Source organism: Brenneria sp. L4-2C (genome assembly GCF_040240335.1).
GTDB lineage: Bacteria > Pseudomonadota > Gammaproteobacteria > Enterobacterales > Enterobacteriaceae > Brenneria.
In genome coordinates this window covers 1-115343 of sequence record NZ_JBEIAC010000002.1, presented here as the reverse complement: position 1 = coordinate 115343, position 115343 = coordinate 1, and the positions used below count along the sequence as shown (strand labels likewise).

105 protein-coding genes and 1 tRNA gene (1 of these 106 running past the window's edge) are annotated in these 115343 nt (G+C 59.3%); 67 read left to right on the top strand and 39 right to left on the bottom strand.

Features of this window, described 5'->3' with window-relative positions; translation table 11 throughout:
• The 4 genes from ABRZ26_RS04455 to ABRZ26_RS04440 form a co-directional block, all read left to right on the top strand.
• A protein-coding gene (locus tag ABRZ26_RS04455; RefSeq protein ID WP_319603060.1) for an SDR family NAD(P)-dependent oxidoreductase crosses the window boundary here: on the top strand, window positions 1–293 show its final stretch. 460 nt of this gene lie to the left of the window's left edge; 293 of the gene's 753 nt are visible here — the last part of the coding sequence; its start codon lies beyond the left edge, outside the window; it ends in the stop codon at window positions 291–293.
• Window positions 294–446: 153 nt separating this feature from the next.
• A complete protein-coding gene (locus tag ABRZ26_RS04450; RefSeq protein WP_319603059.1) occupies window positions 447–1574 on the top strand; it encodes an LLM class flavin-dependent oxidoreductase in 1128 nt (375 codons plus the stop codon).
• Entirely contained in the window at window positions 1571–2425 is an 855-nt protein-coding gene (locus tag ABRZ26_RS04445; protein WP_319603058.1) for an ABC transporter substrate-binding protein, read from the top strand. The genes ABRZ26_RS04450 and ABRZ26_RS04445 overlap by 4 nt, the downstream gene beginning before the upstream one ends.
• An 8-nt stretch (window positions 2426–2433) precedes the next feature.
• A complete protein-coding gene (locus tag ABRZ26_RS04440) occupies window positions 2434–3372 on the top strand; it encodes an aliphatic sulfonate ABC transporter substrate-binding protein (protein ID WP_319603057.1) in 939 nt (312 codons plus the stop codon).
• 9 nt (window positions 3373–3381) lie between these two features.
• On the opposite strand, the gene ABRZ26_RS04435 is transcribed toward ABRZ26_RS04440, so the two are convergent.
• The 6 genes from ABRZ26_RS04435 to ABRZ26_RS04410 form a co-directional block, all read right to left on the bottom strand.
• Window positions 3382–4416 (bottom strand): Gfo/Idh/MocA family protein, encoded by a 1035-nt coding sequence (locus tag ABRZ26_RS04435; protein WP_319603056.1) that lies wholly within the window; start codon window positions 4414–4416, stop codon window positions 3382–3384.
• Between the two features lie 68 nt (window positions 4417–4484).
• The gene (locus tag ABRZ26_RS04430; protein ID WP_319603055.1) at window positions 4485–5354 is read right to left on the bottom strand and encodes a sulfurtransferase; all 870 of its coding nucleotides are present in this window, start codon (window positions 5352–5354) and stop codon (window positions 4485–4487) included.
• 19 nt (window positions 5355–5373) lie between these two features.
• Window positions 5374–6123: an amino acid ABC transporter ATP-binding protein gene (locus ABRZ26_RS04425; protein ID WP_319603054.1), complete on the bottom strand. Its 750-nt coding sequence runs from the start codon at window positions 6121–6123 to the stop codon at window positions 5374–5376.
• On the bottom strand, window positions 6123–6836 hold the full coding sequence (locus ABRZ26_RS04420; RefSeq protein ID WP_319603053.1) for an amino acid ABC transporter permease: 714 nt from the start codon (window positions 6834–6836) through the stop codon (window positions 6123–6125). Before ABRZ26_RS04420 ends, ABRZ26_RS04425 begins: the two co-directional genes overlap by 1 nt.
• On the bottom strand, window positions 6833–7579 hold the full coding sequence (locus ABRZ26_RS04415) for an amino acid ABC transporter permease (protein ID WP_319603052.1): 747 nt from the start codon (window positions 7577–7579) through the stop codon (window positions 6833–6835). Before ABRZ26_RS04415 ends, ABRZ26_RS04420 begins: the two co-directional genes overlap by 4 nt.
• Window positions 7579–8424, bottom strand: coding sequence for a transporter substrate-binding domain-containing protein (locus ABRZ26_RS04410; protein WP_319603051.1), 846 nt, complete (start codon window positions 8422–8424; stop codon window positions 7579–7581). The genes ABRZ26_RS04415 and ABRZ26_RS04410 overlap by 1 nt, the downstream gene beginning before the upstream one ends.
• A gap of 188 nt (window positions 8425–8612) precedes the next feature.
• Here ABRZ26_RS04410 and ABRZ26_RS04405 point away from each other — a divergent pair, with 188 nt between their 5' ends.
• From ABRZ26_RS04405 to ABRZ26_RS04395, 3 genes are all read left to right on the top strand, one after another.
• Window positions 8613–9395, top strand: a complete 783-nt coding sequence (locus tag ABRZ26_RS04405; protein ID WP_319603050.1) for an IclR family transcriptional regulator — start codon at window positions 8613–8615, stop codon at window positions 9393–9395.
• A 175-nt stretch (window positions 9396–9570) separates the two neighbouring features.
• On the top strand, window positions 9571–10740 hold the full coding sequence (gene metC / locus ABRZ26_RS04400; RefSeq protein WP_319603049.1) for a cystathionine beta-lyase: 1170 nt from the start codon (window positions 9571–9573) through the stop codon (window positions 10738–10740).
• Window positions 10741–10800: 60 nt separating this feature from the next.
• Window positions 10801–12129: a CapA family protein gene (locus ABRZ26_RS04395; protein ID WP_319603048.1), complete on the top strand. Its 1329-nt coding sequence runs from the start codon at window positions 10801–10803 to the stop codon at window positions 12127–12129.
• A gap of 192 nt (window positions 12130–12321) precedes the next feature.
• Here ABRZ26_RS04395 and ABRZ26_RS04390 read toward each other — a convergent pair.
• Window positions 12322–12398, bottom strand: a tRNA-Val gene (locus ABRZ26_RS04390).
• 243 nt (window positions 12399–12641) lie between these two features.
• Between ABRZ26_RS04390 and ABRZ26_RS04385 the strand changes: the two genes are divergently transcribed.
• Entirely contained in the window at window positions 12642–13820 is a 1179-nt protein-coding gene (locus ABRZ26_RS04385; protein WP_319603047.1) for an alpha/beta hydrolase-fold protein, read from the top strand.
• Between the two features lie 78 nt (window positions 13821–13898).
• Here the strand turns inward: ABRZ26_RS04385 and ABRZ26_RS04380 are convergent, their stop codons facing one another.
• Window positions 13899–15113 carry an FAD-dependent oxidoreductase gene (locus tag ABRZ26_RS04380; RefSeq protein WP_319603046.1) on the bottom strand — a complete coding sequence of 405 codons (1215 nt, stop codon included), beginning with the start codon at window positions 15111–15113 and terminating at the stop codon, window positions 13899–13901.
• Window positions 15114–15370: 257 nt separating this feature from the next.
• Here ABRZ26_RS04380 and ABRZ26_RS04375 point away from each other — a divergent pair, with 257 nt between their 5' ends.
• The 21 genes from ABRZ26_RS04375 to ABRZ26_RS04275 all read left to right on the top strand — a co-directional run bounded on the left by ABRZ26_RS04375 (window position 15371) and on the right by ABRZ26_RS04275 (window position 36965).
• Window positions 15371–16711, top strand: a complete 1341-nt coding sequence (locus ABRZ26_RS04375) for a cation:proton antiporter (protein WP_319603045.1) — start codon at window positions 15371–15373, stop codon at window positions 16709–16711.
• A gap of 571 nt (window positions 16712–17282) precedes the next feature.
• Window positions 17283–18296 (top strand): quinone oxidoreductase family protein, encoded by a 1014-nt coding sequence (locus ABRZ26_RS04370; RefSeq protein ID WP_319603044.1) that lies wholly within the window; start codon window positions 17283–17285, stop codon window positions 18294–18296.
• Window positions 18293–18730, top strand: a complete 438-nt coding sequence (locus ABRZ26_RS04365; protein WP_319603043.1) for a PaaI family thioesterase — start codon at window positions 18293–18295, stop codon at window positions 18728–18730. Before ABRZ26_RS04370 ends, ABRZ26_RS04365 begins: the two co-directional genes overlap by 4 nt.
• Complete coding sequence (locus ABRZ26_RS04360) at window positions 18727–20370, top strand: ABC transporter substrate-binding protein (RefSeq protein WP_319603042.1); 1644 nt, start codon at window positions 18727–18729, stop codon at window positions 20368–20370. The genes ABRZ26_RS04365 and ABRZ26_RS04360 overlap by 4 nt, the downstream gene beginning before the upstream one ends.
• A 4-nt stretch (window positions 20371–20374) precedes the next feature.
• Window positions 20375–21340, top strand: coding sequence for an ABC transporter permease (locus ABRZ26_RS04355; protein ID WP_319603041.1), 966 nt, complete (start codon window positions 20375–20377; stop codon window positions 21338–21340).
• Window positions 21341–21352: 12 nt separating this feature from the next.
• Entirely contained in the window at window positions 21353–22222 is an 870-nt protein-coding gene (locus tag ABRZ26_RS04350; protein ID WP_319603040.1) for an ABC transporter permease, read from the top strand.
• On the top strand, window positions 22219–23235 hold the full coding sequence (locus ABRZ26_RS04345; protein ID WP_319603039.1) for an ABC transporter ATP-binding protein: 1017 nt from the start codon (window positions 22219–22221) through the stop codon (window positions 23233–23235). The genes ABRZ26_RS04350 and ABRZ26_RS04345 overlap by 4 nt, the downstream gene beginning before the upstream one ends.
• Window positions 23232–24188: an ABC transporter ATP-binding protein gene (locus ABRZ26_RS04340; RefSeq protein WP_319603038.1), complete on the top strand. Its 957-nt coding sequence runs from the start codon at window positions 23232–23234 to the stop codon at window positions 24186–24188. The genes ABRZ26_RS04345 and ABRZ26_RS04340 overlap by 4 nt, the downstream gene beginning before the upstream one ends.
• Window positions 24189–24219: 31 nt before the next feature.
• Window positions 24220–25776: a class I adenylate-forming enzyme family protein gene (locus tag ABRZ26_RS04335; RefSeq protein WP_319603037.1), complete on the top strand. Its 1557-nt coding sequence runs from the start codon at window positions 24220–24222 to the stop codon at window positions 25774–25776.
• Between the two features lies 1 nt (window position 25777).
• Window positions 25778–26539, top strand: coding sequence for an SDR family oxidoreductase (locus ABRZ26_RS04330; RefSeq protein ID WP_319603036.1), 762 nt, complete (start codon window positions 25778–25780; stop codon window positions 26537–26539).
• Between the two features lie 367 nt (window positions 26540–26906).
• Window positions 26907–27890 carry a serine O-acetyltransferase EpsC gene (epsC, locus tag ABRZ26_RS04325; protein ID WP_319603035.1) on the top strand — a complete coding sequence of 328 codons (984 nt, stop codon included), beginning with the start codon at window positions 26907–26909 and terminating at the stop codon, window positions 27888–27890.
• Window positions 27891–28004: 114 nt separating this feature from the next.
• Complete coding sequence (locus ABRZ26_RS04320; protein WP_319603034.1) at window positions 28005–28907, top strand: PLP-dependent cysteine synthase family protein; 903 nt, start codon at window positions 28005–28007, stop codon at window positions 28905–28907.
• Window positions 28904–29329: a M67 family metallopeptidase gene (locus tag ABRZ26_RS04315; protein WP_319603033.1), complete on the top strand. Its 426-nt coding sequence runs from the start codon at window positions 28904–28906 to the stop codon at window positions 29327–29329. The genes ABRZ26_RS04320 and ABRZ26_RS04315 overlap by 4 nt, the downstream gene beginning before the upstream one ends.
• 38 nt (window positions 29330–29367) lie before the next feature.
• A complete protein-coding gene (locus ABRZ26_RS04310) occupies window positions 29368–29652 on the top strand; it encodes a ubiquitin-like small modifier protein 1 (protein ID WP_319603032.1) in 285 nt (94 codons plus the stop codon).
• 5 nt (window positions 29653–29657) lie between these two features.
• A complete protein-coding gene (moeB, locus tag ABRZ26_RS04305) occupies window positions 29658–30833 on the top strand; it encodes a molybdopterin-synthase adenylyltransferase MoeB (protein WP_319603031.1) in 1176 nt (391 codons plus the stop codon).
• Window positions 30834–30889: 56 nt separating this feature from the next.
• Window positions 30890–31837: a family 2A encapsulin nanocompartment shell protein gene (locus ABRZ26_RS04300; RefSeq protein WP_319603030.1), complete on the top strand. Its 948-nt coding sequence runs from the start codon at window positions 30890–30892 to the stop codon at window positions 31835–31837.
• Window positions 31824–33335 (top strand): SufS family cysteine desulfurase, encoded by a 1512-nt coding sequence (locus tag ABRZ26_RS04295; protein WP_319603029.1) that lies wholly within the window; start codon window positions 31824–31826, stop codon window positions 33333–33335. The genes ABRZ26_RS04300 and ABRZ26_RS04295 overlap by 14 nt, the downstream gene beginning before the upstream one ends.
• A gap of 441 nt (window positions 33336–33776) precedes the next feature.
• Complete coding sequence (locus tag ABRZ26_RS04290; protein ID WP_319603028.1) at window positions 33777–33959, top strand: hypothetical protein; 183 nt, start codon at window positions 33777–33779, stop codon at window positions 33957–33959.
• A gap of 357 nt (window positions 33960–34316) precedes the next feature.
• The gene (locus ABRZ26_RS04285; RefSeq protein ID WP_319603027.1) at window positions 34317–35153 is read left to right on the top strand and encodes a MetQ/NlpA family ABC transporter substrate-binding protein; all 837 of its coding nucleotides are present in this window, start codon (window positions 34317–34319) and stop codon (window positions 35151–35153) included.
• Window positions 35150–36331 carry a methionine ABC transporter ATP-binding protein gene (locus tag ABRZ26_RS04280; RefSeq protein ID WP_319603026.1) on the top strand — a complete coding sequence of 394 codons (1182 nt, stop codon included), beginning with the start codon at window positions 35150–35152 and terminating at the stop codon, window positions 36329–36331. Before ABRZ26_RS04285 ends, ABRZ26_RS04280 begins: the two co-directional genes overlap by 4 nt.
• The gene (locus ABRZ26_RS04275; RefSeq protein ID WP_319603025.1) at window positions 36303–36965 is read left to right on the top strand and encodes a methionine ABC transporter permease; all 663 of its coding nucleotides are present in this window, start codon (window positions 36303–36305) and stop codon (window positions 36963–36965) included. Before ABRZ26_RS04280 ends, ABRZ26_RS04275 begins: the two co-directional genes overlap by 29 nt.
• 790 nt (window positions 36966–37755) lie before the next feature.
• Here the strand turns inward: ABRZ26_RS04275 and ABRZ26_RS04270 are convergent.
• The 4 genes from ABRZ26_RS04270 to ABRZ26_RS04255 all read right to left on the bottom strand — a co-directional run bounded on the left by ABRZ26_RS04270 (window position 37756) and on the right by ABRZ26_RS04255 (window position 42334).
• Window positions 37756–38622: an ABC transporter permease gene (locus ABRZ26_RS04270; RefSeq protein WP_319603024.1), complete on the bottom strand. Its 867-nt coding sequence runs from the start codon at window positions 38620–38622 to the stop codon at window positions 37756–37758.
• A 35-nt stretch (window positions 38623–38657) separates the two neighbouring features.
• Entirely contained in the window at window positions 38658–39533 is an 876-nt protein-coding gene (locus ABRZ26_RS04265) for an ABC transporter ATP-binding protein (RefSeq protein WP_319603023.1), read from the bottom strand.
• Between the two features lie 71 nt (window positions 39534–39604).
• The gene (locus tag ABRZ26_RS04260; protein ID WP_319603022.1) at window positions 39605–41275 is read right to left on the bottom strand and encodes a thiamine pyrophosphate-binding protein; all 1671 of its coding nucleotides are present in this window, start codon (window positions 41273–41275) and stop codon (window positions 39605–39607) included.
• 3 nt (window positions 41276–41278) lie between these two features.
• Window positions 41279–42334: an ABC transporter substrate-binding protein gene (locus ABRZ26_RS04255; protein ID WP_319603021.1), complete on the bottom strand. Its 1056-nt coding sequence runs from the start codon at window positions 42332–42334 to the stop codon at window positions 41279–41281.
• A 795-nt stretch (window positions 42335–43129) separates the two neighbouring features.
• Between ABRZ26_RS04255 and ABRZ26_RS04250 the strand changes: the two genes are divergently transcribed.
• The 13 genes from ABRZ26_RS04250 (at window position 43130) to ABRZ26_RS04190 (ending at window position 56112) form a co-directional block, all read left to right on the top strand.
• Entirely contained in the window at window positions 43130–43852 is a 723-nt protein-coding gene (locus ABRZ26_RS04250) for a succinate dehydrogenase/fumarate reductase iron-sulfur subunit (RefSeq protein WP_319603020.1), read from the top strand.
• A gap of 3 nt (window positions 43853–43855) precedes the next feature.
• A complete protein-coding gene (locus ABRZ26_RS04245; protein ID WP_319603019.1) occupies window positions 43856–44185 on the top strand; it encodes a succinate dehydrogenase/fumarate reductase transmembrane subunit in 330 nt (109 codons plus the stop codon).
• On the top strand, window positions 44182–44529 hold the full coding sequence (locus tag ABRZ26_RS04240; protein WP_319603018.1) for a succinate dehydrogenase/fumarate reductase transmembrane subunit: 348 nt from the start codon (window positions 44182–44184) through the stop codon (window positions 44527–44529). The genes ABRZ26_RS04245 and ABRZ26_RS04240 overlap by 4 nt, the downstream gene beginning before the upstream one ends.
• A 2-nt stretch (window positions 44530–44531) precedes the next feature.
• Entirely contained in the window at window positions 44532–46277 is a 1746-nt protein-coding gene (locus ABRZ26_RS04235; RefSeq protein WP_319603017.1) for an L-aspartate oxidase, read from the top strand.
• A gap of 25 nt (window positions 46278–46302) precedes the next feature.
• Window positions 46303–47256, top strand: a complete 954-nt coding sequence (locus tag ABRZ26_RS04230; protein ID WP_319603016.1) for a fumarate hydratase — start codon at window positions 46303–46305, stop codon at window positions 47254–47256.
• Window positions 47232–47912: a fumarate hydratase C-terminal domain-containing protein gene (locus tag ABRZ26_RS04225; RefSeq protein WP_319603015.1), complete on the top strand. Its 681-nt coding sequence runs from the start codon at window positions 47232–47234 to the stop codon at window positions 47910–47912. The genes ABRZ26_RS04230 and ABRZ26_RS04225 overlap by 25 nt, the downstream gene beginning before the upstream one ends.
• Window positions 47913–48314: 402 nt before the next feature.
• Window positions 48315–49241: a rhomboid family intramembrane serine protease gene (locus ABRZ26_RS04220; RefSeq protein WP_319603014.1), complete on the top strand. Its 927-nt coding sequence runs from the start codon at window positions 48315–48317 to the stop codon at window positions 49239–49241.
• 247 nt (window positions 49242–49488) lie between these two features.
• The gene (locus ABRZ26_RS04215) at window positions 49489–50706 is read left to right on the top strand and encodes a M20 family metallopeptidase (protein ID WP_319603013.1); all 1218 of its coding nucleotides are present in this window, start codon (window positions 49489–49491) and stop codon (window positions 50704–50706) included.
• Window positions 50707–50796: 90 nt separating this feature from the next.
• Window positions 50797–52362 (top strand): ABC transporter substrate-binding protein, encoded by a 1566-nt coding sequence (locus ABRZ26_RS04210; RefSeq protein ID WP_319603012.1) that lies wholly within the window; start codon window positions 50797–50799, stop codon window positions 52360–52362.
• 12 nt (window positions 52363–52374) lie between these two features.
• The gene (locus ABRZ26_RS04205) at window positions 52375–53331 is read left to right on the top strand and encodes an ABC transporter permease (protein WP_319603011.1); all 957 of its coding nucleotides are present in this window, start codon (window positions 52375–52377) and stop codon (window positions 53329–53331) included.
• On the top strand, window positions 53328–54191 hold the full coding sequence (locus ABRZ26_RS04200) for an ABC transporter permease (protein WP_319603010.1): 864 nt from the start codon (window positions 53328–53330) through the stop codon (window positions 54189–54191). Before ABRZ26_RS04205 ends, ABRZ26_RS04200 begins: the two co-directional genes overlap by 4 nt.
• Window positions 54188–55189 carry an ABC transporter ATP-binding protein gene (locus ABRZ26_RS04195; protein ID WP_319603009.1) on the top strand — a complete coding sequence of 334 codons (1002 nt, stop codon included), beginning with the start codon at window positions 54188–54190 and terminating at the stop codon, window positions 55187–55189. Before ABRZ26_RS04200 ends, ABRZ26_RS04195 begins: the two co-directional genes overlap by 4 nt.
• Window positions 55186–56112 (top strand): oligopeptide/dipeptide ABC transporter ATP-binding protein, encoded by a 927-nt coding sequence (locus ABRZ26_RS04190; protein ID WP_319603008.1) that lies wholly within the window; start codon window positions 55186–55188, stop codon window positions 56110–56112. Before ABRZ26_RS04195 ends, ABRZ26_RS04190 begins: the two co-directional genes overlap by 4 nt.
• A 4-nt stretch (window positions 56113–56116) precedes the next feature.
• On the opposite strand, the gene ABRZ26_RS04185 is transcribed toward ABRZ26_RS04190, so the two are convergent.
• The 5 genes from ABRZ26_RS04185 to ABRZ26_RS04165 form a co-directional block, all read right to left on the bottom strand.
• Window positions 56117–57196 (bottom strand): NAD/NADP octopine/nopaline dehydrogenase family protein, encoded by a 1080-nt coding sequence (locus ABRZ26_RS04185; protein ID WP_319603007.1) that lies wholly within the window; start codon window positions 57194–57196, stop codon window positions 56117–56119.
• A 48-nt stretch (window positions 57197–57244) separates the two neighbouring features.
• A complete protein-coding gene (locus ABRZ26_RS04180; RefSeq protein WP_319603006.1) occupies window positions 57245–58726 on the bottom strand; it encodes a tripartite tricarboxylate transporter permease in 1482 nt (493 codons plus the stop codon).
• Window positions 58723–59202 (bottom strand): tripartite tricarboxylate transporter TctB family protein, encoded by a 480-nt coding sequence (locus ABRZ26_RS04175; RefSeq protein WP_319603005.1) that lies wholly within the window; start codon window positions 59200–59202, stop codon window positions 58723–58725. Before ABRZ26_RS04175 ends, ABRZ26_RS04180 begins: the two co-directional genes overlap by 4 nt.
• Window positions 59193–60170, bottom strand: coding sequence for a tripartite tricarboxylate transporter substrate binding protein (locus ABRZ26_RS04170; RefSeq protein ID WP_319603004.1), 978 nt, complete (start codon window positions 60168–60170; stop codon window positions 59193–59195). Before ABRZ26_RS04170 ends, ABRZ26_RS04175 begins: the two co-directional genes overlap by 10 nt.
• Before the next feature lie 279 nt (window positions 60171–60449).
• Window positions 60450–61415 carry a LysR family transcriptional regulator gene (locus ABRZ26_RS04165; RefSeq protein WP_319603374.1) on the bottom strand — a complete coding sequence of 322 codons (966 nt, stop codon included), beginning with the start codon at window positions 61413–61415 and terminating at the stop codon, window positions 60450–60452.
• 260 nt (window positions 61416–61675) lie between these two features.
• On the opposite strand from ABRZ26_RS04165, the gene ABRZ26_RS04160 reads away from it, so the two are divergent.
• The 12 genes from ABRZ26_RS04160 to ABRZ26_RS04105 all read left to right on the top strand — a co-directional run bounded on the left by ABRZ26_RS04160 (window position 61676) and on the right by ABRZ26_RS04105 (window position 74782).
• The gene (locus tag ABRZ26_RS04160) at window positions 61676–63130 is read left to right on the top strand and encodes an NAD(P)-binding domain-containing protein (RefSeq protein ID WP_319603003.1); all 1455 of its coding nucleotides are present in this window, start codon (window positions 61676–61678) and stop codon (window positions 63128–63130) included.
• Window positions 63123–63980: an alpha/beta fold hydrolase gene (locus ABRZ26_RS04155; protein ID WP_319603002.1), complete on the top strand. Its 858-nt coding sequence runs from the start codon at window positions 63123–63125 to the stop codon at window positions 63978–63980. The genes ABRZ26_RS04160 and ABRZ26_RS04155 overlap by 8 nt, the downstream gene beginning before the upstream one ends.
• Window positions 63980–64900, top strand: coding sequence for an ABC transporter permease (locus ABRZ26_RS04150; protein ID WP_319603001.1), 921 nt, complete (start codon window positions 63980–63982; stop codon window positions 64898–64900). Before ABRZ26_RS04155 ends, ABRZ26_RS04150 begins: the two co-directional genes overlap by 1 nt.
• Before the next feature lie 12 nt (window positions 64901–64912).
• Window positions 64913–65770, top strand: a complete 858-nt coding sequence (locus ABRZ26_RS04145) for an ABC transporter permease (RefSeq protein ID WP_319603373.1) — start codon at window positions 64913–64915, stop codon at window positions 65768–65770.
• Window positions 65767–66972 carry a M24 family metallopeptidase gene (locus ABRZ26_RS04140; RefSeq protein ID WP_319603000.1) on the top strand — a complete coding sequence of 402 codons (1206 nt, stop codon included), beginning with the start codon at window positions 65767–65769 and terminating at the stop codon, window positions 66970–66972. Before ABRZ26_RS04145 ends, ABRZ26_RS04140 begins: the two co-directional genes overlap by 4 nt.
• 3 nt (window positions 66973–66975) lie before the next feature.
• On the top strand, window positions 66976–67986 hold the full coding sequence (locus tag ABRZ26_RS04135; RefSeq protein ID WP_319602999.1) for an ABC transporter ATP-binding protein: 1011 nt from the start codon (window positions 66976–66978) through the stop codon (window positions 67984–67986).
• Window positions 67983–68906, top strand: a complete 924-nt coding sequence (locus ABRZ26_RS04130; RefSeq protein ID WP_319602998.1) for an ABC transporter ATP-binding protein — start codon at window positions 67983–67985, stop codon at window positions 68904–68906. The genes ABRZ26_RS04135 and ABRZ26_RS04130 overlap by 4 nt, the downstream gene beginning before the upstream one ends.
• A 21-nt stretch (window positions 68907–68927) precedes the next feature.
• Entirely contained in the window at window positions 68928–70430 is a 1503-nt protein-coding gene (locus ABRZ26_RS04125) for an ABC transporter substrate-binding protein (RefSeq protein WP_319602997.1), read from the top strand.
• A gap of 9 nt (window positions 70431–70439) precedes the next feature.
• Window positions 70440–72710 carry a molybdopterin-dependent oxidoreductase gene (locus tag ABRZ26_RS04120; protein WP_319602996.1) on the top strand — a complete coding sequence of 757 codons (2271 nt, stop codon included), beginning with the start codon at window positions 70440–70442 and terminating at the stop codon, window positions 72708–72710.
• Window positions 72707–73210 (top strand): CMD domain-containing protein, encoded by a 504-nt coding sequence (locus tag ABRZ26_RS04115; protein ID WP_319602995.1) that lies wholly within the window; start codon window positions 72707–72709, stop codon window positions 73208–73210. Before ABRZ26_RS04120 ends, ABRZ26_RS04115 begins: the two co-directional genes overlap by 4 nt.
• Entirely contained in the window at window positions 73207–73776 is a 570-nt protein-coding gene (locus ABRZ26_RS04110; RefSeq protein ID WP_319602994.1) for a peroxidase-related enzyme, read from the top strand. Before ABRZ26_RS04115 ends, ABRZ26_RS04110 begins: the two co-directional genes overlap by 4 nt.
• 154 nt (window positions 73777–73930) lie before the next feature.
• The gene (locus ABRZ26_RS04105) at window positions 73931–74782 is read left to right on the top strand and encodes a VOC family protein (protein ID WP_413556113.1); all 852 of its coding nucleotides are present in this window, start codon (window positions 73931–73933) and stop codon (window positions 74780–74782) included.
• A gap of 91 nt (window positions 74783–74873) precedes the next feature.
• On the opposite strand, the gene ABRZ26_RS04100 is transcribed toward ABRZ26_RS04105, so the two are convergent.
• The 4 genes from ABRZ26_RS04100 to ABRZ26_RS04085 form a co-directional block, all read right to left on the bottom strand.
• Entirely contained in the window at window positions 74874–76013 is a 1140-nt protein-coding gene (locus ABRZ26_RS04100) for an amidohydrolase (protein ID WP_319602993.1), read from the bottom strand.
• 194 nt (window positions 76014–76207) lie between these two features.
• The gene (cuyB, locus tag ABRZ26_RS04095; RefSeq protein ID WP_319602992.1) at window positions 76208–76921 is read right to left on the bottom strand and encodes a cysteate racemase; all 714 of its coding nucleotides are present in this window, start codon (window positions 76919–76921) and stop codon (window positions 76208–76210) included.
• Entirely contained in the window at window positions 76914–77924 is a 1011-nt protein-coding gene (gene cuyA / locus ABRZ26_RS04090) for a D-cysteate sulfo-lyase (protein WP_319602991.1), read from the bottom strand. Before cuyA ends, cuyB begins: the two co-directional genes overlap by 8 nt.
• A 13-nt stretch (window positions 77925–77937) precedes the next feature.
• Window positions 77938–78978 (bottom strand): malate/lactate/ureidoglycolate dehydrogenase, encoded by a 1041-nt coding sequence (locus tag ABRZ26_RS04085; RefSeq protein ID WP_319602990.1) that lies wholly within the window; start codon window positions 78976–78978, stop codon window positions 77938–77940.
• A gap of 260 nt (window positions 78979–79238) precedes the next feature.
• Between ABRZ26_RS04085 and ABRZ26_RS04080 the strand changes: the two genes are divergently transcribed.
• Window positions 79239–80333 (top strand): iron-containing alcohol dehydrogenase family protein, encoded by a 1095-nt coding sequence (locus ABRZ26_RS04080; RefSeq protein WP_319602989.1) that lies wholly within the window; start codon window positions 79239–79241, stop codon window positions 80331–80333.
• On the opposite strand, the gene ssuE is transcribed toward ABRZ26_RS04080, so the two are convergent.
• Together ssuE and ABRZ26_RS04070 are read right to left on the bottom strand one after the other, a co-directional pair.
• Window positions 80311–80865, bottom strand: a complete 555-nt coding sequence (gene ssuE, locus ABRZ26_RS04075) for an NADPH-dependent FMN reductase (protein ID WP_319602988.1) — start codon at window positions 80863–80865, stop codon at window positions 80311–80313. The two genes, ABRZ26_RS04080 and ssuE, sit on opposite strands and share 23 nt — an antisense overlap.
• Before the next feature lie 224 nt (window positions 80866–81089).
• Window positions 81090–81974, bottom strand: coding sequence for a LysR family transcriptional regulator (locus tag ABRZ26_RS04070; RefSeq protein WP_319602987.1), 885 nt, complete (start codon window positions 81972–81974; stop codon window positions 81090–81092).
• Between the two features lie 189 nt (window positions 81975–82163).
• Here ABRZ26_RS04070 and ABRZ26_RS04065 point away from each other — a divergent pair, with 189 nt between their 5' ends.
• Window positions 82164–83054 carry a PHP domain-containing protein gene (locus tag ABRZ26_RS04065; RefSeq protein ID WP_319602986.1) on the top strand — a complete coding sequence of 297 codons (891 nt, stop codon included), beginning with the start codon at window positions 82164–82166 and terminating at the stop codon, window positions 83052–83054.
• A gap of 87 nt (window positions 83055–83141) precedes the next feature.
• On the opposite strand, the gene ABRZ26_RS04060 is transcribed toward ABRZ26_RS04065, so the two are convergent.
• A complete protein-coding gene (locus ABRZ26_RS04060; RefSeq protein WP_319602985.1) occupies window positions 83142–83732 on the bottom strand; it encodes a carboxymuconolactone decarboxylase family protein in 591 nt (196 codons plus the stop codon).
• Complete coding sequence (locus ABRZ26_RS04055) at window positions 83729–85069, bottom strand: MFS transporter (protein ID WP_319602984.1); 1341 nt, start codon at window positions 85067–85069, stop codon at window positions 83729–83731. Before ABRZ26_RS04055 ends, ABRZ26_RS04060 begins: the two co-directional genes overlap by 4 nt.
• Before the next feature lie 316 nt (window positions 85070–85385).
• Here ABRZ26_RS04055 and ABRZ26_RS04050 point away from each other — a divergent pair, with 316 nt between their 5' ends.
• The 4 genes from ABRZ26_RS04050 to ABRZ26_RS04035 all read left to right on the top strand — a co-directional run bounded on the left by ABRZ26_RS04050 (window position 85386) and on the right by ABRZ26_RS04035 (window position 88902).
• Window positions 85386–86069 carry an amino acid ABC transporter permease gene (locus ABRZ26_RS04050; RefSeq protein WP_319602983.1) on the top strand — a complete coding sequence of 228 codons (684 nt, stop codon included), beginning with the start codon at window positions 85386–85388 and terminating at the stop codon, window positions 86067–86069.
• Entirely contained in the window at window positions 86062–86829 is a 768-nt protein-coding gene (locus tag ABRZ26_RS04045; protein ID WP_319602982.1) for an amino acid ABC transporter ATP-binding protein, read from the top strand. The genes ABRZ26_RS04050 and ABRZ26_RS04045 overlap by 8 nt, the downstream gene beginning before the upstream one ends.
• 45 nt (window positions 86830–86874) lie before the next feature.
• Window positions 86875–87648, top strand: a complete 774-nt coding sequence (locus tag ABRZ26_RS04040) for an amino acid ABC transporter substrate-binding protein (RefSeq protein ID WP_319602981.1) — start codon at window positions 86875–86877, stop codon at window positions 87646–87648.
• Window positions 87649–87711: 63 nt separating this feature from the next.
• Window positions 87712–88902 carry a MalY/PatB family protein gene (locus tag ABRZ26_RS04035; protein ID WP_319602980.1) on the top strand — a complete coding sequence of 397 codons (1191 nt, stop codon included), beginning with the start codon at window positions 87712–87714 and terminating at the stop codon, window positions 88900–88902.
• A 139-nt stretch (window positions 88903–89041) separates the two neighbouring features.
• On the opposite strand, the gene ABRZ26_RS04030 is transcribed toward ABRZ26_RS04035, so the two are convergent.
• From ABRZ26_RS04030 to ABRZ26_RS03985, 10 genes are all read right to left on the bottom strand, one after another.
• Window positions 89042–90160, bottom strand: coding sequence for an alkylhydroperoxidase domain protein (locus ABRZ26_RS04030; RefSeq protein ID WP_319602979.1), 1119 nt, complete (start codon window positions 90158–90160; stop codon window positions 89042–89044).
• Window positions 90157–91818: a dipeptide ABC transporter ATP-binding protein gene (locus ABRZ26_RS04025; RefSeq protein ID WP_319602978.1), complete on the bottom strand. Its 1662-nt coding sequence runs from the start codon at window positions 91816–91818 to the stop codon at window positions 90157–90159. Before ABRZ26_RS04025 ends, ABRZ26_RS04030 begins: the two co-directional genes overlap by 4 nt.
• Window positions 91815–92675 carry an ABC transporter permease gene (locus tag ABRZ26_RS04020; protein WP_319602977.1) on the bottom strand — a complete coding sequence of 287 codons (861 nt, stop codon included), beginning with the start codon at window positions 92673–92675 and terminating at the stop codon, window positions 91815–91817. The genes ABRZ26_RS04025 and ABRZ26_RS04020 overlap by 4 nt, the downstream gene beginning before the upstream one ends.
• Entirely contained in the window at window positions 92672–93616 is a 945-nt protein-coding gene (locus ABRZ26_RS04015; protein ID WP_319602976.1) for an ABC transporter permease, read from the bottom strand. Before ABRZ26_RS04015 ends, ABRZ26_RS04020 begins: the two co-directional genes overlap by 4 nt.
• 53 nt (window positions 93617–93669) lie before the next feature.
• Window positions 93670–95304, bottom strand: coding sequence for a TIGR04028 family ABC transporter substrate-binding protein (locus ABRZ26_RS04010; RefSeq protein WP_319602975.1), 1635 nt, complete (start codon window positions 95302–95304; stop codon window positions 93670–93672).
• A 230-nt stretch (window positions 95305–95534) separates the two neighbouring features.
• Window positions 95535–96578 carry a uroporphyrinogen decarboxylase family protein gene (locus ABRZ26_RS04005; protein WP_319602974.1) on the bottom strand — a complete coding sequence of 348 codons (1044 nt, stop codon included), beginning with the start codon at window positions 96576–96578 and terminating at the stop codon, window positions 95535–95537.
• A 193-nt stretch (window positions 96579–96771) separates the two neighbouring features.
• On the bottom strand, window positions 96772–97467 hold the full coding sequence (locus ABRZ26_RS04000; protein WP_319602973.1) for an SDR family oxidoreductase: 696 nt from the start codon (window positions 97465–97467) through the stop codon (window positions 96772–96774).
• A gap of 11 nt (window positions 97468–97478) precedes the next feature.
• Window positions 97479–98936: an NAD(P)-binding domain-containing protein gene (locus tag ABRZ26_RS03995; RefSeq protein WP_319602972.1), complete on the bottom strand. Its 1458-nt coding sequence runs from the start codon at window positions 98934–98936 to the stop codon at window positions 97479–97481.
• A 212-nt stretch (window positions 98937–99148) separates the two neighbouring features.
• Window positions 99149–101170 (bottom strand): TonB-dependent siderophore receptor, encoded by a 2022-nt coding sequence (locus tag ABRZ26_RS03990; RefSeq protein ID WP_319602971.1) that lies wholly within the window; start codon window positions 101168–101170, stop codon window positions 99149–99151.
• Window positions 101171–101318: 148 nt separating this feature from the next.
• On the bottom strand, window positions 101319–102281 hold the full coding sequence (locus ABRZ26_RS03985; RefSeq protein WP_319602970.1) for a helix-turn-helix domain-containing protein: 963 nt from the start codon (window positions 102279–102281) through the stop codon (window positions 101319–101321).
• Window positions 102282–102472: 191 nt separating this feature from the next.
• Between ABRZ26_RS03985 and ABRZ26_RS03980 the strand changes: the two genes are divergently transcribed.
• The 5 genes from ABRZ26_RS03980 (at window position 102473) to ABRZ26_RS03960 (ending at window position 107163) form a co-directional block, all read left to right on the top strand.
• Complete coding sequence (locus ABRZ26_RS03980; RefSeq protein WP_319602969.1) at window positions 102473–103741, top strand: MFS transporter; 1269 nt, start codon at window positions 102473–102475, stop codon at window positions 103739–103741.
• Window positions 103742–103812: 71 nt separating this feature from the next.
• Entirely contained in the window at window positions 103813–104331 is a 519-nt protein-coding gene (locus tag ABRZ26_RS03975) for a ClbS/DfsB family four-helix bundle protein (protein WP_319602968.1), read from the top strand.
• Between the two features lie 433 nt (window positions 104332–104764).
• A complete protein-coding gene (locus ABRZ26_RS03970; RefSeq protein WP_319602967.1) occupies window positions 104765–105877 on the top strand; it encodes a ceramide glucosyltransferase in 1113 nt (370 codons plus the stop codon).
• 42 nt (window positions 105878–105919) lie between these two features.
• Window positions 105920–106489 carry a DedA family protein gene (locus ABRZ26_RS03965; protein WP_319602966.1) on the top strand — a complete coding sequence of 190 codons (570 nt, stop codon included), beginning with the start codon at window positions 105920–105922 and terminating at the stop codon, window positions 106487–106489.
• Window positions 106468–107163: a glycosyltransferase gene (locus ABRZ26_RS03960; RefSeq protein WP_319602965.1), complete on the top strand. Its 696-nt coding sequence runs from the start codon at window positions 106468–106470 to the stop codon at window positions 107161–107163. The genes ABRZ26_RS03965 and ABRZ26_RS03960 overlap by 22 nt, the downstream gene beginning before the upstream one ends.
• Here ABRZ26_RS03960 and crcB read toward each other — a convergent pair.
• From crcB to otsB, 4 genes are all read right to left on the bottom strand, one after another.
• Window positions 107160–107534: a fluoride efflux transporter CrcB gene (gene crcB / locus ABRZ26_RS03955; protein ID WP_319602964.1), complete on the bottom strand. Its 375-nt coding sequence runs from the start codon at window positions 107532–107534 to the stop codon at window positions 107160–107162. The genes ABRZ26_RS03960 and crcB overlap by 4 nt on opposite strands.
• 209 nt (window positions 107535–107743) lie before the next feature.
• The gene (locus tag ABRZ26_RS03950; RefSeq protein ID WP_319602963.1) at window positions 107744–109399 is read right to left on the bottom strand and encodes an alpha,alpha-trehalase; all 1656 of its coding nucleotides are present in this window, start codon (window positions 109397–109399) and stop codon (window positions 107744–107746) included.
• A gap of 55 nt (window positions 109400–109454) precedes the next feature.
• Window positions 109455–110879: an alpha,alpha-trehalose-phosphate synthase gene (gene otsA, locus ABRZ26_RS03945; protein ID WP_319602962.1), complete on the bottom strand. Its 1425-nt coding sequence runs from the start codon at window positions 110877–110879 to the stop codon at window positions 109455–109457.
• A complete protein-coding gene (gene otsB, locus ABRZ26_RS03940; protein WP_413556116.1) occupies window positions 110879–111679 on the bottom strand; it encodes a trehalose-phosphatase in 801 nt (266 codons plus the stop codon). Before otsB ends, otsA begins: the two co-directional genes overlap by 1 nt.
• Before the next feature lie 527 nt (window positions 111680–112206).
• On the opposite strand from otsB, the gene ABRZ26_RS03935 reads away from it, so the two are divergent.
• Together ABRZ26_RS03935 and ABRZ26_RS03930 are read left to right on the top strand one after the other, a co-directional pair.
• Complete coding sequence (locus ABRZ26_RS03935; protein ID WP_319602961.1) at window positions 112207–112839, top strand: TetR/AcrR family transcriptional regulator; 633 nt, start codon at window positions 112207–112209, stop codon at window positions 112837–112839.
• A 493-nt stretch (window positions 112840–113332) separates the two neighbouring features.
• The coding region (locus ABRZ26_RS03930; RefSeq protein ID WP_319602960.1) for a type VI secretion system Vgr family protein at window positions 113333–115343 on the top strand (2011 nt) is incomplete at its 3' end.

Below are 115343 nucleotides of genomic sequence, written 5' to 3'. Positions count from 1 at the left end.
GCCGCGCCGCCTACGCCACCACCAAATCCGCGCTGGTGGGGATGACCAAGGCGATGGCCCATGATTATGCCGAACAGGGCATCACGGTAAACCTGATCAATCCCGGCCCGACCAAGACCGGCATGATCGGCGCCTATGATTCGCCGCGCGTCCAGCAGATGCTGACCTTCTGCGCAATCAAGAAACTGGCTATGCCGGAAGACATCGCCGGGCTGGTCGAGTTCGTCGCCCGTGAAGAAGCATGGTTCATTACCGGCGCGGTGATGGCGGTCGACGGCGGTTATACGGCCTGAAGCCGGCGAGCGGATAGCCGCACGCCATTTAAAAAAACGGCATCATCAATCCTTGAGGCGGGGTTCTAAGCTTTTCTACTATGCGTATTTCCCTCTTGTCGCTCATTTGTTAATGATGTGTTTCTTTCGGGTTTCATCATATTGGGAGACAGCATGGAGATATACTGGTATCTCACGGCGCCGGACGGCCCGCGACCTTGGACCGCCTCGGGCAGTCGTCAGGTCGACTACGCCTACTTTCAGCAGATCGCCCGCGCCGTCGATCATCTGGGCTTTACCGGCGCGCTGCTCGCCACCGGCGCTCACGACCCCTGGATCCTGGGCGCATCGCTGATCCCCTACACGGAACGGATGAAGTTTCTTATCGCCATTCAGCCAGGCTTAATTTCACCGACGCTACTGGCCAAGATGGCCGTCACGTTCAACCAGTTTTCCAAAGGGCGGGTGCTGCTCAATGTGGTGAGCGGGGATAAAAATACGCTCGGCGCTTATGGACTGCACCTTGACCACGACGAACGCTACGCGCTGAGCGACGAATTTTTGCAGGTGCTGCGTCCGCTGCTGGCCGAGGAAACCGTCACCTTCGAGGGGCGGCATCTGCATATCGATAACGCCCGGCTGGCCTTGAACAACGGCGGCTATACGCCGCCGCAGCTGTGGTTCGGCGGATCGTCGGAAGCGGCGCAGGAAGTCGCGGCGAAGCACATCGATACCTATCTGTCATGGGGCGAAACGCCGCCGCAGGCGGCGGAGAAAATCGCCCAGGTTAAGGCGCGCGCTGAAAAACACGGGCGGCGCTTGCGGTTCGGCATTCGCCTTTACGTCATCGTGCGCGAAACCGATGAACTGGCGTGGCAGGCCGTCGACGCGCTCTACGCCAGCATGGACGACGAGGCTATCGAGGCGCGGCAACAGCTCGCCAGCGGCTCCGACTCTATCGGCCAGTCGCGGATGAGCGCATTGCACAATAACCGAAAACCCGCCGACCCGCGCGAGCTGGAGATTTATAGCGGCCTGTGGGCCGGCATCGGTCTGGTGCGGCCGGGGCCGGGTACCGCCATCGTCGGTAGCCCGGCAACCGTCGAACGTACGCTGCGCGCCTATCAGGAGGCGGGCGTCGAGGTGTTTATTCTTTCGGGGTTTCCCCTGCTGGAAGAAGCCTATCGTTTCAGCGAACTGGTGTTGCCGCGTCTGGCGCTTGCGCCGGCAGCGGATAACGCCGATAACATTTTTACCTGGGGCAACCTGTGGGATCGTCCGGTCGGGGGTAAGGCAGAATGAAAATACGTCTTGGCAGCCATCCTAATAACTTGTCGCTGTTTATCCTGCGTCACCGCGCCGCGATCGAACCGCTGGCGGCGGCGCGCGGCTGGCAGGTGGAGTGGCTGGATTATCAGGAGGGCGCGCGCAGCGGCGAGTGGCTGGCGGCAAACCGCGTCGATGTGGTCGGCACGGGGTCGACTCCGCCCATCACCGCGCAGACGACGGGGCTGGCGGTGGCCTATCTCGCCGGTTCGCCGCCGCGCGACGCCAGTTGCGCGCTACTGGCGCGCGCCGGGCAGGATCTGACCTCGCTGCGCGGCAAGCGGTTGGCGGCGATGGTAGGGTCTTTTACCGATCATTTCCTTGCCCGTCTGCTGCATAAGCAGGGTTTACAGCGCGATGACGTTCAGTTGCTGGATATTCAGGGCCAGCCCGCGCTGGACGCGCTGCTCGGCGGTGAAATCGACGGCTGGCTGGCGATTGATCCCTGGCTTACCCGCGCCCGCGCCGCGCCGGATATCGTGACGCTGGCGTCGGTGGGGGACGAGATCGTCAATCGCTCGCTGTTCTGGACGCGTCAGGCGTGGCTGGAACTTCATCCCGACGTCGCCGCCTGGGTGGTGCAAATACTGGAGGAAAACGATCGCTGGATTGTGCAGAATATTGACCTCGCCGCGGATTTGCTGGCTCGGCGCCTTAATCCCGCCATTCATGCGACGGAGTGGCGACAGAGTCTGGCGGCGCGTCCGTGGGGGATTACGCCTGCCGACGACGCGCTAATCGCCGAACAGCAGCGGCAGGCGGACGACCTTTTTGCGGTGGGTTTCATTCCCGCCGCCTTAACGCTTTCACATCGGAGAACAGCATGATATCCCGGATGACTCGCATCGCGCTTGGCGCGTTGCTGCTTTGCGCCGGCGCGGCCCACGCCGCCGAAACCATCACGTTACGCATCGGTTTTCTGCACGGCCCCACCGATCTGGCGCTGGCGAAGGAAAAAGGCACGTTGGAAAAAGCGCTGGCGGCCCATCAGGTCAAGGTGGTGTGGGCGGGGCCGTTCTCCGCCGCCGCGCCCGCTTATGAAGCGCTGAACGCCGGCTCGATCGACCTTACCACCGGCAGCTCCACGGCGTTCGTCACCGCCATCGCCGCCGGTTCGCCGCTGCGTTTCTTCGCGTATCAGGCGATGCCCGCCGACGGCGAAGGCATCGTGGTGCGCAATGCCAGCGATATCCGTTCGCTTCACGACCTGCGCGGTAAAAAAGTGGCGGTGAACAAAGGCGGCACCGGCGAATATCTGCTATCCCGCGCGTTAAGCAGCGCCGGCATTGCGGAAAACGAGGTGCAAAAATCCTATCTCAGCCCGTCGGACACGGGCAGCGCCTTTGTCGGCGGCCACGTTGACGCCTGGGCGGTCTGGGATCCCTTCCTGTCGCTGGCGCAGCAGAGCTACGACGCGCGGCTGTTGAGCAACGGCAAGGAAGTCGGTTCGGAAAACGCCGCCGGCTATTTCGTCAGCGAGACCTTCTATCGCGCCCATCCGCAGGTGCTGACGTGGATTTATGAGGTGTTGCAGCAGGAGAACGCCTGGGCCAAAGCGCATCCGCTGGAGGCGGGCAAAATCTGGGCGGCGCAAATGGGGCAGTTGGGCGAGGGGCTGGCGGAACAGCTCGGCCGCGTCAACACCGTGCCGGTCACGCCGGTGGATGACGACGCCATCGCCCATATCGAGCACATCGCCGACTGGTATCTGCAACAGGGACTGATCGCCAAACGCCCGGATATTCGTCAACACGTCGTCACCCTCGCGCCCTGAGGAGGAGGGCTACAGAGAGCCGATCTCCGCCTCCACCTCTTCAAGCGCCACAATCCGGCGTTCAGCGGCGGCCCGCGTTGCCGCCTCGGCCATGATCTGGGCGCGCAGACCGTCATACACGCCGGGAACCGCCATGGCTTTCGGCGTGCCGAAATCACGCACAAATTGGGCAAATGTCCGGATGGCGGCGGCATAGCTGGGCGCCATTCGTATCATCGGATCTTTCGGCAATCCTTCCGTCAGCACCTTGTCATCAAAAATGCGCATTACGCTGCCTTCCGTGATACGCGAGGATTCCGCCAGCCCGGCGGTACCGAATACCTCGATTCGGTCATCATAGCCATACACGGCGCGACGTGCGTTATCGATCTGGCAAAGCGCGCCGCTGGCGGTGCGCAGGGTGACCATCGCGGTATCCACGTCGTTGGCTTCCAGAAATACCGGGTCGGCGATGACCGAACCGAATGCGGAAACCTCGGTTATCTCCTCTCCGGTTAGCCAGCGCGCCAGGTCAAAGAAATGGATCATCTTGTCGTAAAACAGGCCGCCGGATACTCGGAGATAGGCCAGGGAAGGAACGGCGTTCGGGCCGCGGGATGTGATTTGCACGGTTTGTAACCGACCAAGCCGCCCCTGCGCGATGTCCGCCTGTATCGCGGCATGGTTACGATCGAAGCGACGGTTAAAACCGACCATCACCTGATGTTGTCCTTCACCCAGTTCACGCAATGTATTACCGGCTTCCGCCAGCGTGGACGCCAGCGGCTTTTCACAATAGACTTTTTTACCCGCCCGCACTGCCGCCAGCATGAGCGGACAATGGGTTTCCGTTGAGGATGCGATGATCACGGCATCAATATCATCGGCCGCAATAATGGCTTCCGCGTTCGGTAGCACGCGCGCGTTATGCTGCGCCGCGATGGCCGCCGCGCGCGTCGACAGCGGATCGGCCACGGCGACGATGCGGGCAAAAGGGTGGTTCTGCAAATGACGGGCATGCACCGAGGCGATGCGTCCGGCGCCGATAAGTCCGATGGAAATCAATGGGTACTCCTGTTGCTAAAATAATGATGGGCAATAGCGGTAAAGCGCGCATGAATGATTGAGCCGGCTTAGCCGACATCCATCGGCAATTCGGGGTTATCAGCCCATTCCGATAGCGAGGCGTCGTACAGCGCGACATCCGGATGGCCCAGTAAGTTCAGCGCAAAGACCACTGCGCTGGCCGCTACGCCATGACCGCAATAGGCAATCACTTTTTTACTGTCCAGACCGAGGGCGGAGACGTTGGCGCGCAGTTGATCGCGCGGAAGAAAAGTGCCGCTATCCGTCGCGAACAGGCTGGCGGCGGGGAGGTTGCGACTGTCGGTAATCCGTCCGGCCCGGCCATAATTGTTGCCTTCCAGACCGGCAAACTGCGCCGGCAGCCGCGCGTTGAGAAGACAAATCCGCTCATCGCCGATAGCGGCCAGCACGTCATCACGCCGAGCCACCAGTTGCGGACGCGCTTTCGCGGTGAACCGGCCCGCGTTCGGCCGTCGGCCAGATCCGCTTTCCAACGGCCGATTTTCGCGTCGCCACTTCCCAAACCCGCCATCCAACACGGCGGCGTTGTCAAAACCAAAAACGCGCAACAACCACCAGACGCGAGTCGCCCACCAGGGGTCGGCGCGAGAGTAAAGCACCACGCGTACGCCGGGACGAACGCCAAAGCGCGTCATCGCGGCGGCAAAGGCTTCCGGCGTGGGTAACATATATTTATAGCGATGCGTGTTATCGGATAAATCATTTTGTACATCAATGAATTGCGATCCGGGGATGTGGCTGGCCGCAAAATCTTTGCGCGCCGGTTCAGCGCGATATACCGACTTGGCATCCGGCAGCAAACGGGTGGTGCAGTCAAAAATCAGCACGTCGGGGTCGGTCAGTCGGGTGGACAACCATGCCGTACTGACCAGAGATTCAGGTTGGGAGAGCGTCATTATTTTATGTCCGATATGATCACAGTACTTTAGCCAGAAACGCCTGGGTGCGGGGATCCTGTGGATTATCAAAGAATTCCCGGGGGGTATTGCTTTCGACGATGCGCCCTTTGTCGGTGAAATAAATGCGATCGGCCACTTCGCGGGCAAAGCGCATTTCATGGGTCACCAGAATGCAGGTCATGCCGTCGCGGGCGACATCCTGAATGGTGGTCAACACCTCCTTGACCATTTCCGGATCAAGCGCCGCGGTGACTTCATCAAACATCATGACTTCAGGGTTCATGCACAGCGCCCGGGCAATCGCCACCCGCTGCTGCTGCCCGCCGGACAGTTCGCCCGGATAGGCGTCCGCCTTGGCTTCCAGATGGACTTTCGCCAGTAACCGGCGGGCTCTGGCTTCAACGTCCCGCGTCGGCTGTTTGAGCACCTGAATCGGCGCCATCATGATGTTTTCCAGTACGGTACGATGGGGAAACAGGTTATAGCTCTGGAAAACCATGCCGACTTTGCGCCGCAGCGTCAGCGCATCCAGTCTGGCATCGTTGACCTCGGTATCGCCGACTTTAATCGAACCGGAATCGATCGGCGCCAGCGCGTTGATACAGCGCAGCAAGGTCGACTTGCCCGATCCTGACGGACCGATAATGCAGACGATTTCCGAACGGGCGACGGACAGTGAAATGCCGCTCAGCACTTCAGTGTCGCCGAAGGATTTGTGGACATCGGTTAGGATCACCTGTGCGGGTGAAGCGTGTGTATCAGTCATTAGCGGGTTCCAAATTGCCATGTCCGCTCCAGGCGGCGTGAAAACAGGGAGATCGGAAAAACAAACGCAAAGAAAAGCACCAACGTAATGCCATAGGCCGGCAGAATCAGACCCGGCCGGGTTTCGGTGGTCAGGATGGTCTGGGTAACCGTCATGATCTCCTGTACCCCGACGACGTTGGCAAGCGATGTCGCCATAATGACCGAACAGTAGAGATTCATGGCCGGCGGCACCATCTGACGCAGCGCCTGAGGCAAGATGATCTTGAGCGTGGTGCGGACGGGGCCGAAGGCGAGCGCCGCGGCCGCCTCCCATTGCGTGGTCGGTATTGATTTCAACCCGCCGCGTACAATCTCCGAAGTGTAACCGCTGACCGGGATCGCCAGCGCCACCACGGCTTTGATCCAGTCAGGGAAACTCAGCCAGGTTCCGGCTATTTTGATTTCGAACGGCAGCAGGAACATTACGTAAAACATGATGACCAACCAGGGGCTGTTGCGGAAAAACAACGTCAGCAAACGCGCCGGCATGCGAATAATGGCCATGCGCGTCATTTGCGCCGCCCCCAGCAAGGTTCCGGCCAGTACGCCGATAATCATGCTGAATACGGAGATCAGCAGGTTCAGACCAAAACCTTTCAGGATCAACGGCAGCCAGGGAAATAAAATGGCGAAAGCGCTCTGCGGCGGAAAAATCGTCTCTATGATATTCATCGTCCAAGCCCCGGAACCTTCAACCACTGCTCAAGCATTTTCACCAGTAAGGTAAAAATGGTCATGAGTCCCAAATAACTCAGCAGCACCACATTCATCATTTCGACCACATTAAAGTGCTCGGTCCAGATTTCATGGGCGACATACAGCGCCTCCGGCACCGCAATGGCGTAGGCGAGCGCGGTGCTTTTGACTATCTGGGCCATGTTGTTGCCCAATGCGGGCAGACTGATGCGCAACGCCAGCGGCAGTATGATATGCAGCATGGCCTTGGCGCGGCCGTAGCCGAGCGACTCGGCGGCCTCGATCGTGGTGCGCGGCACCGCTTCGATACCCGCACGCAGGATTTCCGTGACGAAGGCGCCGTATTGCAGCGATAGCGCAATAACCACGAACTGAAACGGCGATATCAACGGCAGCTCGCCGTTAGGCCCGTAGGTGGAGAGGTGGAAATAAGAGCCTATGCCAAAAAATAAAAAATAGAGCTGGGCCAGTCCCGGCGTATTACGAAAGAATTCGACATAGGCCGTTATCAACCAGCGCAGCGCACGCAGGCGGGCTTGTCTGGCAAACACGCACAGCAGGCCGATCAGCATGGAACCCATCAGCGCCCCGATCGCCAGCTTAACGGCCAGGACAAGCCCGGCCAGATATTTCCTCGCTTCCCAGGCGTTATAAAACAACGAGAAGTTCCATCCCGTCTGTTCATTTAACGCTTTAAACCACTCGGCAATATAAAACATCAATTCGCTTCTTCATGTGCTTTTAACGCAAACGGCGCCGGTTTAAGCCCCCACTTTTTCGCCAGTTCGATGATGGTTCCTTGCTTATTCCAGTCTTTGATTACGTCGGAGCTGAACTGGGTATATTCCGGTTCGTTAAAACGCACGGCCAGACCCCATGGGCCTTCGGTGAAGGGGGCCAGATCCTGAATGACGTAATCTTTCCAGATGCCGTCTTTATCGTTAAGGAAACGCGACTGGAGGTAGCTATCATCGGAAACCAGGGCAGGGCAGCGGCCGTCACGTAAAGACTGGTCTACTTCCTGCTGGGTCTGGAAGGCGATAATGTTGGCGCCGAATTTTTGCTCCAGCGGCAGGTTCCAGCTTGAGCCCTGATTGCTGCAAATGGGTTTGCCCTTCACGTCTTCCCAGCGGGAAAAGGTCACGCCTTTCTTGGTGAGCAGCGCCGGGCCTGCCGCGTAGTAGTACGGCTCGACAAATTGCACCAGCTTTTTGCGTTCTTCCGTCACGGTCAGCGAGGTAAACAGGATGTCGCATTTGCCTTGTTGCAGGAATTGCACTCGGTTGGCAGGCAGCACCGGAACCAACGTGGTTTTAATCTCTTTACCCAGACGACTGGACAAGCGCTGGGTGAAGTCGTTCAGCAGATCGATATGCAGCCCCTTGGCTACGCCAGAGGAGTCAAGGAACGCCAGCGGGGGATTGTTGACATTGGTGCAAACCGAAATAACGCCCCGATCGGCAATTTTTTCCAGAACATTAGCCTGCGCCGGATTGGGAATAAAGGCGGTCGCCAGCAAACCGCCGCCTAGAATCATCAGTGAATTTAGCGTTGTTTTTGACATATAATCAACTTACCCTGGGTTGGCGGAGTTTTACTCTGCGCTATTTGGTGAACGAGGTGGCCTGAGCCTCCCTCTGGTACAGGGAATTTAGAAGTTTTCGCTCTTTTGTGTCAATAAAATCAACATGACATTAAGTTGTATATATATCAACATTTCACATAAGCATCGCGAACGAAGAGGAATGAAACGTGAAAACCCGCAATGTCCAACAGAAGTCAACCGAGGAAGGACTGGCTCATGCAGAGAGCGTGAAGGGGGAACTCAAGACGCTGACCAAGGGGCTGGCGGTGCTGGATCTTCTGATTCACCGTCAGCAGGTGCGAACCGGCGATGTGGCGGAGAGTCTGGCCATCGACAAGAGCAGCGCCTCGCGGTTCCTGCAAACGCTGGCTATGGCGGGATATGCTCAGGCCGGAGAGCGGCGCAGTTTTATTCTTGGCCCCAAACTGGCCGGCAAGCCAACTATTCTCCGTCCGCAAAAAAGCCTGCGGATCTGCGCCCGGCCGGTGTTGGAGCGTTTGTCCGCCCTGACCGGCGAAGCGGTGCATCTATCGATCCTGGCCGATGAGAACGTCCTGTATCTGGATGCCATCGAGTCTCAATATCCGCTGCGGGTTGATAGCCGGCCCGGTACGCTGGCGCCGCTGGCGTATACCGCTATCGGCCGTATTTTTCTGGCGTTGGCGGATGCGCCATTACCTGAGCAATTGCATGCCCAGACTGTCCGCACCATTACCGATCCGCAACGTTTTCAAGCCGAATTGCAGAGTATCGTACAGCGGGGTTATGCGCTGCATGATGAAGAGTACCATCTTGGCATTCGGGGCGCCGCCGCGCCTTTGCGCAACCAGAACGGGCTGGTCGTCGGCGCGGTCGGGGTGTCCGGGCCAAGCGTACGTATTCATAGCGAGGATCTTGACGCGCTGGGTAAACTCGTGGCGGGAGAGGCTGCAAAATTCGTCATGGAATAAGGCGGCGGGTTAGCTGTTTACCGCTTGTATCATGAACCGGGAGTGAGGAATATCGAAAAAGATTATCAAGTTGTTATATATGCAAATGAGAAAAAAGTTGTTGAATTAGGGATGAGTTACGGCAGACTTGAAAGGAACAGGGGCTGACCCACTCTCAACGAAAACGTGACTTACCATGAAACTAGATACTCAGGTTATCCATGCCGGACGCCATCCTGAAGATTTTCTCGGCGCTGTTAATACGCCGGTTTATCGCACCTCTACGGCTGTCTGCAACTCAATGGAGGAATGGGATCGCAAACTGCGGCAACAGGCTTCTGTCGATGAACCCGACCTGTTCTACGGCCGTTACGGCACCCCGACCAGCAAATCGCTACAGGAAGCGATTGCCGAACTGGAAGGCGGTTATAAATCATTGGTTTATCCTTCCGGTTTGTCGGCCTGCGCGACGGCGATCCTCGCGTTTGTCTCAGCCGATGAGCATGTACTGATTCCCGATAACGTATATGGTCCGTTACGGCAGGTTGCGCGCTCGCTAATGCAACGATTTCGGATTCATGTCGATTTTTATGACCCTGCGGCCGGCGCCGATATCGAATCTTTGTTCCGGCCCGAAACGCGGCTGGTCTACACCGAAGCACCTGGCTCGCTGACCTTTGAAATGCAGGATATACCCGCTATTGCCGACGTGGCGCATCGTCATAATGCGCTGGTCGTTATGGATAATACCTGGGCCAGTCCGCTTTATTTCCAGCCCTTCGCTAAAGGGGTGGATATTTCCGTACAGGCCGCGACGAAATATATCGCCGGCCACTCCGATGTCATGATGGGCGTCGTCACCGCAACCGAGACAACCTATCCGCGTCTGAAATCCACCACCCATGAACTGGGGCTGATCGCCAGCCCAGACGATTGCTATCTGGCGCTGCGGGGACTGCGTACCATGCCTCTGCGCCTTGAACGCCATTGGCAGACGGGCATCCGCTTGGCGGAATTCATTGCCGGACAGCCGGAAGTGGCGCGGGTGATCCATCCGGCGTTGCCTGGCGACCCAGGATACGCATTATGGCAACGTGATTTTACCGGCGCTTCCGGGCTGTTCGCTTTCGAGTTACGGCCGGAAATGGCTGAAAAACGCAGCGCGTTGGTGGATGCGTTGCGGCTTTTCGGTATCGGCAGTTCCTGGGGCGGCTATGAAAGCCTGATCCTTCCGGTTAATCCCCTGCGGTCGGTTCATCTCCAGAAGCATTCCGGCACGTTATTGCGAATTCACGCAGGTCTGGAAAATGCCAATGATCTGATTGCCGATCTGGATCAGGCCTTTGCCTTTATTCGCCAGTCTTAGCCGTGTCAACTCCATCAGAATCATTATCAGTCAATAAATTATTTTAAAGAGACGAATACTATGCGGATTATCGCCTGTGGTGATTTACTTTTTTCCAGCCGTAATCTGGCCAAACGGCTGGATAAACGCCTTGTCGAGCGGCTTTCCGCTGCGGATGCGGTCTTTGCCAATGCGGAATTTTGCTGCCCGAAACCAGAGACGCCGCCTGCTGCGGGGAGAGGGTACATCACGTCGGTAAAGCCTGCGACATTGGATGAATTTGTCGATCTCAATATCAAGCTGGTTTCTTTTGCCAATAATCACACCGGCGATTTCGGCCCGCAAGGCGTGGTAGATACCCTGGAGGCCGCTGAACAGCGGGGATTGATCCACTGCGGCGTGGGCCGCAATCTTGCTGATGCCCGGTCGGCGCGCTTCCTTGATACACCCAACGGCAGGGTCGGCGTTGTGGCATTAAGTTCCACTCGCTCAGAGGTTTTTGCCGCCAGCGTCGCCGGGGCCGACGTCGCCGCTCGTCCCGGACTCAACCCGCTGCGTTGGGGACGTGCCTATGTCTTACCGGATACGGAATTCGGGCAGTTGCGGCAAATCACGGAGTTACTGGGTATTGCAGACAGCAACCGTGAAGGTCAACGCATTGAGGTCATGGCCGACCAAGGGCCGGATTATTTAAGATTCGGCTCTATTTTCGAGAGTTCGGTGCAGATAGAGCGCGGCGATGTGGCGCACGTTCGTACTTATATGAACGAAGACGATCATGAGGCGATTTTAAAAAGCGTGCGCGATGCGGTACATCGTTCGGATGTGACTCTGGTCAGTCTTCACACCCATGAAGGTGAAAACGACGGCTGGTATGCACCTTATCCGCCGGCATTTATCGAAGCGTTCGCCCGCAGCGCGATTGACGCGGGCGCGTCTGCGGTTATCGGTCACGGCGCCCATTTCCTGCGCGGAGTGGAAATTTATAAAAATCGGCCGATTTTCTATAATTTGGGCAGTTTACTGATGGAGTTCGAAGCCGGGGAGTCGCTCGTTGCGCCTGAAATGTATGCGGCTTACGGTCATGACCTGGATGCCCGACCTTCCGATTTGCATCGGGCCAGATCAATCAACAGCGCGGGTCAATTCGTTGGTTTTAACGCCGAATCCCGTTTTTCAAAAAACTGCCTGGCGCTGATGGATTACCAGTCGGGCGCGTTACGCTTCGAATTATTACCGATAGATCTTGGCCTGAACCGTGAACGCTCGCTGGACCGTGGTCTGCCGGTGATAGCTTCAGCTGAATTAGGGCATGAAATCGCAGCGGATCTGACTCGCTTAAGTGGAAGATACGGCACTCAATTACATTACAATGAGGCGACCGGTACCATTACTATCGAGGTTGGGTAGGAGGTTGAACGTATCTGTTGTCCTATGGCGAAATAATTCGGGCGGATCGTTCAAGGCGTTCCGCACCATTCCGGTGCTTTTGGCAGAGTCTATTTGGGATTAGATAAGACAGAAACGAACGGTTTTAATGAAAACAGAACTAAGTCAAAAGGGGAGAGATGCGCTATTACAGAACATCTGTAAAACTTGAATTGGTACGACCGAGTGGACTCGAACCACCGACCCCCACCATGTCAAGGTGGTGCTCTAACCAACTGAGCTACGGTCGTACAGGGTAGGTTTCGCTCAACGGAATTATCTTCCGTCAACTAACCTTTTGATTAAAATGCTATTTTTTATCCCAGCGGTTGGGATGGGCGCTATTATGGACTTGTCCGGCATGGATGGCAAGACCTTTATATTTCATACTCTTCCAGATGCTGAATGTTTGGTCAATTGGGCATTCGGCGTTGTAGGTTTTGACCTGACGTTGACCGCGTTACCCTCTCACCGATTAAAGCGGACAGATAAAAATGAAAAAAACCAATCTATCCTTACTCGCCGCAGGGATATTCGCAGCGGTATCCCTGCGCGTATCTGCGTTGCCTGCTGATTTTCCCGCCGTTCCTACAGCCAATGTGCCGGTTAAACAGTACGTGACGGCGGTAAATCCCGATAATAGCATTACGTTTCGTTTGTTCGCGCCGGCGGCAAATAAAGTCAGCGTCTTCACCGGCGCGACGCCGGAGAGCCTGGTATCTCACGCCATGACTAAAGATGAGTCGGGGATCTGGTCTTTCCAGTTGCCGCCGCAACAACCTAATTTGTATGAGTATTTTTTCAGCGTTGATGGTTTTCGCTCGATTGATACCGGCAGTGCGTTCACCAAGCCGCAACGTCAGGTGAATACCAGTCTGATTCTGGTTCCGGGCAGCATTCTCGATGTGCGCGCCGTTCCTCATGGCGATTTGCGCACAGTGACATATCATGCGGCCGCGCTTAAGTCTGAGCGGCAAATGTACGTCTGGACGCCGCCGGGATATAGCGAATCCTCGAAACCATTGCCTGTTCTCTATTTCTATCACGGCTTTGGCGATACCGGCGCATCGGCGGTCGTACAGGGCCGGATCCCGCAGATTATGGATAACCTGCTGGCGGAGAAAAAAATTGCGCCGATGCTGGTCGTGATCCCCGATACTGAAACGGATATCGCGGATGCCGTGCCGGAGGATTTTCCTCCTCAGGAAAGACGTAAAGTCTTCTATCCCCGTAATGCGCTGGCGGCGGACAGGGAGCTTATCCATGACATTATTCCCACGATTAATCAGCATTTTAATGTCCGACAGGATGCGGACGGCAGGGCGCTGGCCGGATTGTCGCAAGGCGGTTATCAGGCGCTGGTGTCGGGTATCACCCATCTGGATCATTTCGGCTGGCTGGCGACGTTCAGCGGCGTGACGACGGAAACGGTGCCGAATGCCGCCGTATCGGCGCAGCTCGATCGCCCGCAACAGATTAATCAGCAGTTGCGCGACTTTACGGTGGTGATTGGCGAAACCGACAACATCACGGGTAAAGACATTGCCGGGCTTAAAACCCTGCTGGAAGAGAAGGGGGTACGCTTCAGCTATACCCAATATCCGAATCTGGGGCATGAAATGGATGTCTGGCGCCCGGCCTATATCGAATTTGTGCAAAAATTATTTAAATAGCAAAGTTTAGGCGGCGCTAAATCTCTTTTAGCGCCGTAGCGTATGAGCGTCAGAATGCGTGAAAAACGGCCGCCTGAATCAACGCGGCTGGCGAGGTAGCTCGCGGCGCACGCCCAGGCCGATGATGCGACCGCTCAGGTGCGGCAGCCAGGGCTGGCGAATCAGCCAGCGCGCGAACGCCGGCGGCCGTCGTGCGGCGCGGGATGAGGTTTTCCCTTTGCCGGTCATCATGATTTGCAGCCGCTGGATAACGCGGGTGGGAAATTCGCGTCGCCGTTGCACACGATTCAATATATGCAGGCCGACCGGCCCGCGCGCCAGCGGTTCGGCCAGAATATTGGCGGCTGCCACCGCATCCTGAATAGCCAGATTTACGCCGACGCCGCCGATGGGGGACATGGCGTGAGCCGCATCGCCGATGCACAAAACGCCCGCCGCCGCCCAGCGATCCAGCCGGTCGATGCGAATATCCAGCAATTTAACTTGCGTCCAGTCGGCAACGGCCCGCGCCAGCCGTTCGACGCCGAATGGGGAGACCGCCGCGACCTGTTGCAACAGCGCAGGCAGACCTTGTCGCCGGATAGCGGGAAAGGCGCCTTTAGCGATACTGTAGCCGCACTGCCAGTAGTCGCCCCGATCCAGCATGATAACGTTGTTCCTGGGGCCGCCGTGTCCGCTGGCCCAGTTTTCGTCGTCGGCCGCTTTCGGCAATTTCATCCATAGCACGTCCCGCGGCATGCCGAAGCTGCGGCCGGTCAGGCCCGCCGTCTGGCGCACCACCGACTGGCGGCCGTCGGCGGCGATAACCAGTCCGGCGCGGATCAGCAGCTTGTCGCCATTGACGTCCAACGCTTCCACGCCCGTTACCGCGCCATTTTCCCGAATCGTGTTCACGACCTGCGTGGCGCGCAACAGCTGGAATCCCGCTAACGATTGGCCCTGTTCCGCCAGAAAATTGAGGAAATCCCACTGCGGCATCAGCGCCATAAATCGACACGGGGAGGGCAGGCGCCGGAAGTCGGCCAGGGTGATCTTCCGGCCGTTAAATTCCCCGACAAGCGTCTCGACCCGTTGATGCGGCAGTCGCAGCAATGCTTCAAGCAGCCCCAGGCGCGCCATAATTTCCAATGTTGACGGATGGATGGTATCGCCGCGGAAATCCCGCAGAAAATCGGCATGCTTTTCCAGCACCAGCACGGGAATGTCGGCGCGCGCCAGCAGATAGCCGAGCATCAGTCCGGCCGGGCCGCCGCCGATAATGCAGCAGGGCGTTTCCAGGATCTTATCGGTCATGGCATTTCGTCAGACAGGGAAAATCTAATGATAGAAGTTTGGGGTTAAGTTGCAAATGATTCTCATTAGTGTGGCTGAGTGCTGGTATTCAGCGCGGCGTCCTGAGCTAACAGTATGCTATCGGTGATGCGAATATGGCGAGTGGGTTACAGGCAATCGATCGCAAACTACCATTATTACTCATCTCGGAAATCCCGCCTTCCTCTGTGTTAGCTATCCTACATACCAGAGTAGATAGATAAAAAAGAGGAGTAAGAATGGATTTTCTTGGCTGGACGGCTGTGACGGGCGGTTTATTACTATTAATCTCGCTGGCGTCGGGTTGGATTAAGCGCGGCCCGATAACGGTGTTCGCCATCTACCTGCTGGTGGGGGTGGCGTGCGGGCCGTGGGTGTTGAATCTGCTTCAGGTGGATATCGCCGCGCATGCGGAGCTGGCAAAAAATATCACTGAAATCGCCATGGCGGCTTCGCTGTTTATTACCGGCCTCAAACTCAGGTTGCCGCTAAAAAGCCAGGGGTGGCGCATCGGTTTGCGGCTGGCGTTTCCCGGCATGCTGCTGACGGTGGCCGGCGTGACGCTGGCGGCGCATTTTTTGGCCGGCTTCGCCTGGCCGCTGTCGCTGGCGTTCGGCGCCATCGTCGCGCCGACCGACCCGGTGCTGGCCAGCTTAATCTCGGTCAACGACGCCAACGATAATGACAACCTGCGCGTTTCGCTGTCCAGCGAGGCGGGCATGAACGACGGCAGCGCGCTGCCGCTGCTGATGCTGGCGGTTATGCTGCTGGCCGGCAATGGCGAGATATCACTGGCGGCGTTCGGCCGCTGGGCGCTGGTGGATGTGCTGTGGGCCGTCGGCGCGGGGCTGGGCATCGGTTTTGCCATGGGGCGCTTTGTCGGCCAGTATGCCATGCATCTGCGGCATACCCATCAGGATGTTACGCCGAACGACTTTCTGGCGCTGGCGCTGATTGCCCTGAGCTATGCCGCGGCGCAGTCGCTGGACGCGTCGGGTTTTCTTGCGGCGTTCGCCGCCGGCGTCGGGCTGCGGCGGGCGGAAGTGCGCGCGGTCAACCGTCAGCCCGCCGATCAATTTGACGACAGCGATAACCGCCCCCCGGCTGAGGTGATGGTCAATTTCCATGTCCGTCACGAGTCGGGCGCCACCAACCCCACCAGCTCGGTGGGACTGGTGGTGGGCGATGCGCTGTCGTTTGGCGATATGGTGGAAAGACTGTTCGCAGCGGCCATCATTATCGTACTGGGCATTACGCTGGCTCAGCACTGGGATCCGGCCGGTTTACTGATCGCGGCGTTGCTGTTTCTGGTGATCCGCCCGCTGTCGGTATGGATCGCCACTCTCGGCGTCAAGGCACCGCGTGAACAGCGCCTGATGCTGGGGTGGCTGGGCATTCGCGGAATCGGCAGCATTAACTACATCGCCTGGGGCTATACGCACGGACTGGCCGGCGCCGAGGTCACAAGAATGGCCGATATGGCCTTTACCTTGATCGTCGCCAGCGTCGTGGTGCATGGCATGTCGGTAACGCCGTTGCTCAACTGGCGTATTGCCGCCAGTGAACAGCATAAGCGCTAGTCCGCGACAGCCTTCATTATCGCTTGCCGGCGCCCGGAAAGCGGAAGAGGGTGTTATCAATTCAATAGCGCCGCGCCGGTTGCCTGGCGGCGCTACGCTGTTACTAACCTTCGAAATTATTTCTATTGTAACGATAACCTCCGTATTTAATTCACTATATACAATTAGCGCACAAACTATTCACTAATTGTCGTTTTGGATCGTCGGTGATATTCGCTAGGTTGATTACCTGTTCACAGGAGACGGACGAGTAAGAGATAAGTCTATGCGTGGTTTAACCCCGGTAGTCGATCATGTTGTTATTCATGCCGCACGACAACCCGATGCAGCTTCTCCCCGGTTTCAAGGTTTGGGTTTTCCGTTAACGTCCGGAGGGCATCGCGCTCTGCGCTCCGGCCGCTTGCTATCCCTGCCGCGCCGACCGCCCGTTCCCGTTGCCTGCAACAACCGGGGGTTTTCCCCGAGGCCCGTTCGAACGATAGCTGTTGGGTCGCAGCGCGGGATGCGTTTAACGGCGCGCCGCGCTTACGGACGGTTTGAATTTATCGCTGCTATTGTCGGATAAAAATCTATGAAAGCCATCGTGTTACGTGAACACGGCGACAACGATAAGTTGCGTGTTGAATACGATTTCCCTGACCCTATTCCCGCTAAGAACGAGGTGTTATTGCGCGTTCGGGCCTCTTCGCTGAATTATCATGATGTTTTTACCCGCCGCGGCATGCCGGGGATTCATTTGCCGTTCCCGATTATTATCGGCCTGGATGTCGCCGGGGAAATTATCGCGCTGGGCGAAGAGGTACAGGACTGGCGGATCGGCGATCGGGTGGTGGTGGATCCGATCAATCGGGTTGACGGCGGGCTGATCGGGGAAACCACGCACGGCGGTCTGGCTGAATTATGCCGGGTGCCGGCCCACCAACTGATCGCCTTGCCCGACGATATCGGCTTTGCCGAAGCGGCCGCGTTGCCGGTGGCCTATGGCACCGCGTTACGTCTGATCGCCACCATCGGCCAGGTCGGGCCGGGAGAAAAGGTCTTGATTCTGGGCGCCAGCGGCGGCGTGGGCGTCTGCTGCGTACAGTTGGCGAAGCTGGCGGGCGCGGAGGTGATAGCTTGCGTCGGCAGTGAGGAAAAGGCCGAACGTCTGCGCCGACTGGGGGCGGATCATACCATTCTCTATACCGAAGAGGATTTTATGAAGCATGTGTTCCAGCACTACGGCAAACCGGCGCGTCAGCGCAATGCGCCGCACCCCGGCGGCGTCGATGTGGTGGTGAATTTCACCGGCGGCGACACCTGGGTGAAATCGTTGCGTTGCCTGCGCGTGGGCGGGCGTTTGCTGACCTGCGGCGCCACCGCCGGTTTCAATCCCGCCGAAGATATTCGCTACATCTGGACCTATGAATTGCAAATTCGCGGCTCCAACGGCTGGGAACGCGAGGATCTGCACCGCCTGCTGACGCTGGTGCGGGAGAAAAAACTCCAGGTGCCGATCGATCGTCAATGGCCGCTGGAGCAGGGGGCGGAGGCGCTGGCCTCACTGGAACAGCGTCGGGTTATCGGCAAGGTGGTGGTGGTATGAGCACAAGACTCAGTCAGGCGCAAATTGAAGAGAAATTTCGCGCCTCGCCTTTCATCGATTGGCTGAATTTACAGATCGAATCGGTGGATTACGACCAGCAAACGCTGACGGTCACGGTGCCGATGCGCGCCGAATTTGAACGCATCGCGGGCAGCGGGCAGTGGCACGGCGGCCCGCTGGCGTCGATTATCGATACCGTCGGCGACTTCGCGCTGGCCATGATCGTCGGTAGCGGGCTGCCCACCATTAATTTTCGCGTGGATTATCTGCGCCCGGCGGTGCATACCTCGCTGCGGGTGGTCGCGCGCGTGCGGCGTCATGGCCGCAGCGTCGGCGTCGCCGATGTGGATGTTTATAACGAACAAAATATCTTGCTGGCCATCGGTCGGGCAAGTTACGCCACCGGAACCGCATCAACAGGAGTGTTATCATGACCGACCGTTTTTCCCGCCGTAATTTCCTGCGTATCCTCGGGGTGGGCGGCTCTTTCGCCGCGCTGTCGTCGCAGGTGACGGGGTTTCGCCTGATCGGCGACGCCTTTGCCGAAGAAAGCGCCGCGCTTGCGCCGCGCCGCGGCGGCACGTTGGTGATCTCCTGGGGCGGACTGGAGCCGCAGGCGCTGTTTGTACCCGGCGGCGGCGGGTCTTCGCCTTTCCAGACCTCCACCAAAATTCTGGAACGTCTGCTCAAACTCGACAACGATCTGAATTTTCAGCCGGAGCTGGCCGAATCGGTGACGCCGTCCGCCGATTTCAAAAGCTATGAGATTAAACTACGACAGGGCGTGAAGTGGCATGACGGCGCCGATTTTACCGCTGACGACGTGGTGTTTAACGTGCTGGAACACTGGAAAGCCATTTCGGCCGGCATCGCGCTGAAATCGTTGAGCGGCGCCACGGCCGTCGATCCGTTCACCGTTACGCTTAACTTTACTACCCCGGTGCCGGCGTTTTTCCTCAAGTCGATTCTGGCGGGACAGTATCAACTGGTGGTGCCTAAACATCTCTATGCCGGCAAGGACATACTGACCAATCCGCTCAATAACCGCCCGGTGGGTACCGGCCCCTGGATATTTGATAAATGGGAGCGCGGCAGCTACGTGGCCTACCGCCGCAACGACAATTACTGGTCGCCCAACCAACCCTATCTGGATAAGCTGCTGGTGCGCTGGTGGGGAGATGCGGCGTCGCGTACCGCGGCGCTGGAAACCGGACAACTGGGGCTGGGCTATTCCAATCCGGTGCCGGCGCGCGAAGTCGATCGTCTGGTCAAGGGCGGACAGGTGGTGCTGGATACCCGCGGTTACGAAAACAGCGCCTGGGCGGCGACGGTTGAATTTAATCAGCGTCGCGAACATGTTAATCGCCGTGAAGTCCGCCAGGCCATTCTGCACGCCATCGATCGCCAGTTTATCGTCAACACCATCTATTTCGGCCGCGGCAAACCGGCGCTGGCGCCGATTTTCAGCAGCAACGCCCTGTTTTACACCGAAGACGTGCCGAAATATGAGTTCGACGTCAAAAAGGCCGCCGCGCTGCTCGACGCCGCCGGACTGCCGGTCAGGAACGGCAGCCGCTTTACCGTCAATTTGCTGGCGGCGGCCTGGTTCGAGGAGAACGCCAAAATCGGCCAGTACCTTAAACAGGCGCTGGAAGACATCAATATCACCGTGCGTCTGGACTCCGTCGACCGCGCGACGGCGTTAAAACGCATTTACAACGATTACGATTACGATATCGCCGTTTCCAACTTTACCGCGCCGATAGAGCCGGTGCCGACGGTAACCCAATTTTTCACCACCGACGGCATCGTCAAGGGCGGGGCGTTCCGCAACGCTACCGGTTATAGCAACCCGGAGATGGACGCGCTGGTCGAGAATATCACCATCGAAACCGATGAAAACCGGCGGCGGACGCTGATCCAGCAGTTTGCCCGTCTGGCCAGTACCGAAGTGCCGATCGTGCCGTTGGTGGAAATGCAGTCCTATACGCTGGCGCGTAAAAACGTGCGTAATTTCACCACCGCGGCCAATGTGCAGGGCCACTCGCTCAATGACGTCTGGCTGGCGGAGTAGCGGTATGGCGCGGATGATTTTTCGTCGTTTGTTACAGGGCATTCCGCTGTTGCTCGGGGTGATTATCATCAATTTCATCCTGATGAAGTCGGTTCCCGGCGATCTGCTGGATGTGATGACCGCCGAGCAGCAGGTCACCGACCCGGCGATGATCGAACGTTTGCGCGCGCTTTACGGCCTCGACCAGCCGGCCTGGCTGCAACTGTTGAAATATATCGGCGCGGTGGCGCGCCTGGATCTGGGCTTTTCCTATCGTCAGAACTTGCCGGTGCTGGAGGTGATCCTCGCGCATTTGCCGGCGACGCTGATCCTGATGCTGGCCAGTATTGCCGTGGCGTTGCTGGTGGGCATCAGCGCCGGCGTGTTGGCGGCGGTGCGGGTGAACAGCCTGTGGGATTCGCTTATTTCCGCGCTGTCGGTCCTGTGCTTCGCCGCGCCGAGTTTCTGGCTCGGCATCATGATGATTATCCTGTTTGCCGTTAAGCTCGGCTGGTTTCCGGTGGGCGGTATGGAGGAGATCGGCGCGGACGAGACGCTCTGGGGGCATTGCCTTGATATTCTCCACCATCTGGTGCTGCCCGCGCTGACGCTCGGCCTGTTTTACGCGGCGACTTACGCGCGCGTCATGCGGGCCTCAATGCTGGAAGTGGCGCAGATGGATTTTGTACGCTCGGCGCGCGGCCGGGGATTGGGCCGCCTGCGGGTCGTGGTCGGGCATATCATGCGCAACGCGCTGCTGCCGGTGGTGACGCTGTTCGGGTTACAGCTTGGCACCGTGCTGGGCGGCAGCATTGTGGTGGAGTCGGTGTTCAGTTGGCCCGGCATCGGTCAGGTGCTGTTCGACAGCGTGATGAGCCGCAACTATCCCGTGGTGCTGGGGGTTCTGGTGCTCAGTTCGCTGGTGGTGATTGTGATTAATATCCTGGTCGACGCGATTTATTTCCGTCTGGATCCGCGGATTCGGAGCTGAATGATAATGTCTATGAGTACGCCATTAGCCGCCGAAGGCGCGCCGCGCCGGCAATTTCTGCGCCATTTTTGCCGCAACCGGGGCGCGGTCTTCGGGGCGTTTATCGTGCTGGCGATTCTGGTTGCCGCCCTGATCGCCGACTGGATCTATCCGGTCGCGCCGTTGCGCATCGTCGCGATGCCGGAAATCTGGCCGTTCACCGATGCCCGCTATCCGCTGGGTACCGATTCCCTCGGCCGCGACATCGCCGCGCTGATTGTCCACGGCAGCCGCGCCACGCTGATGATCGGCCTGACGGCCAGTCTGGTGGCGACCACCCTCGGCGTGGCGGTCGGCGCCAGCGCCGCCTGGTTCGGCGGTTGGGTGGATGAAGTGCTGATGCGTATCGCCGAGTTATTCCAGATCATTCCCAACGTGGTATTCGTGCTGACGGTGGTGGCGATCCTCGGTCCCCATCTCGCCAATATTATCGTCGCGGTCGGTCTGGTTTCCTGGCAACCCATTGCCCGACTGACCCGCGCCGAATTCCTCTCGGTGAAAGAGCGCGAGTTTGTGCAGGCCTGCCGCGCCTGCGGCATGAGCAATAGCCGAATCATTGTGGGCGAAATCCTGCCCAACGTGATGCCGCCGGTGATCGTGCTTTCCTCGCTGGTGGTCGCCGGCGCGATTCTTTATGAGTCGGTCATCTCATTTCTCGGCCTCGGCGACCCTAATCTGGCCAGTTGGGGACGGCTGGTGGGCGAAGGCCGCACGCTTATCCGCTCTTCCTGGTATATCTGCGCGGTACCCGGCGTGGCGATTATGCTGGCGGTGCTGGCGCTGAACCTGTTGGGCGACGGGCTAAACGATGCGCTGAACCCGAAGCTGCGGGACCGCCCATGAATACGGTGCTGGAAGTCAATAATCTGACGGTGGATATCGTCGACAGACGGCAGCGCGTCACGGCGCTGGACGATGTATCGCTCACGCTGCATGCGGGCGAAACGCTGGCGGTGGTCGGCGAGTCCGGCTGCGGCAAATCGCTGACCGCGCTGGCGCTGATGCGCTTGCTGCCCGCGCCGGCGGTCTGCATCGGCGGGGGAGAGATCTGGTTTGAACGGCAGAATCTCGCGACGTTGAGCGAGGGGAAAATGCGGCGGCTGCGCGGCCGTCGGCTGGCGATGATTTTTCAGGATCCGATGAGTTCGCTTAATCCGGTGAAAACCGTCGGCGACCAATTGAGCGAAGTGTTGCGGGTGCATCTGGGGTTGTCGCGGCGCGAGGCGTGGCGGCGCGGCACTGAATTACTGGAACAGGTGCATATCCCGGATGCGTCCCGACGCATGCTCGAATATCCGCACCGTCTTTCCGGCGGGATGTCGCAGCGGGTGATGATTGCCATCGCCATTGCCTGTAAACCGGCCGTCCTGATTGCCGATGAGCCGACCACGGCGCTGGATGTCACCATTCAGGCGCAGATCCTCGCGCTGCTGCGTGAACTTCAGGCCGATACCGGCATGGCGTTAATGTTGATTACTCATGATTTAGGCGTGGTGGCGGCGATGGCCCAGCGCGTGGCGGTGATGTATGCCGGGAAAAAAGTCGAAGAAGCGCCGGTGCTGGAGCTGTTCGACCATCCTCTGCATCCCTATACCCAGGGATTGCTGCGCGCCACGCCCACATCCGGCCAGCCGAACCAGCGGCTGCTGGATATTCCCGGCAGAGTGCCGGCGTTGAGCGAACTGCCGGCGGGATGCGCTTTCGCCGATCGCTGCCTGCACGTTTCGGCCCAGTGTCGGCGGCAACGGCCGGCGCTGGAAACTTTACGCCGCGATCATCAGGCGTCCTGCTGGGCGGCGCAACAGGACGCTTCGACGGCGGTGCTTCGTCTGGCGAATGGAGGACGGCGCGCGTGAATGCGGTGCTTGAGGTACAAAATTTACAGGTGAGTTATCCCACCGGTCAGGGATTGGTTTACGCCCTCGCGGGGGTCGATCTGTCTCTGTGGCCCGGCGAAACCGTCGGGCTGGTGGGGGAGTCCGGTTGCGGCAAATCCACGTTGGGTAAAGCGGTGATGCGGCTTATCGCCAGCAGCGGCGGACAGATCAGGGTCAACGGCGACGATATCACCCATCTGAGCCGCAAGGCGCTGCTGCCGTATCGCGCGGACATTCAGATGATGTTTCAGGATCCGCAAGGATCGTTGAATCCGCGTCAGCGCATCGGTAAAAGCATCGGCCGGCCGCTGGAGGTGGCCGGCTGGGATAAGGCGGCCATTCGCCGGCGGGTCGGCGAGCTATTGGAACTGGTGGGGCTGCCGGCCGCGGCGGCATCGCGTTATCCGCATGAATTTTCCGGCGGGCAGCGCCAGCGTATCGGCATTGCCCGGGCGCTGATTCTGGAACCTAAAGTGATCATCTGCGACGAGCCGGTCTCGGCGCTGGATGTGTCGGTGCGCGCCCAGGTCATCAATCTGATGCGCGACCTGCAACAGCGAACCGGCGTGGCCTACCTGTTTATTTCCCACGACCTGTCGGTGGTGGAGTACATCGCCGATCGTATTCTGGTGATGTATCTGGGTCGGATTGTGGAAAGCGGCCCCACCGGGCAAATTTGGGCCAATCCGGCGCATCCTTACACCTTTGCCTTGCTCTCCGCCGCGCCGGTGGCCGATCCCCGCGCCGCGCGGGCGCAAAATCTGCTGACGGGCGAATTGCCCAGTCCGCTGTCGCCTCCGGGCGGATGCCCGTTTCACACCCGTTGTTCCCATGCCGGCGAGCGTTGCCGCTCGGAGCGGCCGCCACTGCGCGATTGCGGCGATCGGCGTCGGGTCGCCTGTCATTTCCCGCTCATTGACATTCATGCTTAAGCTTCAGGCCACGGCCGTGTAAGGAATTATCATGACTTCCGATATTAAAAATCTTGGCGACCTTATCGATCGTCAAAGCGATTTGCAACGTGACGCCATCATCGATTTACGTGACGAGGCCGCGCCGCGCACCTGGAGCCATCGGCAAATCGATTTGCTGGCGGGCGGCGTGGCGCGTTTTCTCACCGATCTCGGTTTGCCGCGCGGCAGCGCGGTGGGCATCGCCTCGCTGAACCGGGCCGAATATCTGGCGGCGTATTTCGGCATTATGCGCGCCGGTCTGGTGGCGGTGCCGCTGAATATCAAAGTGCCGACGGACACGCTGAGCTATCTGCTGGCGGATGCGCAGGTGCGGCTGGTGTTTGTCGACGATGCCCGTCACGCCATTTTGCGCCATGCCGATTTGCCCGCGCCGCTGGCGCTGGTTAACTTCGACGATCCGTCGGCGCAAGGGTTCGGGCGGCGGATCGTCCCGCAGGCGTTTGACAGCGTGACGCCGGCGCCCGGCGAGCTGGCGATGATGCTGTACACCTCCGGCTCCACCGGCCGTCCGAAAGGCGTGCCGCTGACCCATGAGGGACAGCTTTGGGCGCTGCGCGTCACCCGCAGCGGCGGCGTCGAGCCGGACGGCCCGCAGTCCCGCTACCTGCTGGCGCAGCCTTTGTTTCATATGAACGGCCTGTTCCTGGCCAAGCGGGTCTTCGCGGTGAATGGCCTGCTGGTGGTGTTGCCGTCGTTCGACGTGAAACGCTATGTGGATGCGCTTTCGCGTTACCGGATTAATATCGTCACGGCGGTACCCACCATGTTCGCCCGTCTGGTGGGCGACGGTCGGTTGCTGGCGGGACATGATTTTTCCGCGCTGAGCAAACTGATGCTGGGATCCGCGCCGATGTCGCTTTCGTTGCTGGAGCGCATTCAGGCCGCGTTTCCCAATGCGGCCATCACCCACGGTTACGGCACGACGGAGGCGGGGCCGGCGGTGTTCGGCCCCCATCCGGCAGGCATTCCCACGCCGCCGCTGGCGTTGGGCTATCCGCTGTCCGCCGGCGAGGTGAAGCTGGTGGATGGACCCACGGAAAACGACGGCGTGCTGTGTATGCGCAATCCGGCGGTCACGCCGGGCTATCACCGGCTGCCGGAAAAAAGCGCGCAGGTGTTGCATGACGGCTGGTATTACAGCGGCGATGTGATGCATCGCGATGAACAGGGATTCTATTATTTCACCGGCCGCGCGGACGATATGTTCGTCTGCTCGGGCGAAAATATTTTCCCGGTGGAGGTGGAGAAAACGCTCGAATCGCATCCGCTGGTGCGTCAGGCCGCCGTGGTGCCGCTGCCGGATGATGAGCGCGGCCAGATGCCGGTCGCGTTTGTGGTGCTGCATCCGGAGCATACTCTCTCATCCGAGGCGCTCAGGCAGCATGCGTTGCGTCATGGGCCGGCCTACCAGCATCCGCGGCGCATCGCCTTTGTCGATGAACTTCCCTGGGCGGGAACCAACAAGGTGGATCGCCATGCCTTGCTGCAACTGGCGCGCGAATTGGAAGCGCGCAACGGCTGGGCCGCGACGCGGCAGGCGGTGTGAAATGACGACCCTCAAGCCCAGAATCGCGCTGGTGACCGGTGCCAGCCGCGGAATCGGCCGGGCCATCGCGCTGGCGCTGGCCGCGCAAGGGGTGACGGTGGCGGCGCATTTTCGCCGCGGGCGGCGGGAAGCGGCGCAACTGGTGACGCAAATCGAGCAGGGCGGCGGCCGGGCATTCGCCATTTCCGCCGCGCTGGATGAGGCGGACGGCGCGTTTTCGCTCATCAGACAATTACAGACCGAGCTTATTCAACGCTATGGCGAAGCGCGGTTTGATATTTTAGTCAACAACGCCGGTCAGGGCGGGCGCGCGACGATCGCTGAAATTACCCCGGTGCAGCTCTCCGCCCTGTTGCAGGTTAATTTCATCTCGCCTTTTTTCCTGACCCAGCAGGCGATCCCCCTGCTGCGCGACGGCGGACGAATCATCAACATTTCTTCGATGGGAACCCGCGCCGCATTTGTGGATATGGCGGCCTATGCGCCGGCCAAAGCGGCGCTGGAAACGCTGAGCGTACTGCTGGCCGGCGAGCTGGGGAAACGGGGAATAACGGTGAACGCGGTATTGCCGGGGGCGACGGCCACCGAAATGAACCCCCGCGCCAGCGACCCGCAATCCGCCGCGCAGATCGCGCGCGGCGTGGCGCTGGGACGAGTCGGGCAACCGGAGGATATCGCCGCCGTGGTGGCCTTTCTGGCCAGCGAGGCGGGCGGCTGGGTCACCGGTCAGCGTATCGATGCCAGCGGCGGTCAGCGGTTGTAACCGGAAGATGCCGCGTTTGCCGCTGAGCGCCGGTTGTTAACCATGGCGCGGGTCTGAATTTATCTATTCCGTGGGCTTGAAGGTTTTATGGTCTGAGGCGTCACCGGCGCAACGCTAACAAAAATAGGCTCGCGGCATAGAAAATTTATTGAATATCCATTTTCGTCCGGCGCATATCGGCAATCGCCGGATGACGCCGCATAAAGCGCTTTGGCGGCATTGGCCGCGCCGCGATGCGCTCACGCCTTTCTTTAGTTGTATTTCGGCAATTGAAAGCAAATAAAAACATTTGCTTTCAGGAAGTAATAAGCCTATTTATGTAAATAACTTTTAGATATAAATCTCTGGCTTTAATAGGTAATCGGTTATGAATAATGTAGAAGTCAGTGAATCTATTTTTATTCAGCAAAATAATAGTCGTTGGGGTTTGGATAGCATCGTATCGGAATTAAGTCAGGCCAGAAATGAATGGCGGGATAATCATTCGGTCGGTGAATATCAGAATAAACGCCTGTTGCCTTCCAAAGAAAATCTTTCCGCCGTCGTCAATAATCTTCTGAAAATATTATATCCCATGCGTTTGGGCATCAGCTCGATAAGAAAAGAGAGCGAAGATTATTATGTCGGTTATTTATTGAGTAATACGCTCGACCGCTTAATGGAAGAGGCATATCTCGAATTACGCTACAGCGCCAATCTGGCGCGTCAGTCCGGTTCATCGCCGTCGCACGAGGACAGCGATGAGGCCAAAGCGATTCATCTCGTCAGACAGTTTTCGTCGCAATTGCCGTCCATCCGTCGGCAGTTGGATATCGATATTCTGGCCGCTTATCAGGGCGATCCCTCGGCCAAGAGCGTCGATGAAGTGCTGCTCTGCTATCCGGGCGTTTACGCGGTGATCCATTACCGGATCGCCCATCAGCTCTATCTTCTCGGATTGCCGCTGCTGGCGAGGATCGTCAGTGAAAAAGCCCACAGCGAAACCGGGATTGATATTCACCCCGGCGCGCAGATCGACGTGGGAATTTTTATCGACCACGGCACCGGCGTGGTGATCGGCGAAACCGCGATCATCGGCAAACGCGTGCGTATTTACCAGGCGGTGACGCTGGGGGCGAAGCGCTTTCTGGTGGATGATTCCGGCGTGCTGCAAAAGAGTTATCCCCGCCATCCGATTGTCGAGGATGACGTGGTTATCTACGCCGGCGCCACCTTGCTGGGGCGTATCACCATCGGCGCGAAATCGTCGATAGGCGGCAATGTGTGGGTAACCCGCGACGTGCCGCCCGGCAGTAATATTCGGCAGGCGTCGGTATTGCAAACCAAATATCAGGATGGCGATGGTATTTAATTCTATCTTAACGTTTTTTTTAAAACGTTATTTAAAGCAAGCCAGTAATAAACGAACGATAGCAACGATCGCAGTGGCTGAATAAATAATAATGAAATAACGGAAATAATCGAGATGACTCTTCTTGATCTGGTGGGAAATACCCCGTTGCTGGCGCTCAATCATTTACCCGGAAATACTTCAGGCGTGACTGTCTGGGGCAAGGCGGAGTTTATGAATCCGAGCGGTTCGGTAAAAGATCGGGCGGCGAAAGCCATGGTGCTGGACGGCCTCGCCAGCGGCAAATTGACCAGCGAAACAACGCTGGTCGACGCCACCAGCGGGAATACCGGCATTGCCTACGCCATGCTGGGCGCGGTGCTCGGTTTTAAGGTCAAACTTTTTATGCCGCAGAATACCAGCGCCGAGCGCAAACGAATTATCCGCAGCTTTGGCGCGGAGATTGTGGAGACCGATTCGCTGGAAGGATCCGACGGCGCCTATCTGGCGGTGCAAGCGCTGGTGGAGGCCGATGACGGGACGTATTTCTATCCGGATCAATACAACAACAGTCTTAATCCGTTGATTCATTACACCACCACCGGCCAGGAGATCTGGCGGCAGAGCGAGCAGCGCGTCACCCACTTTGTTGCCAGCGTGGGTACCTCCGGCAGCTTTATCGGCTGTTCCCGCCGCTTAAAGCAGGAAAATTCCGCGATTAAATCATTTATGGTGCAGCCCGCCTCGCCGTTTCACGGCATTGAGGGGACCAAACATATGGCGAGCAGCATCAAGCCGGGCATTTTGGATGAAAGCCTGCCGGATGGCGTAATTACCGTCACCACCGAGGAAGCCTACGCCACCTCCCGGCTGCTGGCCCGGCGTGAAGGACTGTTCGTCGGGATATCGTCCGGAGCGAACGTGGCGGCCGCGTTGAAACTCGCCGCCACGCTGCCGGCGGGTTCCTCGGTGGTGACGCTGCTGTGCGATACCGGTTCGCGTTATCTGTCGGACACTTTTTGGGACGAAGAATCATGATCAAGCTAACGAAAGACATCGAGCAGAAAATCCGACGCGAGGGTGAGAGAACCTATCCCAACGAATGTTGCGGCGTGCTGCTGGGCGCCAGCGATACGCAGGGCGACACCATCGTGGCGCAGATTTTGCCGATAGACAACGCCCGTGAGGAAGATGAGCAGTATCACCGGTTCGTCATCACCTCGGATGATTTCCTGTGGGCGGAGCGTATCGCCAGACGCGAGGCGCTGGATGTGGTCGGTTTTTACCACTCGCACCCGGATCATCCCGCGCTGCCGTCGGAGTATGACCGCGCGCACGCATTGCCGTTTTATTCCTACATCATCGTTGCGGTCGCCGCCCGCGAGGCGGGGGCGTTTACCAGTTGGCGGCTCTCGCCCGCGAGCAAACAATTCGAGCAGGAAAACGTCGACGTCATTTGACCGTAACCCAATCAACGCAAGATTTAAGGAGTATACCTATGTCCGTCACCTTACTGATTCCGACAGCGCTGCGCGCTTTTACCGATGGTCAGTCAAAAATTCAGCTGGAGGGCGATACCGTCGGCCAGTTAATCGAAGCGCTGGCGGATCGCTACCCCGATATCCGTCAGCATTTATACGAAGCGGATGGCGCATTGCGTTCGTTTATCAATCTGTACGTGAATGACAGCAATATCAAAAACACCGGCGGGTTGGCTACGCCGGTGAGCGCAGGCAATGAGGTTATTTTAGTGCCGGCCATCGCCGGTGGAACAAAGGACTAAACGGCATGCAACTCGCAAGTATTATTCCTGATGAGCGGCTGGTGGAATTATCCAATGCGGAAATAGCCCGTTACAGTCGCCATCTGTTATTGCCCGAAATCGGCCTTGAAGGACAACAGCGCATCAAAAGCGCCCGCGTGCTGCTGGTGGGAACGGGCGGCCTGGGCGCGCCGCTGGGGTTATATCTGGCCGCCGCCGGGGTCGGCACCATCGGTCTGGTGGACTTCGATTTTGTCGAAGTGTCGAATTTACAGCGCCAGATTATTCACGGCACCAAAGACATTAATCGTCCTAAAGTGGCATCGGCCAAAGATCGGATCAAATCCATCAACCCGGATTGCCATGTCGTGACCTACAACACACAACTCAACAGCAAGAATGCGCAGGATATCATTCGGGAATATGATGTGGTCGCTGACGGCACCGACAATTATCCCACGCGTTATTTGATTAACGATGCTTGTGTATTGCTGGGCAAACCCAGCGTATACGGCTCGATATTTCAGTTCGAAGGTCAGGCGAGCGTCTTTTACGCTAAAGAAGGCCCGTGCTACCGCTGCCTGTATCCGGCGCCGCCGCCGCCCGGACTGGTGCCATCCTGCGCGGAAGGCGGCGTGGTCGGCGTGCTGCCGGGCATTATCGGCACCATTCAGGCGGCGGAGGTCATCAAACTGATCGTCGGCGGCGCGGATAGCCTGGTCGGGCGGTTGTTGCTGTTCGATGCGTGGCAGATGTCCCAGCGCGAATTAAAGCTGGAAAAAGATCCCGGCTGCCCGATCTGCGGTCAGCATCCGCACATTACAGAGTTAATTGATTACGAAGAGTTCTGCGGCCTTAAACCCGCAGAGGACGAGATTCCGGTGGAAAGCATCAGCGCCGCGGAGTTGAAGGCGCGGCTGGACGCCGGTGAGCCGCTGCAACTCATTGATATTCGCGAGCCCCATGAGCGGGCAATCGTCAAATTCCCCGGCGCGAAGGTGGTGCCGTTAGGTCAGATCGCCCGCCGCATCGATGAGTTCGATCCGGCCGTCGATGCGGTATTTCTCTGCAAGATAGGTCAGCGCAGTATTTTCGCCATTCGGGCGCTCCAGCAGGCGGGCTACCAGGGCAAGCTGCTGAACCTGAAAGATGGCGTCAATGCCTGGGCCAGAGAAGTGGATACCAGCTTGCCGCAATATTGAAAGCGCTTTATTCGTGTACCAATCAAAATGTGTTCTGGATAATTTAAGGAATAATCATGGCAGATAAAAAACCAGTAATTAATGCGCTTGGGCGTGATGCGGCTTATCAGTTGGCCAACGTAACCAAAACGGCGCCGCAGTTCGGCGCGATTACGCCGCGTTGGGTTACCCGCTTTCTGGAGTCTAAAGGGCTGGAGGCCGGGATATACCGGGTGAATAAAGTGGTGGAGGGCGACACGCCGCTGGATGTGCTGTGCAGTCAGGATCCTTCGCAGGTCGAGATTCCTCAGGGTTATATCGAGTATGAAACCCGTCCGCGCGAGTATCAGCTCGACTCCATCGCCACCATCGTTAACATCGATACCAAAATCGCCGACGTTTACAGTTCGCCTTTCGATCAGGCCAGCGAGCAGATCGCGCTGGCGATTGAGAGTCTGCGGGAGCGTCAGGAAAGCCAGCTAATCAACAACGACGATTACGGTTTATTGAAGAACATCGCGGATTCTCAACGCATTCAGACGCGCAACGGACGGCCGACGCCGGACGATCTCGATGAGTTGCTGAGCAAAGTGTGGAAAGAACCGTCGTTTTTCCTGGCGCATCCGCGCGCCATCGCCGCCTTCCAGCGCGAGGCGACGCGCCGCGGCGTGCCGCCGGTAACGGCGACGATTAACGGCGGCGTATTTATTTTGTGGCGCGGCATTCCGCTGATCCCGAGCGATAAGCTGTTCGTCGACGGGTTGAAAAATCCGAAAGGACAGGGCGGGAAAACCAATATTTTGCTGATTCGCTCCGGCGAAGCGAAGCGCGGGGTGCTGAGCCTGTACCAGTCCGGTCTGCCCAATGAGCAATCTCGGGGATTATCCGTCCGCTTCCGCGGCATCGACGACAACGGCGTCGCTTCTTATCTGCTTTCACTCTATTGCTCGGCCGCCATTCTGGCCGATGATGCCATCGCGGTATTAGAAGATGTTGAAGTGGGTGAGTACTATGACTACGAATAAATCGCGGCTTCCTTTTGAGCCGGGGGCGTCGTTTTCGGGCTATCAGTCCGACGGCCTGTCGGCGCATGATTACGGCTTGCCGGACGAAAGCGATCTGCATGCGCTGCTATCCGGCCATTTTCCTGACGCGACGGGAGGACAGGCGGCGCCCTACGCGCCACGGGTCGTGCCGTTGGGACACCATGACCAGGCCGCGCCGTCGCCGGTTAATGGCTACCCGTCGCTGCATGCCCGGACGCCGGATCCGGCGCCGTTATCGCGGGTCGGATCGGTGCCTGTGGATCAGATTCGCGCCGATTTCCCGATTCTGTCCGAACGGGTGGAGGGACACCCGCTGGTCTGGCTGGACAACGCCGCCACCACCCATCGGCCAAAGCAGGTTATCGAGCGTATCAGCTACTACTATGAGCATGAAAACTCGAATATCCACCGTGCGGCGCACACGCTGGCCGCCCGTTCGACCGATGCCTATGAAGCCGCGCGCGATAAGGTCGCGCGTTTTATCGGCGCGCCCAGTCAGGACAATATCGTTTTCGTCCGCGGCACCACCGAGGGACTGAACCTCATTGCGCACAGTTACGTAAAACCGCTGCTGCAACCCGGCGATGAAATTATCCTTACCCTGCTGGAGCATCATGCGAATATCGTACCGTGGCAGTTGATTGCCCAGGAGACCGGCGCGGTTATCCGCGTGGCGCCGGTGGATGAGCACGGGCAGTTGATCCTGTCCGAATACATCAAGCTGTTTAACCGGAAAACCCGTTTCGTTTCGGCGACGCATGTTTCCAACGCGCTGGGAACCATCACGCCGGTGCAGGAACTGGTGAGTATCGCGCACAGTTTTGGCGTACGGATCGCCATTGACGGCGCGCAGTCCATTTCGCATATTCCGGTCAATGTCAGTGCGCTGGATGCGGATTTCTTCGTCTTTTCCGGCCATAAGGTGTTCGCGCCGACCGGCATCGGCGTGGTGTACGGCAAGTCGGAGGCGCTGGAGCAGGCGCGGCCCTATCAGGGCGGCGGCAATATGATTGCGGACGTGACGTTTGAACTGACGCAATACCAGAAGGCGCCGCACAAGTTTGAAGCGGGTACCGGCAATATCGCCGACGCGGTCGGTCTGGGGGCGGCGATTGATTATGTCACGGCGTTGGGTATTGAGAATATCGCCGCCTACGAGCATGCGCTGCTGGAATACGGCATTCAAAAGCTGTCGCAGATCCCCGGTCTACGTCTGATCGGCACCGCGCCGCAGAAGACCAGCGTGCTGTCGTTCGTGCTCGACCATCATGCCAATGAGGACGTCGGTCGTTATCTCAGCCAGTCAGGGATTGCGGTGCGCGCCGGACACCACTGCGCGCAGCCCATTTTGCGTCATTACGGCTATGAAGGCACGGTACGGCCTTCCATCGCGTTTTATAACACGCCGCAGGAGATCGATTTGCTGGCGGAAAAAATAGCGCGGTTGGCCGACGGGGCGGCATCCGCTTTTCGTTGATCGCCGGGTTTTGTTTTGCCGACGCCGATCAAGCGGGCTGGACGGAGCAAGCGCGGAGGGCGTTCTTCCGCGTTTCCCCGCCGGGGGCGGCCGGGCCGTCATTATAGGTTTTGTCGGCGCGCCATGTTAATTCGCGTTATCCGTCTCACGCATAATCAAAGCATAAATAATTACTTTGTTTTTTTTGGCTATGCGCTTATACCCTAAATAGTTCGAGTTGCAGGAAGGCGGCAAGGAAAGGACGAATTCGTCGGGAACGAATTTGATCAGCCAACGGCTGGCCTTCGGTGAGAGACAGGAAGTCTCTCATTTAATCCCGATGAGTTTACACAGGTAAGTGATTCAGGTGACTGAACGCAGCCAACGCACATGCAGCTTGAAGTATGACGGATATCACTGAGAGGGAATAAACCGAACGATAGCGAGGCAAGGAGAAAAAATATGACGAACTGGTTGGCAAATATATCGGATGCGCTGCGTTGCCGGATTGACCAATTAATAACGCCGCCGCTTATCGTATCGGCGGCGGACGAATCGGGAATATCGGAAGTCATTCTCTCTATGGGATATATCTATGGCATCGAAACAGGTAACGTCTATCTGGTATCAAATCGAACGGAATAGCCATTACCGTCGATTGATTCGCCAGAGCTACTGGAATGAGCTGTGCCCGGCTAATGCAGCGACCGGGCAATAACACGCCGGCTGACAAAAGGATGCATACGGCAATTTAAAAACAGCAGGGATAGCGGGCGCGATCCTCACGCGTACGGAAATATTCAGGTCAGGATAATTTATCTCATCCGCCTCTGGAAATAATCAAACGGTCACTTCATGAATCGCTGTCGAAATTAATCAACAACATCATCATTTTTCACTGCTGAAAATAATTAAATATTCGATCGTAACCATTGCGTTCGAATGCTAACCCTATTCATTAAAAGGTTATTAGCAATACGTATTGCGCTAATGAGGAAATATATGAAAAGCATCAACATGAAAATACTGGCTAAAGGATATGCGGCTGCATTGCTGGCGTTGGCGCTGACGGCTCAGGCGGCCGATGTGGTGAAAATAGGCTCGACGGCCGGGGCGACCTCCGATGCCGTCCTGGCCGTCGTCGATGAGGCGAAAGCGCAGGGCATCGACGTGCAACTGGTGGAATTTACCGACTGGACGCTGCCGAATGAAGCGCTGAATAACGGCGACATCGATCTGAACTTTTTCCAGCATGAGCCGTTCCTGCAAAACGCCATCAAAGAACGGGGTTACAAGTTACAGAATATCGGTTTCGGGCTGCTTCAGAATATCGGTATCTACTCGAACAAGATAACCGACCTGAAAGCGGTGCCGGAACGCGCCAAAGTCGGCGTACCCAACGACCCGGTGAATCAGGGGCGGGGTCTGCTGCTGTTGCAGAAGGCCGGACTTATCAAGCTGCGCAACGGCGACGCCACCGACGCCACGCTGAACGATATCAGCGAGAACCCGAAAAACCTGCAATTTTTCGAGATTGAAGGGCCGCAGTTGATTCGTTCATTGCAGGATCTGGATCTGTCCGTGGTTTGGCCCTCTTACTTCTTTAACGCCGGTACGCCAAAGAAAGCGAGCGAGGCGTTACTCTATTCCGGCGTAAGCGATAGCTACTACGCGATGAGCTTCACCGCGCGCAGCGATCGCGCCAACGATCCGGTATTGAAAAAGTTTGTCGCCATCTATCAAAACTCGCCGGCGGTACGCGAAACCATCGCCAAACGCTTCAATAATGATCCTAATCTGTACGCGTTGCCGTGGCTGAAGGACGGAAAAGCGCAATGAGGCAGGCGACATCGGTATTGAAAGTGGCGTCGGCCTTTTTGCAAACGCAGGCGGGCGAACGGCCCGCCGATGCGCCGTTCTCCGCGGCGCAGACCGGCAATCGCGGCGCGGGTTCGGTGACGTTTGAGCATATCTCCAGAATTTACCCCTCGGCGCATGCGCCGGTTCATGCGTTGCAGGACATCAGCCTGACGATCCCGGCGGGCTGTATTTTCGGCATTATCGGCCGCAGCGGGGCGGGGAAATCCACCCTGCTGCGCACCATCAACCGTCTGGATAAGCCGACGAGCGGCAGAGTGCTGGTCGATGGCGTGGATATCGGCGAACTGAGCGAGTCCGAGCTGGTCGGTTTGCGCCGTCGGGTCGGCATGATTTTTCAGCACTTCAATCTGCTGTCGGCCAAGACGGTATGGCAGAATATCGCGCTGCCGTTGAAGGTGTCGGGCGTGGCGAAGGATGAAATCGCGCGGCGCGTCGGCGAACTTTTGGCGCTGGTGGGGCTACAGGATAAGCAGGATAGCTATCCGGGCCGACTCTCCGGCGGGCAGAAACAGCGTGTCGGCATCGCCAGAGCGTTGGCTACCTCGCCGGAGATTCTGCTGTGCGACGAAGCCACCTCGGCGCTGGATCCGGAAACGACGCAATCCATCCTGCAATTGCTGCGTGATATCAACCGGCGGCTGGGCATCACCATTATTCTGATCACCCATGAAATGAGCGTTATCCGCGCCATCGCCGATCGGGTGCTGGTGCTGGAGCAGGGACGCATCGCGGAAGCGGGCGACGTGTGGCAGGTTTTCGGCTCGCCGCGGCACGAAGCGACGCGGGCGCTGCTGGCGCCGTTGCAGCAGGGTTTGCCGGATGATTTGCAATATCGCCTGCAATCCCTTCCGCCGGCGGACGGCGTGGCCTGCGAGCGCATCCTGCTGCTGTCCTATACCGGCGAAGGCGGGCTGGAGCCGGATTGTTCCCGTATCGCTCAGGCGTTGCAGACGTCGGTTCGTCTGATACACGGCGGCATGGACCGCATACAGGGACACGCGCACGGCCGACTGCTGTTGGCGATGCCCGCCGATGCGGCGCTGCCTGATTTAACCATGCTTACGCAAGGCCCGCAGGCCGTTGCGCATCAGATCGAGGTGATTGGCTATGTCCCTGTCGCTCACTATTCCGTTTGACCGGTATACGCAGGCGTTTTTCGATACCTTGACCATGGTCGGCGTTTCCGGATTTATCGCCTTTCTGGCCGGCATCCCGCTGGCGGTGCTGCTGATCGTCACCGTTCCCGGCGGTTTTCTTGAGTCTCCCCGTTTCAACCGCATCGTCGGCGGCATTATCAACGGGTTTCGCGCCACCCCGTTTATCGTGCTGCTGGTGGCGCTGATTCCGTTTACCCGCTGGGTGGCCGGCACCACCATCGGCGTTTGGGCGGCTATCGTGCCGATGGCGATCAGCGCGACGCCGTTTTTCGCGCGCATTGTCGAGGTCAATCTGCGTGAGGTCGATCCCGGTTTGGTGGAGGCCGCGCAGGCGATGGGCTGCAAGAAGTGGGACATCGTGTGGCATGTTTATCTGTCCGAGGCGCTGCCGGGGATTGTCGGCGGTTTAACCATCACGCTGGTGGCGTTGATCAGTTCATCGGCGATGGCGGGCGCCGTCGGCGCGGGCGGGCTGGGCGATCTGGCGATCCGCTACGGTTACCAGCGTTTTGATACGCAGGTGATGGTTATCGTCATCGCCATGCTGATCGCCATGGTTACCGTGGTGCAACTTACCGGCGACCGCTACGCGCGGCGGCTCAGAAATCGCTGAACCCTCTATTCCCGCGGCCCACAACCCTGTCATCCCCGCGGTAGTAGGCGGGGATCGGTTGCTGAAACCGCAAACTGCCATTGACTGATTCCCGCCTGCGCGGGAATGACGGAGGGGGGGCGTAAGTGGTGGTCTGCACTCTTGCCATTCACATCTACGCTTTCGTCATCCCCGCGGCCCACAACCCTGTCATCCCCACGGCTCACAATCCTGCCATCCCGCGGCTAACAACCCTGTCATCCCCGCGGCCCACAACCCTGTCATCCCCGCGGTAGTAGGCGGGGATCGGTTCCTGAAACCGTATGCAGCCATTGACTGATTCCCGCCTGCGCGGGAATGACGGAGGGGCGTAAGTGGTGGTCTGCACTCTTGCCATCCACATCTACGCTTTCGTCATCCCCGCGGCTCACAACCCCGACATCCCGCTGCTCACAATCCTGCCATCCCGCGGCTCACAACCTCGTCATCCCCGCGGCCCACAACCCCGTCATCCCCGCGGTAGTAGGCGGGGATCGGTTGCTGAAACCGCAAACTGCCATTGACTGATTCCCGCCTGCGCGGGAATGACGGAGGAGGACGTAAGTGGTGGTCTGCACTCTTGCCATTCACATCTACGCTTTCGTCATCCCCGCAGCTCACAACCCTGCCATCCCGCGGCTCACAACCCTGTCACCCCCGCGGCTCACAGCCTCGTCATCCCCGCGGTAGTAGGCGGGGATCGGTTGCTGAAACCGTAGCAGCCATTGACTGATTCCCGCCTGCGCGGGAATGACGGAGGGGGGCGCGCCTATCAGCGCTGCATACCCCAGCGCTTAATGGTGATGCGCTCAATCGTGGCGAAAATCAGCGTCTCAACCAGCAAACCGATAATGATCACCGATGCCAGACCGGCGAAAACCCGATCGGTATACAGCTCGTTACGGTTCTGGAAAATATACCAGCCCAGCCCTCCCTGACCGCTCGACGCGCCGAATACCAGTTCGGCGGCGATCAGGGTGCGCCAGGCAAAGGCCCAGCCGATCTTCAACCCGGACAGAATCGACGGCAGCGCCGCCGGTATCAGGATATGCCACACGTAACGCAGTCCGCTCAGGCCATAGTTGCGGCCGGTCATGCGCAGCGTATCGGACACGCCGAGGAAACCGGAATAAGTATTGAGCGCCATCGGCCACAGCACGGAATGAATCAGCACGAAGATCAGGCTATTGGTGCCAAGGCCGAACCAGAGCAGCGCCAGCGGCAGCAGCGCGATGGCCGGCAGCGGATTCAGCATGGAGGTCAGGGTGGAAAGCAGATCGCGTCCCAGCCGGGTGGAGACGGCCAGCGCGCTAAGCGCCAGCGCCAGCGCGGTGCCGATGACATAGCCTTTAATCAGCGTGCCGAGGGAAATGGCGATTTTCGCCGGCAGTTCGCCGCTGCGCATATCGTCGATAAACGCCGCCGCCGCCTGGGTGAAAGAGGGCAGCAGCAAATCATTGTCTTGCCAGCGCGCCGCCAGCTCCCATAACAGCGCCAGCAGGATCAGCAGCACGGTTTTGCGTATCGCGCTGATATTCCACAGGCGGTTGATCAGCGGCAGCGGCTGGACGACTTTAGCATCGGACAGCGGAGCCAGATCTCTCAGATACTCCGGTCGAACAGGTGGAAGTTGACTCATGGTAAAACCTTTTTCAGTATGACAAAGCGAAAGGATCAACCGGTATGTTGACCCGCCAGCGAGCGATGCGGCTCAGCGTCCGGAACCGCGGCGACCGGCTCCGCCGGCTGGCCGGTTGGAAACAGCAAATCGTGGATCCGCCGCGCCGCGGCCTGAAACTCGCTGCCGCCCTCATCGTTATGGGCGAATTGATGACTGTTGAGTTCGGCGCGCACCCGTCCCGGATGCGGCGAAAGCAGCAGGATCCGGTTGCCGACCACCAGCGCCTCTTCGATGGAGTGGGTGACGAACAGCAGGGTAAAGCGTACTTCCTCCCACAATTCCAGCAACTCTTGCTGCATTTTGCGACGGGTCAACGCATCCAGCGCGGCGAAGGGTTCATCCATCAGCAGCACTTTGGGCTTCATCGCCAGCGCGCGAGCGATCGCCACGCGCTGCTTCATCCCGCCGGACAGCGTATGCGGCCAGGCATGGGCGAAATCCGCCAGACCGACCTTTTCCAGATAATACATCGCCTGATCCCGCGCTTCGGCGGCGGACAGCTTGCCGGTGACCCGCAGCGGGAACTGGGTGTTTTCCAGTACGGTTTTCCACGGCGGAAGCTGGTCGAACTCCTGAAAAACCATCATCCGCTCCGGGCCGGGTTTGGTGATTTCTTTCCCTTCCAACAGGATACGGCCGCTGACCGGCGGCAGAAATCCGCCCGCGGCTTTCAGCAGGCTGGATTTGCCGCAGCCCGAAGGGCCGAGCAGGATAAAGCGCTCGGCGGGAAAAATATCGAAACTCACCTCGTCGGTGGCGCGTACCCGGCGTTCGCGCGTGGCGTATTCCAGGCTGACCGCTTCCACCTGTAGTAAAGGCGTGGCCGGCTGTGGCGACGCGCCGGCGGTTTGCAATGACTGAAAAGGCATGATTCTCCCCTCTCGTTGTGTGCTAAAAGCCAGCGTGGCTGACGGACAACCCCGATAGGGGCCGTTCGCCGTCACATCTGGCAGGTGTATTCCGTCGGATCGATGGCGGCATCGATCACCGTGAACTGCCGGCCGGCGACGGCTTCACGCAGGGCCTGACGGAACTCGTCGATGTTATGCGCCCGAATGCCGCGCGCGCCCATCCCTTGCGCGACCAGGGCGAAATCCGTCTCGCGGAAACGCACGCCGCGCTCGTCCAGCCCGCTCTTCGACTGCTTGAGGCGAATCAGCGATAGCGCCGCGTCGTTAAGCACTATCACCACCAGCGGCAGCGCCAGGTCGCGCGCGACCGTCAGTTCACCCAGCGTCATCAGCAGACCGCCGTCGCCGGTCACGGCGATGACCGGCCGCCGCGGATAGAGCAATTGCGCGGCGATGGCGGCCGGCAGGCTGTAACCCATGCAGCCAAATCCGTTTGATTGCAGCAACTGTCGGGGGCGGCGACAGCGAATGACGTGATTGGCTAGAATCCGATGCGCGCCGACGTCCAGCGTGACCAGCCATTCCGCCGTCATTTGGCGATCAAGCTCGGCGAACAGCGCCGCCGGGCTGATATCCCGATGCGCCGGGGGCGGGGATACCAGCGGCGCGAGACGGGCGCGGTGGCGCTGGCAGTCGGCCCGTCGCGCCGGCGGCTCGCTGTTCCAGCGCTGCTGCAAACGTTGCAGGTTGCCGTGCAGATTGCCGTAGTACGCGCGGCCCGCCGGAAATATCCGCTGATTCAGCGCCGCCCAGTCCAGCGTGATCGCCGTTTTCCCGGCCGGCCAGGCATCCAGCCAGGCGCTGCGCAGTTCAATCGGATCGAAGCCTATCAGCACCAGCAGGTCGGCCGCGTCGACGGCCTCGCGCTGGATGGCGTCTATCACCGGACTAAGCCCCAGCGCGCCGAGGCTGTTGGGGTGATATTCGCTGACGATGCCCTTGGCCTTATAGGTGGTGAGAAACGGCAGTCCGCTGGCCTGAATAAAGTCGCTGACCGTTTGCGGCTGCGGCCCGAACAAGGCTCCCTGTCCAATCAACGCCAGCGGGCGTTCGGCCCCGCGCAGCATGCTGACGATCTGCGTTTGCTCATCCTGCGACAGATAGCCGCCGGCGTGACGGCTTTGCGGGCTAAACGCCGGTTCCGCGCTGGGGGCGCGGCTTACGTCCGCCGCGACATCAAGGAAAACCGGACCCGGCGGATAGCCGGTGGCGATATCCAGCGCTCTGGCGGTCTGCTGCGCCGAACGCGCCGGATTGAGCGTGTCCGCATACAGGGTAACGGGCCGCATCAAGGCGGTCTGATCGATGATCTGGTGGCTGTAAATACCGGCCAGATCCCGTTCGACGCTGCCGGCGAGCACCAACAGCGCGCTGCGATCTTGCAAGGCGCCGGCAATGCCCGAAACCATATTCGCCAGACCCGGCCCCAGCGCCGGCAGCACGACGCCGGGCGCGCCGGTAAGCTGATAGACCGCGTCGGCCATAAATGCGCAGGAGGGCTCCGAGCGGGCCAGAACATAACGGATGTCCTGTTCCTCGCAGGCGCGCATCAGTTCCAGCACGTCATTACCCGGAATACCGAAGACGAAGCGCGCCCCGAAGTTGACCAGCGTCTCGGCGACGGCGTCCGCCACCTTGCGGGCGGCGGCGTCTGCCGGCCTGGCGGACGTCACGACATCGGCGCCGGAAGCCAGCGTCATGATTTAGCTCCCTGACGCAACGTGCGGATCGTCAAAGAAGTAGTCCTTCACCGACTCGGGTTTGTTTTTGATGGCCCCTACGCGGTGCAGGAACTGCCCCAACTGCAAGGTATTCTGCGGGGTGATGCTGAATTTCGACTCGGGACTCTTGAGAATATCCAATAACAGTTTGCGGTCGATTCTGGACTTGGTGATGCGAATAAAGGCATCGGCCGCTTCTTCCGGGTTCTGCGCGGTGAAGTCCGCCGCTTCAGCCAGGGCGTTGACGAACACGCGGTAAGTGCGCGGATTCTCCTTGCGGAATTTTTCCGTGGTGTAAAGCACGACCGGCGAGGTCGGGCCGCCCTGTACGTCATAAGAGTTCAGGACGATATGGGCGTTGGGGTTGCCCGCCAGCTCTTGCTCCTGGAAGGGGGCATTGCCGAAGTGGGCGGTGATTTCGGTGCCGGCGCTGATAATGGCCGCCGTGGCGTCGGGATGCGGCACAGCCACCTGGAGCTTATCAAGGCGGTTGTACTCTTTGTCGCCCCACAGTTTCGCCGAAGCCTGTTGCAGATAGCGGGACTGGACGGAAACGCCGACCGCCGGCACCGCGATGCGATCCTTATCGGTGAAGTCGGCGATGGTTTTCACATTCGGATTGTTGCTGACCAGGTAGTAAGGGAAGCTGCCGGTCGCGAGCACGGCCCGCACGTTTTGCCGGTTTTTGGTGCGATCCCAGAGGGTGAACAACGGACCAATGCCCGCGCCGGCGATGTCCACCGAGCCGGACAGCAGCGCATCGTTGACCGCCGCGCCGCCGGAGAGCTGGAGATAGTCTACCTTGACATCCAGTCCTTCGGCCTTGGCGTGTTTTTCAATCAGTTGTTTATCCTGCGCCACATTAAGCAGCAGGTAGACGATGCCGAACTGCTGCGCGATGCGCAACTGGCCTTCCGCGTAGGCTTGCATCGGCAGCGCCAGCGACGAGACCAGCAGGCTGGCCGCCGAGGTTATGCCGATCAGCTTGCGGGACAAAAAACGGGTCGGCTTAACCGCGTTGTTGCTTATTTTTTTCATACATAGAGTCCATTGAAATGTGTGAAATTCACAATGGTCAATCATGCACAACTAAAATATCGAACGTGGCATTGATCTGATTCAACCGCGATATTGCTGATGAAAATGTCCGTGTCCGATATTTTATTAATAATGTGATGTTGACCCGCTAATAATTAATTAACTATTATTGATTACATTAATTTAATATATTCCGTGCTAGCGAAATATGGGGTGCAGCATAAGCTCAGCGTCTTTTTTTGCTAAAGCGCATTTTGTAATAAGCTATGTGTAATTGTTATTTCATTTCATGAAACAGTTTCCTCATGGCATAGAAGATAAACAATCGATCAAAAACTGAATAACACGTTTTTCCGCTGAAAACGAGCGCTTTATCGCGCCCTGGCGGCCGCGCGCGCCGCCAGGGAAAAGAGGAACGGGCGCTTGTGCGGGGCGCGTTTGTTTATTTTCTTGTCGTTATAAGTAATTATCCGCGGCGACGGGAAGCGGCCATTACACATTTTTTCTTTTTGCGAATTTTGGTTTTACTTATCCACAATTGATTGTTTGGAGGGGTAACCCTGGGAATTATAGTGGTATACCGCAATATCTTCTATCTATCATGCCGGCGACAGTATGGTCGGTGTATTTCATTTATTATTGTCGAATGATTATTAATGTTATTAGCGCCCGTGGACTGGGCGAGGGTGATTGCTGCCGGTAATGTCCGTTGTGGATATATATCTAACAGACTTATTCCTTTCTTCATTTGAAGTTGCGGCAATGTCGAATTAAAAATAAATGGTTAATGAAAAAATGGCTAAGGAAGCAAAAATATTACGGGTGAAAATCGCGCGCGGCGAACCGGGTAATAAACACGCTGTTTATTCGGTACCCCGTCGGGATAATCAAACGGTGCTGGACGTGGTCACGGAAATACAGCAGCAGCAGGATCCCAGCTTGTCTTACCGCTTTTCATGCCGGGTCGGCGTGTGCGGCTCGTGCGCGATGATGGTCAACGGCACCCCGCGCTGGGCCTGTCGGACGCACGTCAGCCGGGTGGCCGACAACGGCGAACTGGTGCTGGAACCGTTGCGTAATCTGCCGCCGATCAAGGATCTGGTGGTGGACATGCGCGAATTTTTCACCAAGTGGCGACAGGCGGGCGGCGAGTTCAGCGCCAGCCGCAGCCGTCGGGAGGATCCGGCGCGTATCGACCCGCAAGGCGCTCGCCGCCGCCTCGCCGGCGAGGCGATTGAGTGCATCAACTGCGGCATTTGCTATGCCGCCTGCGACGTGGTGGCCTGGGACAAACGCTACCTCGGCCCGGCCGCGCTAAACCGCGCCTGGACGCTCGTCAACGATGAGCGCCATGAGGCGGCCGCCGATGTGCAGGCGCGCGTCACGGCGGCCGGCGGCGTCGGCGCCTGCCATATGCAGGGCAATTGCATGGCCTGCTGTCCGATCGGGCTGAGTCCTACCCGCAGTATCGCCGGTCTGAAGCGGGTTTCGCTCTGGCAATGGTTCAGGAAGGCGTAAGCGATGGAAAGAAAACTGTTCATTATTCAGCGGCTCAGCACCTTGTTCCTGATCCCCTTTGTGCTGATCCATCTGGGCGTCATCCTCTATGCGACGCACAGCGGTCTTAGCGCCGGGGCCATCCTGGGGCGTACTCAGGGAAGCGTCGGCTGGCTGCTGTTTTACTCCGCCTTCGTGATCTGCGTCGCCCTGCATGCGCCGTTGGGCGTTCGCGCCATTCTGATCGAATGGGCGGGCGTCGGTTACCGCGCCGCGGGCGGGATTTGCCTGGGGCTGGCCGTGTTATTACTGATCCTCGGCATGCGCGCCGTGATCGCCGTGGGGGGACTATGAAGGTTTTACGCCGTCAAAAAGGCTATCTGGCTTTTATCGGCCATCGTCTGTCCGGGCTGGCGCTGGCGCTGTTTCTGCCGGCGCATTTTCTGGTGCTCGGTCTGGCGCTGGAGGGAGAAGCCCAACTGGAGCGCGTGATCCGCTTCAGCGATCTGCCGCTGGTGAAAGCGGCGGAGTGGGGACTGGTGGTGCTGCTCTGCCTGCATGTGAGCTTTGGGTTGCGTCTGCTGGCGCTGGAAACATTGAACTGGTGTCATCCGCAACAGGCGCGCTTCGGCTGGATTGGCTGGGGAACGGGATTCTCCCTGGCCGTCGGCGCCGTCTTTATTATGGGAGTGCTCTAGCGATGCCGTTCGAGAGCATAAAAACCGACATTTTGATCCTGGGTTCCGGCGGCGCCGGGCTGTTCGCCGCTCTGCACGCGCGCCGGGCCAATCCCGCGCTGGACGTGACCGTCGCCACCAAGGGGCTGCTCGGCAAAAGCGGCTGTACCCGGATGGTACAGGGCGGCTACAACGTGGCGCTGGCGGCCGGCGACTCGATAGAGCGGCACGTAATGGACACCCTGAACGGCGGCAAATGGCTGCCGCGGCAGGATCTGGTGTGGCGACTGGTGGCCGGCGCAATAGAACGGGTGCGCGAACTGGAGAACGAAGTCGGCTGTTTTTTTGACCGCAATCCCGACGGCACCCTGCATCAAAAAGCCTTTGCCGGTCAGACCTTCGACCGCACGGTACACAAGTCCGATCTGACGGGCATCGAGATCATCAATCGGCTGATGGAGAAGGTGCGCGGCGCGGGCGTGCGCGAGCTGGAAGAGCACCGGGCCATCGAACTGATCCCGGCGGCGGACGGTTCGGGCATCGCCGCCGTGCTGTTTATCGATCTGCGCCGCGGCGTCTATCGTCTGATTCAGGCGAAAGCCGTGCTGCTGGCCACCGGCGCCGGCCCCACCATGTATCGTTACCATACGCCCTCCGGCGAGAAATCCTGCGACGGGCTGGCGATGGCGCTGCGCTATGGCCTGCGCCTGCGCGACATGGAGATGGTGCAGTTCCATCCCACCGGGCTGCTGGGCGGGCCGGACACGCGCATGACCGGTACGGTGCTGGAAGAAGGGCTGCGCGGCGCGGGCGGCTATCTGCTCAACGGGCAGGGCGAGCGCTTTATGCAGCGCTATGATCCGCGCGGCGAACGCGCCACGCGCGACGTGGTCAGCCGGGGCATTTACGCCGAGATGCGGGCGGGCCGCACCGGGCCGATGGGCGGCGTGTTTATCCAGATGAAGCACCTGGGGGAAGAGAAGGTGCGCCGGCTGTTTCCCGGTATGGTGTCCCGCTGCGCCGACTGCGGTTTTGATCTGGCGGGCGGCTTGGTCGAGGTGGTGCCTACCGCGCACTATCTGATGGGCGGCGTGGAGTTCGAGGTCGACTGTTCCACCGCCTCGCCCGGTTTGTATGTGGCCGGCGAGGACAGCGGCGGCGTACACGGCGCGAACCGGCTGGGCGGCAACGGCGTGGCCTGCTCCACGGTATTCGGCGGTATCGCCGGCGACGCGATGGCGGCTTATCTTCAGCGGGGCGACGGCTGGCGCGATCCGGATCGTACGCGCATCGAGGCGGGCGTCGCCCGCGCCGAACGCGCCTTTGCCGCCCGGCCCGGCTCGCTGGCGCCGTTGCGCGAGGCACTGGCGCAGACCATGTGGGATCACGTCGGCGTGATGCGTACCCGCGAGGGCATCGTCAGCGGAGCCGACCGGCTGGATCAGTACCTCGGCGAACTGGCGACCTTTGGCGTGCGCGACGGCGAGCGGCGCTACAACTTGAGCTGGCACGACTGGCTGAATGTGGACAGCCAACTGCTGATCGCGCGCACTATCGCCACGGCGGCGCTGGCGCGCAACGACAGCCGCGGCGCGCATTTCCGGGAAGATTTTCCCGCCACCGGCGATCTGGCGACCAGCCGCTATACGCGCATCAGCAGCGATGACGCTGGCGCGACGCTGCATCTGGAGCAGGTGCCGGTGGCGTTTGACCTCGTCAGGCCGGGGGAAACGCTGTTGACGGAACCCGCCGAAAAGGAAGCAATATGACATTATTCAATCAGGAGTTCGCATCATGAGCGTCGCCATCCAACGGGTGGAACAGGCTGCCTACGAAATCATGCAACGCGCCGCCATCGATATCCCAGCGGATTATCGCGACAAAATCAAATCCATGCAGCGGGAGGAAAGCGGCGTGCTGTCGCGTTTCGTGCTGGATACGATGATCGCAAACTGGCAGGCCGCCGGCGACGATCGCCGGCCGATGTGCGCCGATACCGGGCTGCCGCGTTATTACATCAAGTGGGGCAACAATGCCGCGGTCGATAACGGCTTTGTCGGCGTCGAGCGCGCGCTGCGCCGCGCCACCGCGCGGGCGACGCAGGATATTCCTTTGCGCCCCAATCGCGTTCATCCTTTATGGCGCACGGAGTTCAACAACAATGTCGGCATCAATGCGCCGGAAATCGAATGGTCGTTCGAACCGGACGCCGACTGGGTGGATATCACGACCGTACACAAAGGCGGGCTGTTCGGCACCGACTACCGCATGCTGTTTCCCGGCGACGGCATCGACGGCATCAAACGTTTCGCGCTGGATACGCTGATTGCGTTCGGCAAGCGCGGGTTGGCCTGCCAGCCGGCGATCGTCGGCATCGGCATCGGCGGCTCGAAGGACACCTGCATGCAACTCGGCAAACAGGCCGCCTGCCTGCGGGTGGTGGGCGATCGTAACCCTGACCCGCGCATCGCCCAACTGGAACTGGACATTCTGGCGCTGGGCAATTCGCTCGGCATCGGCGCGATGGGGCTGGAAGGGCGTTCGATGGTGGCGGACTGTCATATCGAAGTGGGCTACACCCATACCGGCGGCATGCCGGTCAGCCTGCATACCTTTTGTCTTGCTTCACGCCGCGCCACGGCGCGGATCCATGCCGACGGCTCGGTCAGCTATCGTACCGACCCCGTCTGGTTCACGCCTTATTTGCGACGCGAGAGTGTGGAATGGCCGGAAAATCTGACGAACTGAAAGTGGTTGAACTAACGTTGCCGGTATCCGCCGAGGATCTGGCGCAGTTGGAAATCGGCACGGTGGTGTATCTCAGCGGCAATATTTACACCGCCCGCGAAGGCGTCTATCGCCTGATCCTGGATGAGGGACGCCCGTTGCCGCTGGATTTGCGCGCGATCAGCCAGGTGAATTTCCACTGCTCGCCGGCCGCGGCGCCGGACGGCGTCGGCGGCTATCAGGTGGGCGCCGTCACCGCCACCGCCAGCTTTCGCTTTGCCAACTGGATGGCGCGCTGGTTGTCGCTCTCCGGCAGCAATATCGTGCTCGGCAAGGGCGGCATGCCGGCGGAGCAATACCGGCAGGTGCTGGTGCCGGCCGGGGCGATCTACCTGACCACGGTCGGTTACGGCACCGGCGCGCTGCTGGGGCGGAGCATCAGGCGCGTTATCGACGTTCACTGGCTGGCGGAACTGGGCATCGCCCAGGCGATGTGGCTGTTTGAGGTGGAGCGGTTCGGCCCGTTTATCGTCGAAAGCGATCTGCGCGGCAACTCGCTGTTTGAACAGCATAATCAGCTCATCAATGCCGGCATCGACGCGCTTTATCAGGGGCTTAAGCCGCCGACGCTGCACCGCTACGGCGAAACCGACGATCGCCGACAGGAACTGATGTAGCCGGACGGCCGCGCATCTCACGCCGTTTCCCCGCGCGGCGCTGGAAAAGCGGTCGTTCAAATCGCTGCGCCGGGTATACATCCGCAAAATAAGCCATCAGCAATGGCCGCGCTGTTTCATCAACCACACCGCGCTTCCTAAAGCCGCATAGCTGCGTTATGGCGAAATCCCCCGTTTTTGCCGACGCGTATCACAGTGGTTATTCATCACCATTGACTTTAAAATGCATGCCTTTCCGGCCTCGGCGGTCGCCGTTGCCGGATGTGCGAGGAAAGGTTTACTTTCCGCTATTGTTAAATTTATTTGCCATACCCGTCATACTTCAAGTTGCTGGTGCATTGGCCTTCCTGCAACTCGAATTATTTAGGGTATATAAAAAATTGAAAAAGGGAGTTTCATATCATGAAAGGATGGCGAGCGCCCATCGTCACGCTGCTTATTATTGCGGTCAATGTGGCGGTGTTTATCTGGCAATGTCGTGTGGGCGACGGGGATCTTTCGTTTTCCTTGGGCGATCTTTACAAGATGGGCGCGAATGTTGCGCAGCTTTCTGTGACTGGCGACGGTTGGCGTTTGCTCAGCGCTCTTTTCCTGCATCAGGATCTCGAACATCTGGCGATGAATATGGCGGTTTTGCTGGCTGTCGGGACACTGGCCGAACAACAGATTGGACGGGTTTTCTATCTGTTTATCTATCTTAGCTGCGGCGTTCTGTCCAATTTCGTTAGCGCCGCATGGCATTTTAACGACCATCCCAGCCAACTTTATCAGGCGATGTTCCACGCTTCTCCCATCATGATCTTCCTGACGGTTGGCGCATCGGGCGCCATTTACGCGATTGCCGGGGTAGCGGTCAGGCGGTTTCTTACTTTCAATACTTATAATGAACTGACCTTCGATGTTAAAAACGGCGCTTTGGCGCTCTTCATGCTGTTTGGTTATAGCCTGTTTGAAAAGAACATCGATCATATCGCGCACATCAGCGGCTTTATTTTCGGCGTGCTGATTAGCCTGCCGGCGGCGATTTATGCCTTGCATCGGTGTAGCCGGCGCGCACTGATCCTGAGTTATGTGGCGCTGGCGCTGATGATCACGGGCGCCGTCGGCTACAACCTGAGCGCGCGGCATAATGATAAACGCAGCGACAGCGTGCGCAGTGCGGTACTGGAGGCAATGGCGAAAGAAGTCCAGAAAAGCGCGGATGAATTACGGGCGCGGCAGGCGAAAGCGCAGGCTGAAATTGATCGTCTGGCGCAGATCGAGATAGCCCGTCAGGAGTGGCCGGACTATGCCGCCGATCCGGCGCACTCAATTTATCGATATGAATAAAAGTCTGCCGGTTTCTCAGACAATGCGCGATGAACAGTCGCTGCCGCGCTATCGCTGTCTGACTGAACAGACCCAATAAATCATCGCGAACCGGGGGCTTTTGCTCCCGGTTCGTTATCCGCAATGCATTATCGGTCTGTCGTTTTAATCAAAAAATGTATATAGAAAGCAAAAATCGATGCTTTTAATTATTAAACGCGCCGCGTTAACTGTAGCTCTCGTTTTATAACAATCTGGTGACATAAACATGAGCGTCGCGGCGTTATTTTCGCAACTGGAAGAGAGCATCGAAAAACACAGTGAGGAATATATTACGGTTTCCAGGGATATTCATGCCCACCCGGAAACCGGCAATAACGAATATTACGCCAATCAGCTGCTTACCAGGCTGCTGGCGAAGCATCAGTTTCAGGTCACCTCCGGCGTGGCGGGGCATGAAACGGCCTTCTATGCGCTGAAAGACAGCGGTAAACCCGGCCCGACCATCGCTTTTCTGGCGGAATACGACGCACTGATTGATATCGGCCATGCCTGCGGCCACAACATTATCGGGGTCACCAGCGTGGCGGCGGCGATCGCGCTGGCGTCGGTCATCAACGTCACCGGCGGACGCGTGGCGGTATTGGGTACGCCGGCCGAAGAGGGCGGACTGCGCGGCAAAGGCGGCCCGAACGGCAATGTGAAGGCGCGTTTCGTCGAGCACGGGTTGCTGGAGGATGTGGATGTCGCGCTGATGGTGCATCCGTCCGGCAAAACCCGCCTCACCGGCCCGTCGCTGGCCAACAATCATCTCTATTTTCATTTTTACGGCAAACCTTCCCATGCCGGCAGCTCGCCCGATAAAGGCGTCAACGCGCTGGATGCGCTGGTGCTGCTGTACAACGGCATCAGCGTATTGCGCCAGCAGTTGCCCGATGGCGTCAGGGTACACGGCATCATCACCAACGGCGGTCAGGCGCCGAACGTGATCCCCGAATACGCCTCGGCGCATTACTACATTCGCGCCAAAACCCGCGAGGAAGTGATCGCGCTGGAGCCGCGCATTCGCGCCATCGCCGAGGGCGTGGCGCTGGCGACCGGCGCGACGGTCAAGATTGAGCATCAGGTCGGCCCGCGCGATTTTAATATCAACCATCGGCTGAATACCCTGCTGCTGGAGGAGTTTACCGCGGTGGGGGAAAGCGTCGATCTGACGGACAAACAGGGCATCGGTTCCACCGACGCCGGCGATATCAGCCACGCGGTGCCCACCGCGCATCCCACCATCAAGATTGGCCCGGACGACCTGGTCGGCCACACGGTGCCGTTTCGGGAAGCGGCCAACTCGCCGCTGGGCTACACGGCGCTGCTCGCCGGGGCGAAAGTACTGGCGCGCAGCGGGCTGCGCCTGTTGACGGATGCCCGGTTGTTGCAGGAGATCAAAGACGAATTCGCCAATCGTGACGCTGTCACGCGCGCGGCCTGAATGCGTTAGCCGTAACGACGCCGTTCTCATCACCACGATTTCGCCATGACAACAATTTCGCCATGACAACAATAAGGGAGTTTCCCATCAATGAAGTGGTTCACTTTTCCGCTCGCCGCACTGCTGCTGGCGACCAGCTTACCCTGGGGAATCGCGCAGGCCGATGCCGTCGATCGCAACGCGACGTTGAATATCGCCTACGGCAAGCGGCCGGGTACGCTCGATCCTTACCTGACCACCAACAGCGCCACCACCGATGTGGTGCGCCATATTTTTGAACAACTGTTCACCATCAACGACAAGTTCGAACCGGTGCCGGAGCTGGTGGAAAGCTATACGCTCAGCGATGACCGCAAAACCTACACGTTTGTGCTGCGCAAGGGCATCCGTTTTCACGACGGTCAACCGTTGACGGCGGATGATGTGGTGGCGTCGATGAACCGCTGGCTGGCGGTGTCGACGCAGGGCAAAGCCAACCTGCCGGGCGCGCAGTTCAGCAAAGTCGATGATGACAGCGTGCGGTTGACGGTGCAGACGCCGTCGCTGATCACGCTCAACGTGCTGGCCGATTTGAAAAATCTGGCCTCGATCATGCCCAAACGGCTGATAGAGGAAGCCAATGCCGGCAAAAAACCGGTCAGCCAACTGATTGGCACCGGCCCGTATAAGCTGGCGGAGTTTAAACCGGGCGAGTACCTGCATCTCACCCGCTACGACGACTATGTTTCCCGCAGCGAGCCGGCAAACGGCCTGTCGGGGCAGAAAAAAGCCGACGTCAGGGATATCTGGTTCCGCTATATCACCGATGAGTCCACGCGGCTGGCCGGGGCGCTGACCGGCGAATATGACGTGGTTTTCGACCTGCCGAAAGATAATATCGATGCACTTAACAACGCGCGCGATGTCGAACTGTACCGGCCGGAGGCGGGCGGATCGCTGATCACCTATCTGTTCAATAAGCATCGCGGGCCGTTCGCCGACGTCAAGCTGCGTCAGGCGTTCAATCTGGCGCTGGATGTGCATCAGTCGCTGTTGGCCGGCTACAGCGATGAGCGCTTTTTCAAGGCGGGTTCCTCCCTCGGTTTTCCCGAGCAGGTGGACTGGTATAGCGAAGCCGGCAAACCTTACTGGAATCAGCATCAACTGGATGAGGCGCGCCGACGGGTGAAGGAATCCGGCTACAACGGCGAAGAGGTGGTGATCATCGCCACCAAGGAGTACGCCGAGCTGTATAACCTGGCGATTGTGGCGCAGCAGGTGCTCAAACAGATTGGGGTGAAATCCCGACTGGATGTCTACGACTGGGCCACGGTGCTGCAACGGCGTCAGGATCCGAGCACGTTCGATCTGTGCGCGCTGGAGTTCTCCATGCGTCAGGTGCTGCACCAGTATCCTTTCCTCGACTCGCGCGCCAAATTTCCCGGCCTGAGCAACAGCCCGGAGATCGACGCCACGCTGGACGACATCAAGCAGGCGCCGTCGTTGCAGGCGGCCAGACCGTTGGTGGATAAACTGCACCTGCAAATCTGGACATACCTGCCGGTGATCGTACTGGGGCGCACCACGCCGGACGCGGTGGCGATCAAACATCATGTTCACGGCTATTACGACCTGATCGGGCCGGTATTGTGGAATGTCGGCATCACGGCGCAGTAAGCGGAGCAACGCATGGGTTGGTATATTCTCCATCGCTTGCTGGCGTTGCTGCCGGTGCTGTTTGTGGTGTCGGTGGTGGTGTTCTGCCTGGTGCATCTGGCGCCGGGCGATCCGGCGCTGGTGATCCTGGGTAATGACGCCAATCCGCAGGACATCGCCGCGCTGCGTCGGCAAATGGGGTTGGATAGACCCCTGCCGGCGCAGTTCGCGCACTGGTTCGGCGCGGTGCTGAGCGGCGATCTCGGCCACTCGTTGTTGATGGACGCCAGCGTGCTGTCGCTGTTTCTCCAGCACCTGCAACCGACGCTGGCGCTGGCGATTTATGCGCAGGGCATCGCGCTGCTGCTCGGCGTCGGCGGCGGCATTCTCAGCGCCTGGCGGCACGGCAGGCTTCTGGATCGCATTATCATGTGGCTGGCGACGCTGGGGATGTCGATCCCCGGATTTTTGCTCGGCCTGTTCCTGATTTTCTTTTTCGCCGTGCGGCTACGCTGGTTTCCGGTGGTGGGGTATAGCTCCACCCGCGGCGATATGTGGCTGAACCTGTGGTATTTAACCCTGCCGGCGCTGGCGCTGGGCTTTCGCATCGCGGCATTGATTGCGCGGATGACGCGCGCGGTGATGCTGGATGTGCTCCAGGAAGGCTTTATTAAAACCGCCCGCGCCAAAGGGGTGCCGGAACGCACGGTCTTGCTGCGCCACACCTTGAGAAACGGGCTGCTGCCGGTGTTGACCGTCTGCGGCGAATCCTTTGGCTCGCTGGTCACCGGCGCCATTGTGATTGAAAGCGTGTTCGGCATTCCGGGCGTCGGTTCGCTGGTGGTCGATGCCATCGAACGACGCGATTTCACCGTGATTCAGGGCGCGGTGCTGCTGATTACCGTCAGCTATGTGCTGATTAATCTGGCGGTCGATATCCTCAGCTATCTGCTCGATCCCCGTCTTTCCGTCAGCGGTAAAGCCTCATGAAAAAGTTTTTTATCCAGCCGCAGCTTGTCGCAGGCGGCGCGCTATTGTTGATTATCCTGGTGTTTTCGCTGTGCGGCAGCGGCATCAGCCCGTTCGACCCTTATGCCATCAGTCCGTTAACCCGCCTGCAACCGCCCGGCGCGACCCACTGGTTCGGCACCGATAATTTCGGCCGCGATCTGTTTGTCCGCGTGGCGCTGGCGGTGCGGATTTCGCTTTCTGTCGGCGCGGCCGTCGCGCTGGCGGCGGGTGTTATCGGGATGACGATCGGTCTGCTGTGCGCCTGGTATCGCTGGCTGGATCTGCTGCTGATGCGTATCTGCGACGGGCTGTTCGCCTTTCCCTCGCTGCTGCTGGCGATCGCCATCGTCGGTATTTTGGGGCCGAATACCGCCAATGTGGTGCTGGCGCTGTCGCTGGTGTACGTCCCCTCGGTGGCGCGCGTGATCCGCGCCGCCGCGCTGGCGATCAAAGAGAAGAATTATATTGAAGCCCTGCGCGCTCAGGGAGCGAGCGGCGCGCGCATTATCTGGCTGCACCTGCTGCCGAACGTCGTCTCCCCGTTGATCGTGCAGGTCAGCTGGATTTTCTCGGTGGCCATTCTGACCGAAGCGGCGCTGAGCTTTCTCGGCTCCGGCATTCCGGCGCCGATGCCCAGTCTGGGCAACCTGCTGCTGGAAGGGAAAAAGGTGATTTTCACCGCCTGGTGGATGACCTTTTTCCCCGGTATCGCCATCGTGCTGTTGATTCTGGCGCTGAATATCGTCGGCGACGCGCTGCGCGACGGCGCCGATCGCGGGCTGCAACCCTTGACGCGCCGTCTGTTGCGTCAGCTTAAAAATGAGACCCCAGGCCGATGAACAACAGCCAGTCGCAAACTTTACTCTCGGTGAACGGATTACAGGTCAGGTTCGCCACCCGCGAGGGCGTGGTGGCGCCGGTGCGCGATCTGTCGTTAGCCGTCGACCGTCATGAAACGCTGGGCATCATCGGCGAGTCCGGTTGCGGCAAAAGCGTGACGGCGCAGGCGCTGATGGGGCTGCTGCCGGCGCGTTCCAGCCGCGTCGCCGGCGAAATGATCTTTGACGGCGAACGGTTGGACGATCTGTCGCCCGCCGCATTGCAGCGCTGGCGCGGCAGCCGGATGGCGATGATTTTCCAGGATCCGCTATCCAGCCTGAATCCGGTTTTTACCGTGGGATGCCAAATTGAGGAGAGCCTGATCCTGCACCGCGCGCTGACGCGCCGGCAGCGTCGGGCGGAGGTGATTTCGTTGCTGCATCAGGTCGGTATTGACGATGCGCCCCGCTGCGCGGCGGCGTACCCGCATGAAATTTCCGGCGGCATGCGCCAGCGCGTGATGATTGCGATGGCGATCGCCAGTCGTCCCGCGCTGCTGATCGCCGATGAGCCGACCACCGCGCTGGACGTCACCATTCAGGCGCAGATTCTGGCCCTGCTGGAAAAGGTCAAAGCCGATAGCGGCATGGGCATCATCCTGATTACCCACGATCTGTCGGTGGTGGCGCAATTGTGTCAGCGCGTGCTGGTGATGTATCTCGGCGAAGTGGTGGAAGAGGCGGACGTCGTCAGCCTGTTCGATAATCCGCTGCATCCCTATACCCGCGCGCTGTTGCAGGCTGTACCCAGACTGGACGGCGAGCGCAAAGTCGATCTGCCGGAGATCCTCGGCACGGTGCCGGCGCTGTCCGTCGCCATCCCCGGCTGCGGCTTTGCCGAACGCTGTCCTTATGCGCAGGCGCGTTGCCGCGAGCAGCATCCCGCGTTGCGCGCCTTATCGGATAAAACCCATCGCGTGCGCTGCTGGCGGGTGGAAGAGATAGGCGGGCCGGTATGAGCGAACCGTTATTGACCGTGCGTCATTTAAGTAAAACCTTTGCCGGCAAGGGATGGCGCGCTAAGCCATTCACCGCGCTGGAGGATGTCAGCTTTCATATTTCGCTCGGCGAAACCTATGCGCTGGTGGGGGAATCAGGCAGCGGCAAAAGCACCACCGGACGCAGCCTGCTCGGCCTGACCGCGGCTTCCGGCGGCGAGGTTATCTTCGACGGCCGGCAACTGTTGAGCTTGAACAGCCGTCAGTGGCGTGAGGTGCGCAAAGATATGCAGATGATTTTTCAGGATCCGCTATCGTCGCTCGACCCGAAACGCGCCATCGGCTACAGCATTGAAGAGCCGCTGATTATTCACGGCGAGCGCGATGCCGGCAAGCGCCGGCAACAGGTGGAGCAGATATTGACTCGCGTCGGTTTCAGTCCGGCGGATGGCCGGCGCTATCCCCATGAGTTTTCCGGCGGGCAGCGCCAGCGTATCGGTATCGCCCGCGCGCTGATACTGGCGCCGAAACTGATCGTTTGCGATGAACCGGTATCGGCGCTGGATGTCTCCATCCAGTCGCAGATCCTGAATTTGCTGATGCGCTTGCAGCGCGAGCAGGGGCTGGCTTATCTGTTTATCGCCCACGATCTCAGCGTGGTGCATCATATCGCCGACCGCGTGGGCGTGATGTCGCGCGGCCTGATCGTGGAGGAGGGCGCCGTCGCGGAACTGTTCGCCGCGCCGCAGCATCCCTATACCCGCTATCTGCTACAGGCGATCCCGCCGGCGCACCCGCGGCTGAAAAACCAGACGCGGGCATTACCGCACGCCGCGCAGCCCTCGGGATGCGAGTTCCGCGACGGTAAAACCTGCAACCGCCATCCGGATCAGTATTACTGGTTAACGCCTACCCACCGGGTACGGTGCTGTCCGGATAGCTGATTTTTCACCGATAGCCGGAACAAATAACCTGATCAAACTCGTTCAGCGACATCGCCTCCAATCCCAGCTCCGGCAGGATATTGTTCTCATGACGTAAATCTCTTTTCCATATCGCCGCCGCCACGTTAATCACCGAGGAGTGCAGGGTCAGATTGATTCCCGCTTTCTGCGCGATCGCTTCGGCAAACGCCAGTCCATAGGGCGTATCTTCCAGAATGAAACGCGTATCCATGCTGACCGGCCCGGCCGGGCCGCCGCGTCGGCGGTGCAGTTCGGCCGCAATATCCGCCAGCTCGTTTTGCGGAACGTTGAACGACTGCTGAAAATGTTCTTCGATACTGTGCAACTGTAGGCCGAACCGGCGCGCCAGCGTCTGACGTTCCTGCTCCAGCGAGGAAATCAAATTGGCGACTCCCGGCGTCAGATAATGATATTGCGGCCAGCTTTCCTGTCTTTCAATGCGCGTGATGTTGCACAGCGCCAGCCCCAGATGGGCGATGGGATTGATATTGATCAGCGACGTCGCCAACGTATTGCGCTGAGCCAGAAAGCGGCGGCCGAACAGCGCCGTACACAGGGCGATGGCGCGCGCATTATCCTGCATCGGCAGCGTGGCGACATGGACGAATTTTCTTGCCGCCATGATGGCGACTTCACAGCCGTTCGCCTGACGGCGGGCGGTGAGCGCGGTGGTGCCCCAGGTGATGATCGGCGCAGCAATATGGCGTGCGGTCAGCCGTTTTGACAGGTACAGCGCGCTCAGCGAGCAGGCGCTGTTGATGATAATCGGCAGTTCGTCGCGCATATGGGGCGTCAGGGCGTCAATCACCGTTTTGTGCGCGTATCCCGGCACGCAGATGAAAATGACGTCCGCGTGGTTCACCGCATAGGCGATATCCGTCGTGACGTCCGGCCGACACTCGCCGCTGATGACGCCGGTAAAAGAGAGCCGGTTATCGTTGGCCTGCAATGGAGCAAGATCTTGCGCGACGGGCGACCAGAGAATCGGCCGATGCCCGGCGTCGGATATCCAGGCGGTGGTGGCAAAGCCGATATTGCCGCCACCCAGAATGGCTACATTCATGATGATTCCTTTGTTTTTTCTGCCGGCGGCGTTAACCGGCCGGCAGCGTTATTTTTTTCGACGGTAGCGCCAGAAGGGCGTGAACAGGATGAAAGCCGTTAACAGGATCAACAGCAGGGACAAGGGGGAGTCGGCCAGCGTCGCCGGATTGCCGTTGCCCAGCGTTAACGCCAGATTGAGCTGGGTTTCCGCTATCGGCCCCAGCATCACGCCGAGAATGATCGGCGCGCTCGGGTAGTCGAGCTTTTCCATGAAGTAAGCGACGATGCCGATGCCGAAAAACAGGTAAAGATCGAATTGGGCGTTGTTGACCGCATAAATGCCGACGGTAATAAACAGCATAACGATCGGCGCCAGCAGAACCGCCGGCAGCCGCAGCGCCTGACCGAAAATCCGCGTGGCGGTCAACCCGCCGACCACGGCCAGCAACAGGGCGGACAGCAGCATTTGCAGCATAAAGCCGTAAACCACGTCCGGGTGTTCCTGAAATAGCTGCGGGCCGGGGCGTAATCCCTGCACCAGCAAGCCGCCCAGAATGACCGCCGCGACGCCGGAACCGGGAATGCCCAGCGTTAAGGCGGGAATCAGCGAGGACGCGTTATCGGCGCCGTTTCCCGCTTCCGATGCCGCCACCCCTTTCGGATTCCCTTTCCCGAAGCTGTCGGGATCGTCGTCGCGCCGTTTGGCGTCGTTATAGGCGAGGTAGCAGGACATGCTGCCGCCCGCGCCGGGCAGGATGCCGATCACAATGCCGATAAACGAACTGCGCAGCCAGACCGGCATAAACTGTCGCCATTGCGCCAGCACGGAGCCCTGACGCTTCAGCTTTAACAGATGGCCGGAGAGACCGGCGGCGGAGGCGTGTTCAAACATATGGATGACCGGCGGGAAGGCGAACAGCGCGGTCAGCAACACCACCAGATCCAGCCCTTCGGCCAACTCCAGCAGGCCGAAGGTAAAGCGCTCGTCGCCGGTGGAGATATCCTGCCCGATGGTGCCGATCGCCAGTCCCAGCAGGGCGGCGATCGCGCCCTTGAGAAAGTCGTCGCCCAGCAGCGAGGTGACGGTGGCCAGACCGAGCAGAGAGACCCAGAAGTAGTCCGCCGGCGAGAAAAACAGACCGATCTTCGCCAGTCCCGGCGCAAACAGGATCAGGGCGATGGCGGACAGCACGCTGCCGATCACGCCGGAAATAACCGCCACCTGTAATGCATAGGCGGCCTTGCCCTGACGCGTCATGGCATAGCCGTCCAGTACGGTGGCGACCGACGCGGGCGTTCCCGGAATACGCAGCAGAATCGCCGGAATGGCGCCGCCGTAGCTGCCGCCGTTATACATACCGGCCATCATGCCCAGCGCGAAGAGGGGATCGACGCCGAACGTCAGGGGAATGAGAACGGCGATACCGGTGGTGACGGTCAGTCCCGGCAGCGCGCCGACCACCAGTCCCGAGACGGTTCCCAGCAGAACCGCCAGCAGATTGGACGGCGCCAGCACATGCGGCAGGGCGCTGAGCAGGGCCTCGATCATAACGCGCGCTCCAGCAGGGATTCGACAATACCCGGCGGCAGCGGCCGATCCAGCAGGATGCGAAACACCGTCACAATCAACAGCAGCGAGCCCGTTACGCTGGCGAAAATCGGCCACAGACGCCGATACCCCGCCAGCAGCGGCAGCATGACGCCAAACAGCAGGCTGGCGGCGATATAACCGATCGCATTCATCAGCAGAATATAGGCGGCGACCATCAGGAAGCCGATCGCCACCCTGAGCGGCGCGTCCAGCAGTCGCCGCGGCGCGCCGTTTTCATGCGTCCGTCGCCGATAGAGCCGGATCGCCTGAGCCAGACCGCCGAGCGCCAGCAGCATCGCCAGCGCGCGCGGGAAGATCGCGCTGCTCGGGCTGTATGCCGCCGCGCCGACGTAGATGCCCGCGGCGATCGCTATCCACAGCAGGGCGAAAAAAAACTCGGTATGCCAGCGGGATGGGTTCAATTTCAGCGCCATGGCGTGATTTTCCAGGTTTCGGCCAAATCGCCGTTAACACGCTGAATCAGTTTGCCGTAGCCCTGAGCGTCCAGATAATTCAACGGGATTTCGGCTTTCTGCGCGGCGGCCAGATACTCAGGATCGTTGATGACGTCGTGCAGGGCTTTTTCCAGCCGGGCGACGATTTCCGGCGGCGTGCCTTTGGGTGCGGCGATGCCGCGCGACGCCCCGGCCACCAGATCGATATGTTGTTCGCGGAAGGTCGGCGCGTCTTTTAACCACGGCGAGCGCTGCTCGGCCATAACGCCCAAAATGCGTATTTGGCCTTCCCTGACCAGCGGCAGAGCTTCGCTGAGATTCATGGTCGCCGCCGGAACGTGGTTGCCCAGCACCGCCTGTCGCACGGGCGCGGTGCTGCCGAAGAACGCGGTCTTAAACCGTATGCCGGCCTGCCGGTTGAGATTGAGAATGGCGACATGTTCCGACGAGCCCGCCGCGCCGGAGGTGCCGATAACCAGCTTATCCGGCGTCTGTCGGGCCGCATCAATCAATTGCGCCAGGGTTTGATAGGGGCTTTGCTGGTTGACGACCAGAATGCCGGGGTCATAAACCAGATTGGCGATAGGCTGAAAATCATCCATGGTGTATTTCGCCTTGCCTTCCACGACCAGCGCATTGGTCGCCGGGGGATTGATCATGCCGATGGTGTAGCCGTCCGGTTTGGCGCGCGCCAGCGCCGTCCAGCCGATTTCCCCGCCGGCGCCGGGTTTATTAATGACCGCGACGCTGGCGTTTTTCGCCAGATGCTTTTCGAGATAGTGGGCGACCGAGCGGGCGGCGATATCCGTACCGCCGCCGGGCGCAAAGGCCACCAGCATTTGTATCGGTTTCTCCGGATATTCGGCCAGCGCGCCGCCGGAAAATAATGCGCCGGATACAACCAGTCCAATTACGGCTTTATTAAGGTATTGATGTTTTATTTTCATTATTACCCTCGCAATAAATATCTTTATTTTAATGGTGCTGCGGTTATTTAATGAAAGTCCTCCGCCCGCCACGGCGTTATTACGACGTGCGGATGCCTTCCGGTTGGAATAAAAATAAAATTTATTTTTGTCGTTTATTTTAAAATCGCAGAAACGGAGATTGAATATAATCCGTTACGGCGACCGTTCGCGTCTGATCATGGGGACAGCGAACCGATGAGCGGGCGGGGTTTCCGCCGGCGAATGTATCGCTGTCCTACACCGGGCTTTTCCTTCATTTTAGTGACTTAACGAAAGCATGATTTTATGGTGATCGTCGGAATGAAATAACGCGAAATTCGGCAATAATTCTCTGGCCGTATTCTCCAGCGCGTCGACAATCTGCAATACCACGGTTCGCGGCGTTTTCGCCTGCGGGGTAATCACGCCGAAATGGTACGGAATTTCGATATCCAGCTCGCGGATCGTCATGCCTTGCAGCGGCAGGCCGTAGGCGGTCACCGGCTCGGTGATGGCCACGCCCAACCCGGCCCGCACGCAGGCCAGTACATTGGCCGACGAGTTGGTCTCTATCACGTAGCGCGGCTGGATGCGGGCTTTTTTCATCGCGTCTTCAAAACGGTGGCGCAGGCGATAGGGGTTGTAGAGGGTAATCATTTTGCGGGACGCCAGATCCTGCAAACGAATTTCACTCTGCCGCGCCAGCTCATCGTCTTCACTGAGCACCACCACGCACCTTGATTGTCCAATCCAGTGCCGATGAACGTTTTTATGATCCAGCGGCAGGCTGCTGATGGCGAGATCGGCGCGTCCGTCGATCACCGCGTGCAGCGTTTGCTCCGCCGAATAACTCAGAATTTGCAACGGCGTGCTAAGTTCCACTTTGGCCAGGGCCGTCGGCAATAAGCCCGCCGCCATCGCGGGCGTGGCGGCGATGATCAGCGGTTTTTCTTCTTCTCCGGCGATTTCCTTCGCCCGTAGTTGAACCTGCCGCAGCGAAATCAAGGCGTGCTCGACGGACTCGTGCAACTGGTAAGCCTGCTCGGTGGCGGTGATGCGCGGGCCGTTGCGCAAAAACAGCGGGTAGCCGATTTTATTTTCGAACTCCTGAATCAGCCGGCTGACCGCGGGCTGCGAGCGGCGGAGGTTTTTCGCCGCGGCGGTGATGCTGCCGGAAGAAATCACCGCTGAGAACGCCTCAAGCTGACGTAAATCCAAATCTTCTAAAATCGCCGTTTTCGACATGCCGTCCATTCCTTTTCTCTTGTCCATCGCGTCGACGTTGCCGCGACTGACGCCGCGTTCACCCGTCGACCATTTTTTTAAAGCATGCGGAAACTTTTTTGACTTGTACACGCAATTTTACGCATAAGCACAGACAAATTTATTATTAAGAATTGACATACAGAGCGGTTAATAATGCGTTTTAAGCATCATTGGTTTGTCTTATCGCTACCCCCGTAGAGGGACATGGCGGGGATAATGGTTAGGGGAGAGCTGTACACATGACCACGTTGGATGGGAAAGGATTAGCGTATCTGGAAGCGCGTCTGCGGGAAGACTTGCAACTGCTGGAACTGCCGGCCAAGCCCTGGGTTCATGCGCGCAATACGGCAGGACGGTATGTCGTTGACGTCGCTATTTTAGGCGCCGGCATGTGCGGACTGGTGGCGGCGGCCTCGCTCAAGCTGCTCGGTATCGATAATGTGCTGTGTTTCGACAAGGCGCCCGCCGGACGCGAAGGGCCGTGGAAAACCTTCGCCCGCATGGAAACCCTGCGTTCCCCCAAGCAATTGGCGGGGCCGGCGCTGGGGTTGCCGGCGCTGACCTTCCAGGCCTGGTATCAGGCGCAGTTCGGCGCAGAGGCGTGGGCGGCGCTGGATAAGATCCCGCGTACCCAGTGGATGGATTATCTGATCTGGTATCGCCAGGCGCTGAATATTCCGGTGTTAAACGAGACGGAAGTAACGCTGTTGCAACCGGCGGAAGACGATCTGATCGAGGTGGAAACCTATAATCGGGTTACGCAGGAAACGCGGCGTTATCTGGCTCGCCGCGTGGTGCTGGCCAGCGGCCGCGACGGTCTGGGCGGCCCCTACGTGCCGGATTTCGCGCAGGCGCTGGCGAGAAAATATTGGGCGCACTCGGCCGACGATATCGACTTCGCCGCGCTGGCGGGCAAGCGAGTGGGCGTGATCGGCGCGGGCGCCTCGGCGATGGATAACGCCGCCACCGCGCTCGAACACGGAGCGGGTCAGGTCGACTTGTTCATTCGCCGTCAGGATCTGCCGCGCATCAACAAGTTCACCGGCATCGCCAGTCAGGGCGTGGTGCAGGGATTTCTTGGCCTGAGCGATGCGTGGAAATGGAAGTTTCTCTCCACCACGCTGGCGGCGCAGACCCCGCCGCCGCGCGACTCCACGCTGCGCGTGTCGCGCCATGCCAATGCCTTCTTTCATCTCAACAGCCCGGTCACGGCGCTACGGGAAACGGCGCTGGGCGTAGAGCTGACCACGCCGGCAGGCAGTTTCCCGCTGGATTTCATTATTTTCGCCACCGGATTTCGCGTCGATTTATCCCATCGGCCCGAGCTGCGTCTTTTCGCCGACCAGATCGCCTTCTGGCAGGACCGTTTTACGCCTGAATCCGGCGAGGAGAATGGCGAACTGGCGACGTCGCCCTATCTGGGGCCGGCGTTCGAATTCCAGCCGAAAATCCCCGGCCGATGTCGGTGGCTGACGCGCATCCACAGTTTTAACTATCCCTCGACCCTGACGCACGGCAAGTTGTCCGGCGATATCCCGGCGGTCAGCGAGGGCGGACGGCGGCTGGCGCAGGGCATCGCCCGCAGCCTGTTTGTCGAAGATCGGCAGAAACATTACGACGACCTGCTGGCGTTCGATACGCCGGAGTTGCAGGGCGATGAATGGCGCAACGCGGAAGAACGGGATCATGGCTAACCACGCGACACAACGTATTACGCTCAACGGCGCCGCCTTCACTTACGCGCTGGCGGGCGATGAGCATTCGGAAACGGTGGTGGTGCTGCACGGCGGCCGCGGCATCGGCGATCATCGCGGCGATTTTAATGCTTTCCTGCCGCTGGCGGACCGTTATCGCCTGTTGGCTTACGATCAGCGCGGCTGCGGGCAATCCAGCCTGACGCCGCCGTTTACCTTCGATCAGTTGGTCGACGATCTTGAAGCCTTCCGGCAGCGTCTGGCCGGCGGCGGCAAAATCACGCTGATCGGCGGCTCTTTTGGCGGCATGATCGCCCTGAGCTATGCGGTGAAATACCCGCACGGCCTGAATCATCTGATTCTGCGCGGCACCGCGCCCAGCCATCATCACGAGGCGGAAGCCATCGCCAATTTCAAGGCGCGCCTGCATAAAGCGCCTTGCGCATCGCTGGGGATGATCGACAAGCTGTTTTCCGATCGGGTGGTGGACGACACGGAACTGCGGCTGATATGGCTGGCGTTGCAACCGCTCTATTACGAACGGTTCGACGCCGACGCGGCGCTGGAGCGCACGCGCACCCTGGCGTTGCATGCGCAGACCCACAATGCGCTGTTTGCCGACAAGGCTTACGACCTGCGCGCGCGGCTGGCGGATATCAAGACGCCGACGCTGGTTATCGTCGGCGGCAATGACTGGATTTGCCCGCCGTCGCAGTCGCGCCTGATTGCCGACGCCATTCCGGCGGCGCGCTACCTGGAGATCGCCGGCGCCAATCATCCGGTACACATTGAAGCCAATCAGCGGGTGCTGGCGGAAATCAGGGCGTTCCTCGCGGGAGGCGCTGATTGATGTCGCGCTATATTCTGGCCCGGCTGACGGAGGCACTGGTGGCGATTTGGGGCGTGGTCACCCTGGTTTTCTTTGTCACGCGCGTACTGGGCGATCCTACCGTGCTATTGCTGCCGGTGGGCGCCGGTCAGGCTGAACTGGACGCCATGCGCCACAGTCTGGGACTGGACCGTCCGTTGCTGGAACAGTACTTCCATACGCTCTGGGCGATGCTGCACGGCGATTTCGGCACCTCTTTTCAATATATGCAGCCCGCGCTGTCGGTGGTGTGGCGGCATATGCCCGCCACCATGACATTGGCGGGAACGGCGCTGTTTTTCGGCGTGGCGTTCGGCGCCGTCGCCGGCGCGATCGCCGCGCTGATGCGCGGCACGCTGGCGGAATTCATCGTGATGGTCGCCGCGCTGCTGGGGCAGGCGACGCCGGTATTCTGGCTCGGCATCATGCTTATCCTGTTTTTCGCCGTCAATCTCGGCTGGTTTCCCACCGGCGGGTCCGGCGGACTGGCGCATCTGGTGCTGCCGGGCGCGACGCTGGCGGTGTTCGTCACCGCGTCGATTGCGCGTCTGCTGCGCTCTTCCTTACTGGACATCCTGCGCGAAGACTATGTGCGCACGGCGCGCGCCAAAGGGCTGTTGCCCCATACGGTGTTCATCTGGCATGTCGCGCGCAATGCGTTGATCCCGGTGGTGACGATGATCGGCATTATCGCCGGCGAACTGCTGGGCGGCTCGGTGGTGACGGAGACGGTCTTTGCCTGGCCGGGCGTGGGGCGGCTGATTGTGCAGGCCATACAGGTACACGATTTTCCGGTGATTCAGGCCGGCGTGGTGCTGGTGGCGGTCATTTTTGTGGCGATCAATTTCATCGTGGATTTGCTCTACGGCGTGCTCGATCCCCGTATTTCCCGGCGACGCTAAGGAAACCTTGTGATGCGATCTTTTTTCTGCGCGCTGAGCCGAAACCGTAGCGGGATGGCGGGTTTTATTCTGCTGGTTGTCCTGCTGCTGCTGGCGCTGTTCGGCCCCTGGCTCGGCCTGATGCCGCCGACCAAATCCAATTTGCTGATGCGGATGCAGCCGCCGACCTGGAGCGGGCTGTTTTCTCCCGGCCCTCATCCGTTCGGCACCGACGAACTGGGGCGCGACGTGCTGTCGCGCATTATCTATGGCAGCCGCATCACCCTGACGATCGCTTTTATCGCCGTGGTGCTGGGGGGCATGGTGGGCGTGCTGTTCGGCATTGTGGCGGGCTATCGCGGCGGCATGGTGGACCGGCTGTTGATGCGGGTGGTCGATATCCAACTGGCGCTGCCGCTGATGCTGCTGGCGTTACTGATCGTCGCCGCGTTCGGCCCCTCGATCCAGAACCTGATTCTGGTGCTGGCGCTGACCAGTTGGATCCGCTATGCGCGCATTATTCGCGGTCAGGTGCTATCGCTGCGCGAGCAGGAATTTATTCTGTCCGCCCACGCCATCGGCGCCAGCGGCTGGCGCATCATGTGGCGGCATATTTTACCCAACGTGCTGACGCCGGCGCTGGTGGTGGCGACGCTGGAACTGGCGCGCCTGATTATCATGGACGCGGCGCTGTCGTTTCTGGGGCTGGGCGTTCAACCCCCCAATCCGAGCTGGGGACGCATGCTGGCCGACGGGCGGGTGTATATCTCTTCCGCCTGGTGGATCGTCACCTTTCCCGGTCTGGCCATTCTGTTTACCGTCTTGAGCGTCAATCTCCTGGGAGACTGGCTGCGTGACTACTTTGACCCGAAATTGAGGACGCAACGATGAGTTCAGCGCTTAACCCTTCAGGAACATCTTCCGCGCCGCCCGCCCGGCTGAGCCGCGTCAAACGCATGCTGGCGGAGCGGCAGATTGACGTAGCGGTATGTTTTAAACCGGAAAACAGTTTTTATCTCAGCGGATTCAATCCGATTATCTATTCGCATCCGGTTATCAGCATTGTGGCCGCCGGACGGGATCCCATCATGCTGGTGCATGCGCTGCGCGACGATCACGGCCGGGCCAGCGCCTGGGTGACGGATATCCGCCTGTACGGCGCCTGGTCGACCAAAGTCACCATGGGGCCGGACTGGCTGGCGGCGCTGGCGTCGATATTGCAGGAACTGGGCGTGGCGGCGGGCCGCGTCGGCATCGAAGAGGATTTCCTGCCGTTGCGGCGTTTCGCCCAGTTGCAAAAGGCGTTGCCGCAGGCCGCGTTTACCGATGTTTCGGCGCTGCTTGAGCGGGCGCGGCTGATTAAAGACGCCGATGAAATCGCGCACGCGCGCATCGCCGCGCGTATCGCCGATCGGGGAATGGAGGCCGCGATTGATGCGATTGCCGGCGGCGGCAGCGAACGCGAGATCAGCATCGCCTCGATGGCGGCGATGAACCAGTTCTGGGCGCAGCGCTATCCGCAGGTGGAAGTGTGCGATTTCGGTTCGCTGGAAGGGGGCGTGCAGAACGGCCTCTGGACCTGGGCGCTGGCGGGCGAACGCCTGTTTTATAACTGCGATAACCCGACGGCGCGCAAGCCGCTGCGCGGGGAAACGGTGGCGGTATTTATCTGGAGCATCGCCAACGGCATTCATGCGGAGAATGAGCGCACCATCGCCTACGGGCCGCTGTCCGCCGAGCGCCGGCGCGCCCTCGACGCCATTCTGGCTATCCGCGAGGAAGTGGACGCGCTGATCCGCCCCGGCACGCCTTACGCCGAGTTGTTCAATCAGGTGAAGGCCAAGCTTGAAGCGCGCGGTTATGGGAAATACATTCCCGGCCGCATCGGTCACGGCATCGGTCTGGGGGCGCATGAACATTCTTCGCTGGATGCCCGTTCGCCGCTGACGCTGGAGCCGGGGATGATCTTTACGTTTGAACCCAATCTGCGTATCCCCGGCGTGGGCGGCACCCAGATCTCCGACACCATTCTGATCACCGACACCGGGCGCGAGTACCTGACGCAATCCACCGGCGGCTATATCGAGGTGTAAACCGTGGCGACGCTACTGGAAGTGAAAAACCTGACCGTGGTATTCGATACCCCCGCCGGGCCGGTACACGCGGTGAATGAGGTGTCCTACGCGCTGCAAGCCGGCGAAACGCTGGGCATCGTCGGCGAGTCCGGTTCAGGCAAAAGCGTGCATGCGCTGGCGATGACCGGCCTTATCGCCTCGCCGCCCGGACGGGTGGTGAGCGGCGAGGTGTGGTTTGACGGCCGCAACCTGCTGACGCTGTCGAAGCGGCAAATGCTGGATTTGCGCGGCAAGGAAATCGGCTTTGTGTTTCAGGATCCGATGACTTCGCTGAATCCGGTACTGACCGTTGAACGGCAGATCGCCGAGCCGTTACGGCGTCACTTAGGCTTGTCGGCAAGGCAGGCGCGCAACCGGGTGGTCGAACTGCTGGATTTGGTCGGCATCGTCGAGCCGCACAAGCGCCTTGACCATTATCCGCACGAATTCTCCGGCGGTATGCGCCAGCGCGTGATGATCGCCATCGGCGTCGCCTGTAATCCCAAACTGTTGATCGCCGATGAGGCGACCACCGCGCTGGATGTGACCATTCAGGCGCAAATCCTGGATATGGTGCGCAACCTGAAAAAACAGATCGGCACCACCGTTATCTGGATCACCCATGACATGGGCGTGGTCGCCGGGCTGGCGGATAGCGTGCAGGTGATGTACGGCGGCCGCATTATGGAGCGCGGCCCGGTGGAGGCGATTTTCAGCTCGCCGCGCAGCGCCTACACCTGGGGACTGCTTAAATCGCTGCCGACCCATGCGCGGCAAGGCGCCGGACGCCTGTATCAAATTCCCGGCAACCCGCCCGATCCCACCGAGCCGCCGGTCGGCGACCCTTTTGCGCCGCGTAATCCCTTCGCCACGCCGCGCTGTTTCGAGCAGGCGCCGCCGCTGCGCGCGGTGGCGGATAGCGCGCCCGGCCATCAGGTAGCCGCCTGGTATGATTTGCCCGCGCTGTTGGCGCGGCGGGAGGATAGGGTATGAGCGCCGTCGTGGACAAAACCCCGCTGATTCAGGTCGACAACTTATGCAAAACCTACGGCGACGAGCGCCGGCTGCTGGGGCGCGGCGGCGTACCGCTGAAGGCGGTCAATAACGTCAGTTTCGCCATTGATGAGGGCGAGACGCTGGGGCTGGTGGGCGAATCGGGGTCGGGGAAAAGCACCACCGGGCGCACGCTGCTGCAACTGGAGTCGCCGACGCGCGGCGATATCTTTTTTCAGGGCGTCAACCTTGCCGGTCTGTCGCCGCGTCAGCTCAAACCCTACCGGCGCGAGATGCAGATTATTTTTCAGGATCCCTATTCCTCGCTTAACCCGCGCATGACGGTCGGCGATTTTGTCGCGGAGCCGTTGATTGTGCATCGGTTGCTGCCGTCGAAACGACAGCGCGAAGAGCGGGTGGCGCAACTGTTCCGGCAGGTCGGTCTTGAGCCGGCCATGATGCGGCGTTTCCCGCACCAGTTTTCCGGCGGACAGCGGCAGCGGGTGAGTATTGCCCGCGCGCTGGCGCTCAACCCGCGCTTTATCGTGGCGGATGAACCCATTACCGCGCTGGATGTGTCTATTCAGGCGCAAATCGTCAACCTGTTTCAGGATTTGCAGCAACAACTGGGGCTGACTTATCTGTTCATCGCCCACGATCTGTCGATGGTGCGCTATCTGTGTCATCGGGTCGCGGTGATGCTGCGCGGCCGTATTGTGGAGATAGGCCCGACGGAAGCGATTTTCAATCATCCCCGCCACCCTTATACCCAGGCGCTGCTGTCGGCGATCCCGGTGCCGGATCCGCGGATTGAACGTCACCGTCGTCCGCTGACATTTGATGTAAATAGCCATTTACCGTCGGAGCAGGCGGTATTACAGGCCGTCGGCCCGCAACATTTCGTTCTGGGCCAATCATGAAAACCACGTTGTGGAGTAATTATGACTAAAAAATTGACTCGCTTACTGCTGGCCTCCGTGGTCAGCGCCGCGTTGGCCGCGCCGGGATTGAGCTATGCGGCGACCGCCAATATTGTTTTAAACACCACGGTAAACACTTTCGATCCGCATATGACCGCTTCCGTCGGCAGCGATCTGAGCGTACTCAGCCATATCTATCCTGCGCTGGTGCTGCGCGGCCCCGACCTGAAACTGCATCCCGAACTGGCGACCTCCTGGCAGGCGGTCGACGAAAACACCTGGCGCTTCAAACTGGTGTCGGGCGCCGCCTTTAGCAACGGCGAGCCGCTGGACGCCGAAGCGGTGAAGTGGAATCTGGATCGGGTGCGGGATCCTAAAGTGAACGCGCGCATCAAAGCCTGGTTTGCCCAGATTGCCGACGTGAAGGTGATTTCGCCCACCGAGCTGGAGATAATCACCTCGTCGCCTTACCCCAGCCTGGTCGATCAGATATCGATGTTTCTGCTGTTGCCGCCCAAGTGGGCCGGCAGTCACAATCCCGCCACGGAAACCCTGTCCGGCGGCCGCTATATCCTGAAGGAAAATGTGCCGGGCGATCATATCACGCTACAGGAAAACCCCGCTTATTTCGGCCGCAAACCGGCCTTTGACACCGTGGTGTTCCGCATTATTCCGGAGTCCGCCAGCCGGATCGCCGCGCTGTTGGCCGGCGAGGCCTCGCTGATCACCTCGATACCGCCGTCCGAACTGGCGCGGGTGAACAAGAGCGGTAAAGCCGAAGCCGGTTCGGTACCCTCGATGCGCAGCGTGATGATTAAATTCAATACCGAAAAAGCGCCGCTGGATAATAAAGCCGTGCGACAGGCGCTCAATTACGCCATTGATAAAGAAGGCATTTCGCAGGCGCTGTTCAACGGTCAGGCGGCGGTCTCGCAGTGCCAGGTGCTGACGCCGTCCTATTTTGGCTATAACCCTGAGCTGAAAGGGTATGCCTATGATGCTGAAAAAGCGCGGCAACTGTTGAAAAGCTCCGGCGCCGATCTGAGCAAATCGATCGCGCTGGATGTGCCGACCGGCACCTATCTGCAAGGCAACGAGGTGGCGCAGGTGGTGGCGGCCCAACTGTCCGAGGTGGGGTTGAAGGTGTCGATTAATGAGATGGAGTTCAGCAACTATATGAACAAGTATCTCAAAACCCACGACCTGGCGCAGACGTCGCTGTTGGCGCAGGCCTGGCCGACGCTGGATGCGGACGGACTGTTGACCCTGTTCGCTCCCGGCAACAATTACGCTTACTGGAATAACCCGGCGTTCGGACAGGCGCTGACGGAAGGGCGCGCCAGCGTCGACCCGGCGGTTCGGCTGGCGGCATACCGTAAGGCGACGCAGATTATGTGCGACGAGGCGCCGGCTATTTTCCTGTATACCCAGCCGGCCACCTACGGCGTCGCCAAGTCGGTACACTGGCAGCCGCGCGGCGATGACTGGGTACGCGCTTTTGACATGACGCCGACGGCGGAATAAGGGCGCGCGATGCATCTTTTCGCCAGCCATTTCGGCACCTATGAGGTTGAACGGGACGCGCAGGGCCAGCCGGTTTTACGGCCGTTTCGTCACGATCCGCGGCCATCGCCCGTGGGGTTGCATTATCTGGCGCTGGCGCGCAGCAAGGCGCGCATCACGGCGCCGATGGCGCGGCGCAGTTGGCTGGAGCAGGGCGCGCTGGCGTCCGACCGGTCGCAGCGCGGCAAGGAGGCGTTCGTCGCGGTCGACTGGCAAACGATCAGCCGGCGTATCGCCGATGAGATCATCCGCGTCAGGGAGCGCTACGGCAATGAAGCCATTTTCGGCGGATCTTACGGCTGGGCCAGCGCCGGCCGTTTCCACCATGCGCAAAGCCAGCTTAAGCGCTTGCTGAATCTGGCCGGCGGCTTTACCTCATCGGTCAATACCTATTCCTACGGCGCCGCCGCGGTGCTGCTGCCTCACGTTCTGGGCAAGGAATATCAGGACGCCTGCGACACCGCGCCCTCATGGAACGACATCGCCGGCCATTGCCGTCTGCTGGTGAGTTTCGGCGGACTGCGCCTGAGCAATGCGCAGGTTGAGGCGGGCGGCACCGGCGCGCATCGGGTTGAGCAATGGCTTGAGCGCGCGCAGGCGAACGGCATGCGGCTGGCGATCCTGAGTCCATCCGGGCGCGACGCGCCCGCGGGCCGCAACGTGGAACACATTGCCGTGCGGCCGAATACCGATACCGCCGTTATGCTGGCGCTGGCGCATACGCTGTTGGCGGAAGAACGGGTCGATCGCGCATTCGTCGCCCGCTGCTGCGAAGGATTCGCCGAGTTCGAAGCCTATCTTGACGGGCGGCGCGACGGCATCGTGAAAGATCTCGCCTGGGGCGAAGCCATTTCCGGCATCCCGCGCGCCAGATTGCATCGTCTGGCCCATGAGCTGACCGAACAACCCAGTTTGATTAACGTGGCCTGGTCGCTGCAACGGGCGCGTTTCGGCGAGCAGCCCTACTGGGCCGCGATCGCGCTGGCCTGTATGACCGGCGGCGTCGGACGTCCCGGCTGCGGTTTCGCCTTTGGCCTTGGCGCGGTGAATTCCGTCGGCCAGCCGGTACGCCGCTTGCGCGCGCCGGCGCTGGCGCAGGGCGAAAATCCGGTGAAACGCTTTATCCCCGTCGCGCGCATTACCGAACTGCTGGAAAACCCCGGCGGCACGCTGCGTTATAACGGCACGACGCTGCCGTTGCCCGATATCCGCCTGATTTGGTGGGCGGGGGGCAACCCTTTCCATCACCATCAGGATTTGCACCGGCTGGCTCAGGCGTTCCGACGACCGGAAACCATCATCGTCTCGGAACAGACGTGGACGGCAACCGCCCGCATGGCCGATATTGTGTTGCCCGCCGCCTTGCCGTTCGAGCGCGACGACGTGGCGGCGTCGTCACGGGATAACTGGCTGATCTACAGCCGTAAAGTGTGCGCGCCGCCGCCGCAGGTGTTGACCGACCATCAGGCGTTAACCCGCATCGCGCGGCACCTGGGCGTGGCGGAGGCATTCACCGAGGGATTAAGCGAAGCGCAGTGGCTGGAACGGCTGTATCAGGGCTATCGTCAGCATTTCCCCGAATTGCCCGACTGGCGAACCTTCCGCCGGCGCGGTTTCGCGGCGCTGGACGAGGGGGACGAGGCGCCGCATCCGGCCAACCATTTTATGCGTTTCGCCGCCGATCCGCAGGCGCATCCGTTAAGTACGCCGTCCGGGAAAATCGAGATTAGTTCCCGGCGGTTACAGGCGTTCGGCCATGACGATCTGGGATCCTTCCCGCACTGGCGCGAGCCGGAAGAGTGGCTGCTGGCGCCGTTGGCGGCGCGCTATCCGCTGCATTTGCTTTCGCCCCAGCCGGCGACCCGTCTGCACGGCCAACTGGACGCGGTGGGAGAAAGCGCGCAGGGCAAGCGCCGCGGCTATGAGGTGGTCAGCCTCTCCCCGGCGGACGCCGCGCGGGAGGGCGTAGCCGATGGGGATATCGTCGAACTGTATAACGCCCGCGGGCGCGTGCGGGTCTGCGCGCGGATCGATCGCCGACTGCTGGCCGGCGTGGCGGTATTGCCGACGGGATCCGGTTTTCGGCTTGATAGTCAGGGATGCGACGTCGGCGGCAATCCGAATACGCTGACCGCCATCCTGCCGACCTCTTCATTTTCCCAGGCGGCGGCGCCGAACTCCTGCCTGGTGGCGTTACGCCGTTGTCAGCAACAGTCAGATATTGAAGGAAACTTGTTATGAACGCGAGTGCGATGGATACGTTGGACCGGGTGGCCGGGCTGGATGAGCGGGGCGAACTCTTCGCCATACGCCGCGAGCGGCCTGAGTATGTCGCCGGCATTGAACAGTGTCGCGACAGCGTGTTGACGCCGCATGATGAGCGGCGGCTTCCCGCCGCGCTCAGAACGGCGCTGGCGGTCAGAATGGCGCGCGCGTCGGGCGCGCTGTCCCTGCAAACGCATTATCAGCAGCGGCTGGCGAGCTATGACCCCGGATCCTGGCTGCGGGATATCGCGGCGGGGAGCGCGCCGGTCGGCGCGTCGGGCTGGATTCAGGCCGTGGTCGAACATTGTGACAGGGTCACCTTTTCACCGGCGCAAAGCCGACGCCAGGACATTGAACGCCTGCTGGCCGCCGGATTGACCACGCCGCAGATTGTGGCGCTCTCGGAGCTGATCGCCTTTGTCAATTTTGAAGCGCGGGTGGCGGCCGGGTTGACGTTGCTGGAAGCCTTGCCATGATCCGCGCTCCGGTGAAAGTTAAAGTCCGGGCGTTGACCTGGTCGCCGTATCTGGCGCCGGTCGAGCTCCATGAGGCCACGCCGGCGCAACTGACGGCCATGCAGGTGACGCCTTCCAGCGGCAAAATCTCCCCCTATGTGAGGACGCTGGCGCACGACCCCGACTCTTACGTCGCCCGCACCACGCTGTTTAACGCCATTATGTACAGCCGCGGCGGGCTGGGTCGCGCGGAGCGGGAACTGGGCGCGCTGGTGGCGTCGGCGGTCAACGGCTGCGCCTACTGCGGTTCGGTGCATGCCCGGCGCTATGAGGCGCTTTCCGAGCGCAATGATGTGGTCAGCACGATCTACACGCAGGGCGTGAACGTTAAGTTTGACGAGCGCACGCAGGCGATCGTCGATTTTTGCCGGGCGCTGTCGCAAACGCCGATCGCCGTGGCGGCGCACCACGTTCAGGCGTTGCTGGCGCAGGGGTTCAGCAAGGCGGAGATCGTCGATCTGCTGCATTCGGCGGCGATTTTCGGCTGGGCCAATCGCCTGATGCATACGCTCGGCCATGCGCAATAACGGGACGGGCGGCCCGCCGTCCTCCGCTTTCTCTTTGATCTCTCACACAGAGATATGCGATTGACGCACAAACTATTTACTAATTATCGTTTGGGATTATGCGGGATGTTCGTTAGGTTAGTCGTCTGTCTAAGGGCGATGAATAAGAGATAATATGATGAGTAGTTTAAGTCCGGTAGTCGATCATGTAGTGATCAACGTCGCGCAACATCTTGATGAGGCGCGCACCCAGTTTCAACGTCTGGGGTTTCAGTTAACGCCGCGGGGGCATCATTCCCTGGGTTCCAGCAATCATTTGGCGATTTTTAAACAAAACTATCTCGAACTTTTGGGCTATGAGCCGCATAAAGAGAATAATCGCATGGATTTGAAGGATACGCCGTTAGGTCTTGCCGGTCTGGTGTGGAAAACCCAGGATAGCGATGCGGTTTTCCAACATCTGGTGGCGACCGGACTGGCCGGCGATCCGCCCGCCTCGTTTTATCGTCCGGTCGAGTTGCCCGACGGCAGCCGTCCCGAGGCCCGTTTTCGTACCGTTCGTCTGGCGGCGGAGCGGGTACGCAATGGACGCAGTTTCTTTTGCCAGCATGAAACCCCGGAGCTGGTCTGGCGGCCGGAATGGCAATCTCATCCCAACGGCGTGACCGATATTATCGGCTTTGTGATCGCGGCCGACGATCCGCGCGCCGTCGCCGATCTGTACGGCAGATTATTTGATCCCGCGCTTATCGAGTCGGACGGCGAGGGCGGCTACCGGCTGCCGGCGGGGCAAACCACGGTATCGTTTATCACGCCGCAACGCGCCCGCGCTTTGTACGGCGAGGTCGCAGTGGGTGAAAACGGCACCGAGCGCATGGTGGCGCTGGAGTTCGCCGTCGCGTCGCCGGCTAATAGCGCCCGCTATTTGCAACAGCAGGGGATTGCGCCTCAGGCGCGTTCGCCCGACAGCTTTTTGGTCACGGCGCAGGAAGGCTTTGACGTCGCGCTGCTTTTCCGCGCGGCCTGATCGGCGGGTAATGCCCCCCGGCACAACGGCCGGGGGAGATTAACGGCGACAGGATAGTGTGGGTCGGTGGGGGACGGATCCCCCGCAGCGGCTACTGTTCAGTCAGCTTTTGCAATGTTTTGCCGGCCAGCAGGTCGAAATAACGCGCCGCCGGCAGGATGGCCTCTTCGTCGGGATTAAAGCGCGGATGGTGCAAGCCGAATTCGCTGGCGGAGCCGATATTGACAAAAGCGCCGGGGACATGGTGCAGATAAAAAGCAAAATCCTCGCCGCCCATTTGCTGCGGTTGATCCTGTACCCGATAGCCCGCTTCGCGCGCCACCGCCTGAGTGAAATCCGCCCATTCCGCGCTATTGATAAGCGTGGGCGGGCCGGCATACCAGCGCAGCTCCGCCCGCGCGCCAAATCCGGCGGCGACGTTTTCGATCAACGCGCGCAGCTTTTGCGGGACGGCCTCCCTGATTTCCGCGCTGTGGGTACGCACGGTGCCTTCCAGCTCCACCCGTTCCGGCAGTACGTTCCAGGTGTTGCCGCCGCCGATGCGCGTCACGCTGATCAACACCGAGTCCAGCGCCCTGAAGCTGCGGCTTGGCAGCGTTTGCAGCGCGGTGATGATATGCGCGGCCACCACGATGCTATCCACGCCCTGTTCGGGATAAGCGGCGTGCGCCCCCTTGCCATTCACCAGAATTTCGAAACGATCGACATTGGCATGCATCGGCCCGCTGCGGGTGGAAAAGGTACCCACCGGCAGCGCGGGGGCGTTATGCGCGCCGAATATCACGCTGACGTCTTGCAGCGCGCCGGCGGCAATCAGCTGGCTTGCGCCATTGAAGGTCTCTTCCGCCGGCTGGAACAGAATGCGGACGTTGCCCGCCAACTGCGCTTCGCGCGCTTTCAGCAGCAGGGCGGCCCCCAGCATAATCGACGTATGGGTATCGTGTCCGCAGGCATGCATCACGCCTTTATGGCGCGAAATAAACGGCTGCGTGGTCTGTTCATCTATCGGCAGGGCATCAATATCCGCCCGTAGCGCGATGGTGGGGCCGTCATGACGGCCGATTTGCGCCACGACGCCGGTTTTCAGCGGCAGCGGCAGGATATCGATGCCGGCGGCGCGTAACCAGGCGGTAATTTTTTCGGTAGTGCGGAATTCATGATTGGAAAGCTCCGGATATTGGTGCAATTCCCGGCGCCATGCGATGAGTTTTTCAGCCAGAATATCGGTCATATAGCGATTTTTTATTAATAAAACAAGAAAGTTAAATTAACAATCGCCCTATTACCGGTCAAAGGCTTATTTTGGATAAGTTAATATAGGAAACAGGTTTAAATCAGCGGGGCCGTTTTTTTATTCACACATAATAGCGGCCGCAAAGCGCGGGTTGTCTTGCGGCCGGGGAGAAATAACGATTTGAACGCGCGTCAGGCGCGAGCGCGCCGCCATAGCCTGACGCAGGCCTGGGCCAGCGCGTCGGTAGGATCGACGGCGAGGGATAAATGCGCCGACGCCGCCGCGGCCAGCGCCGGCGGCACCTCGGTGCAGGCCAGTACCAGCCGGTCGGCGCCGCGCGCCGTCAGCCGATCGGCCAACTGGTGCAACAGCGCGCCGCCGCCTTGTAATTCGCCGCGTTTGACCGCATAGCAACCCGGTACGAACCACTTTTGCAGTTCGTCCTCGGTCGGCGTCACGGTTTCAATGCCGAGCGCGGCGAAGCGGGCCTGAAACCAGCCCGCGTCCAGCGTGCCGCGCGTGGCGATAAGTCCTACTGTCGCCGGGCGTGACGGCAGTTCGGCCACCGCCTGCGCGGTGATATCGGCGATATGCAGCAGCGGCGCCTGGCTGGCGGCCGCCAATTCATCATACCAATGGTGGGCGGTATTGCAGGGGATGACGATATGATCCACGCCGGCCCGGTTCAGTCCCGCCACCGCGCTTAATAGCTGCGGCAGGGGCGACGGGCCGTCGCCCGCCAGCGCCCGCTGACGATCGGCGATTTGCGGCACATTCCATACCACCGTAGGCACATGATCCTGATCGCGCTGAGCCGGGGTGGCGGACAGGATTTTCTGCTGTAGATCCAGCGTCGCCAGCGGCCCCATGCCGCCCAGAATGCCTAAACGCCACGACTCACTCAACGCTCTGCTCCAGCAACTGGCGGTAGCCGAACAGCCCGGCCGCGCCGCCGGTATGGATAAACACGATATTCTGATCGGGGGCGTACTGACCCTGGCGAATCAGATCGATCAGTCCGGCCATGCCTTTGCCGGAATAAACCGGATCCAGCAGGATGCCCTCCAGACGCGCCAGCAGGCGCAGCGCCTCCAGCGTGCCGGCGGTGGGGAGGCCGTAGCCGTCGCCGACATAGTCGCTATTGACCTGCACTTTGTCGCGCGGCAGCTCGCCGTTTGCCTCAAGCAGTCGCCAGGTACGATTCGCCAACTGATAAACGTTCTCTATCTGGCGTTCCCGCGGCGCCCGGACGCTGATGCCGAGCACCGGAATGCCGCTGTTGGTGGCATTCAGTCCCGCCAGCAAACCGGCCTGCGTGCCGGTGCTGCCGGTGGCGTGTACCACCAGATCGATGCGTAGCCGCTGCTGGCTGGATTGCCATAACAACTCTTCGGCGCAGGCCACATAGCCGAGCGCGCCTATCTCATTTGAACCGCCGCCCGGGATCACATAGGGCGTGCGGCCCTCGGCGCGCAGCTGTTCGGCCAGTTGTTCCATCGCCGCCTGCATATCGGCCCCGGCCGGCAGATGGGCTTCAATCTCGCCCCCCAGTAGTTCATCGAGCAATATGTTGCCGGAACGCTGATAGTCTTCGCCGAAATCCGTTACGCGTCGTTCGAGAAACGCCCGCGTAGGCAGGCCGATTTTGGCCGCCGCGGCAATGGTCTGACGCACATGATTCGACTGGGTCGCGCCCTGTGTAATGATGACGTCCGCGTTTTGGCGCTGGGCGTCGGCCAGCAGGAATTCCAGCTTACGGGTCTTGTTGCCGCCGGTCGCCAATCCCGTGCAGTCGTCGCGCTTGATCCACAACCGCGGGCCGCCCAGATAACGGCTCAGGTTATCCAACGGTTCCAGCGGCGTAGGAAAATGGCCGAAGTGTAATCGGGGAAAACGGGATAAATGCATAACAAATGCCTCTTTAGGTCAATAGGGGGGCGGACAGGGGGGCTTTCTCCAGGGCCTGGAACTGACGCCAGCTAACGTCGTCAATCGCGATGCCCTCTCGCAGTCGTGTCTGATAGTGGCGCAGCTCGGCGTCGCCGGGCAGCAGAAGTTCGTGATCGTCGCGGGAGGCGCGGGTCCAGTCCAGCATCTCCGTCACCGCCTGCGCGTAATCGTCGCCCGCTCCCAAACGGGCGGGGTCGAACACCACCGATAACATATTGTTGATGATGCCGGGGCCGGTCGGCGGCGGCGCGCTTTCGGTATCGCCGCCGGTCAACGCCGCGCCCAGCAGGCTGCATACCAGCGCCAGCCCGGAGCCTTTATGTCCGCCGAACGCCAGCAGCGCGCCGAACGGCGCTTCCATCAGCCAGCGCGGATCGATGGTGGGCTGCCCCTGGTTATCCACGGCGCAGCCCGGCGGCAGATCGCGTCCCTCGTTCCAGGCGATACGCGCCTTATTGCCGGCGATCATGCTGGTGGCGAAATCCAGCACCAGCGGCGGATTGTCGGCGACCGGAATGCCGACGCAAAACGGATTGGTGCCGAAACGGGGACGTTGTCCCTGAAACGGCATAACGTTGGAACGCGAGCCCACATTGGCGAAACTCAGCGATACCAGACCGGCGGCCGCGGCCTGTTCAGCCCAGGCGCCGATGCGGCCTAAATGATGAGTGTGAGCCAGCCCGATGACCGCGACGCCGAATTGTTGCGCCCGTTCGATGGCCTGTTCCATCGCCAGCCGGCCCATGACCTGACCAAAACCGTTGCCGCCATGAAACGACAGCATCGCGCCCGCATCGCGTACCTGCCGCAATTCGGCGCGCGGATTGAGATCGCCGGCGGCGATAGCCTGCACGTAGCGCGGCAGTAACGTCACGCCGTGCGAATCGTGACCCTTTAACGACGACTCCACCAGATTATCGGCTACCTCGCCCGCCACCGGCTCGTCCACGCCCACGGCGGTCAGGTGTTGGCGCAGATAACTGCGCAGATAGATGTGGCTGAATACCGGCATTCCCTTATTCTCCAGACCAGAAATAGCAAATTTAAGCCCGAAAACTATACCGCCGGCGTTTTTTTAATATAACGACATAAATTAACTTTCTATAGCCAATAAATTGCTATGCCCGATCTTAATAACCTTAGTGGCTAAGCAAAGATAAAAATGCCTTTTGACAGGTTATCGGGGCTGTTTACACTCGAAAAATGCTTTTTCATAGCGGCTGAACATCATTTCCCCCCTGAATGACATGCTATTTATGGAGTGCCAGATTGGTGATAGCGATTAAAACCCCGGAAAATTATTTACAGCAGGTCGGCGTGGCGCGCCGGGTGGGCGAGTATGTCGCGCCGTTGGCGAGCCGCATCCTGATTATTACCGGTCACACCGCCTGGCGTGAGACGGGAGAGGCGATAGCGCAAAGTTTGCAGCGCCATGACGTGCGCTTCGACGTGGCGTACCAGCAGGACAAGTGTACGCTGGCGTCTATCCGGCAGTTGGCGCGGCAAGCCGGGGAGGGCCGCGCGGAGGGGATTATCGGCATTGGCGGCGGGGTGGTGATGGATACGGCTAAAGGCGTTGGTGAACTGGCGGGACGTCTGCCGCTGATTCAGGTGCCGACCGTGGCCGCCACCTGCGCCGCCTGGTCGCCATTTAGCGTGCTATATGATTCACAGGGGGCGCATAGCGGCAGCCTGCCGCTGCATCGCTATCCGGTCTGGATTCTGGTCGATACCGAGGTGATCGCTGCAACGCCCGTGCGTTTTCTTAAGGCAGGGATTGTCGACGCGCTGGCCAAGTGGTTTGAATTTACTCCTTATCTCAGTCAGGGAGAACCGGATCTGGGGTTATCCCTGCAAATTCAGGCGGCGAAAATGGCGCTGGACACCTTCGAGCGCGATGCCGGACAAGCGTTGTCGGATAACCGGCGCAACGTCGCCAGCCCCGCGCTGGCCCGAACCATTGACGGCGTGATCGCCCTGGCCGGGTTGGCGAATAGCGTACGCGACGATAGCCAGCGCATTGGCGTGGCCCATGCCATTCATAACAGTATGACCCATCATCCGGCGCTGCATGGCTGGCTGCACGGCGAAAAAGTCGGCTATGCGCTTGGCGTACAGGCGATATTGCAACACGATGCCGCCGCTGAAAGTTTACCGCTGTTGGGCTGGCTGGAACGGCTGGATATGCCGCTTTCACCGCAGGATTTGGGCATCGGCGACGATGCGGCGCTGCTGCAACAGATTGCCGCCGGCGTTAACATCAAGCCGGAGGTGAAGGCGCGTTTGCCCTTCGCCGTGGACGAGGAACATCTGGCCGCCGCGCTGCTGGCGACGCGTCGGCCAGCTAGGCAAAAGGCAGTGCGCTAACGTTGCTTTGTCGTTCCAGCGCGCGGGTAAAGTCCTTGAGCGAAGCGATCAGGCGCGCTTCCAGCGCAGCGCTGAATACCGGCGTGTGATCGTAGTGGGTAATCTGACTGTCTTCGGCGAAAACGCCGTGTAAAATCTCCTGCGCTTTCAATGCATTCAGCACTGGTTTAAGCGCATAATCCAGCGCCAGCATATGACAGGAAGAACCGCCGCTGGCCACCGGCAAAATAACCTTATTGGCGAACGCGCGCTCCGGCAGCAGATCGAGCAGGGTTTTCAATGCGCCGGTAAAGGAGGCCTTATAGATCGGCGTACCGACCACCAGTCCGTCTGCATCGGCCAACTGATCGATGAAAACTCGCAGGCCGGGGCTGTCGAATTTGGCATAAAACAAATCCTCCGGATTAAAATTAAATAAGTTCCAGGGAAGAACATTAATCCCTTTTTGTTCAAGCCAGCGTTGGGCAAAGATGAGGATCGCGGTGGAGCGGGATGGAAAACGCGGACTACCGGCCAGGGTAATAACGTTCATGTTGTCTCCTGAAATAATATCCTGCTTAATGCGGTTCACAGATGGATAATTACTCTATTACCTGACGAATAACAGAAGAAATATGATTTATAACTGTTGATATTTGAAATTTGCAAATAACCGTCGGCAGGCCCGTCCGTTAGCGAAAGCGGGTTTATTACCGGTAAGCAGGAATATTGACCGACGAAAAGGGAGGACTGCGCGGTGCGTTTGCCGCGGATTCGTTAGCGCTGATTGCTTAAACTGAATTCCTCAATAGTCTTGTGAATGAAGCTGTCCCGCACCGGGTCATTGATGTCAGGGTTCCAGACCAGACCGATATCCCAGTTAGCGTAATCGCCGGTCAGTCTTTCGCAGACAAGGTCGGGGTTTTCTGGCGGTATGCTGCTTTGGGGCAAGATGCCTAAACCTATTTTCGCTTCCGCCATAGCCAGCAGGCTACTGGCGTTGTTGACGATGTAAGTGGGTATCTTATTGAGTTGATTATGTAATATGAAGTTGTGTATTTGATGGGCGGAGCCGGGGCATGTTTTTGTGTCCACCAGTAACAACGGATATTTTTTAACAAGGCTTTTCATATCCTGATAAGCCGAATCTAGTTGTTTACTGTAGATGAGGGCCAGACCATCTTCGCTTATTTTTTTGTATTCCAGCGGCGGTTCAACGGGCAAGCGCATAAAGCCGGCGTGCATTTTCCCTGCGATGATTAATTCCTTTTGCAGGGGAGAGGAGTTGTCGGTGAGTTGAATGTTAACGCTGGGGTGGCTTTCGAGGAAAGAGGAAATAATGCCCGGCATCAGTTTTGATACGGCATTAATAAATCCAATCGACAGGTTGCCTTCCTGGCCGAGTTTTATGTTTTTACAGTGCGCTTTAAATTTATCGATTTCCATCAGTAAATTTTTGGCGCGGTCATACAACGCCTGTCCTTGTGGGCTAAGCTGCGTCCCATGGTTATCCCGAATAAAGAGCGTTAGCGCTAATTCTTGTTCAAACAGCTTGATCTGTTTCGTGAGCGTTGGTTGAGTCAGCCACAGCTTGTCGGCGGCTTCCCGGTAGCTGAGACATTCGGCCAGCGTCACAAAAGCGCGTAGTTGCCTGAACTCCATTCCAATCTCCTATCACCAAAAAACTTTTTTTCATTATACAGGCAGTATGGCATAGGGTTAAATCAGCATAAATCAATCTTCTCTTTATGATTCTATCTCATTAAAAACAAACGATTTATGGGTGATGGCAGGCCATGCCGAGGCGGCTTGACGTTATGCGGGCAGATTAAACGATAACCGGATGTGACCATGGAAAAAGTAGATTTGCATATGCATTCACATTACAGCGATGACGCGGATTTTTCTGTTAAGGATTTAATCGAACGCTGCGTCGCGAAAAATATCGATATTATCTCCATTACCGATCACAACTCGATCCACTCGGTTAATGATGTGAATAAACTCGCCGACAAACGAATCACGGCGATACCGGGAATTGAAGTCGACTGCGCTTTTCAGGATAAAAACTTCCATTTGCTCGGCTATGGGTTTGATGATGACTTTTCTGATTTTGAACTGATTGAAAAAAACTTTATTAAGCTACAGCTTGATTTAGTGCCGGTAAAACTTGAAAAGTTGAAAACGCTTGGATTTTTCCTCGACCAGGACGCGCTTTATCGGTTGGCCGACGGGAGAATTCCTCAGGAAGAACAGATGGCCGAACTGATTCTTCAGGATGAAAGAAATAAAAATAATGCCCTGCTTACGCCCTACCGGGACGGCGGCGAGCGGGCCAATATGCCCTTGATAAATTTTTATTGGGATTTTTTCGGTCACGGCAGGCCTTGTTACGTCAACGCGAATTACCCGCCGCTGCCACGGATTGTGGAAATCATCAGGTCAAATAACGGCATACCGATCATTGCCCATCTCGGCGCCAATATTAACAACGGCTATGAGCAGGCGCTCGATCAGATGTTATCCGTGGGCGTGCTGGGGGTAGAGGCATTTTCCAGCTATCACGCGCCGGCATTATCCGGCCTGTTATATGACTACGCCTGTGCTAAGGATGTCTTCGTCACCTGCGGCAGCGATTTTCATGGTAAAAATAAACCGGAAATCGAACCCGGCGACTGCGGCTATAGCGCTGAGCAGTATCAAAAAATCCGCGCCTTTACCGCCTCAATTCTGGCTGATTGATAACCGCGGGATAGCGCTAGTCGCCGCAATAACGCCGCGCCGCAGGGGCGTCGAGCAGGGCGGTTCAGTGGCATCGCACAGGAGAGATTATGCAAACGCCCTGGCGATGCCAAGCGTATGCGCGTATACCGCGCCCGCCCGGATAATCAGCGCCACCGCATACCCTTCCTCCAGCGCCTGCGGCGACGTCCCGGCCCGCAGCGCCGCCTGATGAAACGCCAGCCGCAATCCTTCCCGCTCTTTCGCCAGCCCGACCGCCGCCGCTATCACGTAACGCAGAGGCAAGGGCAGGGTCGGCTCGCCGAGGAGGGTATTGACGAAGCGGTCGCGGTCATTCTCCACCGGCAATCCCTCCAGCGCCGACGCGCGTACGGCAATCGCGCCGTCCGCGCCGATATCGATAGCGTCGTTCAGCAGGGTTTCCAGCGCCGCGGTGATATAGGCGGCGGCCAGCACCTCATTACGCGTCGCGCCCAACTGGCGAGCTATCTGCGCGTGGTGTTCGATACAGTACGTGCAGCGCGTCACCTGCGCGGCCGCCACCGCCAGCAGATGTTTGTCGCGGCTGCTTAGCGCCCCGTTGTTCCAATGGCGGCGGGACAGGTTCCTGAAGGCGGCGGCATGGGGACTGCCGGCCTCCAGCGCGGTTAAAATATCGACATCGTGCTGATGGCTCATGCGGGATCCCTGGCATTTAACGGGGCGAAAGCGGCGGCGCGGCTTTCCCGCACCGGGTCTTTCGCGGCATAAGCGGCGATCAGACTCAATACGGCATAGAAAGAGATATAGGCGCAGATCAGCCACGGCGATCCGTCGCCCACCGAAAACAGCCAGGTGGCGATAAACGGCGTCAGGCCGCCGGATATCAACGTGCCGACCTGGTAGCCGATGGAGACCCCGCTGTAGCGCACCTCAATGGGAAATTGCTCGGAGAACCAGGCCGCGCCCGGTCCATACACCGAGGCGTCGAACACGCCCAGCGCCACGGCCACCACCAGCGGCAGGTACGCCAGATCGCCATAGTCCAGAAACAGGAAGAACGGCCACACCAGGATACCAATGCCCAGAATGCCGAACACCGCCGGCGCGCGGCGGCCGATTTTATCCGAAAGCAGCGCCCACAAAGGGGTGGCGGCGATCGCCACCGCGGAGCCTACCAGCACGGCGGTGAGCGCCATGGTGGCGTCGCCGCGCTTTAATACCAGGTAACTCAGCGCGTAGGTGGTCAGGATGGCGTACATCGCCGGCTGCACCAGCCTCAGTCCGATAGTGACCAGCAATCCGCGCCGATGGTGGCGGATAACCTGCGCCACCGGAAAACGCTGGATCTTGCCTTCGGCTTTGGCCCGTAAAAAAGCCTCCGGCTCATCAATGCGCAATCGGACAAAAATACCGATGCCAATCAGTACGATGCTGAATAAAAACGGCAGCCGCCAGCCCCAGTCGTCGAAAGCCTCGGCGCTCATCGACGCTCTGACAATCAGGAACGTCGCCGACGCCAGCAGCATGCCGGCGGCAGAGCCGATTTGGGTAAAAGAGCCGAGAAAGCCCCGGTTTTTGGGCGTGGCGTGCTCAACGGAGAGCAGGGAGGCGCCGCCCCATTCCGCGCCCGTCGCGATGCCTTGCAACAGACGCAGGAATACCAGCAGCACGGTCGCCCACAGACCCGCGACGGCATAGGTCGGCAGCAGACCGGTCAGCAGGGTCGCGACGCCCATCAATATCAGCGAGGAGACCAGCACCCGCTTGCGGCCGATGCGATCGCCGAAATGTCCGGCAATAATGCCGCCCAGCGGACGGGCGAAAAATCCCACCCCATAGGCGGCGAAGGCGCCCAACAGGCCGGCCAGCGGATTGGTTGACGGCGGGAAAAAGGTATGGCTGAAAATCAGCGCCGCGGCGGTGCTATAAATGTAAAAATCGTACCATTCCACGGTGGTGCCGATAAAAGCGGCAAAAGCCACTTTATTGCGTTTGGCTTTAGCGCCGTCAGGTTCATGCACAATCTGCGTCATCTTTCTTACCGTCATTTAGTTTGCGTGCTAATACTAAATCGACTAACGACTATGACAGTCAAATAACAATCCTCGCTGAGGATAACCGTTATTTATCTTAAGCCGCATACCTATGGCTATTTAGCAGAAAGGGATAAGGTTTTTATTATTCGTCGTTATTTATGCGGATAAGTGCTTTTGATAGTCAATATGCGCAATGAGTTAAAAGACATATTATGTGAGATTAAGATATATATCGGCGGCATCAAGGCTATGTTAGGCTGATAATGGCTTGATTAGAAAACATTAATTATTCAATTTAACAGGAAGGTGCTGGATGCCGGCATGGTTTGATTTGGCGGTGGATTCTTTTTGGCCGATGTTGCATGCAGGATTAATATTTACTATTCCGTTAACATTAATTTCTTTTGCGCTGGGTTTAACCTTAGGTTTTGTCATTGCATTGGTTCGTTTATATGGCCCGGGGTATTTACGCAACCTGGTAAGATTTTATGTGTGGTTTATTCGCGGCACGCCGCTTCTGGTGCAACTGTTTATTATCTTCTACGCCTTACCGAATGCCGGCGTGACGATTGACGCATTCCCGGCGGCGGTTATCGGCTTTACGCTCAATGTCGGCGCTTATACCTCAGAAACGATCCGCGCCGCGCTGCTGGCGGTGCCTAAAGGGCAGTGGGAGGCGGCGCACTCCATCAGCATGAGTTGGGCGCAGTCGTTACGTAAGATTATATTGCCGCAGGCCGCGCGTATCGCCATCCCGCCGTTGTCGAACACCTTTATCTCGCTGGTGAAAGATACCTCGCTGGCGTCCGTGATTACCGTACCTGAATTATTTCTGGCCGCTCAACGTATTGCCGCGGTGACTTATCAGCCATTGATTCTTTATACCGAAGCCGCCGTGGTTTATTTGATATTCAGTTCTTTTTTATCTTCGCTACAGGCGCGCCTGGAAAAGAAACTGGCCGGAAACACCGTTGTGAAGGAAGGCGCCAATGATTGAGCTATCCAGGATATATAAGCGTTTTGACGGTCATGAGGTATTAAAGAACATCGATCTTAAAATAAACGAAAATAGCGTCACCGCGTTAATCGGGCCTTCCGGCAGCGGCAAGAGCACGCTGCTGCGCTGCATTAACCTGCTGGAAATCCCGCAGTCGGGACAATTGCGCATCGGTAACGAGCGCGTTTCATTTACGGAGAAATCGCGTCCCGGCAGAAACGATATTCGGCGTATTTGCCAGCAAACCGGCATGGTCTTCCAGAATTTTCAGTTATTTCCCCACCTCACGGCGATCGAAAATATCATGGAAAGTTTAATCACGGTTCATCGCTGGCCGCGCGACCGGGCCAGGGCGCGCGCCAACGAATTGCTGAAGAAAGTAGGGATGCTGCATAAAAGCGACGCCTGGCCGGCGACCCTGTCGGGCGGACAGCAGCAGCGGGTCGCGATTGCGCGCGCCCTGGCGCCGTCGCCCAAGGTGTTATTGTGCGATGAACCCACTTCGGCGCTGGATCCCGAATTATCCCTTGAAGTGGTCGCGGTATTGAAACAACTGGCGAAAGAAGGGATGACGATGCTGATGGCGACGCACGATCTGCGGCTGGCTTCCAATATCGCCAACAACGTGGCGTTCCTGGAATCAGGAAAAATCATCGAGACGGATACCTCGCAAAATATTTTCACCCGACCCAAAAAGACCAGGACAGCCGAGTATGTCTCGACGCTGACCGAACTGTTTCCCGACTCATGGGAAATTTGACGACAATTCCTTTAACGTTAGCCACCGCTATGCAGGAGAACAGGTATGAAACTTATCGCCACGGTATTATTGGCCGGTATCGTTCAGTTCGGCGCGACGCACGCCGCTTTCGCCGAGTCCGATCTGGCGCAAATCCAGTCGGCGGGCGTTTTTAAAATCGGCACGGAAGGAACCTTTCCTCCCTTCACCTACCACGACGCCTCCGGGGCGTTAGTCGGTTTTGACGTCGATATCGGGCGTGAAATCGCCAAACGCCTCAATGTAAAAGCCGAATTCATCGAAGGTAAATGGGACGGACTGATTGCCGGGCTGGATGTCAGGCGCTATGACGCGGTGATCAATCAGGTCTCCATCACCCCGGAACGGAAAGCGAAATATGATTTTTCCGATCCCTATATCGTCTCCAAGGCCGTGCTGATCGTGAACGACAGCAACAACACCATCAAGACGTTCGATGATTTGCAGGGGAAAAAATCGGCGCATACGCTGACCAGCAGCTATGCGCAACTGGCCCGCAAGCACGGCGCGGAAATCGTCGGCACGGACGGCTTTAATCAGTCCGTCGATCTGGTGGCGACCGGGCGCGCCGACGCCACGATTAACGACAATCTGTCGTTTCTGGACTTTAAAAAACACCGACCGACCGCGCCGGTAAAAATCGTCTATACCCTTTCTGATGCGGAGCAGTTGGGCGTCCTGATTAGAAAAAACAATCCGGCGTTGCAGGCGGCGATCAACCAGGCGTTAACGGATATCAAGGCCGATGGCACCTATCTGAAAATTTCTCAGCAATATTTTGGCGAGGATGTGTCCCGCTAGCCTGCCGCGGCGGGATTGATAAGGCCAGCGCAGGGCCGGCGCTTATTCCCGCCGTGAAACGCGATGATTGAGGAGGGCGAAACCGTGCATTATGACTTCGATCGCATCATTGACCGGCGTAACAGAAATTCCACCAAATGGCGCGCGGCGGCAAACCGGGTCAATGCGGCCGGGGAGCCGGCGATCCCGTTATGGATCGCCGATATGGATTTCGCCGCGCCGCCGGCGGTCTTGCAAGCGCTGCATGATGTGCTCGAGCACGGCGTTTTCGGCTATACCGACTACGACGGTCTGCTTATCGAACCGCTGCGAAACTGGCTGGCGTCGAGACACGGCTGGCGCATTCAACCGGAGTGGGTGGTGCCGGTTAATTCGGTGGAAACCGCGATGGATGTGGCGGTGCGCGCCTTGACCGAACCGCAGGACGATATCGTGATCCTCTCGCCGGGGTTCGGCGCCTTTGCCCGCGTCATCGACCAGACCGGGCGGCATACCCGCGAAGTGATTCTGGAGACGGGCGATAGCGGTTACTGGCTGGATATTTCCCGGCTTGAGCGCCAGCTCACCGATAAAACCCGCCTCCTGATTTTGTGTAACCCGCATAATCCCATCGGCAAGGTCTGGCGGGCGGATGAACTGCGGGAAATCGCTCGGTTCTGCCGGCGGCATCATTTGCTGCTGCTGTCGGACGATGTGCATCATGATCTGATCATCGGCGATGTTCCCTACACGCCGGTGGCCGCTCTCGACGATCAAGTCGCCGATTTCACCGTGACCTTCACCTCGCCGGGAAAAACCTTCAATATCGAAGGCATACAAATCGGCAACCTGGTTATCCGCAATGCGGCGATCAGGGAAAAAATCAGCGCGGCTTTTCGTCAACTCAGCATACATAAACCCAACCTGTTCGCGCTTTACGCGGCGGATGCGGCTTATCGCCATGCGGCGGAGTGGCTGGATGCCCTGATCGACTATTTAAAGCATAACCATGCGCTGTTGCGCGCAGGGGTAGACCGGATTGCCCATATCGATATGTTCGACACGCAGGGCAGCCATCTCGCCTGGCTGGATTTCAGAAAAACCGGACTCTCTCAACCGGCGCTGGAGCAGCGATTGCGGCATGACGCGGGATTATTGCTGGAGAGCGGCCTGCACTTCGGCGCGGCGGGGGCCGGTTTTATGCGCTTGAATTTTGCCTTGCCGCGCCGGCAACTGGCCGAGGCGATCGGTCGGTTGCAGCGCAGCTTTGGTTGATAGAATTACTACGCTTCTGTTTTTATGCGGGCTCTGCGGCGGTTTCGGTCGCCGCTGGGCCGTCCCTGTCATCCGGCTGCACGACGTCGGATGACGATTAAAACCGGGAAGCGGGCAATAGAACGGCAAACGTTCCCCCTTACGCTTCAGGCCAGAAGGGTTCTCCCAGCGTCAGCATCAGTCGGTTGGCCCAGGCAAAGAACGCCGCCGACTGCGCCAAATCCAGAATTTCCAGCGTATTCAGCCCATGTTCGCGCAGGCGTTTCAGATCTTGCGCGTCGAGCTGCGCCGGCGTGGCGGAAAGTCTGGCGGCGAAAGTGATGATCGCCTGCCAGCGCGCGGGCTGATCCTGCGCCAGATCGCCGCCCGGCGGCACATCCAGCAGATGTTGCAGCGCATCGGGCTGTTTGGATAGCTGACCGGCCTTGCGCGCATGAACCGACGCGCAGTAAATGCAACCGTTGACCTTGCTGGCGACCGCCGCCGCCAGTTCGCGTTCCGCGCGCGGCAGGCCGCCGGAAGTATAAAAAATCCCTTTATCCGTCAGCGTGCGCTGTTCCAGCACCGGCAGATTGCGGCCCAGCAGACGGAAATAGTCGGAGTCGGTGTGGCCGAAACGCTTAAGGATCGCCTGTTCATCAGCGTTAAATTCATTGAGCGCTTTGGCCGCTATCCAGGGCTCCCAGTCGAGCTCTTCCTGCGTGAACGCCTGCGGCGCGCGTCGGCCGCTGCGCGTGTGCGACTGCGTATGCCAGCGTCCGGCCGTGGCGTCCCGCGGCGGCGGCGTATCGACATCGTGTCCCGCCAGCAGCCGATAGCTGCGGAGCAATCGGCTTTGAAAACTGACGAAGGCGGCTATTTGTGACAAGGTAACAATGTCGTCGGGCGTCCATCCGACCGAGAGCAGCGCCTGTAAATCATCGGGGCCGCTGGCGATCGGTTCGCGCGTCAGGCGCTCGGCGTGCCGCAACGCCGCCGTGATTGCCGGCGTTTGCGGCGGCTCGGGCCGGCCTTTTCTCTGTTGGGCGTAGAACTGTTGCAGCAGGCTGTCCTGATGCCAGGCGCTGATGTTCTCCGCCAACCATAAACGCAGCGACGGCGACAGCGTCGCGTTCTCGTCGACATCGGCGAACAGCGCCCGATAGCTGCCTTCCGTGTATTGGGTGGCGGCATCGCGAGTGAGGCGCGCCTGCGCCAGCTCGCTGTCCGGGGAAATTTCCGCCAGCGTGTTCAGAATGTCATGGTCATAACGGGTCATACAGTCTCCTGTAACGTAAATGATGGCGGTGGCAACCGGCCGGGAATGGCCTCAATCAGTTCGCGCGTATAGCTGTGGGCCGCATGCGTGAAGATGTGCTCAACCGGCCCGGACTCCACCTGTTTGCCGTGATGCAATACGGTCACGGTATCGGCGATTTGGCGTACGACGGCCAGATCGTGGGAAATAAATACGTAGGTCAAGCCGAGCGAGCGCTGAAGTTCCTCCAGCAGGCGCAGAATTTGCGCCTGAACGGTGACATCCAGCGCCGATACGGCTTCATCCAGCACCAGCACCTGCGGCTCCAGCACCAACGCGCGCGCAATGGCGACCCGCTGACGCTGTCCGCCGGAGAGTTCGTGCGGTTTTCTGCCCAGCAGCGTATTCGGCAGCGCGACCCGTTCGAATATCTCGTGGACTTTGCCGCTGCGCTGCGCCCGGCTATAGCGATTAAAATTGCGTAACGGCTCTTCGACGATATCGAACAGGCTCTGCGAAGGGTCGAGCGAGCTGTACGGGTTCTGGTAAACCAACTGAATTTTTTGCCGGAACTGGCGCAGCGCTTCGCCTTTCAGGCGGGTGATGTCCGTATCGCCGATCAGAATGCGGCCGGCGGTCGGGCGATGAAAACCAAGCAGGCTGCGCGCCGTGGTGGTTTTCCCCGAACCGGATTCGCCGACGATGGCGTGCGTGGTGCCGCGTTCCACGGTGAACGACAGGTCGTCGACGGCGCGGAAAGGCGCGGCATGCCGTCCCGCCAGCCGGTACTCCTGCACCAGATTCTCGACGCGGATCGCCGCCTCGCCGGTTCCCGCGCGGGAAGGGCGCGGCGACCGATTGAGCGACGGCACATCGGCCAGCAGCGCCCGCGCATATTGGCTGCGCGGCGCATTGAGAACCTCATGCGTCGGGCCTTGCTCCTGAATGTAGCCCTTCTGGAAAACCAGCAGACGATCGGCGCGTTCCGCCGCTACGCCCAAATCATGGGTCACGAACAGCACCGCCGTGCCGTTTTCCCGCCGCAGCTCATCCAGCAGATCGAGGACGCGTTTTTGTACCGTGACGTCCAGCGCGCTGGTCGGCTCGTCGGCGATAATCAGCGCCGGTTTCAGCGCGATGGCGATGGCGATCAGCACCCGCTGCTTCATGCCGCCGGACAGTTCGTGCGGATACTGTTTTACCCGCAGTTCCGGCCGCGTTAACCCGACGCGCGCCAGCAGGGACAGCGTCTTTTCCCGTATGACGCGTTTTGAGGCGCGCTGATGTAAACGCAGAATTTCATCCACCTGTTCGCCGATGGTTTTGACCGGATTGAGCGAACTGGTCGGATCCTGCGGGATCAAACTGATGCGGGCGCCGCGAATGCCGTCCAACTGCTTTTGCGACCAGCGGCTGATGTCGGTGCCGTTAAGGCGGATTGCGCCGCGTATCAGGCGGCCGTTCTCGGCCAGAAGCCCGATCACCGCCTGCGCGGTGGTGGTTTTTCCCGAGCCGGATTCGCCGACCAGCGCCACCACCTCGCCGGGATTGATGTGAAAAGAAACGCCTTCCACCACCGTGCGCTCCGCGCCGCGCGCGCGGTAGCCGATGGTCACGTCGGCTAATTCCAGCACCGGCGGCGCGATGCCGGCTTGTTGCAGACTTATCGATAGACTCATGACGGTTCCTTGCGCAGTGATTGGCTGATGCGGTTGGCGGACAGCACCACCAGAACGACGACCAGGCCGGGGAAGGTGGTCAGCCACCAGGCGGTCGAGAGATAGTTGCGCCCTTCGGCGATCAGCAAGCCCCATTCAGGGGTAGGCGGCGGCGCGCCGTAACCCAGAAAACTTAAGGTGGAAATCGCCAGAATAGCGCTGCCGAACTGCAAGGCGGCGAAGGCGAACACGGTATGCAAGGTGTTCGGCAAAATATGCCGCCGCAGCACGCTGAAGAACGAACCGCCGCTGCCGTAAGCCGCTTCGACGTAGTCGCTGCGCCGCACGCGCAGGGTCTCGGCCCTGACCAGTCGGGTGAAGCTGGCGATGGAGGTGATGCCGACGGCAATGGCGGCATTGATCGTCCCGAATCCCAGCAGAATGATGATGCTCAGCGCCAGCAGCAGGCTGGGGATCGCGAGCAGGATATCGATGAAGCGCATGATCACGCTATCCGCCCAGCCGCCGACCGCGCCGGCCAGCAGACCGAGCAGGGTACCCAGCACCAATCCCAGCCCGACGGCGATCGCCGCGCCGGACAGCGAGTGTACGGAACCATAGACAATACGGGTATAGAGGTCGCGCCCCAGTTGATCGGTCCCCAGACTGTATTCTCCGCCCGGCGGCAGGCGCTGCGCGCCCGCGACGCCGTCTATCGGGCTATACGCGGTAAACCAGCCCGGAAAGAGCGCCCACAGGACGACGGTGAGCAGCACCAGCCAGGCGGCGATCAGCCCCGGTTGCAGGCGATAGCGGAAAAGGCCGGGATATTTTTGTCGTAGCGGGAAAGCGATTTTTCCCTGATGAACCATCGTCATGATACGGCTCCTGTGGTGTTTTTCAGCCGCGGGTCAAGCAGGGGATACAACAGATCAATCAGCAGATTGATGATGACGAACGCGGCGGCGGAAATCACCACGATCGCCTGCAAGACGCTGCTGTCCTGGGTATTGACCGCTTCCTGGGTGAGTTGCCCCAGGCCGCTGCGACCGAAGACGGTTTCCGTGACGAGCGCGCCGGCGAGCAGTTCTCCCAGCAGCAGACCGGCGACGGTAATGGTCGGCAGCAGCGCGTTGCCGATCACATGTCGCCATAGCACGCCGAGGCGGCTGGCGCCTTTGGCGCGCGCCACGGCGACGAACGGCTGCGTTTGCACGTGCTCGATGCTGCGCATCAGGATCTGCGCCAGCGGCGCGGAAATCGGCAAGGCCAGCGTCAGCGTCGGCAGAATCAAGCCTTCCCATTCGCCGGGATTGATGACCGGAATCAGTCCCAGCTTGAAGGAAAAGACCTGAATCAGCACGATACCGAGCCAGAATGTCGGAACGGAAATAAACAGCGACGGCAGCGATTGCAGCGTCGCGCGCAGGCGTTGAAACGGACTGAGAAAACTGAGTCCGGCAATCAGGAAGGCCAATAGGATGGCCGCGAGCAGCCCCAGGGACGCCAGCAGCAGCGTGGACGGCACATTTTCCGCCAATAATTCCCCTACCGGCACGCCGGACTGGAGAGAAATGCCGAAATCGCCGTGCAGCAGGCTGTTGATGGCGTGAAAGTACTGCGTCAGCACCGGAACATCGCTGCCGTAGGCCAGACGCAACTGCGCGATCTGGTCCGCGCTGAGACCCAATTCCGGGTTCTGGAATTTGATCAGCACCGAGTCGCCGGGCAATGCCTGCAACAGAATGAAGGAGAGCGTAAAGGCGGCCCACAGTACAATCAGCGCCTGACCCAAACGCACCGTCAGATATCTGTTCATGATCGTTCCTCTTTTATCTCGCCCCCTTGCCGCCGCGAGACAAGGGGATTCGATTATTTGTCCAACCAGGTGTTATAGAAGCTGGGGCGGCCGACGGCCTCGAAACCGATGCCTTTTGTCGTGGGCGCGCCGGCATAGACCTGAGGCTCTTCAAAGATAGGGATCACATAGGCCTGATCGATCAGATAACGCTGTACGTCGCCGACCAGCGCCAGGCGTTTTTCCCGATCGGTTTCGGAAGCGATATTGTCCAGCAGGGCGTTTAGCCGGGTATCTTCAAAGTTTTTCACCTTGTCGCTGGCGCCGCCTTTTTGCAGCAGAACGTTGCGCAGCGTCGGGTAATACTGACTTTTCAGCACGTCCGGATCGGCGCGCCCCACCATCGTGGGATAGACGCCGGTTTTGGCCGGATCGAGGTTGTCCACGGTCTTGCTGCCCGCGTCGCCGGCCTGAATATTCAGCTTGACGCCGAGTTTCGCCCACTGCTGCGCCACCAGTTGCAGGGTTTCCTTGTTTTGCGGCTGCGGCGGGGATTCATAGGCGGTCAGCGTTAATGTTTGTCCGTCCTTTTGCCGTACGCCCTGCGCGCCGGTTTTCCAGCCGGCTTCATCCAGCAGACGCGCGGATTTTTCCGGATCGAAAGCCAGTTTGTCGGATAAATCCACATAGCCCGCCGCCGTTTTCGCCAGCACGGAGGTGGCCTGCGGATAGTTGTCCGAGAACAGGGTTTGCACAATCTCTTTGGCGTTGGTGGCGTGCAGCAACGCCTGACGAACCTTCAGGTCGGCGACCAGCGGGTTATCCGGGCGGAAGTTGATGCTGTTGTTGACGCCGCGCGTGGCGGACGCGTAAACCGGGAATCCCTGATCCTGCACGCGTTTCTCATCATAAGCCTGGATTTGGCGAATGGCGTCGGCCTGACCGGAAAGCAACGCGCCGATGCGCACGCTGTCTTCCGGCGTCACCAGGATATTGATGCCGTCCAGATAGGGACGTCCCTGATGGGCGAAACTCGGCGGCGCCCAGTTGTAATCTTTGCGCGCCGTCAGTTTGACTTCGCGGCCCGGGCGGTCGCTGGCCACCACGAACGGGCCGGAGCCGATAATGTTGCGCCCGTTGCCAAGCTGATTGAAGTTGTGTTCCAGCGTACTGAGCGAGACCAGTCCGGAGCCGATGGCGGACGTGCCTTGCAGGAAGCCGGGCGACGGTTTTTTAAAGTAAAACTTGACCGTCAGCGGATCGATAACCTCGCTTTTCAGGTAGTTATTGATGACTTCCGAAATCGGATGGTTAAGCGTTTTATTGCCGAGTCCGTAGGTATCGAAGTTTTTCGCCACCGCATTGGCGTCCAGCGGCGTACCGTCGGAGAAGGTGACGCCGGGACGAATTTTGAAGGTGTATTCGGTGTTATCGTCGTTGACGGTCCAGGATTGCGCAATCCAGGGCTCTATCTGTAGCGTCTCGGGATTCTGCCATGTCAGCTTGTCGGTGATTTGGTTCAGGATCCCCCCGTTGGGATAGAATCCCCCGGCGGGCGGATAAAGATTGGTGTGAGCCTGTTGTTCAAGATAAATCAATGTACCGCCGGTTTTCGGCGTACCGTCGGCGGCAAGCGCGGCGCCGCTGAGTCCCAGTAATGCCAGTGAGACCAGGGTGCGTATCGTCTGCCTGGGATAAGAAATCAGCATCGGTATTTTTTCCTGTCGTTATTGTTGGCGAATCATGCGGTCAGCATATGAAAGGCGTAATCAGGCGGACGGCTAGCCGTCCAAAACCTATCGGTGATATTTTCACAGGAGAACGTAAACAGCAAAGAACAATAGTGATATTGATTATGCGAAATTTTTGTTAGAAAACAGGGCGCCCGCGCCGGCGCTGGCAATACGATGCCTGCCGGCGGAAGCGCGGGCGCGATATTTCAGCGCGCCTCCTGCTCCCGGCCGATTTCGGCGAGCAGAGTGAACAGACTGTCGTCTACGTCAAGCGGCAGTGCGCAACCGGGCGCGAAAATGAAACCGCGATCGCCGCTCTCTGCGCGGATCTGGCGCAGGCGCTGCTGCAAACGCGCTTTGACGGCCGGCCGCGCGCCGTTGCCGTAATGAAAATCCCGATGTTGATCGATGCCGGCGATCAGGATTTTATCGGTCAAGGCGCGTATCTGCGCCACGCCGACGCGCCCGGCAGGCTCCACGGATTCCGGCACATTCTCCCAGTTGAACGCCTGAAGGTCGTAGTCGAGGCACGGCTCGAACAACAGCTGGCTTTCGCCGTGGATATGCAGGATGTTGAACCAGGTTTTGCCCTTGATATGCTTAAGGATGGCTTCGTCGTAGGGGCGGCAGAACGTCTGGTATTCCGCCTCGGACAGCAGATCGGCGCGGGCGTACTGGGTGGCGAGAAAAACACCGTCGATGCCGACTTGCAACAGCGCGTCAAGAAAGTTCAGGTTGGTTTGCAGCAAGGCGTCCAGCGCCCGGCGCAAGGCTGCCGGGTGGCGGCGGATAAACGCCAGGGTGGGGCCAGGTTGCGTGGATTGCGTCATTTCCTGTATCCAGGTCAGCGGCGTGAACAGGGTGGGCAGCAGCGGAACGCTGCCCTGATAGTGTCGGGCCAGACCACGGACGATCTCGACTTCCCGCGCCAATACCGGGTTATGCCGATCCAGCACCGGCAGCGTCGCCAGGTCGTCGGCGTGCGCTATCGGATAGCGGCGAAATACGCCGGACCACTGGGTGGGGTCGTCGGGGAAAAGGATATCGGCGCCGTAAGCCTCGGCCAGATAGTGGCCGTTCGACATCACCTTGATGAAATCCCAGCGGTTTTCGTCGGTAAGGGAAATTGTTTTGCGGATAAACGCGGCGGGGTCGCGATCGACCAGCGGCAGATGCCGCCAGCCGGATATGGCGGGGCGCGCCAATCGTTCTCCCGCCAGCAGGGCTTTGATGCGTGATGCTGCGGTCATCTGTGGGCTCCTTTCTGTTAAGCGCCTGTTGGGATGACCATAATTGTCGGCGTACCGTTTGCGAGGCGGAAATAATAAAAACAGGTTAGGTTATGCGATTTCAATCAACGAGATAACCAAATGTTGACGAACGGATCGAACCGCAACACATCGGTGTGATCAGGGGCAACGGCCGGGCGTCGCCCCTTTTGATTTAACGACCAGCCGGATCGCGGCGCGGGCGCACCACGATTTCGGTGATTTGCGAATCTTCATCGGTATCGATAACCAGACGCACCGCTCTGGCGACGGAATGCGGCGAACTTCGCGCCAGCGGATCGTCGCCGTCTTCGGGGCGGTTCATCGGCGTGTCCGTCGGCCCCGGATACAGGGTCGCGACCCTGACCCCATGGGCGCGCTCCTCGTTGCGCAGCGCTTCCGCCAGCGCATGCAGCGCGAATTTGCTGGCGGAATAGACGCTGTTTCCGGCCTGCGGGCGCGTGCCGGAACCGGAGTTGATAAAGATGATGCGCCCCTGACTGGCGCGCAGCGCGGGCAGGGTCAGGCGCGTCAGCTCGGCCGGGCCGAACAGATTGATATCGAAATGCTGGCGCCAGATCTCCGGCGTGGCCGTCGCGACGGAAAATGGTCGTGCAACGGCGGCGGAATGCACCAGCGTATCCAGCCGGGGCAGGGTGGCGACCCAGGCGGCGACCGCCGCGCCGTCGCGTAAATCCAGACTGACCGAAATTACGTTCGGGTGGCCGGCCAGCGGCGCCGTTTCCGCCCGGCGGCGGCCTATTGCGTAAACCTGATGATCGCGCGCCAGATCGCCGACGATCGCCAGCCCGATGCCGCTGGTGCCGCCGGTGACCAGGGCGATCGGCCGCCGGCCTTGCTCTTTCGCCATCCTACCCTCCGTCAGCGTTGGCGCCAGGCATAGGGAATGGCGGGCTGCCATTCATCGCCAAGCAGTTCGGGATCGTTGTAGTCGAGGATGGCCTGATAATGGTATTCGCTATCTTCAGCGTACAGTTGTCCGGCAATCTCCCGCGCCAGTATCTGAGCGCCGCGGCTGATGCCGGGGATCAGCCCGACCACATGCCCGTGGCTCAAGTGGGCCGGATAACTGAAGCAGTGCAGGCGCGTCAGCGCCGGCGGCGCATCGGCATGCTTCGGCTGAAAGGCGAGGTCGGCGCTTAAATAGGGATAGCCGGCCAATTGCTCGTTTTGCTGATCGGCCGGCGGCTGCCAGACATCCCGCCAGGTTTTTATCTGACCGACTAATGAGTGGAATTCGGGACGCGCGCCCCAGTCCAGCCGGTAGCCCGTCGCCAGGATGAGAAAATCCGCCGGCACTTCGCCTTGCGGCGTGTGAACCACGATCCCGTCGCCTTGCGGCTCGACGCGTTGTACCGGCGAGTTGAAATTGAACCAGGCGTTGGGATGGCGCGACACGCGCAGCGTGCTGCCGTGCGGCGGCGCGATCTGCTCACTGGCGATAGCGTGCGCTACCCGCCACTTCCAGGCATCCGGCAGGTTGAAGTAGCCGTTTTCCAGGCCGGGATTGCCCAACGCTTTTGAACGGTTGTAGCGCGGAAAGTCGGGACGGCGAATCAATATCTCCACGCCGGCGGCGCCCGCTTCCAACGCGGTGGCGGAGACGTCCATGGCTGTCGCGCTGCCGCCGACCACCGCAACCCGGCGTCCGGCCAGCGCGGCGAAATCGATGGGTTCCTCCGAATGCGCCCAATAACGTTTGGGCAACTCAGCGACAAAATCAGGGATCGACGGGCCGCCGAACGCATCCATGCCGGTGGCCAGAATGACTTTGCGCGCGGCGACCGTATCCTGCTGTCCCTGATGTTGCAAGGTGAGTTCAACCAGGCGGCCGTTTTGCAGGTTCAGGTCCGTCAGCGTATGCTCATTGCGCACGTCCAACGCCAGCACGCGGCGATACCAGCGCAGGTAGTCCGCCCATTGCAGACGCGGAATTTTGTCCAGTTCATTCCAGGCGCGCAGGCCGAATTGCGCTTCATACCAGGCGCGGAACGTCAGCGCCGGCAGATCCAGCGCCGGCCCGGTCAAATGTTTGGGTGAACGCAGCGTTTCCATGCGGGCGGTGGTCGCCCACGGCCCTTCGTAATCTTCCGGCGCTTTGTCGTACAGCACCGCATCAATGCCTTGCAGCCGCAATGCGAATGCCGCGGCCAGCCCCGACATCCCGGCGCCGATAATCACCACATCCTTTACCGGCTTTCCGGCGTGTTCCTTCGCCGGCAGCCAGCGTTTCCCCGGTTGCTCCAGCCATTCAAGATCTTGTTTTAGTCGGGCTTCGAGCACGGGTAATCCGATGGCGCCGTCTTCTGCGTGTGACATGGTATTTCTCCTGTATCAATGAGTTCGTACTCCTATTTCTGAGTAATAACATCGTGATGACAGGCAGGCTAATAACATTTTTCGCTACTATATTGTGTTCTCAACATAAACGGCCGGACGTCAGGTCGGCGACATCGGCGCGCGTTTGCACGGCCGTTTATAAACCGACCAACCCATTGAGCGAAGATTTAATCACTCCCTGTTTTCGCCTGTCAGAATAGATCGACGCGTACGTCCACGCCGACGGTGCGGCCTTCATTCACCTGCGCAAAGCCCGTGCCGCCGCTGGCGTAGGCGTAGGTGCGATAACGGCGATCGAAGAGGTTATCGACATACATGGCGATGTTCAGCCGATCGGTGGCCTGCCAACCCAGCCGCAAATCCGTGGTGGCGTAGGCGCCTTGACGCAGAAGATTATCGCCGTCGAAGTAATGCGGCCCGGTCAGCTTGACGGCGAGGCGTGGCATCAGCGCGCCGTATTGGGTATCGATAATGCCGTTGATGCTGGTTCCCGCGCCGTAACGCGGTACGAACGGCACTTTCTTATCCTGATAGAGTTCGCTATCGCCGGTGAATTCGGAGCGAATCAAGTTGCCGTCGATATCCCATGACCATCCCGGAATAAACCGCCATTTGGCGCTCAGTTCGATGCCGCCGGCATCGGCGCTGCCGGCGTTGTCGATCGTCTGCATACCTATAGCGCCGGAATAGAGTTGCATATTCCGGGTACGCGTATAAAACACCGCGCCTTGTAGCTGAAGGTCGCCCGTTTCATAGCGGGATCCGAGCTCATAGTTGATGGATTTTTCCGCCGCATAGGGCTGCGCCGCCAGCTTGGCCGTTGGAATGATATTGAAGCCTGTCGGCTTATAGCCCTGCGCGATGCGGGTATAGACGCGCCAGCTGTCGGCCAGCAGATAACCGGCGGAGATCTGCCCCAGTACCCGGTCGTCATCTGCGTCATTGCCGTCGCCGAAGGCGGAACCCATCACCACGCCGTGGTATCGGGTGCTGGATTTGTCGTGGGAAACGCGCAGTCCGCCGCCCAGATCGACGCGCTCGGTCATATGCCAGGTCAAATCGCCGTACGCCGCCAGCGTTTCGGATGCCGTGTAGGAATGGGTCCGCATATAGTTCGTGGTCGGCATGTCGTATGCCAGGTCGATTTTCTGCCGGGTATTCTGGCGGTAGAGACCGAACACCATGTCTACGGCGCGTTCGTCGCCTTGCGTAGCGGCCCTGAGTTCCTGCACATCTTGATTCCAGCGCTCCGGCATATTGGCGATGAGCGTGCCGTTGGGAAACGTCCGGTCATAGTTTTGCTGTTGCCAGGCGCCAACCAGGCTGAATAGCCAGTTATCGGCGGCGTATTTGCCGCTCAGCGCCTGACTGTGGGTACAGCGGCGCAAATAAGGGTCGGGCATGCCGTCGGCGATATTCAACGTACGTCCTTTCACGTCGTTGAACGACAGGTAGCTATCCTGCGTGGCGCGCGTACAGTCTTCCGTCACTGAGACGCCCGCTTCCCACGGCTGGCCGTCCGGGGCGAGCCGCAGACGAACGTTGCCTGCGCGGGTGCGCGCGCCGCCTAAATCGTCGCTGCCGGTTGACGGATTAATGAGCGCGCCGTTGTCCGCCTGCCGCAGCAGCGTAACGCCGCCGTACAACAAGCCGTCCTGAATCGGGCCGCTGAGATTGATCTTGCCGCGGTAGCTATCCCGGCTGCCGATGCCGCCTTCGATATAGCCGCGAGGCGTACTATCGGGTTGCTGGGTGACGATATTGACGATCCCGCCTTGCGCGCTTTTGCCGTACAACGTACCCTGCGGGCCGCGCAGCATTTCGACATTCTGCACATCGGTCAACGCCTGTATGGTATTGGTGGCGAGTTGCGGAATGCCGTCCACGTACAGCGTTACCGCCGGGTTATAAAAGTCCTGCGCCGAGGATACGCCGCGCAAGGTAATAATAGGAAACAACAGCGTGCCGCTGTTTTCCACGTTCAGGCCGGGCAGCACTCGACCGAGTTTCCTGGTGCCGGTGACGTTGGCGTCTTTTAATTCCGCGGCCGTCGCCGCCGTGGAAGAGACATTCCGCGCCGAGGCGGAATAGGGCGACTGCTTGCTGGCGGCGACGACCAGAATATCGTCGCCATCGGACGCCGTTTGCGCCAGCGCCCAGGGGGCGATCAATAATCCGCCGAGAGCAAGTGGATAGAGTCGTTTGATTTGCATGGTATATCCCTGAAAGCGCGAGAAATAAGAAAAGCCCGCGGAAAACGGGGCTTAAGCCGGGCTTTAAATGATAATTATTTGCAAGTGAGCCGCTACCCGAAACGGGTTTATTTCAACCCGCTTCGGTTTCCATCAGGGGATGACGCGCTTAAAAACGGCGTTTAAAGGCGGAAGGGTTGACGCCGAATTGTTTTTGAAAGGCGGCGGTGAAATGGCTGGCGTTGGTGTAGCCCAGATCGGCCGCCACGATCATTACCGGTATATCGCCGGCAGACAGGCGACGTTTGGCCTCCTGCATGCGTTCGGCCTGGAAGAGGCCGTAAACGCTGTTGTTGAACAGTAATCGAAAACCCCGCTTGATTTTTAAGAGGCTAAGTCCGGTTTCGCGCGCCAATTCGGCGATGGTCGGCGCCTGGGCTAAGTCGGCGAGCAACAGATCTTTCGCCCGCATCAGTTTCTGGCGGTCGCAATGGCTCAATCGGCAGTCATTTCGCTCTTTTTCGCGATGTGCATCCAGGATCAAACTGAGCAACACCATGCTTTGCCCCAGCAGCCAGAGCGGGGCGCGCGCGTTGTCGCCGGCGGGCGAGGATCGCATTCGGTTCAGCGCTTCCGCCAACATGTGCGCTGTGGCCTGCATTTCCGCATTGCAAGCACGCCGCTGGCAACAACGCTGAGTATCGATTTGCCGCCGCAAAGCGCGATCCATCTCCGGCACCCAATTCGCCAGTACATCGGGTTGAAAGGAAATACTGACGCTTTCGAATTTATCCATGTACGAAGATATTCCATGGCAATCAGGAAGATGACTGATGCAATTACTGCCCTGTCGCAGCAGATATTCGCTTTCCGCGCGAGCGTCGCTCAGTAAATAGCGTGATGTTCCCTTAAGTACGCAGGAGAAGTCGATTCTGCCCAAATCGTCGTGCAGCCTCATGGAGAGCGGACGTGAAAAATTCACCCGCCAGAGCAAGATGTCGATGCCTTCATGGAGCGGGTAGCGCAATAGATCGTATTCCGCTGCCGTGGTGATCTGCGGCTCTGGCGGCCCGGCCAATAGGTTGCGTACCGATATTTCCGGCGCGACAGGGAGGTTTATCGAATTGTGCATGACGTTATTTCCTTTAGCGCGCACCAATGCGGGCAGAAAGCAAACCAAATTGGGTAGAGATGATGTTGAGAATAATTATTATTAACACCCATCCATGTCAGCGTCGAGTTTATTTCCGGCATGCCGCCGCGTCGCAAACCGGCGTGCGCCAGGAATGGCTCAGCGTGAAGAAGAAATAAGGAGCCGGTAATATGCGTGTCGGACAACGTCACGATCTCAAAGAAAATAGGTTAACGACTGGCGGCGTCGTGTTTGCCATCGTCGGCATTTACGTCGCGCAAACGCTGGTTTCGACGCTGGCGATGCAATCCATTCCCGCATTGGTGCGTTCAACTGGCGGTTCCCTCACGTTAATCGGCGCCACTACGCTGTTTATGTTGCCGTGGGCGCTAAAGTTTATCTGGGCGCCGTTAATCGAGCGCCGGCGTTTGCCGATCGGGCTTGCGCGACGCCGTTCCCGTTCGCTTATTCTCGGCGGACAAACCGCGCTGGTATTACTGTTGCTGCTTGCCGCGTTGTCTGGTTATTTGAATCGTTCGCATCCTTTTCAGACGACGGAGATTATCTGGCTCTTTGCGCTGTTTATGATGGCCGGGCTGGTGGCGGCGACCATTGATATCGCCTGTGACGGTTTCTGCGTGGATCAACTGGCCGGCAGCGGATATGGTTGGGGAAATGTGGCGCAGGTCGGCGGCAGTTACGTGGGAATGATGCTGGGCGGCGGCGTGTTCTTGCTGCTGACCGGGCGTTACGGCTGGCCGGCGGCCGCGATGCTGCTGGCGCTGATGATCCTGGCGTTGACCGCGCCGCTTTGGCGTGTGCGCGAACCGGATCGTCCCGATAACGCTTGCCATCGTCCCAGCTTGCGTTATGCCCTGACGCGCGACGCCACCCGCTTCGGCCTGCTGCTGATCGTATGCCTCAATGCCGGATTGCGCGTGGTGATGCCGCTGTCCGCGCCGTTGCTGCTCGATCACGGCCTGAGTATGACTTCTCTGGGCTGGCTGCTGGGAGGCGGCAGTATCGCCGCTGGGGCGGCGGGAACGCTGGGCGGCGGCCTCTTGATTCACTACTGGGGGCTGTGGCGGGCGCTGTGGATCGCTTATACGTTGCAAGGCGTGATGCTGTCGCTTGTCGCGCTTAACTTATGGCTCGCGCCGTCTGATATAACGCTGGGTCTGTTAATGGGGTTGACGGTGGCGCAGTTTATGGTCACCGCGTGCGCGCTGGTTTGCGTTTATTCCGTGTTGATGCGTTTATCTTCCTCTTTGCAGGCCGGCGTGGATTTCACGTTGTTTCAGTGTGCGGATGCCGGTATCGCCATCCTGACGGGGAGCGTCGGCGGCATGATAGCTCAGCAGTTTGGCTATGCCGCCTGTTTTCTCGCTGCGGCCTGTCTGACCGTTTTAATGACGCTTGCCGTCGCGATGCGACGCCGAGACTTTCCGGCGGGTATATAATGGTTTCTCATTATAATAACCTTGGGGGTGCCGGTCAGGCGCCTCTTTTCATCAACTGAGAGGGAGTTCTTGTGGCCGTACCGCAAACCAAAACTGAATTGCTTTCTGAAATTGATAAAACTTTCAATAAATTAATCGGCTATCTCGATATTATTCCGCCGGCGCTCGCGGAGGGTAAGTCAATGCCGGGACATGCTAAAGACACCATAATGAGCGTCGGCGATCTCGTTTCCTATTTACTGGGCTGGAATAAACTGGTTGTAAAGTGGATTACGCGAGACGAAAGCGGCCAACCGGTAGACTTCCCCGAAACAGGCTACAAGTGGAATCAGCTCGGTCTGCTGGCGCAAAAGTTTTATGCGGACTTCGAAAAATCAGATTACGCGCAGCGCATCGAAGCCCTGAAAGCGGAAAAAAACCGCATCGTCGAACTTATCGCGGCGCGTAGCGATGAAGAGCTGTATGGAAAATCATGGTACGGCAAGTGGACCATGGGCCGAATGATTTCATTTAATACCTCGTCGCCTTACGCCAATGCCTGCGGCAGATTAAGGAAGTGGGCGAAAGAGCGTCAGTTCAAATTAAAGTGATGCTTCCCTGAACATCCGCTTGCGCCTTGATTGCGGACGTCGACCTCCGCACTACGAGGAACCTCGGCCCGCTCAGCGTCTTAAGATTCTGTTAAGAAAAATTCTCCAGAATAAATCGCCGACGGATGGCGGCGATCGGCGGCCAATTAAGTCAAAAAATTGAAAGATGTCGGGTATATAACGTGTAAAGGCTGTAGAGCGGCTAAGCTTAAAGACAGACCTGAATCGACAATTATGCCCGGCAAGCCACACGGTTGTTATCGGCACAAAGGTTACTGCCTGTAAATTGGCGCTATTTTCCGGAGGACGCTATGTCACCCTGTGTTTGTCTAGAAATTGATCGGCGATACCGAGGTTTTGTGCTCTCATACCTTTTCCCGCGGCTGCGATACCGTCGGCCGTTCGGCGCCAAACTGAGTGGGAATAGCCTTGCATGACAGTGATAAACGTTACGCTTGTCGCAATTTGCTCCATTCTGACGGCCATTCAGTTTATCTCCCTCTGTCTGGCGCTGTGGCGATTGCGGCGTCCGGTGAAAACATCCGTCCGCGCCTATCCGTTTATTACGCTGGCCCGTCCGCTGTGCGGACAGGATCGGTTTGAAGAAGAGACGCTGCGCTCTTGTTTTCTGCAAGATTACCCCGATTACGAAATCCTCTTTTGCGTGGCTTCCCGGCAAGACCCGGTGATCCCGCTGGTGGAAAAACTGATCGGCGAATACCCCGAACGGTCGGTGCGATTGCTCATCGGCGATGACAAAGTGAGCGGCAATCCGAAGATTAACAATCTGTACAAGGCCTGGCAGGCCAGCAGCGCCAGTTGGCTGGCGATGTCGGACAGCAATCTGTTGCTGCCCGCCGATTATCTGCGTTCGCTGATTTCCTCCGCCGACGACCGAACCGGGCTCGTCAGCTCGCCCGCGGTCGGGATCCGGCCGGAAAACCTGTGGGGGGCGGTCGAGGCGGCCATGCTGAATACGCATCAGGCGCGCTGGCAGTTCCTGGCCGACATCGCCGGACAGGGCTTCGCTCAGGGCAAGACGTTATTCTGGCGGCGCGATGTGCTGGAAAAAGGCGGCGGTTTGATCGCGCTGGGGAACGAACTGGCCGAGGATGTGGCATCAACCAAACTGGTGCGCGGCGCGGGGCTGAAGGTTCGCCTGCCGCCCCGGCCTTATCCTCAACCGATTGGCCGGCGCAGCTTCGCCGCGGTTTGGGACCGGCAGTTGCGCTGGGCGCGTATCCGGCGTTTCGGCTTTTTGGCGTTATTTATTCCGGAGATAGTGCTGGGCTCGCTGCCGGCGTTAGGCTGCGCCCTCTGGCTGGCCGCCGCGGGGATAATATCCTGGATTTGGCCGCCTGTTCTGCTAGTGTTGTGGTACGGCGCGGAGTGGGGCATGGCGCGTTTGCTGGGCTGGCCGCATCGGCCGCGCGATGTGCTGGCGATGTTGATTCGCGATATCCTGTTGCCCGCGCTGTGGTTAGGGTGCTGGTTCGGGCGCAGTATCGTCTGGCGAGGCAACGTGGTAAGCAGCGGGCAATCGTGAGTGGAGCAGCCGCCGCGTGATAAGTAAAGAGACGGTAATCTGATGTTTGAGTTGCAAACTATCGAAGGGTTGATAGCCCAACACGGCCTGCTGTTGCTGACGCCGCTGGCCGTGCTGGAGGGGCCGATCGTCACGGTGATCGCCGCTTATCTGGCGCGTCTTGACTATTTTAATCTGACGGCGGTCTGCATCGTCGTCATCCTGGCCGATCTGGTGGGCGATCTCGGGTTTTATGCGCTGGGACGCTGGGCCATCAAGGCGGATGGCGTCCCGCCGCGCTGGTTAAGCCGCTTCGGACTTAGTCAGGCCAGATTGCAGAAAATGGGCAGCAATTTTGAAACCCGGGGCGGGAAAATACTGGCGTTCGGCAAGCTCACCCATTCCGCCGGCGCCGCCGTCCTGCTGGCGGCCGGGATGGCCCGCATGCGCCTGCGCCCGTTCCTGTTTTACAACACGCTGGCCACCATTCCGAAAAGCCTTTTCTTTGTCGCCATCGGCTACGCTTTCGGCCATTTCGCCGCGCAGGTGGACGACTGGATCGCCGTGACCTCGTTAGTCTTGCTGGTGTTGCTGCTTGCCGGAGGGATGGTGTGGCTGAAGCGGAGCAAATAGCGGCGACGTTCAGTTGCATCATCCCCGCCTATAACGAGGCCCGGCGTATCGGCGCCGTGCTTGATGCGGTCGCCGGGCATCCGTTGCTGGCCGAAATTATCGTCGTCGACGATCACTCCGGCGACGATACCGCCGGCGTGGCGCAGCGTGACGGCGTGCAAGTCATCCGGCTGCCGCATAATCAGGGCAAAAGCCGCGCCGTCGCCGAAGGCGTGGCCGCCGCCGCCGGCAGCCATTTGCTGTTGCTCGACGCCGATCTTGTCGGGCTGACGGCTTACGATATCACCGCGCTGATACAACCGGTTAAATTGGGTCAGGCCGACGCCACCCTCAGCTTACGCGGCAACAGTCCGCTGGTCTGGCGGGCGATCGGCCTGGATTACATTTCCGGCGAGCGCGTTTTCGCCCGTGCGCTGGTCGAGACCCGTTTACAGGCATTACGGGATTTGCCGCATTTCGGGCTTGAGGTCTGGCTCAATACTCTTTGGATCGACGAGGATATCCGGCTGAAGGTGGTGAGGTGGCCCCGCGTCAGCAGTCCCTATAAAGCGACGAAAATGGGATGGCTGCGCGGCCTGCGCGCCGATGTGTCAATGATGCGCGATATTTTTCGCACCATCAGCCTATGTCAGGCGCTGCGCCAAATTTATTCGCTTTGGCGTCGGCGCCGCTAAAGCAGCGTGACGAGAAAGAAACCGACGGCGGTCATCAGCAGCGAGCCCAGAACATGCACTAAAACCGAGGTCACGGCCCACGCATAGTTGCCGGATTGCAGCAGGGAAAATAGCTCGGCGGAGAAGGTGGAAAAGGTGGTCATTCCGCCGCACAGTCCCGTGGTGATCAGCAGTTTCCAGGCGGGATCGAGTTGCGGTTGCCGCAGGAAATAGGCCAGCGCGGCGCCGATGATCAAACCGCCCAGCAGATTGACGATCAGCGTCCCGGGCGGCAGGTTCGGAAACAGGCTGTTTAAGCGAACGGACAGTAGCCAGCGGATAACGCACCCTGCGGAGCCGCCGATAATCACGGCGAAAAGCGATTTTACCATGTTCCCCTCATACCATTTTCACCTTAACGCTTTTGCGCTTCTTGCCGGTTTCTCCATTAGCGAAACATCCATCCGGCCGGAAAAGCGGTTTTCAGGGGTGTACGATATGGGCGTGGAACCAGCGACGAAGGGGTATTTTATGTCACCCATGCCGCGCAGGGAAGCCCGGCGCGAAAGCCGCGCCAGGCGTGCTCGGCTTTCGCGCTACGTTATTCGAACGTCTCGCCGTACAGGCCGATCAGCCGACGCACCACGCCGTTGGTCCAGCCGAAGCCATCCTGAAGCGGGTATTCGCCCCCGCGGCCTTCGAGCGGCGTGCCGTCGGCGATATGATATTTTTCAATCAGCTTGTGGTGCTGCCGGTAAAAGATATTCACCGTTTTTAGCCAGTTACGGGCGATTTCATCGCCCAGCGCGTCATGGCCGTACATTTTAAAACCTTGAATGGCCATCCATTGCAGCGGCGCCCAGCCGTTGGGTTTATCCCACTGTTCATTGGTTTCGTACTCGGTGGTCATCAGCCCGCCCGGCGTGAGCAGCCGCGCGCGCACCGTCTCCGCCAGCCTGGCGGCCTGTTCATGGGTGGCGAGCCCCACATAAAGCGGCACGATGCTGGCGGCGGAAAAGAGCGCCATCTGCTGGCGATGCCAGTCGTAATCGCGAAAACCGCCGGCTTCTTCATCCCACAGGTAGCGGGTCACGGCCGCGCGCCGCGCTTCCGCTTTCCGGCGAAATAGCGCCTCCGTCTCTTTGTCTCCTTGCAGAACGGAGATATTGGCGATGACGCTCTCCAGCTTGTAAAGAAACGCGTTGAGATCCACCGGGATAAACTGGGTGGTGCGAATACTGGCGAGACGATGCGCATCACGCAGCCAGCGCGAGGAGTAGTCCCACCCGGAGGCGGCGCCTGCCCGCAGATCCCGGTAAACCTCATTCGCCGGACGGCCGGAATGTCGCGCGGTTTCCACATCCTCCAGCCAGGATTCGTCGCGCGGGGTGTCTCTGTCGTCCCAATAGCGGTTCAGCAGCGTGCCGTCCGGCATCCGCACTACGTGGCGATAGGCCTGATTCAGCGCCAGCGATTCGGCGCCGTCCATCCAGAAAGCATACTCCTGCAACAGGTGCGTCAGATAACGGCGAGCGCCGCGCACGCCGTCTTCTTCGAACAGTTCCACCATCAGCGCGAATACCGGCGGTTGCGAGCGGCTGAGATAATAGGTGCGGTTGCCGTTGGGGATGTGTCCGTAGGTTTCAATCATCCAGGCGAAATTATCCGCCATACAACGCAGCAGATCGTTGCGTCCGCTCTCCGCCAACCCCAGCATGGTGAAATAGGAGTCCCAGTAGTAGGTCTCGCCGAAGCGTCCGCCCGGCACGATATAGGCCTGCGGCAGCGGCAACAACGACGACCAGGGAATGTGGTCCTGCGGTTCGCGCGTCAACACGCTCCACAGATTATCGATATGCTCTTTGAGAGAGTGCCGCGGATCGGAGATGTAGTCGTTGCCCTGGCTTTCCGGCAGCCAGAAGTGCGCCTTGATGAACTGCTTCAGGTCGAAGGCGGGGTGCTTTCTCACCCGGCGGTAGCGGATGAGAATATCCAGCGGATCGATTTTGGGCGCGCAGTCGGGAAAAGTTTTGCTGTCGGCGAAAATACGCGAAGACTGAACGTGTGCGAACAACTCCAGATAACGATCGGCGGGCGTTAACGCATCGGAAGGCGGCAAGCCTTCGATCATTTCCGGTTCCGGCTCCGCCTCGAGCATTTTATCCAATATTAATTCAAAAGGTTCGATTTCTGAGATGCGATTTTCGTCGCTGCCGGATTCCACGGGTTCGGCAGCCTGTGATTTCGAGTTGAACATGTGCGACAAACCTCAGCATAGATTATCTATGACGCCGGCTGACACCAGGTCGTCGTTATAACGTCGTCTCATTGGCGATAGCGTCGGACCCGGCGCTATGCGGCGCGATGGCGCGCAGATCTTTCAGATAACTTTCGCACCAATTCGCGATATCGTTTTTGCGCAGCAGCGCCATCAGGTCGTTGTAACGGGAGACCCGCTCGGCGCGCGGCATGGTCAGCGCCTTATTCAGCGCCGCCGCGACGTCGTCGCGATCGTACGGGTTGACGATGAACGCGGCGGTCATCTCATTGGCCGCGCCGGCAAAGCGCGACAGCACCAGCACGCCGGGATCGTCCGGGTCCTGCGCTGCCACATACTCTTTCGCCACCAGGTTCATGCCGTCGCGCAGCGGCGTGACCAGCCCGACATCCGCCAGACGAAATATTTTCATCAGCAGCCGGCGATCGAAATGCTGGTTGAGGTAATAGAGCGGCGTGCTGTTCAGCGAGCCGTATTTGCCGTTGATTCTGCCGACCTCCATCTCCAACTGATGGCGGAGATCCTGATAGGCCGGCACATCCCCGCGCGAGGTCGGGGCGATTTGCGAATAGCGAACCTTGCCGCGATGCTGCGGGTAGTGCTCCAGCAAGGCTTCATACGCCAGGAAACGTTCCGGCAGGCCTTTGGTGTAATCCAGCCGTTCGCAGGAAATGATGTTTTGCGCATCGCCCAGCTCGTTTTTCATCACGGCGATTTTGGGCGGCAGCGGGCCGGCCGCCATTTCCTGAATGCTGTCCGGCGCGATGCCTATCGGATAGACTTCCGTCATAAACGTATGGTCGAAAGCGCGATGGGTCTTTGCCCCGATCGGCTGCAACGCCGTCAACTGGCCGAGGTTGTCGAGGAACGCCATCCGGTCGTTTTCCGTTTGGAATCCGAGCAGATCGTATGCGCACAACATTTTCAGCAGATCCTGATGGGTGGGCAGCGCATTGAAAATTTCCGGGGTAGGAAAAGGGATATGCAGGAAGAAGCCGATGCGGTTATTCACGCCGAGTTTGCGCAGCGCGGCGGCGAACGGCAGTAAATGATAGTCATGGATCCACAGAGTATCGTCTGGCTTAATCAACGGCTGTAGCCGCTTCGCCAGCAGCGCATTGACCCGACAGTAACCCTCCCAGGCTTCACGCTGAAATTGCACCAGATCGATACGATAATGGAATGCCGGCCAGATGACGGCGTTGGAAAACTGACAGTAATAAAGATCGTAATCGTTTTGATTAAGCGGAACCGAGGCATAAGTGATGCCGTCCATTTCCTGCAAATTCAGATCATCCTCATCTTCGCCGGATATTTCACTTATTTCTCCATTCCAGCCAAACCACAATCCCCCGGTGGTTTTCAGCGCATCCAGAATGCCTACGGCCAACCCGCCGGCGCTGGACTTCGATTTATCGGGATTAGCGATACGGTTAGATACGACAATCAGACGACTCATCACCTTAACTCCTTACCGACGTTATCTTGCTGTCGTTGTAATAGGATCTGTTCAAGCCAGCGGTGAACGTCCGCTACCTGTGCGAGACGGTAGCGGGCATGGCCTGAACCGTCTCCGACCTTGACGGAAATGCCCTGCATGGCGTTTACCGCCTGAAATCCTTGCTCATCCGTCAGGTCGTCGCCGACAAAAACCGGCATGCGGCCGCTGAAGGGCGCTTCCCGCATAAAAGCGTGAATCGCCGCGCCTTTATCCGCGCCGCGCGGTTTTATCTCCACCACGCATTTGCCGGGTTGCAGCGTAAGTAGAGGAAAGCGCGCCACGGCGGATTCCGCCAGCGCTAATATCCGTTGTCGATACGGCATCGCCTGGCGATAGTGCAGGGCGAAAGCCATGCCTTTGGCTTCCAGCAAGGCGCCCGGCATCGTGCGCATTCCATGTTCCAGCATGTGTCGCAGGGGAACCTCCACGTCCAGCGGCAGCGCGACGCGGTGCAGGTTGCCCGCGCCGTCGCGTCGTTCGGCGCCATGTACGCCGGCCAGCGGCAGTTTGAGCGGCGCGGTCAGTTTGTCGAGCTGTTCGATGGGGCGGCCCGATACCAGCGCCAGCGCGCCGCGGCAGACTGCGGAGAGCGCCTGCAAATCGGCGCGAACCGAGGAAGGAAGGGTAACGGCGTCCGGCTGCGGCCGGATTTCCGCCAGCGTGCCGTCGACATCGAAAAAGAAAGCGCAGCGTCTGCCGTCGGGAACGGGCAGAGGGCGTGCGTGCGGCGTCGTGTTGTCCGTTGCAATGGTGGTCAAACGCGTTCTCCTGTCTGCTTAGTGTTCTCACTGCACGGGCGCGCAAACCGCATGGTCTGCGTGAGCTGTCGTCACGCCGCCGCGGTGGGCGCGTCACCCGTAAAGTTCATGAATCGCAATCGCGCGAGGAGTGTCTGATGCCACGGTAGAGGAGGAAATTCGCCGCATAACAAAACAGGCGGCGAATGAGCGGGGTAACACCGTTTATGTTAACTAAAATCGTTGATAATTCGCTCTGCAAACGAGCATGTATAACCCAATAACCTCAACCTGACTGTGAACACCATTGCAATTTAGTGTAGACGCTGCTGGGTATTTTTCCAGACTATCGTATTGCGCATGCGATTCATCAGCCGGGGAGAAACGCCTTGGCGACAATGCCGGCGGGCCGGCCGCGCCGTAGTGTGAAGGGCGTCTTAGCCTTGACAGGGCAACTGTGGCATACTTGGTCAGGAAACCATACTGTTTAGTTATTAACATTCCATTTTTCTGCGCTACAGGAATTTTGGCAACCCCGAAGAGGCGGCATGAGAACATTAACAGAAGAACGGCGACAGGCCATCATTACCGCGGCCTCGCAGCTTTTCCAGGAAATAGGGTATGAGCGCGCGTCAATGAACGAAGTGGCGAAGCGGGTCGGCGGCTCCAAGGCGACGCTTTACAACTATTTCAGCTCGAAAGAAGAATTATTTGAAACAGTGGTGCGTACTTACAGCGCCAGCTTTCTGGCGGACGCCGCCGCCGAACTGACCAAACCGGGCAGTGAAGATCTTTCCATCGAACAAAAACTCACCCGTTTCGGCGAGCGCATGCTCCAGGTTCTGACCGGCGATAATCAGGCGCTGCAAATTTACCGCGTGGTGGTGGGCGAGGCTGGCCATTCGGACATCGGGATCCTGTTTCGCGAATCCGGCATTCGGCAAAGTATGGAACAGCTGGCCCAGACGATGGCCGAGGCGGTGCAAAAAGGAGAGTTGATTGACGGCGATCCGATGCTGCTGGCCATGCAGTTTACCGCGCTGGTGAAAGCCGAAACCGATGCGCTGCTCTATCAGCGCGAGCTGCCGCGTTTCACGCGCGCGAAAATCAAGCAGATGGTCAACAATGGCGTCCAGCTGTTTCTCAGCGGCGCGTTGGCGCGCAAAGACGCGAAAAAATAATTATCGGCATGCTGCGATCGCCGGCATCATGACCGGTGAATTCGCCCCACACGCCTTTCCAGCGACGCCCTCTCAATAAAACGCCTCGAACGCTATAACGCCTCGATCGCTGCTGCCGAATCTCACGGCGCATTGCTTCCGTGCCGAAGAAACCGCTGATTATTTGCCGGCCCTGGCGCATCAAGCCTGATTTATCTCTTTTACCTTCGACGACCGGGCGGATCGCGATGGGGAATCCCACTCGCGACGCCCCTTTGCCGATCGGTCGTTTAATCGTAATACCGCTATGCGTTGCAATTAAAACGGGGAAACGCGGCGCGCTATTTAATTCTTTATTTTGAAATAATGATAAATGATATTATTTTAATTATAACAATATGATTTTAAGTTAATTTTTTTAAACTTTCCTGCCGAAAATGTCTTGCCGATCTGATCATATTTTCTGCATAATGCGCGCCATAAAATTTCTCAATGGACATAAAAAGGAAACCGCATGGAGCGCAATTACGCCATACCCTCGTCTTTTTCTTCGTTAACCGCCACGCTCGCCCGTTATCAACTGTCCGTCTTTGGCTGCGCCGACCTGGACGTGGAGTCCTTTACCGCCAGCGAGGGGCTGAGCCAGACCTACTGCTACCAGATAACCTTTACCAGCGGCCGCGACATCGCCCCCGGCGAGATGCTGTTGCAGGACGCCTCCTTTACCTTCAATCCGCCGGGCAGGCAGCTGGGCGGCATCACGCTGCCTGACGCCACGCCGCCGCGTGCGGTGCATGGGGTGGTGACGCAGTTTCAGCGGCTGTCGGCCTCGGCGGACGAGGTGCGTTACCGGCTGACGCTGGAGCCGCATCTGGCGCTGCTGGGCAATGCCGGTCGCCCGGCGATATACCAGCATCAGTCGGTGCCGGAGATAGTCGAGCAGATATTGCGCCAACAGCATCAGTTCGAAGGCTGGCAGTTCGAGTTCCGCCTGCGCAACCGCTACCCGCAACGCGAGCAGGTGATGCAGTGGCAGGAGAGCGACCGGGCGTTTATCGAGCGGCTGCTGGCGGAGGTGGGCATCTGGTATCGCTTCGAGATGGACGCGCGGCTGAAGCGGGAGGTGGTGGTGTTCGCCGACGACCAGCAGTTCTACCAGTTTGACGTGCGATTGCCGCTGCGCAGCCCGTCGGGGATGAACGACAACGGGGTGGAGTCGGTGTGGGGGCTGAACTCGACGCACCAGGTGGTCAGCCAGTCGGTGCGGGTGAAGGATTACAACTACCGGCAGGCGGGAGAGGGCTTGCAGACCGAGGCGGACGTGACCGGCGGCGGGGAGGGTGCTTACGGTCAGGTGTACCGTTACGGCGACCACTACCTGACGCTGGACGGGGAAAGCGGCGAGGAGTCGTCAGGCGAGACGGCGGAAGGGGGCAATTTCTACGCGCGGCTGCGGCATGAGCGGCTGCTGAACCAGCAACACCAGCTGCGCGGAGAGAGCAATGCCTCGACGCTGACGCCGGGGCAGATGCTGGAAATCGACGGCGCGGCGCCGGACAGCTTCGCCAGCGGGGTGCTCATCACCACGGTCAGCGCCGGGGCGCGGCGGGACAGCAGCTATACGCTGACATTTACCGGCATACCGTACAGCGAGACGGTGGGTTTTCGTCCCACGCCGGAGCCCCGGCCGACGATAGCGGGAACGCTGCCGGCGCGGGTGACGAGCATCACGCAGGGCGACGCTTACGCGCATCTGGACAAGCAGGGGCGTTACCGGGTGAAGTTCGACTTCGACCTGGACAACTGGAAGACGGGTTATGAAAGCCTGTGGGTGCGGCTGGCGAAGCCGTACAGCGGGGACACCTACGGCATGCACCTGCCGCTGATAGCGGGAACGGAGGTGGCGATAGCGTTCGGGGAGGGCAACCCGGACCGGCCGTACATTGCGTATGCGCTGCACGACTCCAGACACCCGGACCACGTAACGCAGGCGAACAACAAGCGCAACGTCATCCGCACGCCGGCGAACAACAAGCTGCGGATGGAGGACGAGCGGGGCAAAGAGCATATCAAGCTGTCGACCGAGTACGGCGGCAAGTCGCAGCTGAACCTGGGACACCTGGTGGACAGTACCCGTCGGCAGCGGGGAGAAGGGTTTGAGCTGCGCACCGACCAGTGGGGCGCGATACGGGCGGGGAAAGGGCTGTTCATCAGCGCGGACGAACAGGCAGGCGCGCAGGGCGAGGCGCTGGATATGACGGCGGCGATAGAGCAGTTGGAGCAGGCGCTGTCGCTGGCGAGGACGTTGCAGTCGGGTGCGGGGATAGCGAAGGCGGAAGAGGGGGAGAGCGGCAGCCAGTCGGCGCTGGTGCAAAGTCTGAGTGGACTGGCGCAGGCAGGGGTGTTGATGCACGGTCCGGAAGGGATAGGGGTGGTGAGTCCGAAGCAGGTGCATATTTCGTCGGGGGAGGAGAGCGTGTCGCTGGTGTCGAGAAAGGATGTGGACATCAGTACGGGGAAGGCGC

Bases quoted from the DNA above. Each gene is read 5' to 3' on its own strand.
- ABRZ26_RS04030 (WP_319602979.1), bottom strand. From the start codon at position 90,160: ATGACCCGTTATGACCATGACATTCTGAACACGCTGGCGGAAATTTCC.
- ABRZ26_RS04210 (WP_319603012.1), top strand. From the start codon at position 50,797: ATGAAGTGGTTCACTTTTCCGCTCGCCGCACTGCTGCTGGCGACCAGC.
- ABRZ26_RS03980 (WP_319602969.1), top strand. From the start codon at position 102,473: ATGCGTGTCGGACAACGTCACGATCTCAAAGAAAATAGGTTAACGACT.
- ABRZ26_RS04185 (WP_319603007.1), bottom strand. From the start codon at position 57,196: ATGAATGTAGCCATTCTGGGTGGCGGCAATATCGGCTTTGCCACCACC.
- ABRZ26_RS04000 (WP_319602973.1), bottom strand. From the start codon at position 97,467: ATGGCGAAAGAGCAAGGCCGGCGGCCGATCGCCCTGGTCACCGGCGGC.
- ABRZ26_RS04300 (WP_319603030.1), top strand. From the start codon at position 30,890: ATGGCAGATAAAAAACCAGTAATTAATGCGCTTGGGCGTGATGCGGCT.
- ABRZ26_RS04040 (WP_319602981.1), top strand. From the start codon at position 86,875: ATGAAACTTATCGCCACGGTATTATTGGCCGGTATCGTTCAGTTCGGC.
- ABRZ26_RS04200 (WP_319603010.1), top strand. From the start codon at position 53,328: ATGAAAAAGTTTTTTATCCAGCCGCAGCTTGTCGCAGGCGGCGCGCTA.
- ABRZ26_RS03970 (WP_319602967.1), top strand. From the start codon at position 104,765: ATGACAGTGATAAACGTTACGCTTGTCGCAATTTGCTCCATTCTGACG.
- ABRZ26_RS04315 (WP_319603033.1), top strand. From the start codon at position 28,904: ATGATCAAGCTAACGAAAGACATCGAGCAGAAAATCCGACGCGAGGGT.
- ABRZ26_RS04010 (WP_319602975.1), bottom strand. From the start codon at position 95,304: ATGCTGATTTCTTATCCCAGGCAGACGATACGCACCCTGGTCTCACTG.
- ABRZ26_RS04055 (WP_319602984.1), bottom strand. From the start codon at position 85,069: ATGACGCAGATTGTGCATGAACCTGACGGCGCTAAAGCCAAACGCAAT.
- ABRZ26_RS04190 (WP_319603008.1), top strand. From the start codon at position 55,186: ATGAGCGAACCGTTATTGACCGTGCGTCATTTAAGTAAAACCTTTGCC.
- ABRZ26_RS04375 (WP_319603045.1), top strand. From the start codon at position 15,371: ATGGATTTTCTTGGCTGGACGGCTGTGACGGGCGGTTTATTACTATTA.
- ABRZ26_RS04005 (WP_319602974.1), bottom strand. From the start codon at position 96,578: ATGACCGCAGCATCACGCATCAAAGCCCTGCTGGCGGGAGAACGATTG.
- ABRZ26_RS04310 (WP_319603032.1), top strand. From the start codon at position 29,368: ATGTCCGTCACCTTACTGATTCCGACAGCGCTGCGCGCTTTTACCGAT.
- ABRZ26_RS04370 (WP_319603044.1), top strand. From the start codon at position 17,283: ATGAAAGCCATCGTGTTACGTGAACACGGCGACAACGATAAGTTGCGT.
- ssuE (WP_319602988.1), bottom strand. From the start codon at position 80,865: ATGAACGTTATTACCCTGGCCGGTAGTCCGCGTTTTCCATCCCGCTCC.
- ABRZ26_RS04335 (WP_319603037.1), top strand. From the start codon at position 24,220: ATGACTTCCGATATTAAAAATCTTGGCGACCTTATCGATCGTCAAAGC.
- ABRZ26_RS04365 (WP_319603043.1), top strand. From the start codon at position 18,293: ATGAGCACAAGACTCAGTCAGGCGCAAATTGAAGAGAAATTTCGCGCC.
- ABRZ26_RS04220 (WP_319603014.1), top strand. From the start codon at position 48,315: ATGAAAGGATGGCGAGCGCCCATCGTCACGCTGCTTATTATTGCGGTC.
- ABRZ26_RS03950 (WP_319602963.1), bottom strand. From the start codon at position 109,399: ATGTTCAACTCGAAATCACAGGCTGCCGAACCCGTGGAATCCGGCAGC.
- ABRZ26_RS04215 (WP_319603013.1), top strand. From the start codon at position 49,489: ATGAGCGTCGCGGCGTTATTTTCGCAACTGGAAGAGAGCATCGAAAAA.
- ABRZ26_RS04125 (WP_319602997.1), top strand. From the start codon at position 68,928: ATGACTAAAAAATTGACTCGCTTACTGCTGGCCTCCGTGGTCAGCGCC.
- ABRZ26_RS04155 (WP_319603002.1), top strand. From the start codon at position 63,123: ATGGCTAACCACGCGACACAACGTATTACGCTCAACGGCGCCGCCTTC.
- ABRZ26_RS04230 (WP_319603016.1), top strand. From the start codon at position 46,303: ATGAGCGTCGCCATCCAACGGGTGGAACAGGCTGCCTACGAAATCATG.
- ABRZ26_RS04450 (WP_319603059.1), top strand. From the start codon at position 447: ATGGAGATATACTGGTATCTCACGGCGCCGGACGGCCCGCGACCTTGG.
- ABRZ26_RS04280 (WP_319603026.1), top strand. From the start codon at position 35,150: ATGAGGCAGGCGACATCGGTATTGAAAGTGGCGTCGGCCTTTTTGCAA.
- ABRZ26_RS04355 (WP_319603041.1), top strand. From the start codon at position 20,375: ATGGCGCGGATGATTTTTCGTCGTTTGTTACAGGGCATTCCGCTGTTG.
- ABRZ26_RS04025 (WP_319602978.1), bottom strand. From the start codon at position 91,818: ATGAGTCTATCGATAAGTCTGCAACAAGCCGGCATCGCGCCGCCGGTG.
- otsA (WP_319602962.1), bottom strand. From the start codon at position 110,879: ATGAGTCGTCTGATTGTCGTATCTAACCGTATCGCTAATCCCGATAAA.
- ABRZ26_RS03995 (WP_319602972.1), bottom strand. From the start codon at position 98,936: ATGTCACACGCAGAAGACGGCGCCATCGGATTACCCGTGCTCGAAGCC.
- ABRZ26_RS04160 (WP_319603003.1), top strand. From the start codon at position 61,676: ATGACCACGTTGGATGGGAAAGGATTAGCGTATCTGGAAGCGCGTCTG.
- ABRZ26_RS04045 (WP_319602982.1), top strand. From the start codon at position 86,062: ATGATTGAGCTATCCAGGATATATAAGCGTTTTGACGGTCATGAGGTA.
- ABRZ26_RS04290 (WP_319603028.1), top strand. From the start codon at position 33,777: ATGACGAACTGGTTGGCAAATATATCGGATGCGCTGCGTTGCCGGATT.
- ABRZ26_RS03935 (WP_319602961.1), top strand. From the start codon at position 112,207: ATGAGAACATTAACAGAAGAACGGCGACAGGCCATCATTACCGCGGCC.
- ABRZ26_RS04110 (WP_319602994.1), top strand. From the start codon at position 73,207: ATGATCCGCGCTCCGGTGAAAGTTAAAGTCCGGGCGTTGACCTGGTCG.
- ABRZ26_RS04350 (WP_319603040.1), top strand. From the start codon at position 21,353: ATGAGTACGCCATTAGCCGCCGAAGGCGCGCCGCGCCGGCAATTTCTG.
- ABRZ26_RS04395 (WP_319603048.1), top strand. From the start codon at position 10,801: ATGCGGATTATCGCCTGTGGTGATTTACTTTTTTCCAGCCGTAATCTG.
- ABRZ26_RS04265 (WP_319603023.1), bottom strand. From the start codon at position 39,533: ATGCCTTTTCAGTCATTGCAAACCGCCGGCGCGTCGCCACAGCCGGCC.
- ABRZ26_RS04275 (WP_319603025.1), top strand. From the start codon at position 36,303: ATGTCCCTGTCGCTCACTATTCCGTTTGACCGGTATACGCAGGCGTTT.
- ABRZ26_RS04440 (WP_319603057.1), top strand. From the start codon at position 2,434: ATGACTCGCATCGCGCTTGGCGCGTTGCTGCTTTGCGCCGGCGCGGCC.
- ABRZ26_RS04245 (WP_319603019.1), top strand. From the start codon at position 43,856: ATGGAAAGAAAACTGTTCATTATTCAGCGGCTCAGCACCTTGTTCCTG.
- ABRZ26_RS03990 (WP_319602971.1), bottom strand. From the start codon at position 101,170: ATGCAAATCAAACGACTCTATCCACTTGCTCTCGGCGGATTATTGATC.
- ABRZ26_RS04050 (WP_319602983.1), top strand. From the start codon at position 85,386: ATGCCGGCATGGTTTGATTTGGCGGTGGATTCTTTTTGGCCGATGTTG.
- ABRZ26_RS04165 (WP_319603374.1), bottom strand. From the start codon at position 61,415: ATGTCGAAAACGGCGATTTTAGAAGATTTGGATTTACGTCAGCTTGAG.
- ABRZ26_RS03985 (WP_319602970.1), bottom strand. From the start codon at position 102,281: ATGCACAATTCGATAAACCTCCCTGTCGCGCCGGAAATATCGGTACGC.
- ABRZ26_RS04140 (WP_319603000.1), top strand. From the start codon at position 65,767: ATGAGTTCAGCGCTTAACCCTTCAGGAACATCTTCCGCGCCGCCCGCC.
- ABRZ26_RS04240 (WP_319603018.1), top strand. From the start codon at position 44,182: ATGAAGGTTTTACGCCGTCAAAAAGGCTATCTGGCTTTTATCGGCCAT.
- ABRZ26_RS04415 (WP_319603052.1), bottom strand. From the start codon at position 7,579: ATGTTTTATATTGCCGAGTGGTTTAAAGCGTTAAATGAACAGACGGGA.
- ABRZ26_RS04145 (WP_319603373.1), top strand. From the start codon at position 64,913: ATGCGATCTTTTTTCTGCGCGCTGAGCCGAAACCGTAGCGGGATGGCG.
- ABRZ26_RS04385 (WP_319603047.1), top strand. From the start codon at position 12,642: ATGAAAAAAACCAATCTATCCTTACTCGCCGCAGGGATATTCGCAGCG.
- ABRZ26_RS04130 (WP_319602998.1), top strand. From the start codon at position 67,983: ATGAGCGCCGTCGTGGACAAAACCCCGCTGATTCAGGTCGACAACTTA.
- ABRZ26_RS04445 (WP_319603058.1), top strand. From the start codon at position 1,571: ATGAAAATACGTCTTGGCAGCCATCCTAATAACTTGTCGCTGTTTATC.
- ABRZ26_RS04295 (WP_319603029.1), top strand. From the start codon at position 31,824: ATGACTACGAATAAATCGCGGCTTCCTTTTGAGCCGGGGGCGTCGTTT.
- ABRZ26_RS04270 (WP_319603024.1), bottom strand. From the start codon at position 38,622: ATGAGTCAACTTCCACCTGTTCGACCGGAGTATCTGAGAGATCTGGCT.
- ABRZ26_RS04250 (WP_319603020.1), top strand. From the start codon at position 43,130: ATGGCTAAGGAAGCAAAAATATTACGGGTGAAAATCGCGCGCGGCGAA.
- ABRZ26_RS04430 (WP_319603055.1), bottom strand. From the start codon at position 5,354: ATGACGCTCTCCCAACCTGAATCTCTGGTCAGTACGGCATGGTTGTCC.
- ABRZ26_RS04205 (WP_319603011.1), top strand. From the start codon at position 52,375: ATGGGTTGGTATATTCTCCATCGCTTGCTGGCGTTGCTGCCGGTGCTG.
- ABRZ26_RS04180 (WP_319603006.1), bottom strand. From the start codon at position 58,726: ATGATCGAGGCCCTGCTCAGCGCCCTGCCGCATGTGCTGGCGCCGTCC.
- ABRZ26_RS04225 (WP_319603015.1), top strand. From the start codon at position 47,232: ATGGCCGGAAAATCTGACGAACTGAAAGTGGTTGAACTAACGTTGCCG.
- ABRZ26_RS04035 (WP_319602980.1), top strand. From the start codon at position 87,712: ATGATTGAGGAGGGCGAAACCGTGCATTATGACTTCGATCGCATCATT.
- ABRZ26_RS04170 (WP_319603004.1), bottom strand. From the start codon at position 60,170: ATGAAAATAAAACATCAATACCTTAATAAAGCCGTAATTGGACTGGTT.
- ABRZ26_RS04195 (WP_319603009.1), top strand. From the start codon at position 54,188: ATGAACAACAGCCAGTCGCAAACTTTACTCTCGGTGAACGGATTACAG.
- ABRZ26_RS04115 (WP_319602995.1), top strand. From the start codon at position 72,707: ATGAACGCGAGTGCGATGGATACGTTGGACCGGGTGGCCGGGCTGGAT.
- ABRZ26_RS03965 (WP_319602966.1), top strand. From the start codon at position 105,920: ATGTTTGAGTTGCAAACTATCGAAGGGTTGATAGCCCAACACGGCCTG.
- ABRZ26_RS04060 (WP_319602985.1), bottom strand. From the start codon at position 83,732: ATGAGCCATCAGCACGATGTCGATATTTTAACCGCGCTGGAGGCCGGC.
- ABRZ26_RS04085 (WP_319602990.1), bottom strand. From the start codon at position 78,978: ATGCCGGTATTCAGCCACATCTATCTGCGCAGTTATCTGCGCCAACAC.
- ABRZ26_RS04345 (WP_319603039.1), top strand. From the start codon at position 22,219: ATGAATACGGTGCTGGAAGTCAATAATCTGACGGTGGATATCGTCGAC.
- ABRZ26_RS04260 (WP_319603022.1), bottom strand. From the start codon at position 41,275: ATGACGCTGGCTTCCGGCGCCGATGTCGTGACGTCCGCCAGGCCGGCA.
- ABRZ26_RS04100 (WP_319602993.1), bottom strand. From the start codon at position 76,013: ATGACCGATATTCTGGCTGAAAAACTCATCGCATGGCGCCGGGAATTG.
- metC (WP_319603049.1), top strand. From the start codon at position 9,571: ATGAAACTAGATACTCAGGTTATCCATGCCGGACGCCATCCTGAAGAT.
- ABRZ26_RS04420 (WP_319603053.1), bottom strand. From the start codon at position 6,836: ATGAATATCATAGAGACGATTTTTCCGCCGCAGAGCGCTTTCGCCATT.
- crcB (WP_319602964.1), bottom strand. From the start codon at position 107,534: ATGGTAAAATCGCTTTTCGCCGTGATTATCGGCGGCTCCGCAGGGTGC.
- ABRZ26_RS04410 (WP_319603051.1), bottom strand. From the start codon at position 8,424: ATGTCAAAAACAACGCTAAATTCACTGATGATTCTAGGCGGCGGTTTG.
- moeB (WP_319603031.1), top strand. From the start codon at position 29,658: ATGCAACTCGCAAGTATTATTCCTGATGAGCGGCTGGTGGAATTATCC.
- ABRZ26_RS04120 (WP_319602996.1), top strand. From the start codon at position 70,440: ATGCATCTTTTCGCCAGCCATTTCGGCACCTATGAGGTTGAACGGGAC.
- ABRZ26_RS04235 (WP_319603017.1), top strand. From the start codon at position 44,532: ATGCCGTTCGAGAGCATAAAAACCGACATTTTGATCCTGGGTTCCGGC.
- ABRZ26_RS04175 (WP_319603005.1), bottom strand. From the start codon at position 59,202: ATGGCGCTGAAATTGAACCCATCCCGCTGGCATACCGAGTTTTTTTTC.
- ABRZ26_RS04070 (WP_319602987.1), bottom strand. From the start codon at position 81,974: ATGGAGTTCAGGCAACTACGCGCTTTTGTGACGCTGGCCGAATGTCTC.
- epsC (WP_319603035.1), top strand. From the start codon at position 26,907: ATGAATAATGTAGAAGTCAGTGAATCTATTTTTATTCAGCAAAATAAT.
- ABRZ26_RS04255 (WP_319603021.1), bottom strand. From the start codon at position 42,334: ATGAAAAAAATAAGCAACAACGCGGTTAAGCCGACCCGTTTTTTGTCC.
- ABRZ26_RS04015 (WP_319602976.1), bottom strand. From the start codon at position 93,616: ATGAACAGATATCTGACGGTGCGTTTGGGTCAGGCGCTGATTGTACTG.
- ABRZ26_RS04065 (WP_319602986.1), top strand. From the start codon at position 82,164: ATGGAAAAAGTAGATTTGCATATGCATTCACATTACAGCGATGACGCG.
- ABRZ26_RS04105 (WP_413556113.1), top strand. From the start codon at position 73,931: ATGATGAGTAGTTTAAGTCCGGTAGTCGATCATGTAGTGATCAACGTC.
- cuyA (WP_319602991.1), bottom strand. From the start codon at position 77,924: ATGCATTTATCCCGTTTTCCCCGATTACACTTCGGCCATTTTCCTACG.
- ABRZ26_RS04320 (WP_319603034.1), top strand. From the start codon at position 28,005: ATGACTCTTCTTGATCTGGTGGGAAATACCCCGTTGCTGGCGCTCAAT.
- ABRZ26_RS04425 (WP_319603054.1), bottom strand. From the start codon at position 6,123: ATGACTGATACACACGCTTCACCCGCACAGGTGATCCTAACCGATGTC.
- ABRZ26_RS04330 (WP_319603036.1), top strand. From the start codon at position 25,778: ATGACGACCCTCAAGCCCAGAATCGCGCTGGTGACCGGTGCCAGCCGC.
- ABRZ26_RS04360 (WP_319603042.1), top strand. From the start codon at position 18,727: ATGACCGACCGTTTTTCCCGCCGTAATTTCCTGCGTATCCTCGGGGTG.
- ABRZ26_RS04150 (WP_319603001.1), top strand. From the start codon at position 63,980: ATGTCGCGCTATATTCTGGCCCGGCTGACGGAGGCACTGGTGGCGATT.
- ABRZ26_RS04020 (WP_319602977.1), bottom strand. From the start codon at position 92,675: ATGACGATGGTTCATCAGGGAAAAATCGCTTTCCCGCTACGACAAAAA.
- ABRZ26_RS04380 (WP_319603046.1), bottom strand. From the start codon at position 15,113: ATGACCGATAAGATCCTGGAAACGCCCTGCTGCATTATCGGCGGCGGC.
- ABRZ26_RS04285 (WP_319603027.1), top strand. From the start codon at position 34,317: ATGAAAAGCATCAACATGAAAATACTGGCTAAAGGATATGCGGCTGCA.